Below are 115,343 nucleotides of genomic sequence, written 5' to 3' on the forward strand. Positions count from 1 at the left end.
GCCTGCCATGCCCCGGGACGACAGAACTGAGGAACCAATCCCATGCCACGCACAGTGCTGAGAGCCCGCCGATGGGTCGCGACCGTCGTACTGGGGGGTCTGCTGGTCGGCTGCGGCTCCGGAGCCTCGGGCGACGACGACTCCGCGGGCAAGGCGGAGAAAGGTGACAACTCGCGCACGAGCGTCGAAGTGCGGCCCATCGAGGCCGCGACCAGGATCACCGACACCAAGGGCGTCACCGTCTCCCTGGCCAAGCCCCCGGAGAGGATCGTCTGCCTGGTGGCGCTCTGCGACGACATCCTCGCGGAGCTGGGCATGACCCCGGCCGCCACCAACTCCGGTTTGCTGGCGCACCCGAAGTTCCTGGGCAAGGAGAAGGCGGCGAGGATACCGGTCGTGCCGGGCGGCTTCCTGAGCCCCGAGGTCGAGGCGATCCTCTCGTACGAGCCGGACCTGGTGATCGGTCTGGAGGACACCCACGGCAAGCTCGCGCCCGCGCTGAAGGGCGCCACCACCTTCTGGCCGGTCCAGCCGGGCTCCTGGCAGGACAGCGTCGGCTACCTGCGGAACCTGGCCGCGCTGACCGGGCGCACCGAGGAGGGGGAGAAGGCGGAGCGGACCTTCCGTACCCACCTGGCCGAGGTGGAGAAGGACAAGAGCGACAAGACCGCCCTGATCATCTTCGGCAGCGACGAGAACTTCGGCGTCGCGACCCCGGAGACCGATGTCGCGGCCGGGCTCTTCCCGAAGTTCTCCCACTATCCGTGGAAGAGCCGCGGGGTGGACGGTACGTACAGCCTGGAGGAAATCCTCGCCCGCGACGTCGATGTGCTGTTTGTCGAGACTCTCTCGTTCGGTGCCCCCGACGGCAAGCTGTCCGACAAGCTCGCCAAGAACCCGCTCTGGTCGCGGATTCCCGCTGTCAAGAACGGAAAGGTCATCGAGGTCGACTCCGAGGCGTGGGCCAAGGGGCGCGGAACCCGCTCCCTGGGCCTGGTCCTCGACGAGGCGACGGCCGCGCTCCGGTGAGACGCCGGCCGGTCGCGCTCGTCTGTCTGCTGACGGTGGCCCTGGCGAGCGCCGGGTGTGCCCTGTGTCTGGGAACGCCGTATGTGGCACCGACCCGGATCGCCCAAGCGCTGGGAGGAGACGGTCCGGAGGGCGTCATCGTCGGCCAACTGCGGTTGCCGCGGCTGGTGCTGGCGGTGGTCGCCGGGGCTTGTCTGGGCGCCGCTGGGCTCGTGCTCCAGGAGGCGTTGCGCAATCCGCTCGCCGTCCCGGAGATGCTCGGCGTCTCCTCGGGCGCCGCGCTCGGTGTGGCGGCTCCGCTGGTGCTCGCCGTGTCCGTGCCGCTCGCCGTGGAGCCGTTCCTGGCGCTCGGCGGGGCGGCGCTCGGCGGGGTGCTGACGCTGGTCGCCGCCGGCCTCGGACGCACTCCCTCGGCGGTGCTGCTGACCGGAGCAGCCGTCGCGGCGGCACTCCAGGCGGGGCTGTTGGTGCTCATGGTGCTGGCCGACCAACTCGACCTCCAGCTCATCTACCGCTATCTGCTGGGCAGTCTGTCCGCCAGGACCTGGGACGACGTCACGGGGCTCTGGCCGTGGCTCGTCGTGGCGCTACCGGCGCTCGTGCTGTGCGCGCCGGTGCTCGGGGTGCTGCGCCTGGGGGACGACGACGCCCGCGCGCTGGGCGTACGGGTCGGACGTGCCAGGGTGGCCGCGCTGGCCATCGCCGTCGTACTGATCGCCCCGGTCGTGGCGGTCTGCGGACCGGTGGCCTGGGTCGGCTTCCTCGCGCCCCATCTGGCCGGACGGCTACGGCCGGACGGTGACGCGGCGCACCGCCTCGTCTGGTCCGCGGCCTGCGGCGCCGTCGTGGTGCTCTGCGCCGACCAGCCGGCGCGACTGGCCCTGGCTCCCGTCGAGACGCCGGTGGGCGCGTGGACCGCGCTGCTCGGGGTGCCCGTCGGGGTGGCCCTGCTGAAGACGGGGCGGCGACATCCCCGGACCGGGGGCCGCGCGGAACCCGTCGCGCGGTACGGGACGGAGGCCGATCCGGTACCGGACGCCCCGCCCGCGCTCATACGGAAGGCGGAACGATGAGTGCGGCACGGGCCGTCGCGGAGCCGGTCCACCGCGCGGTACGGACCGGGCCCGCCAGGATCACCGCCCTCGCGCTGCTCGTCGTCGTGGTCGGCTGCGCCGATCTCGTCGCCGGGCGCGCCGTCTCACTCGCCGATGTCCGGGACGTCCTGCTCGGCGGCGGTGACCCCATGGCCCGGCACATCGTGCTCCAGCTCAGGCTGCCCCGGCTGCTGGTGGCGCTGGTCGCGGGCGCGAGTCTCGGACTGGCCGGGCTCGTGCTCCAGTCGGCCCTGCGCAATCCGCTGGCCGGGCCCGAGGTCACCGGTGTCACCCCGGGCGCGGTGCTCGGCGCCGTGACCGCCACCGGGCTCGGCCTCGCCGGCTGGGAGTCTCCCGCGGCGGTGGTCGTGGCGGCGTGTCTCGGCGGCTTCGCAGGGGCGGGAGTGCTCTGGCTGCTCGCCGGACGGGAGAGGGGCGATCCGGAGCAGACCGCGGTGTACGGCGTACTCGTGTCGGCGGTGCTCGCCGGGTTCACCGCCATGGTGCTGCTGGTGGCGCCCGGGGAGCTGGGCAGTGTCGTCCAGTGGCTGATCGGCTCCACGGAGGGGCGGGTCTGGCAGCACTGGCAGCTGCTGTGGCCCTGGGCCCTGGTGTGGGCGGCGGTGGCCTGGCCGCTCGCCGGACCGCTGACACTGCTGCGCTGCGGCGACGAACAGGCTGCGGCGGTCGGGCTCGACACCCGCCGGGCCCGGGCAGCGGCCCTGGTGTGCGCGGTGGCGCTGACGGCCGGCGCCGTCTCCGCGGTGGGCGCGCTCGGGTTCGTCGGGCTACTGGTGCCGCATCTGGCGCTGGCGCTCTTCGGCGCCGAGCTGCGCGTCGCGCTCCCGGGCGCGGGGCTGCTCGGGGCGGTCGTGGTGTGCGGGGCCGACGCCGGCGCGCAGCTGCTGTCCCGGTGGCTGGCCTGGGCGCTCGACACGGACCGCCTCACGGTCCCGGTGGGCGCGCTGACCACATGTGTGGGCGCGGGGCTGCTGCTCATCGTGGCCCGCCGACATACGGATGAGCGATGAACGGCCGACGCGATTCCCCGCGAGGGACGCGTGGCGCGGGTGGGAGAGAGGGCGATATGACCACGGTGGATTCGGGTGCCGTACGGGCGGAGGGCCTCCGCTTCGGGTATCCGGAGTGCGACGTCCTGCGCGGTGTCGACCTGCGCATCGGGGCCGGCGAGCTGGTGGCCCTGATCGGGCTGAACGGCTGCGGCAAGAGCACCTTCCTGAAGCTGGCCGCCGGGCTGCTCGCCCCGAGCGGGGGCCGCGTACTGCTGGCGGGGGACGAGGTGTCCGGGCTGACCAGAAGGGCCGCCGCCCGCCGTGTCGCACTGCTGCATCAATCCGCCCCGGCCGTACCGGGGCTGACCGTACGCCAGTTGGTGCGGCAAGGGCGGTACGCCGCCCGGGGGCCGCTCGGCATGCTCCGGGACGGGGACGACGAGGTGAGTGCCCGGGCGCTCGCGGACGTCGGTGTCACCGCGTGGGCGGACCGCCGGGTGGACGCGCTGTCCGGGGGTGAGCGCCAACGCGTTCGGCTGGCGATGGCGTTGGCCCAGGACACCCGGGTGCTCTTTCTCGACGAGCCGACCACGTATCTGGATCTGCGGCACCAGCTGGAGGTGCTCCAGACGGTGGTGCGGCTGCGCGAGGAGCATGGGCTGACGGTGGTGATGGTGCTTCATGACCTCAACCACGCCGCCCGCTTCGCGGAGCGGATCGTGGCGTTGCGCGACGGCCGGGTGGCCGCCGACGGAACGCCGCGGGAGGTGGTCACGCCCCGACTGCTGGCCGAAGTACTGGGTGTCCAGGGCCGGGTGGAGCCGGATACCGAGGGCGGCTGGCCGGTCTGTTACCCAGATCACCCTGTCGAGCCTCGAAAACTATTGCGGAATGAAAATCATATTCATTAATGTCTGTGGCACGGCGCGAACGACAGCCGTAACCGTCAACCGAATCAGATGGAGGCATCAACTCATGGAGCGCGACAAGGTGTTCAGCCCGATCGCCGACCAGGGCCAGCTCGCCCACCTCTCCGCCACCCACTCGAACGCCCTCGTCGAGAACCCCTTCGACGACGCCGTCGAGGCCGACACCGCGGCTGAGAAGTAGAACGACTCCTGCCGGCAACAGCAGGCAGGCAGGACGCGCGACGGGCCCGCCCGGCTGTGATACGGGCGGGCCCGTCCCGTTCGTGGCCCTGACAACGACCACTATCCGGAGGTTTCCGTGCACCCCAGTCGACTCGCTCCCGGCACCGGGATCGTCAACGTCCCCGGCGGCGGACTGGCGCTCCGCACCGCGGACGGGGAGTTCCTGCGCATCGACACCGGTCGCGCCGACGGCGAGGCACTGACGCACCGGCTGGTCACGGGATCGGGATCGGGAGCGCGATCGGGATCGGGATCGGGATCGGGAGGGAAGGCTGCGGAGGCGCACGCGAACGACGAACTCGCCCCGCTCGTCAGGGCGTTCGAGGAGGCCGGCTACGCCGTTCCGGCGACCGCGGGCCCCCGGCCGGGCCCCCTGCGCGGACGCGCGGTGCTCCTCCTGGGCGACACGGATCTCACCGCGCCGCTCGCACGCTTCGCCGCCGCCGAGGGCGCCGAACCCCGGGCGGTGGAACCGAAGCGGGTGACCGAACTCGTGGAGGGCCACGCGCCCGACGACCCGACCGCGGTGGTCTGGTGCCTCGACTCGCCCGTTCCCGAAGGACTGTGGGACAAGGCCGACCGGCTGCCCGAAGTCCGCGTCGGCTGGCTGCGCTGCCACCGCGAGGGCGCCCACATGTGGATCGAACCGGTCGCCTCGGCCCCCGGGGACGTCACCTCCGCCCACGTACGCCTGCGCAGGCTCGCCGCGACCCCCGCACACCGCGAACTCGCCGCCTACTGGGCCGGCCACCGCACCCCCGACACCGGCCCGCACCCCACCGAGGCGTCCGCCGCGCTCATCGCCTCACTGCTCACCGCCGACCTCGTCGCCTGGGCGGCCGGAGAGCAGCATCGCGCCTCCGCGCTGCCCGCTCGCCGCAGACTGCGGCGGGTGGACCTGAGGGATCTGACGGTCACCGACCATCCCGTCCTGCCCGTTCCCCGGGTCGCCCCGCTGCCCGCCCCCGCCGAGCCGGTGGGCACCCGGCCATGACCGCCCGGACTCATCACGTCACCGCGCCTGACGGCGTCCGGCTGGCCACCGATCTGTGCCTGCCGCGATCATCCGGGCCGCACCCCACCGTGGTGATCAGGACCCCCTACGGCCGTACCGCCCACCGCGCCGAGCTGCACGGCTGGGCGGCGCACGGCTTCGCCGCCGTCGCCCAGGACGTACGGGGCCGGCATGGCTCGGAAGGGGAGTGGCATCCGTACCGGAGCCATGAGGAGGCGGACGGCGCGGCGACCATGTCCTGGGTGCGCGGCCACACGTGGAGCGACGGCAGGGTGGTCGCGGCGGGAGCCTCGTACGCCGCCTACTGCGCGCTCGTCACCGCCGTGGCCAATGACGGCGACGGTACGCCGGACGCCGTGATCGCCGCCGTGCCCGCCCTCGGCCTCGCCGAGACGGCCCGCGAGGCCACCGGACCCGAGCGGCTCCGGGCCCGGGCCGGATGGTGGGCGGCGCACGGCGACCGGCCCGACTCCGACCCCGACGCGCTGGAGACGGCCCTGGCCGGCGACCCCCGGCTGCTGGAACACCTCCCGGTCGTCGCACTGGGGGACCGGCTGGCGCGTGAACTCCCCTCATGGGCCCGGGTATGGGACGACTGCCGGCGCGGCAGGCTGGTCCTGTACGGGGCGACCGCCCGGCTGCCCCTCCTCGCGGTCGGCGGCACCCGCGACCCGTTCGCCGAGGACACCCTGGCGCTGTGGCGGGGCTGGGGCGGCCCGTCCCGACTTCTGCTCGGACCGTGGGGCCACCGTCTCACCGCCGGGGCGGCACCGGCCGCACGCGGCCGGATCAACCTCGGCGCGCTGTACGTACGGTGGTCGAAGGCGGCCCTCGCGGGCCGGCTGGAGCCCACTCGGCACGGCGTCATCGCGCTCGGTGACAGCGGCCGGTGGTACCGCGCACCAGGACCGGACGACGGGCGGTCTCCCGGAACGGCGGACGCGGTCCGGCGGCGGGTGCCGACGGGCACCGGCCGGCCGGGGACGGACCGCACAACGCCTCCGCCCAGGACAGCGCAACGTCCGCACGGCGAGGGAACGGAGCCGAGCGGGATCAGGGACGCGGCATCCATCCGGCCCACCGTCTGGGCCTTCGGTACCCCCACGGGCCTGCGGCTGCTGCACGGCGCGGAGTTCACCGCCGACCCGGCCCGGCCCGTGCGCTCCGACGATCTCGTAGTCCCGGTGGACGGTGACGACGCCGACCGCTGTGTGCTGCTCTCACCGCCGCTGCCCCGCCCGCTCGATCTGGCCGGGCACGCCGAGGCCAGAGTCAGAGGCGTCACCGACGGGCCGTGCGCCGACTGGGCGGTCCGGGTCACCGCTCTGGACCCCTCCGGCCACGCGGAACCACTCGCCTTCGGCATCGTCCGGCGCACCGACCCGCCGGGCGAAACCGCGGACATCACCGTGCCGCTCGGCACCCTGGGCCGCCGGCTCGACGCCGGGACCAGACTCCGGGTCGAGATCGCCGGACACCACTTCCCCGCCCACGCGCGCAATCCGCACACCGGCGAGAACCCGGTGACGGCCACCCGCCTCGCACCGTCCCGCAGAACCGTACTGACCGGGGGCGGCGCCCTCGTCCTGCCCGTCACCGCCCGACGTCACCACGTCGAGCCCGTACCGGAGATATGCCGTTGAGCAGCGTCCCGCCGTTGAACACCGTTCTGCCGATCGAAGCTCTTGTCGATCCCGTCTGCGGGCTGATCCGTGACGTGGCACCCGTCGAGCACCCGGACGGCGCGCCGCCGCGCTACATCGCCATGACCGCCAGCGTCGCGGACGCCCGCCGGCTCGGCGCCTGGCCGGCCGACCGGGTCTCGCTCGGCACCACGTTCGGCGACCCCGGCGGGGCCCGGATCGCCGCCATCGCCGAGGCCGTGGAGCGCTACTGCGGAAACCGCCTTCCGCCGCCGGGCCACCCGAAGGCGCCCCGGCGGGCCACCGCCGCCCAACTGGCGGCCGAGGGGCTGCGGCTGTACGGGCCGGGAGAACTGCCCTCGTACGCCTCCTGGCAGTACGCACGCCAGGGATTCCCGTACGCCGAACTCCGGCCGGGAACCCCCGCGCTGTGGACGCCGGGCACCGAGGACGGGCGGGAGTGCTGGGCGCCCGTGGCGCTGACCCATCTCAACTGGCGTCAGGGCGCGCTGCGTTCCCTCCCGCGTACCCATCACCTCAATTACGCGGGGATAGCCACCGGGCAGGGGTACGACGACGCCGTCGAGCGCGGTCTCCTCGAAGTCGTGGAGCGTGACGCCCTGGAGCTGTGGTGGCATCTCGACGGCCCCACCCGTGGCATCGACCCGGCGACCGTGCCCGGCCTCACCGAGGACCTGGCGGGCGCGGACCTGGTGGTCCACCTCGTCGAGATGCCCTCCGAGTTCGCCCCCTGCGTGGCGGCCCTGGTCCATGATCCCCGGCGGTCCCTCCACGCGGCTGGATTCGCCTGCCGCTACGACCCGGCGGAAGCGGCCCGCAAGGCGGTCCTGGAGGCCGTGCACACCTGGGTGTTCACCCAGGGCGCGGTGGACGCCGACGGCTGGGTGTTCCGGGCCGTGGAGGCCGGCATGCTCGCCCGCGGCCTCTACCTCGACCACCGGGCCGACCGGCGCTATCTCGACGACTGCGGAACGCAGTTCGCCGACGTACGCGACCTCGGCGCCCATGTGCAGGTCTGGCTGGACGACCGGATGGCCCCCCTGGCGCGCCGCTTCACCGAACCCGCCCTCGGCACCATCCCTGTCACCGAGGTCTCCCACGGCAGCCGGCGGGCGCTGGACGCCGCCCTCGCCGCCGGGGGACACCGCGTGATCACCTTCGACCTGACCACCGAGGACGTCGCCGAGACCTCCCTGCGCGTGGCCCGCGTCCTGGTCTCCGGCCTGATCCCCAACGCCCCCGCCGCCTTCGGCTACTTCGGCTGCCCCCGCTTCGCCGAGGCCGCGCTCGGCCGGGGCTGGCGGGCCCAACCACCGGCCGTGCCCGCGGACTTCACGCTCGCTCCGCCACCCCACATGTGAAGGCCCCCGTCCATGACCCGCACGTCCGTATCCGCCGCCGAACAGGCACAGAGGCATGCTCTCGCGCACGCCAGGTCCGCCCATGTGCCCGCGCGGGCGGCCCACGCACCGTACCGATCCTTCCCCTGGGCCGGTGAATCGTTCCCCCTCGGGCGGCCGGGCGGGCCGGAAAGCCCCGGGCGGTACGGCGGCCGCGGAAAGGCCTCCCCGGGCGGCGAACGGGTCGACCTGGACCGCCTGCTGCGGCTGTCGCTCGCGGTGCCGGTCGGCACGACGGGCCGACGTCGCCCCGTCCCCTCGGCGGGCGCCCTGCACCCGGTCCGGGTCCATCTGCTGCTCGGCGCGGGCTGCTCGCCGCCGCCCGGACGGTATGTCTACGATCCGCACGCCCACCGGGTCCACCGCCGCGGCCCGGCCCCGGCCGACGCGCAGCCGGGAGCGATCGCCGTACTCACGGTCACCGCCGGGAACACCGTCACCCACTACGGCCACCGCGCCTGGCCCCTGCTCCTTCTGGACGCCGGACACGCCGCCGCCGCGCTGGTACTGGCAGCGGAAGGAACCGATCCGACGGTCTGTCTGGACGCGGACGGTGCCACCCTCTCCGCAGCGGCCGGACTTCCGCGCGCGGGCGACTGGAAGACCCTCTGGCCCGGCACCGAACCCGAACAGCCGCTCGCCGCCGTCCGGTTCACCCTCCGGGAGACCGGCCACTCGGACGACCCGCTGTCCGCCTGGACCTCGCTCCCGCTCGCGGGCGCCCCCGTACCCCGGCCCGGCACCGAGGTCGTGCCGCCCGTCGCGCTCGCCGAGACCCGGTATCTGCTGGAGATCCTCGGCGCCGGTGAACAGACCGGGGCCACCTGGCACACCGCCCGGCGACCCGCGCCCGTCACGGACAGTGTGCTGCGGGAGCGCCGGAGCGCCGACCCGGCGGATCTCACGCGGCCTCCTCCCGAGGACCCGCTGGCCCGGATCCTCACCACGGCCGTCGCCGCGTGGCCGGGCGGACCGCCGTGGAGCGCGGCCGTCGGCGGCCCCGCGCCCGCGCTGCTCACCCTCGCCGCCCCGTACCCCTCGCGACCCACGTCTGCCGTACGACCCGCGCCGGCGCTGCGTGTCCTGGCCACGGGAGAGGCACGGCCCACCCTCGCCCACTGGGCCGCCGGACAGCGCTGGATCGCCGAAGCGGGCGCCGTACTGCTGGCCCACGGCTGTCCCTCCGACGCCCCCGCCGCCCGGGTCGGTCCCGACCACCTCGCCGCCGGATACGCCGCCGGAATGGCTCACGCCCACGCCGCGGCGGCAGGACTCCCGTCACGGCCCATCGGCTCCTGGCAACAGGCCGACCTCGGCGCCGCGCTCGGCGAGACCCCCGAACGCGACTGGATCGTGCACGGTCTCGCCCTCGGCGGCCCACCCGCCCCGACCTCTCCGTCCCGCGAGGAAGAACGCCCATGATGCTCCACCCGGAACTCCTGCGGGCCGCGCGCGGCGCGGCCCGGCCACTGGCGGTCGCGACCGCCCTGCTCGCCGTGGTCACGCTCACCCACCTCGCACAGGCCGTACTGCTCGCGGTCGTGCTCTCCCGGATCGCCCGGGGCGAACTGAGCGGACTCCCTCCGCTGCTCGGCGCGGTGTTCGCCGTCGTCCTGGCGCGCGCCGCGCTGGGCAGGACACAACGACTGACGGCGGTGCGGGCGGGAGCCGCCGTCCGGGTCCGGCTCCGCGACGAGCTGCTGAGACACCTCGGACAACTGGGGCCCACCGCGTTCACCGGCGCCCGGGCAGGAGCGGTCCGGGCGACCGTCGTCGACGGTGTGGAGGGCGTGGACGCCTATGTATCGCGCTATCTCCCGCAGTTGCTCATCACCTGTACCGTGCCACTCGCGCTGCTCGCTGTCGTCGCCCGGGTGGAGCCTGGCGCCGTTCCTGCCCTGGGGCCCGCCCTGCTGCTCGCGTTGTTCGGGCCGCGCGGGTGGGACCGGCTCCTGGCGCGTCGCGGCAAGGAACACTGGGACACCTACGAGGCCCTGGCGGCCGACTATCTGGAGGCGTCGCAGGGAATGGCGACGCTGCGTGCCACCGGAGCCGTGGGCCGCACCCGGGAACGGCTGGAGCGGCGTTCGGCGGCGCTGCACCGTGCCACCGTGGCCAAGCTGCGTGTCTCGCTGGTCGACACCGGTCTCACCGATCTGGCGGTCCAGGGCGGAACAGCGGCGGCGGTCCTGGTCGCGTGCGCCTCCGCGACCACCGGGCGCACCACCGACGTCGGAACGTACCTTCTGCTGATGCTGGCGTCGGAGTGCTTCCGCCCGGTCCGTGATCTCTCCCGCGAATGGCACGCGGGCTATCTCGGGGTCTCCGCGGCCGACGGCATCGCCGCGCTGCGCACCGCCGAGGGCGGGGTGGCCGACCGCGGCACGGCTTCCCCGGAGTGGGACACGGCCCCGGAAATCATCTTCCAGGATGTGAGCTTCACCCACCCGGGTGCGGATCTTCCCGCCCTGAGCGCGGTGACCTTCACCGCCGCCGCCGGACGCACCACGGCCATCGTGGGGCCTTCCGGAGCCGGGAAATCGACCCTCCTGAGCCTGCTGCTGCGTCACCGCGACCCCGACAGCGGCCACATCACCGTCGGCGGGACGGACACCACCGCGTACGCGCTCGACTCACTGCGCCGGGGCGTCGCGGTGGTGTCGCAGGAGACCTACCTGTTCCACAGCACCGTCGCGGACAACCTGCGCCTGGCCCGGCCCTCCGCGACGGACGCCGAACTGCGCGAGGCGGCACGCACGGCGGGCATCCACGACGAGATCGCCCGCCTGCCCGACGGTTATGCCACTCTCGTCGGCGAACGCGGTGCCACGCTCTCCGGCGGGCAGCGCCAACGCCTCGCGCTCGCCCGGGCGTTGCTCGCCGACGCACCGGTCCTGGTCCTCGACGAGGCGACCAGCGCGGTGGACGAACGCGGCGAGGCCCGGATCGTGCGGGAACTGCTGGCGGCGAGCCATGGGCGCACCTGCCTCGTCGTCGCCCACCGGCTCGACGCCGTACGCCACGCCGACCACATCGTCGTCCTCGACGCCGGCCGCGTCGAAGCGGCCGGCGATCACCCGAGCCTGCTGGCGGACGGTGGCGTGTACGCCACGCTCGTCGCCGCGGGCGACAGCGCCGCCCCGGAGGAGCAGGCCGCATGAAGCCGACCCAGCAGCGAACGGGCGAACCCCGCGAAGTCCCGGCCGGGAACGCCGAAGAGCGGCCGGGTGCCCTGCGCTCCCTGCTGCCCGTTCTCGGCGCGCACCGCGCCATGGTGGTGCGTACCTGTCTGGCCGCCCTGATCGACCAGGCCGCGCTGGCGGCTCTGGTCACCCTCGGCGCGTACGCCGTGGGTACGGCGGTGATCGAGCACCGTCCGCCGTCCGCCGCCACGGTCACCGCGCTCATCGTGCTCGTCCTGGTCAGAGGAGTGTCCACCTGGCGGGAGATGGACCTCTCGCACGACCTCGCCTACCGGGTCCTCGCCGAACTGCGGGTACGGATCTTCGACGGGCTGGCCCGCAGCGCGCCCGCCCGCATCGCGGGGCGCCGCAGCGGCGACCTCGCCGCGACCGCACTCGGGGACGTGGAGGCGCTGGAGTTCTTCTACGCCCACGCCGTCGCCCAACTCCTCGCCTCCGGAGTGGTCTTCGGTTCGGCCGCGGTGGTGCTCGGCACTCTCGAACCCTGGCTGCTCGCCGCCGTACTGCCGGTCGCGCTGCTGCTCGTCTGGGCGCCCGTCCTGGACGGACGTGGCCGCGCCGCGCGAGGGGCCCGCACCCGGGCCGCGCTGGCCGAACTCTCCGCGGAGACGGTCGAGACCGTCGACGGCCTGCGTGAACTGCTGATGGCCGGGGCCCTGAACCGCAGACGGGCCCGGCTGCGTTCCCACGGTCGCCGGCTGGCCAGGGAACAGCGGGCCGAGCAGTCCTGGGAAGCCGGCGCGGGGGCCGTCCGCGATCTGCTGATCGTCGGCGCGCTGATCGGTGTGGTCGGCGCGACGGCGCACGCGGTCGCCGAAGGCCGGCTCGGCGGAGCCTGGGCCCCGGCCGCGATGGCCCTGGCCCTGGGGGCCCTGGCACCGGTCGCCGACTCCGCGGCATCGCTGGGCCAGGCGGGCAGCCTGCGTGCCGCGGCCGTCCGGGTCCGTGCGGTACTCCACGTACCGGCAGGCGCACCGGAACCGGCGACTGCCCGCCCCCTGCCGGCCGGACCGCTCGGGGTACGGCTGCGCGGCGTCCGGTTCGGTTACGGTGCCGAGGCCGTTCTCGACGGTCTTGACCTGACGGTCCGGCCGGGGGAGACCGTGGCTCTCGTCGGAGCGTCGGGCGCGGGCAAGACGACCTGCGCACACCTGCTGGCCCGCTACTGGGACCCCGAGGAGGGGTGTGTCGAGTTGGTGCCGGAAGCCGGTGCCGAACCCGCCGACCTGAGGGATCTGCCCGAACGGGACTTGCGAGCCGCGATCGCCGTCGTCGGACAGGAGGCCCCGCTCTTCCACGGCACGCTCGCCGAGAATCTGCTTCTCGCAGCCCCCGACGCCACCCCCGAGCGACTGCGTACCGTGATCCGTGTCTGCGGCGTCGATTCCATCGTCGACGCCCTCCCCGAGGGGCTCGGCACGGCGGTCGGCGAACGGGGGGCCACCCTTTCAGGCGGCCAGCGGGCCCGGGTGACCCTGGCCAGAGCGCTGTTGAGCGACCCTCGGGTGCTGGTACTCGACGAGACCACGGCACATCTCGACCACCGGGGCGACGCGGAACTCGCCGGGGCCCTCGCCCGGGTCTCCGCCGACCGCACGACGCTCGTGATCGCCCACCGCCCCGCCACCGTCCGCAGGGCGGACCGTATCGCGGTGCTTTCGGAAGGACGGATCGTGGAGGAGGGAACCTGGGACGAACTGACGCTGTCGGGCGGCGCGTTCGCGCGCTTGTTCTCCCGCGATCCGGCTCACGGATGGGTGGTCACCTCGAAGCCCGCGCCATAGACGTCGGCGGAGTCGGTGGCGTCACGGGCACGGAGGTCGGCTCCCGTCGGCGGGCCGGGATCTCCGGATCGTTCGGATAGGGGACAACTGCCCCCGTATAGTGGTTGGTTCGCATTGCCGGGAACCATCGAAATCCTCGGCGATACGGGGACGGGGCAGGTGCGACGACGGGGGAGTCGATGGCCGGCGAGGCTGGACGGGACGCCGCCGACGGAAGGGTGGCGGAGCTGTGGAAGGAGGCGACCGATGTCGTTCTCCAGGCGCGGCGACTGCTGGGCGACACGGGGGTTTCGAGCCCCGCCGACGAGGAGTTGAGGTCGGCGATCGACCGACTGGCCGCTTTCGAGGTCGAGTTGGCGGAGAACCGAGAGGATTTCTCCCTCGTCTTCGTGCACCTGGGCATCCTGCTCGGCGGGTGGTGTCTGAACAGACGCCAGAGCGCGTCGTTCGATTCCGAGCAGCGGGCGGAGGCGCTACGGCGCCTGCGGTGGGCGGACCGTAACGGGCCGCTCACCGATCTGCTCGTGGTGGAGGCCCGCATGATGCTGCTCTTCCTGCTCGCGCCCTGGGTCGTGCCCCGCTCCGACGGCACCCCCACGGCTCTTCTGGGCGCACTGCTCGCCGCGGCCGACGCACGGGTGGTGACGGAGACGTTGCGTCAGGACCTCACCGAGGCCAAGGAGGTGGTCGACCGTCTCGCCGAGGCCCAGCTCGACCAGGAGTTCCACCAGCGGACGGCGAACATCAAACGGGACATCGAGCAGATGCTCGTCCCTGGGGCTTCGACGACGGGAACGGCCGTACCCGACCGTGCTGAGAACCACGATGAACCCCATGAACCCCATGAACCCGATACGTCCCACGCATCCCATGCGTCCCATGGCGTCCAAGCCCCCGAGAACGCTCTGCTCGATGCCGTTCGCGGCCTGGTGGCCCTGGCCGGCTCGCGCAGCACGCCGCAGTTCACCCGCGTACTCGTCTGGCTGGTTGTCACGTTGGAGTCCAGGTCCGACGGCGACTCGCCCGACGAACTGGGACTGGACCCGGAAGCCGAACTCCTGCTGCGCCAGGCGGCTGCCGGCAAGGGAGGGGGCGCCGATGGTGTCCGCCGCGCCGCCGACCTGGCACTGAGCGCCCTCCGCGCGTTGCGGCCGGACGCACCCGAGCGGGGCCGGGTCGCCAGGCTCCACGCCTACCTTCTGGTCGCGTTGCACTCCCTGGCGCCGGGACCGGTCGACTTCACCACTGTGGAGCGGCCCACGCCGGAACGGGACGGCGACGGCCGCGACCGCTTCGAGGACTGGCCGATCGGCCTCACCGTGGACCCGGGTCTGATCCCCCATCTCAACGGCCAAGGGCGGGACCTCGTCGCCCATATCGGCATTCGCGAGCGGCGCCTGGCGGCCGGCTTCGATCGGCTGTTGGCCAACTGGACCGGTGATCTGGGCTATCTGGAGGACGCCGCCGCCCTGCTGAGGGAGGTGGTCGACGCGGCCCCCGCCGGCTCCTGGTGGGCCCTGGCCCTGCAAGCGGATCTGTGCGAGATCCTGGAAAGGGCCGCCGCGCTCGGAGGCAGCTTCCACGACGCCGATGTCTCCCTGGTCACCCTGCGGCGCCTGCGCGCGGCCCTGGAACGCGATGGCTCGGTGCCACCCGACGCGCCGTTCGTCTTCAGTCTCGCGCTCTCCGCCGCCGATCGCGAGCTGGACCACGCGGAGCGCACCGAAGACCACGAAGCGCTGCCAGGTCTGAGCGAAGAGCTCCGCGGCCGGTACGCCGCCCTGCCGCCGGAGAGCAGTTGGCGCGAGGAGTTGGCGGAACGGTTGAGCCGGCTCGACGAACTGAGCGCGCACGCACGGCAATCCACCGGGCTGGGGCTCGCGGCGGCCAGGACGGGGGAGTACACCCCTGAGCCGGCAGGCGCCGAGCCTTCGGACTCCGAGCCGGATGTGCCGCATCGCGCGATCGGCGAGTTGCGGCGGGACCTCGATGAACCGGAGATGTACCACGATCAGGAGTACGACCGGCGCGCCGCGCTCGGCCTGCGGCAACTCCTCGCCGTGATGCGCGGCGAGGAACCCCCGGCGCTGCTGGACGAGGCCATCACCGAGCTGACCCGGGCCCGCGCGCTGCTCGCCGAGGGGCGTGGCAGAGCGCACCGCGTGGATGTTCTGACCAAGCTCGCAGAGGCCCACATGAGGCGCGCCGCGCGGGGCGGCCCGCATGTGGGTGCGGACAGAAGAGCGTTCGTGGAGGTGACCCGCGAGGCGCTGGGCGAGCTGGCCGCCGACGTCCTGCTCCAGGCCGGTGCCGACCACGGGCTGTCGGCGAGCATCAGAGGTGCCGTACTGTCGCGTCGGCTGGCGTTCGTCGCCTTCCTCACCCAGCGGCCGGCCGACGCGGTGGCCGATCTGGAGAGGGGGCGAGCCCTGGTGCTTCAGGCCGCTGCCGCCTCCCGGGGCATCCCCGAGATCCTCGACGCCGTCGGCCACCCCGAACTTGCCCGGCAGTGGCGTGCTCAGGTTCCCAGCGATCTGCTCAGGCCCGAGGCCGACGACGTACCGCCGCCCTTGCCGGCCGAGGACACATCGCCGCCGCCGGCCGCGGGTTCGCCGATACCCAGCGGTCTGCGGCGCAAGGTGCTGACCGTGCTGGGCGCCCGCCTCGATGCTCAGGAAGGCCCGGGCATACGGCAGTTGGTGGGCGCGACGGATATGACCGGGTTGACCGCCGGCCTCGCTGCCACGGGCACCGACGCGTTGGTCTATCTGGTACCCGGCATGCCCCTCGCCGACGGTTCGTTCCCCGGCCGCGCGCTGATCCTGCGCCCGGGAGCCGGCCCGATCACACTTCCCCTGCCCGAGCTGATGGCCCCGGGCAGCGCGCCGCTGGAGCGGTACCTCGACGCCGCGGCGGAACGCTCCCGGGCGCTCGCCGACCCGGACGCGGACAGGTCGTGGCGTGCCACGTGCGAGGGACGCTGGCAGGACGCGCTGAACACGCTGTGCGAGTGGGCCTGGCGGGCGGTGATGGAACCGGTGCTCGCGGCCGTACGCCCGGGGCCGGCGGCCCCGTGGCCACTGGCCGGGCCACCGCGGATCGTGCTGGTGCCCTGCGGCCCGCTCGGCGTCGTACCGTGGCACGCGGCACGCGCCCCTGGTACCGGCGAGCACGGCCATCGGTACGCCTGCCAGGAGGCCGTCCTCAGCTACGCCCCGTCCGGCGCCCAGTTCCTGGCCGCGGCCGTCCGGCGCCGGATGCCTCCCGCCGCCGGACGGCAGGTCCTCGTCGCCGACCCGGAACTGACCCTGCCGTGGGCCGAGGTGGAGACAACCGCCCTGCGTACCGCCTGCTACCCCGAGGCGCTCCGGTACGGCGAGTTCCTCACCACCGGCGAGGCACGGGACGCCGCGGGCACGCCCGAGGAGTTGCTCGCCGTCCTGCCCGGCGGTGTGTCGCCGGCGTCGCTGGTTCACCTGTCCTGCCATGCCGTCGCCGCGCCACGCCCCACCGACTCCGCGCTCTGGCTGGCCTGCCCGCCCGGCGCTGGCCGGCGCGCCGGGTGGCTCACCGTGGCCGGAATCCTGGACGGCGCCGCCGGGCGCCGACCGGACACGGCGGGCCCGCTGGTCGTGCTCAGCGCCTGCGAGACCGACCTGAGCACCCGCCATCACGACGAGGCGCTGACCCTCGCCACCGCACTGGTCACCGGCGGCGCCGCCGATGTCGTGGGGTCGCGCTGGGCGGTGCGCGACGGGCCGACCTCCGTGATGATGGCGGTCTTCCACCATCACCTCACCGCCCGCGGGCTGGCCCCGCCCGATGCCCTGCGCGCCGCCCAGTTGTGGATGCTCGACCCGCACCGCGAGTTCCCGCCCACCCTCGACAGTCTGCTCCGCCGCCAGGCCACCCGCCCCGACCTCCACCACCCGCACCACTGGGCCGCCTTCACCCACCAGGGCAACCCGGCGGCTGCGACGGCGGGGTGAGGGGGCCGGTCGGAGTACGGTGCGGCGCCGGGCACCGGGTGCGACGGCGCCCGGTCCTCGGCGGGACGTTCCCCGAACCCCGGTCCGTCCGAGCTGTCCCGGATCCTCCGGGATCACCCCGTCGGCCTATCCGGTCACGGACGTCCGTACCTCCGGGCCCGCCCTGACAGTTATGCGAGGGACAGCCGACACCACGTCGTACGTCCCGTCTCCCAGGAGCCTCCCATGACCGCAGAACTCGCCGGATCCACCGCTCTTGTCACCGGCGCCACCGCCGGCATCGGCCGGGTCGTCGCCCTTCGCCTGGCAGCCTTGGGGGCCTCGGTCGTCGTCCACGGGAGGGACGAGCGGCGCGGTGCCGAGACCGTCGGCGAGATCGCCGCCGCAGGCGGGAACGCCCGGTTCGTCGCCGCGGATCTGAGCAAGCCTGAGGACGTGCTGCGTCTTGCCGCCGAAGCAGGCGAGGTGGACGTACTGATCAACAACGCCGGCGTCTACCGGTTCGCCGGCACACCGGACACCACAGCCGAGATGTTCGACACGCATATGGCTGTCAACGCGCGTGCGCCGATGCTCCTGGTAGGCGCGCTCGCACCGGCGATGGCCACACGGGGACGCGGCGTCATCGTGAGCCTCAGTACGCTGGCGGCCACCACGCCGCTCCGGCGCGCGGCGGCCTATGGAGCGTCCAAAGCCGCGCTCGAACTGCTCACGCGCGTGTGGGCCGACGAGTTCGGTGCCCAGGGTGTCCGTGTGAATGCCGTGGCACCCGGCGCTGTCCATACCCCCGGGACGAAGGAGATGGGGGACGAGGCGATTGAGGCGATTGGGCGGACCGCGGTACTGGGGCGGGTGGCAGAGCCCGAAGAGATCGCGGAGGCGGTTCTGTTCCTTGTCTCCTCCCGCGCCAGCTACATCACCGGCACGGTCCTTGAGGCTCTCGGCGGGAAGCTCGCGATCGGCTGACACTCGGGGAGAGGCGCTGCTGCTGGTCGACGCCGCGCGCCTGTGGGGGCGACGGCGTGCCTACGACCAGGGTGTCCATGATCCCCACCACGGTGTCCGTCCGATCGAGTGCGCCGGGAGCGAGTCCACGTGCCCGAAGTCCCCTCCGAGTAGTCTGAGTTCACCAGCGGCCGGGGTGGGCCGGGCGCGCGGGGGAGGGATGCCGGGTGCGGTTCGGGGCATGGGTTGTGGAGGGGGAACTGGGGCGCGGCGGCATGGGCGTCGTGTACGCGGCCGTTCACAGGGAGAGTGGGGAGCGCCGCGCTCTCAAGGTCATACACGCGCCCGCCGGGGCCGGCGACGAGGTGGCCCGCTTCTCCCGTGAGGTGCGTGTCTGTATGGCGCTGCGTCACCCGCACGTGGTGCGCGTGATGGGGGTGGAGCGTACCGAAGCGGAGAACGGCGCCTCGCCGGCAGAGGCTGAACCGTGCTGCCTCGTCCTGGAGTTGTGCGAGGGCGGCAGTCTCGCCGACCGGGTGCGCCGCGACGGACCGCTTCCGGCACGCCGGGCCCTGGACCTCTTCGACGGTGTGCTGGCCGGGCTCGGCCACGTTCACCAGGAGCACGGCTTCGTCCATCGCGACATCAAGCCCCACAACATCCTGTTGGCTTCCGGCCCCGACGGCCGGACCACGGCGAAGCTCGCCGACTTCGGTCTGGCCAAGGCATACGACAGCGCCGGACTCAGCGGGCTGACCCGCACCGGTGAGGTCATGGGCACCCCCGCCTTCATGCCGAGAGCCCAGCTCATCAACTACAAGTACGCGACCCCCGAGGTCGACGTGTGGTCCATGGCCGCCTCTCTCTACCACGTACTCACCGGCTTCCTGCCCCGTGATCTTCCGCCGGGCCGGGACCCCTGGCTGGCGGTCGCGACCAGCCCCGTCGTGCCCATCGGCAAGCGCGGGGTCAGCTTACGGCCGGGGCTGGGCGAGGTACTCGACCACGCGCTCAGCGATGAACCCGACGGGGGCTTCCGGACCGCCGAGGCGCTGCGTGCCGCGCTCAACGGGAGCTGAGATGGAAGCGGGCGGTTCATTCCTGGCGGAGTTCACGGTGGAAAGGCCGCTGGGCAGCGGCGGGTTCGCCGGTGTCGTACTGGTCCGTTCGCGTCGTACCGGCGAGCGGTACGCGGTCAAGCGCCTGCACAGCGCCGATCCGACGCACCAGGCGAGGCTCCTCGCCGAGGTGCAGCGCTGGATCGACCTGTCGGCCCACCCGCATATCGCACCCTGCCGGTTCTCCCGCAACCTCGGCGACGAGGTCGTCGTCTTCAGCGAGTACGTTCCCGGCGGCTCGCTGGCCGACCGGATCCGCTCCGGGGCGCTGTACGAGGGCGGTGAACGTGCCGCGCTGCGTCGCGTCCTGTCAGCCGCGGCCCAGTCCGCCTGGGGGCTCGCGGCCGCGCACGAGAGCGGGTTGCTGCACCTGGACGTCAAGCCCGCGAACCTGCTGGTCGACGACGTCGGTACGGTACGGCTCACCGACTTCGGGCTGGCCGTGGCGCCCGGCTGGGGTGACGAGAAGCGTCTGCAACTCGAAGCGGTGATCCAGTACATCAGCGCGGTGCCGGACACCGGCGACGAGGAGCGCGAGCTCATGCGCAGCATCCTGCGCCAGGAGCTGCACCCGCCCCGTCCCGGCTCCGAGGTCTCCCTCCAGGTCTCGGGCGCCGCCGCCGGCACACCCGCGTACGCGTCGCCCGAACAGGCCGAGGGGCGGCGGGTCGGTGTCCCGGCGGACGTGTGGAGCTGGGCGGTGACCGTCCTGGAACTGCTGGTGGGCGAGCGTACCTGGCCCGCGGGAACCGTCGCCGGCCTGGTGCTGCACGCCGCCCGGACACGGCCCCTGACCCCGAGGTCGCTACGGATACCGCCCGCGCTGGCCGACCTGCTGGAGCGCTGCTTCCGCAAGGAACCCGGCGAACGCCCCTACCCTCTCGGCGAGATCGCCGAGGCCGTCGTGCGGATCGGGGAGCAGGAGACCGGTGAGCCGGTCGCGGTGGCACCACCTCCCGCGGCCTCGACCGCGTCAGGCGGGAGGACGCAGCGGTACGAGCGGCGCGCCCCCGGCGGGGGATCATGGCGCGACCCACGCTCACTGCTGCACTACGCCTACCGCACCGCGGGCCTCGACGAGCGGGACGCGGTGGGTTTCTGGCCGCTCGACGTCGGCGGCCCGCGCGCCCAGTTCCTCGGTGACCTGCGCGCGCTGCGGGAGGCCCGGCGAGTGCTCGACGGCCTGCCCCGGCAGCGGCGGGACACCCCGGAAACCACGTACGCGCGCGGCCGTTGCGCGGCGGAGACCGGCCGGGTCCTCGAAGCGCTCGGCGACAGCGACGGCGCACTCGCGCACTACCGCACGGCCGCCGACCTCATCGGCCATCTGGCAGACGACCACCTCGATCTGCTGTCGGTCGTCCTCGGCTCTCTGTGCCGCCTCCAGCGCCGCGCCGGTGACCTGGCCGCCGCCCTCGAAACCGCCGAGCGCTCCGTTGCCCTGGCACGGAGCCTGCCGGGCGGGCCGGGCGACCGGAACATCCTGGGCCATGCGCTGCTGCTGGAAGCGAACGTCCTGGTCGACCGGGGCAAACAGGGCGCCGGGCGGCGTCAAGAAGTCCTGACGGCACGGGCTGTCGAACTGTACGAGACCTCCGTCGAGGAGTTCACGGGATCCGACGACCCGCTCGACGTCGTACCCGCCCTGATGAACCACGCGGCGGTCGAGGAAGCGCGCGGCGACAAGCGACGCGCCGACGAGCTGTGGCGGAGGGCCGACACACTGCTGAACCGGCGCCTCGACCGCGCGCCGGCCGACCGGCACGCTCGTGAGCTGCGTGCCGCCGTCGCCGTCCAGCGCGCGCGAGGAGGAGCGGCGGGGCACGCGGCCGAGGCCGTAGGGGTGCTTGCCGCCATGGTGCGCGACGAGGGCATCCACCTCCTGGCCGGACGCCTGGGCGAGGCGCTGATCCTGCGCGGCCGGGACGAGGAGGCGGCCGGCCGGGTGCATGTCGCGCGCGACAGTTACGCCGAAGCCGTGCGCCACCTCCAGCAGGCCGTGCTCCTGGCAGGTGACGCCGCCGACGCGGACCAGCTGGCCAGGGCCCACGACAACCTGGCCAATCTCATCGGGATCCTGGAGGATCCGGTGCGCGGCCTGGAACACGCGCGCACCTCGCTCGACCTGTGGCGCCGGCTCACCGAAATGGACGGACTGGCCGCCTGGGGCCACAGGTTCGTCCACGCGCTGTCCAAGCTCGCCCACATCGCACTGGACGCCGATGAGCCCGAGGAGGCCGAGCGGTATCTCACCGGGGCGCTGGAGACCCTCGCCGCGCCCGAGTACGCCGACAACGCGCCCGTGCCCGACCCGGAGGCGGCGGCCGTCCACCGCTCGCGGGCCGTGTGGCTGCGGCGCGCCGGCCGGCCGCGGGAAGCGCTGGAAGCATGCGGCCGGGCCCTCGACTCGCTGCGCGCGTCCGACGGCACAGCGGATGAAGTCGACCCGGCCCTACGACCGGGGACGGCCGGCCTGTACGTGCTGACCCTGGAGACCCTGTCCGGGGCATACGGCGACCTCGGCTCGTATGAACGGGCCCTGCACGCACAGGAGGCCGCGCACGCCGCGCTCACTCGGTCGCCGGGCACCCACGCTCCCTCGGCGACCCTCGCACAGAGCGCCCAGCGTCGGGCCAACTCCCGGATGCTGTACGGCATGCACGGCGAGGCGGCCGAGGCCGCGCGCGACGCCGTCGGCCAGTACTCCGCGCTGATCGCCCAGAGCCGGGGCGACCTCGCCGCGGAAGCCTCACGCGTGACCGGCACGCTCGCGACAGCGCTGCTCTGCCTCGGCGACATCGAAGGCGCCGAGCGCGCGCTGGAGCAGACGTTGTCCCAGCACGGCGGCCTGACCACCGACGATCCGGCGCTCGGCCGCGCCGCACGCTCCACGACCCGGTGGCTGCCCGACTCGCCCGAGCCCGTACACCGCAGAGGCGGCGACGTGCACGCCTTCGTGTTCGAGGCGCTGAGCGGCCAGCACCGGGAGCTGCGCTCGCTGCTCGCCATCACGCCCGCGAGTCTTCCCGCCCAACTCGCCGCACTCGACGGTGACATGCGCTCGGCGTTCGACATCGGGGCCCAGGGAGCGCGACGTGACGCCTCCCTGCTGCTTGAGCAGCTCGTGGGCAAACTCAGCTGGCTCACCGCCAGGCATCCCGGTGCGAGCGCCGAGCAACTGTGCGGGGAGGCCGCGCTCCGGCTCGGCACGTTCGCCATGATGTGCGGTCGTGACGCGGCGGCCGTACGCGGCTTCGCTCGGGGGATCGCGGCCTACCGCACCCTGGTGGTCGAGTACGGGCGGCGTGACCTCGTCGACCGGTATCTGCGGGCACTGTCGGCACCGGTCATGCTGTACGGCGTGCTCGGGGACACGGCTGCGGTGAGTGCCGCGCTGCGCGAACTCCATGAGCACGCACGGCGCCATGACCGCCGCAATGCCGCCCGCTGGGTCGAACAAGCCCGGGCCTCCATCGCGGACTTCGGGATGACAGGCCCCCGCTAGGACGTGTGGCGAACGTCTCGCCCGGCTCCCGGGGTGCCCGGCTCTGGGCTGCCGGGCACCGCGACAGCCGGACGGGTGCCGATCGGCACCGTCCGCCGACTCCAGGACGCCACGACAGACGCGCGGGAGCCGCCGCGCGTCCACGACGATCCGGTGAACACTCGGGCGCCGCAGGATGGCGCCCATGGCCGGATGGAGTCGCCGCACTCTCCGTCGCCGACGTCGTGGCCCCCGCCACCTCTTCGTTGTGTTCAGCCGCTCCCTCGCGGCGTGTGGGCGGGAAAACCCGTCTCGCGGAGGCCAGTGGGCCCCAACAGCGCGTCGTATCAGCCATCGACGCCCCCTACGACGGGGTGCGTCGCCTCGGAGTGAGTGACAACGACGTAACGAGCGCGCATGGGCGCGTAACCTCCTGGATTCCGTCCCGCCGCCGGACCGGGCGCGCCCGGGTCCGCACGGGACCACGACGCCCGTGGTGGTGTCGCGGGTTGTTGGGTTGTGGGCCCAATGGGGTGTGCCGGACAGGCGAGATGAACCGCGGCGAGCGGGAACGGACCCAAGCGGGCAGCAAACGGAGCGCCGGGGGCGGTGAAACGGGCACGATGCGCCCGTGGAGGCTCACTCCCTGGACACGGTGTGCGGAGTGTCGAACGGGCCGGCGTCAGGTGTCGCGGACGCGGGCGACGCGAAGCAATGCCAGGTAGCGGGGCTTCGATCATTCGCGGTGGCATATGCGTAGGCGTATTCGCCACGCGTGGCGGCGGGTCCTGCGCACCGGTAGGGACGTGATATTTCGCTTCCCATAACCACAAGCGAAGAGGCTGGTGCGGGCAACGCCCATTCCGATAGTCTGGACCAGGTACGGAACCGCAGGGCATCGTATTCATGGTGACTTTGCGCGAATTCACCCGCGTGTGCAATCGGGCTTCCCGCAGTGCCTTTCCTTTGGCCCTCCGTATCGAGCCCCATGCCCAGAAGTGCGCGGTACAGGTTCCGGTTACTTTCAGGCGCTCGCTTCGGGGCTTCCGTGTGGATATCGGGTCGGGCTGTTGACTGCGCCCACGGTGTTCCGGCCGTCCTGTGATACGTGGATCCATCTCGCGCGAACCTCGATCTCGACTTGCGTTTCGTCGCGGTAAACGGCGCGTTATGGAAATGCGTTTCCAGGTTCTTCGTCGGCTATTCAGACGCCCCCCACGGCATGACCTCACCGGTCACCCCACCGGTCACCTCGCCGTCATGGCCCACCGCTGGGGCCGCCGTGATGAGTGGCGTGACAGTCGTCCGGCCGGTTGCTGAGGCCGGCCCGCCCAAGCCCGTGGCTCACCCCCTGACCAGCAGCCGAGCGCTGTTCTTCCTGGGCGCGCGGATTCATTCAGGCCATTGCCGTCGTGGTTTTCGCCATCCAGCTCGCGGCGGGGCTCCCTTTCGGCCGACCAGGCATCGAGTTCCGGCCGGGTTTCGTCGCCGCCGTACGAGCACCGCTGTCCAGCCGGCCCGCTCTCGTGCCCTGGCCCGCGTTCACCGGTGCTCCCGGCGTCGGCGCCCGGTCTCCCAGGGTTCGTAAAGTTTTAATTAAGTCGAAGCCATTGGCTGACCGAACGGGACGCCATTTCAGGTGTTCCGTGTGACCTGTGACGCATCCGGTCGGTGGGCTGATTCCATCGCCGTATACAATCGGCTTTCGGCTCGGACATATACGAGTTTCGGCACATGGGCAAGAGCCGCCCCGGTCGTTTTCCGGAGGCGCCGATGGCCGGGTTAATTTCCGAAGTTCGCTCGGTAAATTCCGGGAGTCCATGAGCTCCGGCATGTGCCTGTGCGGCCCCGATGGGCATTCCCGTCAGGTGCGCGATCCGTCAACGCAGCCGACCATGCATTGGTTGACAATTCGCGAGGCGCTGGCTTGAATTGCGGCCGTTATGGCGGCGGCGTCGCCAAGAAAAGCGTTTCGATTCTGGTGGACGACTGACGAGAGCAGAGGCTGCCATGTGCGAATCAGAACGAGTGGACACCGGCGCTGTCGCCGTCATCGGGGCCGCGCCCGCGGCGCCGGTACGGGCGGAGCGCGATGCCGGCGTACTGGCCGGGTTGACCGGTGTGCCGCTGCCCGCGGACCGTACGGTCGAACTGGAGTCCGCCTGGCTGGCCTGCGACGACGCGGGTATCGGAGCGGACGACCCGACAGGCGTGGGTGTCTACCTGGCCGTTGACGGCGCGGGCGGGGACGACGCGAGCGAGACGGCGCGGGTGCTCGGCTTCGTCGGCCCGTGCCTGACCGGGCACGACCCCGTCGCCGCCGCCGTCGCCGCCCTGAGGTCCGGTGAGTGCGACCTCGCGCTGGTCGGGGCCCACGGGGCCTTCGCCGTGCTCACCCGCGAGGACAGCGCGCGGACCGCGACGTTCGCCTACCGGCTCGGAACCGACCAGGAGTGGCCCGACGGCGTCCCCGCTCTGGTCGAGGCCGCGCTGCTCTCGGGCCGTCCCGGGCCCGGCCGCCCCGCGCCGGACGGGCCCGCCGTCCCGGTCACACTGTCGGCGCACAGCGCGGACGCGCTACGGGCGCGGGCCGCCGACCTGCACACACTGCTCGACGCCGAGCCGACCCTCCCGCTCGTCGACGTCGCCTTATCCCTCGCCTTATCCCGCTTATCCGGCGCCACGACCCGGCCCGCGCCCGCCGAGCGCGCCGTGTTCGTCGCTGGGGACCGCGCGCGGCTCGCCGGTGAGCTGCTCGCCGTCAGTGAGGGCCGACCGGTGCCGGGGCTCCTGACCGGGCATCCCGCGCGGGCCGCGGCGGAGGGCGTCGCCTTCGTATTCCCCGGGCACGGGCCGCAGTGGCTGGGCATGGCCGACGAACTGCTGACCGCGTCGCCGGTCTTCGCCGAGCATCTGCACGCCTGCGCGGAAGCCCTCACACCGTTCGTGGACTGGCCCGTGCTGGAGGTGCTGCGCGGCACGGCTGACACACCGTCGCTGGACCGCCCGGACGTGGGGCAGCCCGCGCTCTGGGCGATGATGGTGTCCCTGTCCGCGCTGTGGCGGTCCTGGGGCGTGCGGCCCGGCGCCGTGATCGGCTCCAGCATGGGCGAGATACCGGCCGCGACCGTCGCGGGCGCACTGTCCATCGAGGACGGCGCGCGGGCCGTGGCCCTGTTCAGCCGGGCGCAGGTCCATCTGCTCGAACGCGGTGTGATGCTGTCCGTGCTGGCGTCAGCCGACGACGTCCGCGAGCGGCTGACCCGCTACGACGGACTCGACCTGGCCGCCGTGCACGCCCCCGGCTCGGTCCTGGTCTCCGGGACCGAGGACGAGGCCGGCGAACTGCTCGCCGAGCTCGCCGCCGACGGCGTCAGAGCCAGGAGTATCGCGATCCGCCTCGCGGCGCACGGACGCCAAGTCGACTCGGTACTCGACATGCTGCGCACCGACCTCGCCCCGATCACACCCCGCCCGACGGACGTGCCGATCTACACGGCCACCACGGGCACGAGGGTCGATCCGCTCGCGCTCACCGCTGACCACTGGTGCCGCAATATGCGCGGCACCGCCGACTTCGAGAGCGCCACGCGCGCCGCGCTCGCCGCGGGGCACCGTCTGCTGCTGGAGTCGAGCCCGCACCCCGTCCTCACCAGAGCCGTGCAGGAGACCGCCGAGGCCGCCGCCGTGGAGGCCGCCGTCGTCGGCACACTGCGCAGGGGACGGGGCGGCGTCGACCAGGTGGTCACCGCGCTGGCCGAAGTACACGCGCACGGAGCACTCCCCGACTGGGAGGCGGTGTTCGCGGGCCGGGACGCGCGCGCGGTGCCGCTGCCCGCCTACCCGCTGTACCCGGCGCCCGCGACCGCCCTCGCCCCCTCGCTGGCCGAGCGGCTCGCGGACGCCCCCGACCGGGTCGGCCTCCTGCTCGACCTGGTCCGCGCGCAGGTCGCCGCCGTTGTCGGCGGGGACGTCGAGTCCTCCGCTCATGACGACGCGCCGCTGCTGGAGCTGGGCGTCGACTCGGCGGGCGCGGTGGCGCTGCGCAATCTGGTGAACGCGGCCACCGGGCTCAACCTGCCCGTGTCGGCGGTGTTCGACAATCCGACGTGCCGGGGCCTGGCCGTACTCATCAACCGGGTTCTGCTCGGCGGGCCGGCCGAGATCGACGAGCCGATCGCTCCCGCCGCGGCGGCCGGGGACGACGAGCCGATCGCCGTCGTGGCGATGAGCTGCCGCCTGCCAGGCGGCGTGCGCAGCCCCGAAGAGCTGTGGGAGCTGCTGTCCGCCGGCGGCGACGGCGTCACCGCGTTCCCCACCGACCGGGGCTGGGACCTGGAAGGACGCTACGACGAGGACGCCGAGCGGGCCGGCGGCTACTACCAGCGCGAGGCCGGATTCCTGCACGACGCCACCCAGTTCGACCCTGAGTTCTTCGGTATCTCGCCGCGCGAGGCGCTGGCGATGGACCCCCAGCAACGGCTGCTGATGGAGATCGCCTGGGAGGCGATGGAGCGGGCGGGCATCGACCCGACGGAGCTCCGGGGCAGCGGGGCGGGCGTGTTCGTGGGCGCGATGACCATGGACTACGGGCCGAGGCTGCACGAGGCGCCCGCGGACCTGGAGGGCTACCTGCTCACCGGCAACACCGGCAGTGTCGCGTCCGGCAGGCTCTCCTACTCGTTCGGGCTCGGTGGGCCCGCCATCTCCGTCGACACGGCGTGCTCGTCGTCGCTGGTCGCCCTGCACCTGGCCGTGCAGTCGCTGCGCCGCGGCGAGTGCCCCCTCGCCCTGGCGGGCGGCGTCACGGTCATGCCGTCCCAGGGCCTGTTCGTGGAGTTCAGCAGACAGCGCGCGCTGGCCCCCGACGGCCGGTGCAAGGCGTTCTCCGCGAGCGCGGACGGGTTCGGTCTCGCCGAAGGCGCCACGATGGTGCTGCTCGAACGGCTGTCCGACGCACGGCGCAACGGGCACCCCGTGCTCGCGCTGATCAGGGGCACCGCGATCAACCAGGACGGCGCGTCCAACGGCCTCACCGCCCCCAGTGGCCCCGCGCAGCGCAAGGTGATCCGGCAGGCGCTCGCCGACGCGGGCGTGCCGGCCGCCGAGGTCGACGTGGTCGAGGCGCACGGCACCGGCACGCGGCTCGGTGACCCGATCGAGGCGGACGCGCTGCTCGCCACGTACGGCCGGGAGCACCCGGCCGACCGGCCGCTCCTGCTCGGCTCGGTGAAGTCGAACATCGGCCACACGCAGGCGGCGTCCGGCGTCGCGGGCCTGATCAAGATGGTGCTCGCGCTGCGCCACGGCGAGCTGCCCAGAAGCCTGCACATCACCGAGCCCACCCCGCACGTGGACTGGTCGTCGGGCGCCGTGTCCCTGGTCACCGAGACCACGCCATGGCCGGAGGTCGCGCGCCCCCGGCGGGCCGGTGTGTCCTCGTTCGGTATCAGTGGCACCAACGCCCACGCCGTACTGGAGCAGGCGCCCGACGAGAGTCCGGCCGACCCGCCGCCGACATCGAAGCCGGTCCCCCTGGTGTTCTCCGCGCGCACCGAGGACGCCCTGCGCGCCCACGCCGCTCAACTCGCCACCGTCCTGGCCGGGCAGGCGCCCGCCGACGTGGCGGACGCCCTGCTGTCCCGGTCGGTGTTCGACCACCGGGCCGTGATGGTGGCGGGCGGCGCCGACACACTGACGGAGGTGGCCCGAGGCGCCGCGTCCGCCCGCACGGCGGTCGGTGTCGCGCGGCCCTTGGGCAAGGTGGCGTTCGTCTTCCCCGGCCAGGGCTCGCAGTGGCTGGGCATGGGCGCCGCGCTGGCCGAGTCGTCGCCGGTGTTCCGCGACGCGCTCGACGCGTGCGCCGACGCGCTCGCCCCGCACGTGGACTGGTCGCTGTGGGACGTCCTGGCCGACGGCGCCGAGCTGGACCGGGACGACGTCGTACAGCCCGCGCTGTTCGCCGTCATGGTGTCCCTCGCCGCGCTGTGGCGCTCCTACGGCGTCGAGCCGGACGCGGTGGTGGGGCACAGCCAGGGCGAGATCGCCGCCGCCCATGTCGCGGGGGCGCTGTCACTGGCAGACGCCGCCAAGATCGTCGCGCTGCGCAGCAAGGCACTGCGGGCGCTGGCGGGACGCAGTGGCCTGGTGTCACTGGCGGAGCCACTCGACGACGTACGCGAGCGGGTCGCGCGGTGGCACGGACGGATCACCATCGCCGCCGTCAACGGCCCACGCTCGGTGGTCGTGGCGGGCGACATCGACACGCTGGACGAGCTGATCGAGTCCTGCGACGAGGGCGTCCGGGCCCGCCGGGTCCCCATCGACTACGCGTCCCACTCGCCGCATGTCGAGCCCATCCGGGAGGCGTTGGCGACCGTGTGGGCCGGGATCGAGCCGATGCCCGCACGGGTACCGATGTTGTCCACGGTCACGGGGGAGTGGCTGACCGGGACGGACGCGGACGCGGACTACTGGTACCGGAACCTGCGCAACACCGTGCTGTTCGAGGACGCGACCCGCGGCCTGCTCGACTGGGGCGCCGGAGTGTTCGTCGAGTGCAGCCCGCACCCCGTGCTCACCTACGGGGTGCGCGAGACACTCGACGCGACCGGCGGCGAGGCCGTCGTCATCGGCACGCTGCGCCGCGACGACGGCGACCTCGACCGCTTCCTGCTCTCCGCCGCCGAGGCGTATGTGGAGGGCCTGCCCTTCGACTGGCGCGCCGCGGTGCCCGCCGGGCGTGGCGTGGACCTGCCGACCTACCCGTTCCAGCGCAAGCGCTACTGGCTCGCCGAGACGGCCCGCCCGACGGCGGGCGGCGACCCCGTACTGGAGGAGTTCTGGACCGCGGTGGAGCGCGGTGAACTCGCCGCGACACTGGACGTGCCCGTCGACGCGCCGCTGACCGACGTCCTGCCCAGCCTGGCCGACTGGCGACGCCGCAGGCAGGAGCGGTCCGCCGTCGACTCCTGGCGCTACCGGGTCACCTGGCGCCCGCTCGGCGCCGCCGACACGCCGACACTGACCGGTACCTGGTTCGTGATCGGATCGCCGGACGAGGCGGAACACCCCTGGCGCGCGGCGGCCGTCGACGCGCTGCGCGCCCACGGCGCCGATGTCCTGGAGACCGACGGCTCGGTGGAGTCGCTGCGCGCCGCGGGCGTCGTGCCCAGTGGCGTGCTGTCCCTGCTGGCACTGGACGAACGGCCCGACCCCGCGTCGCCGGTCGTCCCGAGTGGACTGTCCGGCACGACGGCGCTCGTACGGGCGCTCGGCGACGCCGGCATCGGCGCGCCGCTGTGGCTGGCCACGACGGGCGCGGTGTCCGTCGGGCGGTCCGACCCGCTGACCAATCCGGCGCAGAGCCAGACATGGGGCCTCGGGCTGGCCGTCGGCCTGGAGCACCCGGACCGCTGGGGCGGCATCGTCGACCTCCCCGTGACCCCCGACGCCAGAACCGCGACGCGGCTCGCCGCCGTCCTGGCCGGGCAGACGGACGAGGACCAGCTGGCGATCCGGGCCTCCGGCGTGTCCGTGCGGCGCATGACCCCGGCCTCCGCACCGGCGGAGGCACTCGCCTGGCGCGCCGGCGGCACCGTACTGATCACCGGTGGCACCGGCGCCATCGGCGGCCACGTCGCCCGCTGGCTGGCGGGCAACGGCGCCGAGCACATCGTGCTGACCAGCCGCAGCGGCCCGGACGCGCCCGGCGCACGCGAGCTGGAGGCCGAACTGACCGCGCTCGGCGCCCGGATCACCGTCGCCGCCTGCGACGCCGCCGACCGTGCCGCACTGGCCGACCTGTTCGCCCTGCTCGACGCCGACGGCACACCGGTCCGCTCGGTCTTCCACGCGGCGGGCACCGTCCCCTCCCTCCCGCTGGCCGAGACCGGCACCTCGGACCTCGCGTACGCCCTCGCCGCGAAGGCCCGGGGCGCGGCCCACCTCGACGAGCTGTGCGCCGGGCGCGAGTTGGACGCGTTCGTACTGTTCTCCTCCGGGTCGGCGATATGGGGCAGCGGCGAGCTGGGAGCGTACGGCGCGGCCAACGCCTTCCTCGACGGCCTCGCGCAGCGCCGCCACGCCGCCGGCCTGCCCGTCACCTCGGTCTCCTGGGGCATGTGGGCGGGCGAGGGGATGGGCGCGGGCGGCCTGGACGACCAACTGCGCCGCAGAGGCATGCGCCCCATGCGCCCGGAACTCGCCATCGGCGCACTCGCAAGCGCTCTCGCGGCGGGTGAGACGACTCTGACGGTCGCCGACATCGACTGGGCCCGCTTCGCCCCCGGCTTCACGGCGGCCCGCTCGCGCCCGCTGATCAGCGAGATCCCCGAAGTCGTCGCGCTGACAGCGCGGGACGACGTGGAGCAGCCGGCCTCCGGCGGGGCGCTGGCCGGCCGGCTGGCCGGGCTCACCGAGGCCGACCAGCACCGGCTGCTGCTCGATCTGGTCCGCGGCCACGCGGGGGCGGTGCTCGGCCACGACGGCCCCGACGCCGTCACACCGAACCGGGCCTTCCGTGAGCTGGGCTTCGACTCCCTCACCACCATCGAGGTACGCAAGCGTCTCAACACCGCCACCGGCGTGCGGCTGCCCACGACCGTCATGTTCGACCACCCGACGCCGGAGGCACTGGCCCGTCATCTGCTCTCCGTGGTGCTCGGCGAGCGGGGAACCGCCGCGCCTGGCCGGACCGCGACCCATGACGCCGACGAGCCGATCGCGGTGGTGGCGATGAGCTGCCGCCTGCCCGGTGGCGTGCGCGGACCCGAGGACCTGTGGTCGCTCGTCCTCGACGGGCACGACGCCATCGGACCGTTCCCGGACGACCGGGGCTGGGACACCGATCGGCTGTACGCGGCCGACGCGGAGGCCCAGGGCCACAGCCGCACCCTGGAGGGTGCCTTCGTGGCTGACGCGGGCGGGTTCGACGCGGGCTTCTTCGGTATCTCGCCGCGCGAGGCGCTGGCCATGGACCCCCAGCAGCGGCAGGTGCTCGAACTGGCCTGGGAGGCCTTCGAGCGCGCGGGCATCGCCCCGTCCTCGGCGCGCGACAGCCTCACCGGCGTGTTCATCGGCGCCTCGCCGCAGGGCTACGCGGGCACTCTGGAGCAGGCGACGCCCGAGATGGACGGCTACCGGACGACCGGTGACGCGCTGAGCGTCGTGTCGGGCCGGGTCGCCTACTCGCTGGGTCTGCGCGGACCCGCCGTCACCGTGGACACCGCGTGCTCGTCCTCGCTGGTCGCGCTGAACCTCGCGGTGCGGGCGCTGCGGCAGGGCGAGTGCTCGATGGCGCTGGCGGGCGGCACGGCGATCATGGTGACGCCGACGCCCTTCGCCGAGTTCAGCCTCCAGGGCGGTCTGGCCCCCGACGGCCGATGCAAGCCCTTCGCCGACGCCGCCGACGGCGTCGGCTGGGGCGAGGGCACGGGCCTCGTCCTGCTGGAACGGCTCTCCGACGCACGGGCCAACGGCCACGAGGTGCTCGCCGTTGTGCGGGGTTCCGCGGTGAACCAGGACGGCGCGTCGAACGGACTGACGGCGCCGAACGGGCCCGCGCAGCAGCGGGTCATCCGCGCGGCCCTCGCGGACGCGGGCCTGTCCGCCTCGGATGTGGACGCGGTCGAGGGCCACGGCACGGGCACCCGGCTCGGCGACCCCATCGAGGCACAGGCGCTGCTGGCCACCTACGGTCAGGACCGCCCCGCCGACCAGCCGCTGCTGCTGGGGGCGCTGAAGTCGAACATCGGCCACACCCAGGCGGCGTCCGGCATCGCCGGCGTCATCAAGATGGTGCTGGCGATGCGGCACGGCGTGCTGCCACGCACCCTGCACCTCGACCGTCCGTCCCGGCACGTGGACTGGACGACCGGCGCCGTGGAACTGCTGGCCGACCACCGGCCGTGGCCGGAGACCGGCAGGCCGAGGCGGGCCGCCGTCTCCTCGTTCGGCGTCAGCGGCACCAACGGGCACGTCATCCTCGAACAGGCCGAACCCGTCGCCCCGCCCCCGGTGGCGGAGCCCGACGGCCGGATGCTGGCCTGGGCGCTGTCCGCCCGTGACACCGCCGCGCTGCGCGAGCAGGCCGCCCGCCTGTCGTCCACCGTGGACGAGCGGCCCGAGCTGTCGCCGCTGGACATCGCCGCGACGCTCGCCGTCGGACGGGCCGCGCTCGACCACCGTACGGTCGTGCTCGGTACCGGCACGGCCCAACTGCGCGCCGGTCTCGACGCGTTGGCCGAGGGCGCCGACGACCCGGCCGTGGTGCGGGGCGTTCCCGACGCGGGCAGGCTCGCCGTGCTGTTCTCCGGCCAGGGCTCCCAGCGAATCGGCATGGGCCGGGGCCTGTACGAGGAGCAAGCCGTGTTCGCCGACGCGCTCGACGAGGTGTTCGCCCATCTCGACCCGCTGCTGGCCGTGCCACTGCGCGAGGTGGTCTTCGGCGACGACCAGGCCGTACTGGACCGCACCGAGTACACCCAGCCCGCGCTGTTCGCCGTCGAGGTCGCGCTGTACCGGCTCTGGGAGTCCTGGGGCCTGCGGCCCGACGCGCTCGCCGGCCACTCGATCGGCGAACTGGCCGCCGCGCATGTGGCGGGCGTGTTCTCGCTCGCCGACGCCTGCCGGATCGTCGCCGCGCGCGGCGCGCTGATGCAGGAACTGCCCGCCGGTGGCGTCATGGTCGCGGTGCAGGCCACCGAGGCCGAGATCGCGCCGGAGTGCTCCGAGTACGTCGGTATCGCCGCCATCAACGGTCCGGACTCGCTGGTCCTGTCCGGCAGCGAACTCGAAGTGGTCGACCTCGCCGACCGCCTCAAGGCGCAAGGGCGCAAGGTGACCAGGCTGCGGGTCAGCCACGCGTTCCACTCGCCCCTGATGGAGCCGATGCTGGCGCGGTTCCGCCGCGTCGTGGCGGCCACGACCGCCAACCCGCCCACGCTGCCGATCGTGTCCACCCTGACCGGCGCGCAGGTCGACGCCGAGGAACTGGCCTCGCCCGACTACTGGGTGCGGCACGTACGCCAACCCGTGCGGTTCGCCGACAGTGTTACGGCGCTCGTCGCCCAGGGCGTGACGACCATGGTGGAGGTCGGGCCCGGCAGTGTGCTCACCGCGATGGGCCAGGACAGCGCCCCCGACGCCGTGTTCGTGCCGACGCTGCGCACCGACCGGCCGGAACCGGACGCGCTGACCCTCGCCGCCGCGCAGCTCCATGTCCGGGGCGCGCTGCGGGACCTGGCCGCCGCGCTGGACGGCCGGGGCACGCGCGTCGATCTGCCCACCTACGCCTTCCAGCACGACCGGTACTGGCTGACCGCGGCCGTCGCGCCCGCGGGCGACGGGGCGACAGCGGCCCTCGGTGTCGCCGCGGGCGACCACCCGCTGCTGCGCGCCGCGATCGCGCTGCCCGACTCCGACGGCGTCGTGTTCACCGGCAGGCTGTCCACCCGGACCCAGCCGTGGCTCGCCGACCACGGTGTCGGCGACCGGGTGCTCTTCCCCGGCACGGGTTTCCTCGACCTCGCCCTGCACGCCGCGGGCCACTGCGATCTCGACACGGTCGAGGAACTGACCCTCCACGCCCCGCTGGTCCTGCCCGAACGCGGCGGTGTCGTCCTGCGGGTCGCGGTCGGCGCGGAGACCGACAGCAGACGGAGCATCCGGGTGCACTCGCGTGACGAGGACGCCGACCGGGACGCGCCATGGACCGAGCACGCGACCGGCACGCTCACGGCGGGCGACGCACAGACCCCCGAGCCGGCGGCGTGGCCGCCGGAGGGCGCGACGCCGATGGACGTCGACCACATCTACGACCGCTTCACCGAACTCGGCTACGACTACGGGCCCGTGTTCCGCGCGGTACGGGCGGCCTGGCGCCTCGGCAGCGACGTGTACGTCGAGGTCGCCCTGCCGGACGGGACCGGTGGCGAGGGCTTCAGCGTGCACCCCGCCCTGCTCGACGCCGCGCTGCACGCTCCCGTGCTGCGCGCGCTGGACGAGACCGGCGGCGGCCCCCGGCTGCCGTTCAGCTTCACGGGGGTGCGGCTGCACGCCGTCGGCGCGTCGGCGCTGCGGGTGCGCTGGTCGCCCCTGGAGCAGGATGAGATGTCGCTGGTCATCGCGGACCCGACAGGCAGGCCCGTGGCGACCGTCGAGTCGCTGGTGATGCGACCGGTGGAGCTACGGCGGACCGCCTCCCGGACCGTCGACGCCCTGTTCGCGTTGGAGTGGGCGCCTGTTGACGGGACCGAGGACAGGCCGGTCGCACTCGCCGTGCTCGGCACGGACGACCTCGGTGTCGACGCGCCGACCGTCTCCGACTTCGGCGCACTCGACGGCGTGACCGATCTGCTCGCCCCCTGCCCCCGGCCGTCCGAGGTGCTGGAAGCGGACGGGAAGGCGGTGAGGGAGACGGTGTCCTGGGCACTGGCCCTGGCCCAGGACTGGCTGGCCGACGGGCGGACCGCCCACACCCGCCTGGTGTTCGTGACCCGCGGCGGGGTCGACACCGATGCGCCCGACCCGGCGCAGGCCGCCGTATGGGGGCTGGTGCGGTCGGCGCATACCGAGAACCCCGGCCGGTTCGCGCTCATCGACCTCGACGACACCGAGGAGTCCGCACGCGCCGTGCCCGCCGCGCTGGCCTCCGGCGAGCCCCAGTCGGCCGTGCGGGCCGGCCTGGTGACGGTGCCCCGGCTCGTCCGTGCCACCACCGACGGCCCGCTCACCCCGCCCGCCGACGGCCCATGGCGGCTGGGGAGGGAACCGGGCGGCTCGCCGGACGACCTCGCCCTGGTCCCGCACCCCGACGCCCTCGCGACCCTCGCGCCCGGCGAGGTGCGGATCGCCGTCCGGGCGGCGGGCCTGAACCACCCGGACGCGCCGATCGCCCCCGGCGCCCACCCCGGCGCGGCCGAGCAGACCGGTGGGGTCGCGGGCGTGGTGACCGAGGTCGGCGCGGAGGTGACCGACCTGGCGGTGGGCGACCGCGTGCTGGGCATCGTCACCAAGGGCTTCGGGCAGCTCGCGGTCACCGACCGCCGGCTGGTCGCCCCGGTGCCCGCCGGGTGGTCCTTCGCGCACGCCGCGTCGGTGCCGTCGGCGTTCCTCACGGCCTACTGCACCCTGCACGACCTGGCAGGTCTGCGCCGGGGCCAGTCCGTGCTGATCCACGGCGCGGCGGGCGGCGTCGGCATGGCGGCCGTACAGCTCGCCCGGCACTGGGGCGCGGAGGTGTTCGCGACCGAGAACCCCGCCGAGTGGGACACCGTACGGGCGGCGGGCGTGCCCGACTCGCACCTGGCGTCCCCGCACGACACCGACCTCGCGGCGAGGTTCGCCGCAGAGACCGGCGGTCGCGGCGTGCACGTGGTGCTGAACCCGCTTGCGCCGGAGACCGCGGACGCCTCCCTTGAACTCCTGCCCGACGGCGGCCGGTTGATCGAGCTGAGCGAGGCCGGCGCCCGCGCACACGACGAGCTGCCGCCCGGCGTCGAGTACGCCACGTTCGACCTGACACGGCCGGGCCCCGACCGTCTGCGCGAGGTGCTGGCCGAGGTGCTGGCGCTGTTCGAGGCGGGCACGCTGAGCCCCCTGCCGGTACGCGCCTGGGACATCCGCCGCGCCCCCGAGGCGCTGCGCCACCTCGGCCGGGCCCGTAACACCGGCCAGGTCGCGCTGACCGTGCCCGCGCCGGTCGACCCGGACCGCCCGGTCCTGGTGACCGGCGGCCTCGGCACGCTCGGCGCGCTGGTCGCCCGGCACCTGGTCGCCGACCTGGGCTTCCGCAACCTCGTGCTGGCCGGGCGCAAGGGGCTCGCGACCGAGGGCGCGGAGGACCTGCACGACGAACTGGTGGCGCTGGGCGCCGAAGTGTCCGTCGCGGCCTGCGACGTGGCCGACCGCGACTCGGTGGCGGCGCTGCTGGCCTCGCTGGACCGGCCGCTCGGCGCGGTCGTGCACGCGGCGGGCGTTGTCGACGACGGCGTGCTTGAGTCACTCACGCCCGAGCGGGTCGACCACGTATTCGGCCCGAAGGTCGACGGCCTGCTGCACCTGGACGAACTGACCAGGGACGCCGACCTGTCCGCGTTCGTCGTGTTCTCCTCGGCGGCCGGGATCCTCGGCACCGCGGGCCAGGCGAGCTACGCGGCAGCGAACACCGCGCTCGACGCGCTCGTGCGGCGCCGCCACACACTCGGTCTGCCCGGCGTCTCGCTGGCGTGGGGCATATGGGCGGCCGCGAGCGGCATGACAGCGGGGCTCGACGCGGGGGACCGGGCCAGGCTCGGCCGCTCCGGCGTCCTCGAACTGCCCACGGAGGACGCGCTCGCGCTCTTCGACGCCGCGGTGGACGATGACCGCGCCGCACTCGTACCGGTCCTGCTGGACACCGCCGCCCTGCGCGGGCAGGCGGCGGACGGCACGCTGCCCCCGATGCTGCGGGGCCTGGTCCGCGCCCCCGCCCGCCGTGTCACGGCGGCGACCACCCCCGTAGCCACCGCGACGTTCGCCGACACCATCGCCGGCCAGTCCGCCGCGGATCGCGAGCAGACGGTGCTCGACCTGGTCTGCGCACAGGTCGCGGCGGTGCTCGGCCACGCGGTCGACACCCAGGTCGACCCCGGCCGCGCGCTGCGGGACCTCGGGTTCGACTCGCTGACGTCGGTGGAGCTGCGCAACCGGATCACCGCGGCCACCGGGCTGCGGCTGCCCTCGACACTTGTGTTCGACCACCCGTCGGCCGCCGCGATCGCCCGGCACCTGCTCACGCTGCTCCCGCGCACCGAGCCCGAGCCGGAGACCGGAGTGCTCGACCAGCTCGACAAGCTGGAGAGCGCGCTCCTCGCCCTCACCAACGACGGCACCGCCACAAAGGTGGATCTGCGGCTGCGCGCCCTGCTCGCCAGGTGGGGCGACGCGCGGGCCGGTGACCCGGTCGAGGACGTCGAGTCCGACCTCGCGTCCGCCACCGACGACGAACTCTTCGGCTACCTCGACAACGAACTTGAGACCTCGTGACCAGGTCGGACCGCGTCGATCCCGTCCGCACCGCCGTAAGGAGCACACGCCAGATGGAGAACGAGGACAGGCTCCGCGACTACCTCAAGCGGGCCACCACCGATCTGCGCACCACACGCCGACGCCTGCACGAGGTCGAGGAGCGGGAGAACGAGCCCATCGCGATCATCGGGATGAGCTGCCGTTACCCCGGTGGTGTCGAGTCGCCGGAGGACCTGTGGCGGCTGCTGGCCGACGGCGGCGACGCCGTGGTGGAGTTCCCCGCCGACCGCGGCTGGGACGTCGACGCGCTCTACGACCCCGACCCGGAGCACGCGGGCACGTCGATCACCCGGCACGGCGGTTTCCTCCAGGGCGCCGCGGGCTTCGACCCGGCGTTCTTCGGGGTCAGCCCGCGCGAGGCGCTGGCGATGGATCCGCAGCAGCGGCTGCTGCTGGAGACATCGTGGGAGGCGTTCGAGCACGCGGGCATCGACCCGACGCGGGCCAAGGACACCAGGACCGGTGTGTTCGCCGGCGTGATGTACAACGACTACGCCGCGCGGCTGCCGCAGGCGCCCGAGGGGTTCGAGGGCTTCCTCGCCAACGGCAGCGCGGGCAGCATCGCGTCCGGCCGGATCGCCTACACGCTCGGCCTCGTCGGGCCCGCGGTGACGGTCGACACGGCGTGCTCGTCGTCCTTAGTGGCGCTGCACCTGGCCATGGTGGCGCTGCGCCGCGAGGAATGCTCACTGGCACTCGCGGGCGGCGCCACTTTCATGTCCACGCCGCGCACATTCGTCGAGTACAGCAGACAGCGCGCCCTGTCCCTGGACGGCCGCTGCAAGGCGTTCTCCGACAGCGCCGACGGCACGGGCTGGGGCGAAGGGGTCGGGATGCTGCTGGTGGAGCGGCTGTCCGACGCCCGCCGCAACGGCCACCCCGTACTGGCGGTGATCCGCGGCTCGGCGGTGAACCAGGACGGCGCGTCCAACGGCCTGACCGCGCCGAACGGACCGTCCCAGCAGACGGTGATCACCCAGGCGCTGGCGAGCGCGCGGCTCACTCCGTCGCAGGTGGACGCGGTCGAGGCACACGGCACCGGAACCACCCTCGGCGACCCGATCGAGGCAGGGGCCCTCATCGCGACATACGGCGCCGAGCGGAGCGCCGACCGGCCGTTGTGGCTGGGGTCGCTGAAGTCGAACATCGGCCACGCCCAGGCGGCGGCCGGTGTCGGCGGCATCATCAAGATGGTCATGGCGATGCGGCACGGTGTGCTGCCCAAGACCCTGCACGTCGAAGAACCGAGCAGCCATGTCGACTGGTCGGCGGGCACCGTGGCGCTGCTGACCGAAGAGCGGCCGTGGCCGGAGACCGGTGAACCGCGCCGCGCCGGTGTGTCCTCTTTCGGCGTCAGCGGCACGAACGCCCACATCATCCTGGAGGAGGCGCCCGCCCCCGATCCGGAGTCCGCGGTGGACGCCGCCCCGCCGGTCACCTCCGTCGCGCCGTGGCCACTGTCCGCCCGGACCTCCGACGCGCTGCGCGCGCAGGCTGAACGCCTCCTGTCCGCCGTGGCGGGTTCCGCCGACTTCGACCCGGTGGGTGTCGGCTTCTCGCTGGCCACGACCCGATCCCTGTTCGAGCACCGCGCCGTGCTGCTGGCCGAGGACCGGGCCACCACCATCGACCGGCTCGCCGCTCTCGCCGAGGGGCGGGGTGGTCCGGGTGTTGTGGTGGGTGAGGCGGCGCCGCACCGGCTGGGTTTCCTGTTCTCGGGTCAGGGCTCGCAGCGGCTCGGGATGGGGCGTGAGCTGGCGGAGCGGTTCCCGGTGTTCGCCGAGGCGTTGGACGCGGTGCTGGGCGAGTTCGATCCGTCGGTGCGTGAGGTGCTGTTCGGTGAGGACGCGGACGCGCTGAATGAGACGGGGGTGACGCAGCCGGCGTTGTTCGCCGTTGAGGTCGCGCTGTTCCGTCTGCTGGAGTCGTGGGGTGCCCGGCCGGATGTGCTGGCCGGGCATTCGATCGGTGAACTGGCCGCCGCGCACGTGTCCGGTGTCTGGTCGCTGGCCGATGCCGCCAAGGTGGTGTCGGCGCGCGCCGGGCTGATGCAGGCGCTGCCGTCCGGTGGTGCGATGGTGGCGGTCCAGGCGTCCGAGGCCGAGGTCGCGCCGGACCTCTCGGAGACCGTCGGTATCGCCGCGGTGAACGGCCCGAACTCGGTGGTCCTCTCGGGCGTTGCCGCCGATGTCGAGGCCGTCGCGGAGCGGTGGCGCGAGGCGGAGCGGAAGGTGACGCGGCTGCGGGTGAGCCACGCGTTCCACTCGCCGCTGATGGACCCGATGCTGGACGGATTGCGCCGGGTGCTGGAGGGCGTGTCGTTCGAGGCGCCGGTGATTCCGATCGTGTCGACGCTGACCGGTGCGCGGGCGACAGCCGAGGAGTTGGCCTCGCCGGAGTACTGGGTGCGGCATGTCCGCGAGTCGGTACGGTTCCACGACGCGGTCATGGCGCTTCGTGAGGAGGGCGTCGATGTCTTCCTGGAGATCGGTCCCGGTGGGGTGCTCTCCGGTCTCGGCCAACTCAACGCCCCGGAGGCCGTTTTCGTACCCGCCCTGCGCGGCGACCGGCCCGAACTCGTCGCGCTGACCACCGCCGTCGGCCAACTGCGCGTGCGCGGTGTCGCGGTGAACCTGGCGGCCTGCTTCGACGGCATCGGTGCGCGGCGGGTGGATCTGCCGACGTACGCGTTCCAGCGTGAGCGCTACTGGCTGGACGCGCCGGCTGTCGGCGAGGGCGTCGAGCGGATGTCGCCGGTGGAGGCACGATTCTGGGAGGCCGTGGAGGAGGGCGATCCCGCTGATCTCGCCCGCACGCTGGATGTATCGCCCGATGATCCGCTGAGTGCCGTGCTGCCCCGGCTGTCCGCGTGGCGCAGGAAGCAGCGGGACCGGTCGATCGCCGATGAGTGGCGGTACCGGGTGGACTGGCGGCCGATCACCGCCGGGAGTGGGCGGTTGGACGGTGTCTGGCTGGTGGTCGCGCCAGTCGGTGAGGACCGTGCCGAGTGGGTTCGTGACGCGCTGGTCCGTAACGGTGCGGACGCGCACGTTCTGCACGTGGACCCGGAGTCGGTCGACTGGGCGGAGCGGCCGGCCGGTCTGCCCGCTGTGAGTGGTGTGGTGTCGCTGCTGGGACTCGCCGGTGCGGGTGGTGGTTCGGCGGTGCCGGTGGGTGTCGGGGCGACGATCGGCCTGCTGCGGGCGTTGGTTGACGCGGATGTGTCGGCGCCGTTGTGGTGTCTGACGTCGGGTGCGGTGTCGGTGGGCGCGGGTGACATGGCCGCCGGGTTCGAGCAGTCGATGCTGTGGGGTCTGGGCCGGGTCGCCGCGCTGGAGCACCCCGGCCGTTGGGGCGGTCTGGTCGACGTTCCCGATGTGTGGGACGAAGGGACCGGCGATCTGCTGGCTTCGGTGCTCGCCGGGACGAGCGGCGAGGACCAGGTTGCGTTGCGTGGCGGCGGGATCCTGGGCCGGAGGCTGGTGCCCGCGCCGTTGGGTGAGGTTTCCGGGGAGGGCTGGTCGCCGCGCGGGACGGTCCTGGTCACCGGCGGCACCGGCGCCCTGGGCGGTCGCGTGGCGCGCTGGCTGGCGGCGCGCGGTGCCGAGCACATCGTGCTGGTGAGCCGTCGCGGCCGGGCCGCCGAAGGCTCCGAGGAGCTGGAGGCCGAGCTCGTCGAGCTGGGCGCCCGTGTCACGTTCGCCGTCTGTGACGTGGCGGACAGGGAAGCCGTCGCGGCGCTGCTGGAGAGCGTCCCGTCGCTCACCGCGGTCGTGCACGCGGCGGGCATCGAGCGTTCCACCGCCCTCGCCGACCTCGACGCGGCAGGTCTCGCCGAGTTCGCCGACGTGCTGGCGAGCAAGGCCGCCGGCGCGAGGAACTTGCACGAACTGCTGGCCGGCACACCGTTGGACGCGTTCGTGCTGTTCTCCTCGATCGCCGGTGTGTGGGGCAGTGGTGGTCAGGCGGCCTACGGCGCGGCGAACGCCTACCTGGACGGCCTGGCGGAGCACCGTAGGGCGGCGGGTCTGCCCGCCACGGCCGTCGCCTGGGGGCCGTGGGGCGATGGCGGCATGGTCGCGGACGCCGGCCAGGACGTGGCGGCCCAGCTGCGACGCAGGGGCCTGATCACCATGGCTCCGGCTGTCGCGATCGCGGGTCTGGCCTCGGCTCTGGAGCGTGGTGACGGGAATGTCGTCGTCGCCGATGTCGACTGGGAGCGGTTCGCGGGTACGTTCATGTCGCAGCGGCCCAGCCCGCTGCTGAGTGAACTGCCCGAGGTGCGCGCCGCGTTCGCGGCCGTTCCGGTGGAACAGGGCACATCTGCCCTCGCGCGGCGGCTCGCCGGTCTGGACGCGGCTGAGCAGGAGCGGCAGCTCACCGAGCTGGTCCGGTACGAGGCGGCGGCGGTGCTCGGTCATGTCTCCGGTGACGCGTTCTCCGCGACCCGCGCGTTCAGAGAGCTGGGTTTCGACTCGCTGACGGCGGTGGAACTGCGTGCCCGGCTCAGCGAGGCAACTGGTGTGGCGCTGCCCGCGACGGTGGTGTTCGACTATCCGACGGCCGCCGCGCTGGCGGCGTTTCTGCGTGGCGAGTTGTCCGGTGTGGACGTGGCCTCCGCCGCCTCCGCTTCTGTCGCCGTCTCCGGTGTGACGGATGAGCCGGTCGCGATCGTGGCGATGACGTGCCGGTTCCCGGGCGGTGTGTCGAGTCCCGAGGACTTGTGGGAGGTACTCCTGTCCGGCCACGACGCGGTGTCGGAATTCCCGGCCGACCGTGGCTGGGACGTGGAGGCGCTGTATGACCCGGACCCGGCTCACCCGGGCACCACGTACAGTCGCATGGGCGCCTTCCTCGACCAGGTGGCGGACTTCGACCCGGCGTTCTTCGGGATCTCGCCGCGTGAGGCGCTGGCGATGGACCCGCAGCAGCGGCTGCTGCTGGAGACCTCCTGGGAGGCGTTCGAGCGGGCCGGTATCGACCCCAACTCGTTGCGGGGCGAGCGGGCCGGCGTGTTCGTCGGCACCAACGGTCAGGACTACACGACGCTCATGATGGCCTCGCCGGAGAGTGTCGAGGGCTACCGAGGCACCGGCGGCGCGGCGAGTGTCATCTCGGGCCGGCTGTCGTACACGTTCGGTCTCGAAGGTCCCGCCGTGACGGTGGACACGGCGTGTTCGTCGTCATTGGTCGCCCTGCACCTGGCGGTGCAGGCCCTGCGGTCCGGCGAATGCGAGCTGGCGCTGGCGGGTGGCGTGACGGTGATGTCCACGCCCGCCGCGTTCATCGAGTTCAGCCGCCAGCGCGGGCTGGCCGTGGACGGCCGGTGCAAGGCGTTCGGGGCGGGCGCGGACGGTACGGGCTGGGGCGAGGGCATCGGGATGCTGCTCGTCGAGCGGCTGTCCGACGCCCAGCGCAACGGGCACCAGGTGCTCGCCGTCGTGCGTGGCTCCGCGGTGAACCAGGACGGCGCGTCGAACGGTCTGACCGCGCCGAACGGCCCCTCGCAGCAGCGGGTGATCCGGGCCGCGCAGGCGGCCGCCGGGCTCACGCCGTCCGAGGTGGACGTGGTCGAGGCGCACGGTACGGGTACGACGCTGGGTGACCCGATCGAGGCGCAGGCGCTGCTGGCGGCCTACGGTCAGGACCGGCCCGAGGGTCGGCCGCTGTGGCTCGGGTCGATCAAGTCCAACATCGGTCACACACAGGCCGCCGCGGGTGTGGCCGGTGTGATCAAGATGGTCCTCGCGATGCGCCACGGTGTGCTGCCGAAGACGCTCCACGCGGACGAGCCGTCGCCGCACGTGGACTGGTCCGCGGGCGCGGTGGAACTGCTGGCGGAGTCCCGGCCGTGGCCGGAGACCGGTCGGCCGTGGCGCGCCGGTGTGTCGTCGTTCGGGTTCAGCGGGACCAACGCGCACACCATCATCGAACAGGCCCCCGTGATGGAGTGGGAGGAAGCCCCGGAGCCGTTGCCTGCCGGCACCGTCGTCCCGTGGCTGCTGTCGGCCCAGAGCCCCGAGGCACTGCGGGAGCAGGCCGCTCGACTCATGTCCTTCGTGGCCGGGTCGTCGGATCTGGCCGTGGCGGACGTGGGCCGTACCCTGGCGTTCTCCCGGGCGGCGCTGGAGCACCGCGCGGTGGTCGTCGCCGCGGAGCCCGCCGAGTTCCGGTCGGCTCTGGCCGCTCTCGCCGAGGGGCGTGGTGGTCCGGGTGTTGTGATGGGTGAGGCGGCGCCGCACCGGCTGGGTTTCCTGTTCTCGGGTCAGGGGTCGCAGCGGCTCGGGATGGGGCGTGAACTGTTCGATCGGTTCCCGGTGTTCGCCGAGGCTCTTGACGCTGTGCTGAGTGAGTTCGACCCGGCGGTGCGTGAAGTCCTGTTCGGAGCGGACACCGACGCTCTGAGCGAGACGGGCGTGACGCAGCCGGCGCTGTTCGCGGTCGAGGTCGCGCTGTTCCGTCTGCTGGAGTCGTGGGGTGTCCGGCCCGACATACTGGCGGGCCACTCGATCGGTGAGCTGGCCGCGGCGCACGTAGCGGGTGTGTGGTCATTGGCCGACGCCGCCACGGTGGTGTCGGCGCGGGGTGCGCTGATGCAGGCGCTGCCCGAGGGCGGTGCGATGGTGGCGATCCAGGTGACCGAGAGCGAGGTCGCGCCGGACCTGCCGGACACCGTGGGCATCGCCGCGGTGAATGGACCCTCGTCGGTGGTGGTCTCGGGGGTGGCCGCTGATGTGGACGCGCTGGCGGAGCGGTGGCGTGCGGCGGGTCGTAAGGTGACGCGGCTGCGGGTGAGTCACGCGTTCCACTCGCCGTTGATGGATCCGATGCTGGACGACTTCCGCGCGGTGGTCGAGGGCATCGAGTGCGGTGAACCCGAGATCCCGATCGTGTCGACGCTGACGGGCCGGCGGGCTGCCGCGGAGGAGTTGGCCTCGCCGGAGTACTGGGTGCGGCATGTACGGGAGTCGGTGCGGTTCGCCGACGCCGTCGAGGCGCTGGTGGCCGAGGATGTGGCGACGTTTGTCGAGGTCGGCCCCGGCGGGACGCTCTCGGCGCTGGGGCAGGAGTGCGCGCCCGACGCGACGTTCGTACCGATGCTGCGCGGCGATCGGCCGGAGACCCTGGCCGCCACGACGGCCGTGGGGCAGCTGCATGCGCGCGGTGTCCGGGTGGACTGGGAGGTGTTCTTCGCCGGTCGTGGCGCGCGGCGGGTGGATCTGCCGACGTACGCGTTCCAGCGTGAGCGCTACTGGCTGGACGCTCCGTCCGTCGTCGAGGGCGTCGAGCGGATGTCGCCGGTGGAGGCGCGCTTCTGGGATGTTGTCGAAGAGGGTGACCTCGCTGATCTCGCCCGCACGTTGGATGTGTCGTCGGAGGATCCGCTGAGTGCCGTGCTGCCCCGGCTGTCCGCGTGGCGCAGGGAGCAGCGGGATCGGTCCATCGCCGATGACTGGCGGTACCGGGTCGATTGGCGGCCGATCACCGCCGGGAGTGGGCGGCTGGACGGTGTCTGGCTGGTGGTCGCGCCGACCGGTGAGGAGCGTGCCGGGTGGGTTGGTGACGCGTTGGTCCGTAATGGTGCGGATGTGCGTTTCCTGGATGTGGATCCGGAGGCGGTCGACTGGGCGGGACCGCTGGATGAGTTGCCTGTTCTGAGCGGTGTGGTCTCGCTGCTGGGACTCGCCGACGCGGGCGGGTCGGTTGTGCCCGTCGGTGTCGCGGGCACGATCGGTCTGCTGCGGGCGCTGGGTGACGCGGATGTGTCCGTGCCGTTGTGGTGCCTGACATCGGGTGCGGTGTCGGTGGGCACGGGGGACGCTGTCGCCGGGTTCGAGCAGTCGATGCTGTGGGGTCTGGGCCGGGTGGCCGCGCTGGAACTCCCCGGCGGCTGGGGCGGCTTGGTGGACCTGTCCGATGTGTGGGACGAAGGGACCGGCGATCTGCTGGCCTCGGTGCTCGCCGGGACGAGCGGCGAGGACCAGGTCGCGCTGCGCGGCGGCGAGGCTCTGGGGCGCAGGCTGGTGCCCGCGCCGCTGAGCGCGGACACCGTCGGCTCCGGCTGGTCGCCGCGCGGGACGGTCCTGGTCACGGGCGGCACCGGTGCGCTCGGTGCGCACGTGGCGCGCTGGCTGGCCGCGCACGGGGCCGAGCATGTCGTACTGTCGGGCCGTCGCGGCCGGTCCGCCGAGGGCGCCGAGGAGCTGGAGGCCGAGCTCGTCGAGCTGGGCGCGCGCGTCACCTTCGCCGTCTGTGACATGGCCGACCGGGAGTCCGTCGCCGCGCTGCTGGAGTCCGTCCCCTCGCTCACCGCGGTCGTGCACGCGGCGGGCATCGAGCGTTCGACCCCCCTTGCCGATCTCGATCCGGCGGACCTCGACGAGTTCGGCGAGGTGATGGCGGCCAAGGTCGTCGGTGCGAGGAACCTGCACGAACTGCTGGCCGACACACCGTTGGACGCGTTCGTGCTGTTCTCGTCCATCGCCGGGGTGTGGGGCAGTAGCGGACAGAGCGCGTACGCGGCCGCCAACGCCTACCTGGACGCCTTGGCCGACCACCGCAGGGCGGCGGGTCTGACCGCCACGGCTGTCGCCTGGGGGCCGTGGGGCGGTGGCGGCGGCATGGTGGCGACCGACGAGCAGGCCGCGCTGCTGCACCGCTGGGGTCTGTCGACGATGGCTCCGGCTGTGGCGATCGCGGGTCTGGCCACGGCTCTGGAGCGCGGTGACGGGAACGTTGTCGTCGCCGATGTCGACTGGGAGCGGTTCGCGGGCACCTTCATGTCGCAGCGGCCCAGTCTGCTTCTGCGTGAACTGCCGGAGGTGCGTGCCGCGTTCGAGGCCGCTCCGGCGGAGCGGAGTATGTCGGCTTTGGCGCAGCGGCTCGCGGGTCTGGATGTGGCCGAGCAGGAGCGGCAGCTCACCGAGCTGGTCCGGTACGAGGCCGCCGCGGTGCTTGGCCATATGTCCGGTGACGCGTTCTCCGCGACCCGCGCCTTCAAGGAGCTGGGCTTTGACTCACTGACGGCGATGGAATTGCGTGGCCGGCTGAGCGAGGCCACTGGTGTGGCGCTGCCCGCGACGGTGGTGTTCGACTATCCGACGGCCGCCGCGCTGGCGGCGTTCCTGCGCGTCGAGTTGTCCGGTACGGACGTGACCCCCGCCGCCTCCGCCCCTGGCGTCGTCACCGGCGCGACCGATGAGCCGGTCGCGATCGTGGCGATGGCGTGCCGGTATCCGGGCGGTGTGTCGAGCCCGGAGGATCTGTGGGAGGTACTCCTGTCGGGCGGGGACGCGGTGGCGGAGTTCCCGGCCGACCGTGGCTGGGACGTGGAGGCGCTGTACGACCCCGACCCCGACCACGCGGGCACCACGTACAGCCGCATGGGCGCCTTCCTCGACCGTGTGGCGGAGTTCGACGCGGGCTTCTTCGGGATCTCGCCGCGTGAGGCGCTGGCGATGGACCCGCAGCAGCGGCTGCTGCTGGAGACCTCCTGGGAGACCTTCGAGCGGGCGGGCATCGACCCGAACTCGGTACGCGGCGAGCGGGCGGGGGTGTTCGTCGGCTCGAACGTGCAGGACTACGGGATGGTGCTGGACGGGGCCGCCGAGGACGTCGGCGGCCATGTGGCGACGGGCAGCGCGGCGAGCGTCATGTCCGGCCGGCTGTCCTACACGTTCGGCCTCGAAGGTCCCGCCGTGACGGTGGACACGGCGTGCTCCTCGTCGTTGGTCGCCCTGCACCTGGCGGTGCAGGCGCTGCGGTCGGGTGAGTGCTCGCTGGCGCTGGCGGGTGGTGTGACGGTGATGTCCACGCCCGGTGCGTTCATCGAGTTCAGCCGCCAGCGCGGGCTGTCGGTGGACGGCCGGTGCAAGGCGTTCTCCGACAGCGCCGACGGCACGGGCTGGGGCGAGGGTGTCGGGATGCTGCTCGTGGAGCGGCTGTCCGACGCCCGGCGCAACGGCCACCAGGTGCTCGCCGTGGTGCGAGGCTCCGCGGTGAACCAGGACGGCGCGTCGAACGGCTTGACGGCGCCGAACGGTCCTTCCCAGCAGCGGGTCATCCGCCAGGCGCTGACGGCCGCCGGCCTCGCGCCGTCCGAGGTGGACGCGGTCGAGGCACATGGCACCGGCACCACGCTCGGTGACCCGATCGAGGCACAGGCGCTGCTGGCCACCTATGGCCAGGACCGCAGCGGTGAACCGCTGTTGCTTGGTTCGGTGAAGTCCAACATCGGTCACACGCAGGCAGCCGCCGGTGTGGCCGGCGTGATCAAGATGGTGTTGGCCATGCGGCACGGAGTGTTGCCGAAGACGCTGCACGTGGACGAGCCGTCGTCGCACGTCGACTGGTCGACGGCGGCGATGGAACTGCTCACCGACCAGCGGGAGTGGCCTGCCGTCGACCGGCCGCGGCGGGCCGGTGTGTCCTCGTTCGGGTTCAGCGGAACGAACGCGCACGCCATCATCGAGCAGGCACCCGAGATGACGGTGACGTCGGCCGAGGCCGAGCCGCGCGAACCGGGCGTCGTGCCGTGGGTGCTGTCGGCGCGGACCGCCGAGGCGCTGCGGGAACAGGCGTCCCGGCTCCGGGCGGAGTTCGAACACGAGGCGGCCGTGCCGGTCGCCGATGTCGCCCACTCGTTGCGATCCCGGTCGGTGTTCGACCACCGGGCCGTGGTGGTGGGGCGGGACCGGGAGGACTTCCGCTCCGGTCTCACCGCCCTGGCCGACGGCCGTGAGGCGCCGAACGTCGTGACCGGTGTGGCGGAGAACCGAGGTGCCGGAGTGGTGTTCGTCTTCCCCGGCCACGGTTCGCAGTGGGTCGGCATGGCACTGGAACTGCTGGAGTCCTCGCCGGTGTTCCGCGCGCGGATGGCGGAGTGCGCCGAGGCACTGGACGGGTTCGTCGACTGGTCGCTGCTGGACGCGATCCGGGATCCCGGCCTGATGGAGCGGGTGGATGTCGTCCAGCCCGCCCTGTTCGCCGTGATGGTGTCGCTGGCCGCCATCTGGCGGTCATGGGGCGTCGAACCGAGCGCCGTGCTGGGGCACTCGCAGGGCGAGATCGCGGCAGCGTGCGTAGCGGGGGCCCTGTCCCTGGAGGACGCGGCGCGCCTGGTCGTCGTGCGGAGCAAGGCGTTGACCGTACTGTCCGGCCAGGGCGGCATGGTGTCCGTCGCGCTCGGCGTCGACGCCGTAAGGGAGTTGCTGACGCGGTGGGACGGGCAGCTCGCGGTCGGCGTGGTGAACGGCCCCGCCTCGGTCGTCGTGTCCGGTGACATCGCCGCGCTGGACGAGCTGATGGAGGTCTGCGCCGAGAAGGGGGTGTGGGCGCGGCGGGTCCTGGCGGACTACGCCCCGCACTCCCACCACATCGAGCGGATCGAGACGGAACTCCTCGAAGGACTGGCGAGTGTGTCGCCCCGCTCCGGTGACGTGCCGTACTTCTCCCCGCTGACCGGCGGCCGGCTGGATACCCGTGGGATGGACGCCGCGTACTGGTACCGGAGCCTGCGGCGGACGGTGGAGTTCGCGGACTCCGTCTCCACGCTGGTGGCGGAGGGCTTCAAGGCCTTCGTCGAGGTGAGCCCGCATCCGGTGCTGGTGGCCGGGCTGGGCGAACTGGTCGGCGCCGACGGCGTGGTGGCCGGCTCGTTGCGGCGCGGGGACGGGAGCCTGGCCCGGCTCATGACCTCGGCGAGCACACTGCTCGTACGCGGCGGCCAGGTGGAATGGGAGCTCCCCGGTGCGCGGTGGGCGGACCTGCCGACGTATCCGTTCCAGCGCGAACGCTTCTGGCCCACCACGACGCACACCGCGACCGGCGATGTGACCTCCGCCGGTCTGGGGCGGGTGGACCACCCCCTGCTCGTCGCCGTCACCGAACTCGCCGACTCCGAGGGGCTCGTGTTCAGCGGCAGGCTGTCCCTGCGCACCCACCCGTGGCTCACCGACTACCGCGTACTGGGCGCCGCGGTGCTCCCCGGCGCCGCCTACACGGACCTCGCGCTCCGCGCCGGCGACCACGTCGGCTGCGCGTCACTGGACGATCTGGTGCTGGGCACGCCCCTGGTACTGCCCGAGCGGGACGGCGTCCATGTGCGGCTCAGCCTCGACGGTCCGGACGCGTCGGGCAGGCGGGCGTTCACCGTCGATTCCCGAGGGGACGAGGGCGGGGGCTGGACCCGCCACGCCACCGGCACCCTGGCGGCCGAGGCGGCGCCCGTCACCGACGACCTCGTCGCCTGGCCACCGAGCGAGGCCGAGCCGGTCGAGCTGGACGGCCACTACGCCACCCTCGCCGCCTCCGGCCTCGACCACGGCCCCGCCTTCCAGGGCCTGCGCGCGGCCTGGCGCAAGGGCGACGAGGTGTTCGCCGAGGTCGTGCTGCCGGACGGCCTCGCGGATGAGGGCTTCGGCCTGCACCCCGCTCTTCTGGACGCCGCGCTGCACGTCATCGGGCTCGGGGTGAGTTCGGACGGACTTCCGTTCTCGTGGGCCGGGGTGCGGCTGGTGGCGACCGGTGCGACGGCGCTACGGGTCCGGTTGACGCCGGTCGGTGTGGACGCCGTGGCGGTACTGGTCGCCGACGGCTACGGCGAGCCGGTCGCCGCTGTCGACGAGCTGAGCCTGCGGCCCATCTCGGCCGACCGGCTCAACCTCGCGCGGACCGCCCACCGCGACTCGCTGTTCGACGTGAAGTGGGTTCCGATGCCGGACGCCGCTCCCGAGACCGGCACGTGGGCGGTGCTCGGCGGCGACACCGCCCGGCCGGCCCACGCGCTCACCGCGGCCGGTGAACCCGTCGACGAACACGGCGACCTGGCCGCGCTGCTGGCCGCCGTCGACGGCGGCGCGCCCGCGCCCCGGTACGTGGTCGTGACGCCCGGCGAGGGCGCGACGACCCCCCGCGACGCGACGCGCCTCACCCTCGGCCTGCTCCAGAAGTGGCTCGCGGACGACAGGCTCGCCGAGTCGCGGCTCGTGCTCGTGACGAGCGGCGCGGTGGCGGCAGGGCCGGACGAGGACGTCCCGGACCTGGTGCGCGCTGCGACGTGGGGCCTGGTGCGATCGGCCCAGTCGGAGCACCCGGCGCGGTTCGTCCTGGTCGACGTGGACGAACACGAGAAGTCGTTGCGCGGGCTGCCCGCCGCGGTGGCGACCGGGGAGCCGCAGATCGCGGTCAGGAACGGCGCCGCCTCGGTGGCCAGGCTGGCACAGCTCGCCACCCCGGCCGACGCGCCCGGGCCGGTGGCGTTCGCCCCCGGCGGCACGGTGCTGATCACCGGTGGTTTCGGCACGCTCGGCGGCTTGACCGCACGGCACCTCGTCACCCGCCACGGAGTCCAGGACCTCGTACTGACCGGCAGGCGCGGCGCCGCCGCGCCGGGCGCGCGGGAGCTGTGCCGGGAACTTGAGGAACTGGGCGCGCGGGTCACGGCCGTGGCATGCGACGTGAGCGACCGCGACGCGGTCGCCGCGCTACTGGCCGAGCACCCCGTGACCGCCGTCGTACACACCGCCGGTGTGCTGGACGACGGCACGGTCGAGTCGCTGACCCCGCAGCACATCGACACGGTGTTCCGCCCCAAGGCCGACGCCGCGCTGCACCTGCACGAACTGACCCTGGGGACAGACCTCACGGCGTTCGTGCTGTTCTCCGCCATCGCCGGTGTGCTGGGCAGCCCCGGCCAGGGCAACTACGCGGCGGCGAACACGTACCTGGACGCGCTCGCGCGGCATCGCCGCGCCGCCGGACTGCCCGCAACATCGCTGGCGTGGGGCCTGTGGGCCGAGGCCAGCGGCATCACCGGCCACCTCGACGAGGCCGATGTGCAGCGGATGGCGAGGGGCGGCATGCTCCCGCTGTCCTCCGAGGACGGCATGGCGCTGTTCGACGCGGCGCTCACGACCGGCGCCGCGACCGCGGTGCCCGCCGCGATCGACCTGTCCGCACTGCGAGGCCACCCGGAGCAGGTGCGACCGCTGCTGCGCGGTCTGGTGCCCACGCCCGCCCGCCGGTCCGCGCGCTCCGGCAACGGCTCCGGCCCGGTACCGCTCACCCAGCGGCTCGCGGGCCTCACCGAGGCCGAGCAGGACCGGGCGCTGGTGCATCTCGTCCGCACCCACACCGCGGCCGTGCTGGGCTTCTCGGGTCCGGAGACCGTCGAGGCGGACCGGGCGTTCAAGGATCTCGGGTTCGACTCGCTCACCGCTGTGGAGCTGCGCAACAGGCTCGACGCCGAGGTCGACTCGCGACTGCCCGCCACCCTCGTGTTCGACCACCCGAATCCGGCGGCGCTCGCGGCCCATCTGCGGACCACGGTGCTCGCCGACCATGGCTCGCCCGCCGCCGCGGCGCTCAGCGAGCTGAACAGGCTGACGCTCACCATCTCCAAGCTCGACCCGGAAGACGCGCTGGTCGGGGACATCCGGCTGAGGCTTCGCTCGCTCCTGTCCACATGGGACGACAAGGAGTCCGAGGCCGCCGTGGACGACCTGAACAAGGCAACGCTGGACGACGTGTTCGACATCATCGACGAGGAACTCGGCAACTCCTGATCCGCGGGTCCCGACTCTTTACCAAGAGGGGTTAGCAAGCATATGTCGAATGACGACAAGGTCCTCGACTACCTGAAGCGCCTGACCGCGGATCTGCGGCAGACCAAGCAACGTCTCCGCGAGGTCGAGGAGAAAGCCGGCGAGCCGATCGCGATCGTCGGTATGAGCTGCCGTTTCCCCGGTGGTGTCGAGTCGCCGGAGGACCTGTGGCGGCTGCTGGCCGAAGGCGGGGACGCGGTGGGGGAGTTCCCGGCCGACCGTGGCTGGGACGTGGAGGCGCTGTACGACCCCGATCCCGAGCACTCGGGCACCACGTACAGCCGCATGGGTGCTTTCCTCGACCGTGTCGCCGAGTTCGACTCGGGTTTCTTCGGGATCTCGCCGCGCGAGGCGTTGGCGATGGACCCGCAGCAGCGCTTACTGCTGGAGACCTCCTGGGAGGTCTTCGAGCGGGCGGGCATCGACCCGAACTCTTTGCGGGGCAGCCGGTCCGGTGTGTTTGTCGGTACCAACGGCCAGGACTACGCGGCGCTGTTGAGGGCCGTACCGGAGAGCGTCGAGGGGTACGCGGGTACCGGTATCTCGGCGAGTGTCATCTCCGGCCGGCTGTCGTACACGTTCGGTCTCGAAGGTCCTGCGGTGACAGTGGACACGGCGTGTTCATCGTCCTTGGTGGCACTGCATCTCGCGGCGCAGGCACTGCGCAAGGGCGAGTGTGAGCTGGCGCTGGTCGGCGGTGTGACGGTGATGACGACGCCGGGCTCGTTCGTGGAGTTCAGCCGCCAGCGCGGGCTGTCGGTGGACGGCCGGTGCAAGGCGTTCTCGGACAGCGCGGACGGTACCGGCTGGGGCGAGGGCGTCGGCATGCTGCTCGTGGAGCGGTTATCGGATGCCCAGCGGAACGGGCACCGGGTGCTGGCGGTGGTGCGGGGTTCGGCGGTGAACCAGGACGGTGCGTCGAATGGTTTGACGGCGCCGAACGGTCCGTCGCAGCAGCGGGTGATCCGGCAGGCGTTGGCGAGTGCGGGGCTGGCGGCGTCGGATGTGGACGCGGTGGAGGCGCATGGAACCGGTACCACGTTGGGTGATCCGATCGAGGCGCAGGCGTTGCTGGCGACGTACGGTCAGGACCGGCCCGAGGGCCGGCCGTTGTGGCTGGGGTCGCTGAAGTCGAACATCGGTCACACGCAGGCCGCGGCGGGTGTGGCCGGTGTGATCAAGATGGTGATGGCGATGCGGCACGGTGTGCTGCCGCGGACGCTGCATGTCACCGAGCCGTCGTCGCATGTGGACTGGGCGGCCGGTGCCGTGGAACTGCTGACGGAGGCTCGGTCCTGGCCCGAGACGGGGCAGCCGTGGCGGGCCGGTGTGTCGTCGTTCGGTGTGAGCGGAACGAACGCGCACACCATCATCGAGCAGGCCCCCGTGGTCGAGCGGGAGGAAACTCCGGAGCCGGTGCGTGACGGCGGCCTCGGCCTGGTCCCCTGGGTGCTGTCGGCGCGCGGCGAAGATGCCCTGCGTGGCCAGGCTGAGCGTCTGATGTCGATTGTGGATGACCAGCCGCTGGTTGATGTCGGCTACTCGCTTGCGACGTCCCGGGCGGCGTTGGACCACCGTGCGGTGGTGGTCGCCGGGGACCGTTCCGAGTTCCTGGACGCTCTGGCGGCCGTCGCTGATGGTCGGGCGACCGCCGCCGTGGTCAGGGGCGTCGCCGATGAGCCCGGTCGGCTGGGTTTCCTGTTCTCGGGTCAGGGTTCGCAGCGGCTCGGCATGGGCCGTGAGCTGGCGGAGCGGTTCCCGGTGTTCGCCGAGGCTCTGGACGAGGTGCTGGGCGAATTCGATCCGGACGTCAGGGAGGTGCTGTTCGGTGAGGACGCCGAGGCGCTGAACCAGACGGGGGTGACACAGCCGGCGCTGTTCGCGGTCGAGGTCGCGCTGTTCCGGCTGCTGGAGTCGTGGGGTGTCCGGCCGGATGTGCTGGCGGGCCATTCGATCGGCGAGCTGGCGGCGGCGTATGTGTCGGGTGTGTGGTCGTTGGCCGATGCGGTGAGGGTCGTGTCGGCCCGGGGTGCGTTGATGCAGGCGCTGCCCGAGGGCGGCGCGATGGTGGCGGTGCAGGCGTCCGAGGCCGAGGTCAGGCCGGAGTTGCCTGTCGGTGTGGGGATTGCGGCGGTGAACGGTCCTTCGTCGGTGGTGGTTTCGGGTGTGGCCGCCGATGTGGAGGTGGTCGCGGAGCGGTGGCGTGAGGCGGGGCGGAAGGTGTCTCGTCTGCGGGTGAGTCATGCGTTCCACTCGCCGTTGATGGATCCGATGCTGGATGAGTTCCGTCGGGTGCTGGAGGGCGTGTCGTTCGAGGCGCCCGGGATTCCGATCGTGTCGACGCTGACGGGCCGGTTGGCGAGCGCCGAGGAGCTGACCTCGGCGGAGTACTGGGTGCGGCACGTACGGGAATCGGTGCGGTTCCACGACGCGGTCGTGGCACTTCGCGAGCAGGGCGCCGGTGTGTTCGTCGAGATCGGGCCGGGCGGGACGCTGGCCGCCCTCGGTCTCGGCAGCGCGCCCGACGCGGTGTTCCTGCCCGCGCTGCGGGCGGACAGACCCGAGGAGCTCGCGCTCGTCACCACGGTCGCCGCGCTGCACACGCAGGGTGTGACGGTCGACTGGACCGCTTACTTCGCGGGCAGCGGCGCCCGGCACATCGATCTGCCGACCTATGCGTTCCAGCGTGAGCGCTACTGGCTGGACATGCCCGTCGTTGAGGGCGTCGAGCGGATGTCGCCCGTGGAGGCGCGGTTCTGGGACGTCGTGGAGGACGGTGACCTCGCTGATTTTGCCCGTACGCTGGATGTGTCGTCGGACGATCCGCTGAGTGCCGTACTGCCCCGGCTGTCCGCGTGGCGCAGGGAGCAGCAGGGCCGGACCACTGTGGACGGTTGGCGGTACCGGATCGACTGGCGGCCGGTGGCTGCCGGGAGCCGGGAGCTGGACGGTGCTTGGCTGGTGGTCGCGCCGGTCGGTGAGGACCGTGTCGAGTGGGTTCGTGATGCGCTGGTCCGTAACGGCGCGGATGCGCGGGTTCTGGCTGTGGATCCGGAAGCCGTCGACTGGGCGGAGCGGCTGGCCGAGCTGCCTGCTCTGAGCGGTGTGGTGTCGCTGTTGGGGCTCGCGGGCGCGGGTGGTGGTTCGGCGGTGCCGGTGGGTGTCGCGGCGACGATCGGTCTGCTGCGGGCGTTGGGTCACGCGGATGTGTCGGCGCCGTTGTGGTGCCTGACGTCGGGTGCGGTGTCGGTGGGCGCGGGTGACCTGGCCGCCGGGTTCGAGCAGTCGATGCTGTGGGGTCTGGGCCGGGTGGCGGCGCTGGAGCAGCCCGTCGGCTGGGGTGGGCTGGTCGACTTCCCGGACGCGTGGGACGAGGCGACGGGTGACCTCCTCGCCTCGGTTCTCGCTGGGACGGCGGGCGAGGATCAGGTCGCGTTGCGTGGCGGCGAGGTCCTGGGCCGGAGGCTGGTGCCCGCGCCGTTGGGTGAGGTTTCCGGGGAAGGCTGGTCGCCGCGCGGCACGGTCCTGGTCACCGGCGGCACCGGCGCCCTCGGCGCGCACGTCGCCAGGTGGCTGGTGGCGAAGGGGGCCGAGCACCTGCTGCTGACCAGCAGGCGTGGACTGGAGGCCGAAGGCGCGGAGGAGCTGAGTGCGGAGCTGACCGCGCTCGGTGCCCGCGTCACGATCGCGGCCTGTGACGCCGCCGACCGGGACGCGCTGGCGGACGTGCTCGCCTCGGTGCCCGCCGAGTTCCCACTCACCGCGGTTGTGCACGCGGCGGGCATCGAGCGTTCGACCCCCCTTGCCGCCCTCGATCCGACTGACCTCACCGCGTTCGGAGATGTGCTGACGGCCAAGGTCGTCGGCGCGAGGAACCTGCACGAGCTGCTGGCCGACACGCCGTTGGACGCGTTCGTGCTGTTCTCGTCCATCGCCGGTGTGTGGGGCAGCGGTGGGCAGAGCGCGTACGGGGCTGCCAATGCCTACCTGGACGGCTTGGCGGAGCACCGTAGGGCGGCGGGTCTGCCCGCCACGGCCGTCGCCTGGGGGCCGTGGGGCGATGGCGGCATGGTCGCGGACGCCGGCCAGGACGTGGCGGCCCAGTTGCGACGCAGGGGCCTGATCACCATGGCTCCGGCTGTCGCGATCGCGGGTCTGGCCTCGGCTCTGGAGCGTGGTGACGGGAATGTCGTCGTCGCCGATGTCGACTGGGAGCGGTTCGCGGGTACGTTCATGTCGCAGCGGCCCAGCCCGCTGTTGAGTGAACTGCCCGAGGTGCGTGCCGCGTTCGCGGCCGTTCCGGTGGAGCAGGGCACATCTGCCCTCGCGCGGCGGCTCGCCGGTCTGGACGCGACTGAGCAGGAGCGGCAGCTCACCGAGCTGGTCCGGTACGAGGCGGCGGCGGTGCTCGGTCATGTATCCGGTGACGCGTTCTCCGCGACCCGCGCGTTCAGAGAGCTGGGTTTCGACTCGCTGACGGCCATGGAGTTGCGTGGTCGGCTGAGTGAGGCGACCGGTGTCGCTCTGCCGGCGACGGTGGTGTTCGACTATCCGACCGCTGCCGCGCTGGCGGCTTTCCTACGTGTTGAGTTGTCCGGTGCGGAGGCCGTTGCCGCCGCGGTTCCGGTCGCTGTATCGGGTGTGACGGATGAGCCGGTCGCGATCGTGGCGATGGCGTGCCGGTTCCCGGGTGGTGTGTCGAGTCCGGAGGATCTGTGGGACGTCCTTCTGTCGGGCGGGGACGCGGTGGCGGAGTTCCCGGCCGACCGTGGCTGGGACGTGGAGGCGCTGTACGACCCGGATCCGGCGGGAGTCGGCACGTCGTACAGCCGCAGCGGCGCCTTCCTCGACCGCGTGGCCGAGTTCGACGCGGACTTCTTCGGGATCTCGCCGCGCGAGGCGCTGGCGATGGACCCGCAGCAGCGGCTGCTGCTGGAAACCTCCTGGGAACTGCTGGAACGGGCCGGGGTCGACCCGGCGTCGCTGCGCGGTGAGCGCGTCGGTGTGTTCGTGGGGTCGAACATGCAGGACTACGGGATGGTGCTGGACGGGGCCGCCGAGGACGTGGGCGGTTACGCGGCGACCGGCACCGCGTCCAGCGTGGCATCCGGTCGGCTGTCCTACACGTTCGGCTTCGAAGGTCCCGCGGTGACGGTGGACACGGCGTGTTCGTCGTCACTGGTCGCTCTGCACCTGGCAGTGCAGGCGCTGCGGTCGGGTGAGTGCTCGCTGGCGCTGGCGGGTGGCGTGACGGTGATGTCCACGCCGGGTGCGTTCATCGAGTTCAGCCGCCAGCGCGGGCTGTCGGTGGACGGCCGGTGCAAGGCGTTCTCCGCCGATGCGGACGGCACCGGGTGGGGTGAGGGTGTCGGCATGCTGTTCGTCGAGCGGCTGTCGGACGCTCAGCGCAACGGGCATGAAGTGCTGGCGGTGGTGCGGGGTTCGGCGGTGAACCAGGATGGCGCGTCGAATGGCTTGACGGCGCCGAATGGTCCCTCTCAGCAGCGGGTGATCCGGCAGGCGTTGGCGAGTGCGGGCTTGTCGCCGTCGGATGTGGACGCGGTGGAGGCGCATGGGACCGGTACCACGTTGGGTGACCCGATTGAGGCGCAGGCGTTGCTGGCGACGTACGGTCAGGACCGGCCCGAGGGCCGGCCGCTGTGGCTGGGGTCGCTGAAGTCGAACATCGGTCACACCCAGGCCGCCGCGGGTGTGGCCGGTGTGATCAAGATGGTGATGGCGATGCGGCACGGCGTGCTGCCGCGCACCCTGCACGTGGACGAGCCCTCGCCGCACGTGGACTGGTCAGCGGGCACCGTCGAGCTGCTGACGGAGGCACGTCCGTGGCCGGAGACCGGTGAGTCGTGGCGGGCCGGTGTGTCGTCGTTCGGGTTCAGCGGGACGAACGCGCACACCATCATCGAGCAGGCCCCCGTGGTCGAGCGGGAGGAGACTCCGGAGCCGGTGCCTGACGGCCTCGGCCCGGTGCCGTGGGTGCTGTCGGCCGGTGGCGAGGGCGCCCTGCGTGGCCAGGCTGAGCGTCTGATGTCGATTGTGGAGGAGCACGCGCTTGTCGATGTCGGCTATTCGCTCGCGACATCGCGGTCGGCGTTGGACCACCGTGCGGTGGTGGTGGCCGGGGACCGTTCCGAGTTCCTGGACGCTTTGACGGCTGTGGCTGATGGTCAGTTGACCGGTGCGGTGGTCAGCGGAGTCGCCGATGAGCCCGGTCGGCTGGGTTTCCTGTTCTCGGGTCAGGGTTCGCAACGGCTCGGCATGGGCCGTGAGCTGTCCGCGCGGTTCCCGGTGTTCGCCGAGGCCATGGACGAGGTGCTGGGGCATCTGGCTCCGGAGGTCCGGGAGGTGCTCTTCGGTGCGGATGCCGATGCTCTGAACGAGACGGGGGTGACGCAGCCGGCGTTGTTCGCGGTCGAGGTGGCGTTGTTCCGGCTGTTGGAGTCGTGGGGTCTCCGGCCCGACCTGTTGGCGGGGCATTCGATCGGTGAGCTGGCGGCGGCCCATGTGTCCGGCGTGTGGTCGCTTGCTGATGCGGTCAAGGTGGTGTCGGCCCGTGCCGGGTTGATGCAGGCGCTGCCCGAGGGCGGTGCGATGGTGGCGATCCAGGCGACCGAGGCCGAGGTCGCGGCGGAGCTGCCGGAGACCGTGGGCATCGCGGCGGTGAACGGTCCGTCGTCGGTGGTGGTTTCGGGCGTTGCCGCCGATGTGGAGGTGGTCGCGGAGCGGTGGCGTGAGGTGGGCCGGAAGGTGACGCGGCTCCGTGTGAGTCATGCGTTCCATTCGCCGTTGATGGATCCGATGCTGGATGAGTTCCGTCGGGTGCTGGAAGGCGTGTCGTTCGAGGCGCCGGTGATTCCGATCGTGTCGACGCTGACCGGTGTGCGGGCGACGGCCGGGGAGTTGGCCTCGCCGGAGTACTGGGTGCGGCACGTTCGGGAGTCGGTGCGGTTCGGCGACGCCGTGGGCACGCTGGTCGCCGAGGGTGTGACGACGTTCGTCGAGGTCGGTCCCGGCGGGACGCTGTCGGCGCTGGGCCAGGAGTCCGTGCCGGAGGCGACCTTCGTACCGATACTGCGGGCGGATCGGCCGGAGGCCGTGGCCGCCACGACGGCTGCGGCACAACTGCACGTACGCGGTGTCCGGGTGGAGTGGAAGGCGTTCTTCACCGGTCGTGGCGCGCGACGGGTGGATCTGCCCACCTACGCGTTCCAGCGGGAGCGCTACTGGCCCGACACGCTGCCGCTGATCGGCGATGTCGCGGCGGTCGGGCTCGGTTCGGCGGAGCATCCGTTGTTGGGTGCGACAGTCGCCGTGGGGGGCACGGATGGTGTGCTGCTGACCGGTCGCCTGTCGGTTCAGTCCCATCCGTGGCTGGCTGATTACCTCGTCCAGGGTTCGGTTCTGCTGCCCGGTACGGCGTTTGTCGAGTTGGCGGTACGCGCGGGTGACCAGGTCGGATGTGACCTGGTGGAGGAACTGACGCTGGAGGCGCCCCTCGTTCTGACCGAGAACGGCTCGGCACGGGTGCAGATGTGGGTCGGTGCGGCGGACGAGTCGGGCCGGCGTGAGCTGACCTTCTACTCCAGCGCGGATGAGACCGACGATGGCCGTTCGTGGACCCGGCACGCCACCGGTGTGCTGCGCACGGGAGGCCGCTCCGGTGGGGCTTCCCTGGTCGAGTGGCCGCCCGCCGGCGCGGAGGCCGTGGACCTGGACGGGGCCTACGACCGGCTGGCGGAGCTGGGCTTCGGCTACGGACCGGTGTTCCAGGGGCTGCGGGCCGCGTGGCGGCACGATGGCGAGGTATTCGCCGAGGTTGCGCTGCCGGAGGGCGTGAGTGTGGACGGGTTCGGTCTGCACCCGGCGTTGCTGGATACGGCGCTGCATGTCATTGGCCTGGTGGGCGAAGCGGATGCTCCTGGCAGGCTGCCGTCCGTGTGGTCGGGTGTGCGGCTGCACGCTGCGGGCGCGACGGTGCTGCGGGTGCGGCTGGCGCTCGCGGGACCGGACGAGATGTCCTTGGCGGTCGCGGATGGCGCGGGTGCTCCGGTGGCCTCGATCGACTCGCTGCTGCTGCGCCCGGTGTCGGCGGACCAGATCGCCGGTGACAATCGGGGCGACGCGCTGTTCGGCGTCGACTGGGTGTCGGTTCCCCTGCCCGACGGTGACGTTCCGACGACCGAGTGGACCGATCTGGAGGCCCTGGCGCACTCCGCTGAGCTGCCCGACTTCGTCGTCCTGCCGTGCCCGGTCATCTCCGCGTCCGACCCGGCCGCCGGCGCGCACGAGGCCGCGCACTGGGCGCTCAACGCGGTCCGGACCTGGCTTGCCGATGAACGGTACGACGCGGCGCGCCTGGCCATCGTGACCAGCGGTGCGATCGCCACGGCGCCTGATGAGGAGGTGCGGAGTCTCGCGCACGCCGCGGTGTGGGGTCTGGTGCGGTCGGCCCAGTCGGAGAATCCGGACCGGATCGTGTTGGTGGACCTCGACGACGAGGCGGCCTCGCTCGGTGTGCTGCCCGCGGTTCTGGCCACTGGGGAGCCTCAGCTGGCTGTGCGCCTGGGTGCTGCGAGTGCGCCTCGGCTGGCCAGGGTTCGACGGTCCGTGGTGGACGACCCCGGCTTTGGTGCGGGTGCGGGTGCGGGTGCGGTGTTGGTCACGGGTGCGACGGGTACGTTGGGCGGTCTGATCGCCCGGCATCTGGTGGCGGAGCGGGGTGTGCGGAGTCTGCTGTTGGTCAGCAGGCGTGGCGCGGCGGCCGAGGGGGCCGAGGAACTGCGCGACGAACTCATCGCGCAGGGCGCCGAGGTGGTGTTCGCAGCCTGCGACGTGGCTGACCGGGAGGCCGTTGCGGCGCTGCTGGCCGAGCACCCCGTGACCGCTGTCGTACACACCGCCGGTGTGCTGGACGACGGGACGATCGGTTCGCTGACCCCCGAGCGGATCGACTCCGTGTTCCGGCCGAAGGTCGACGCGGCGTGGCATCTGCACGAGCTGACGCGCGATCTGGACCTGTCGGCGTTTGTGTTGTTCTCGTCGGTGGCGGGCACTCTCGGTGGTCCCGGCCAGGGCAACTACGCGGCGGCGAACACGTTCTTGGACGCCCTCGCGCAGCACCGCCGGGCCGCTGGGTTGCCCGCGACGTCGCTGGCGTGGGGTCTGTGGGCCGAGGCCAGCGGTATGACCGGCAGTCTGGACGAGGCCGATGTGAAGCGGATGAGCCGGGGCGGTCTGATCCCACTCCGCTCGGCCGAGGGCCTGGCTCTGTTCGACGCGGCGGGTTCGACGGGGCGTGCCGTGTTGGCGCCGGTGCCGCTGGACCTGCCCGCGTTGCGTCAGCAGGCGCGTTCCCAGCCGGTGCCGTACATGCTCCGTGGTCTGGTGCGCTCCACCGCGCGCGGGACCGCCGAGTCCGGGTCCGCCGTCGGGTCCGCGCTGGCGCGGTCGCTGGCGAGCCTGACCGAGGCCGAGCGGGATAAGGCGCTGCTGGACCTCGTGCTCGGCCATGTGGCCGCGGTCCTCGGCCACAGCTCGGCGCACGCCATCGCGCCCGACCGGGCATTCAGGGAGCTGGGCTTCGACTCGCTCAGCTCCGTCGAGCTGCGCAACCGGCTGGGCGCGGCCACCGAGCTGGCCCTGCCTGCCACGCTCGTCTTCGACTACCCGACTCCCGCTGTTCTGGCGGCGCATCTCGGAGCCGAGCTGCTGGGCGGGGTGCTCTCTGCCGCGGTTGACGATCCCGCCGTGGCCGTGGCCGTGACCGACGAGCCGATCGTGATCGTCGGGATGAGCTGCCGTTTCCCCGGTGGTGTTGAGTCGCCGGAGGACTTGTGGCGTCTTGTCGCGTCCGGTGTGGACGCGGTGTCCGGATTCCCCGCCGACCGTGGATGGGACCTGGACTCGCTGTATGACCCGGACCCCGAGCACTCGGGCACCAGCTACGCGCGAGAAGGTGGCTTCCTGGCCGACGCGGCGGAGTTCGACCCGGGATTCTTCGGGATCTCGCCGCGTGAGGCGCTGGCGATGGATCCGCAGCAGCGGCTGCTGCTGGAGACCTCCTGGGAGGCGTTCGAGCGGGCCGGTATTGATCCGTCTTCGCTGCGGGGCAGTCGGTCCGGTGTGTTTGTCGGCACCAATGGCCAGGACTACGCGGCGTTGTTGATGGCTACGCAGGAGAGTGTCGAGGGGTACGCCGGTACCGGTATCTCGGCGAGTGTCATCTCCGGCCGGCTGTCCTACACGTTCGGCCTCGAAGGTCCCGCGGTGACGGTGGACACGGCGTGCTCGTCGTCGCTGGTCGCCCTGCACCTGGCGGCGCAGGCGCTGCACAAGGGCGAGTGTGAGCTGGCGCTGGTCGGCGGTGTGACGGTGATGTCGACACCGGGCTCGTTCGTGGAGTTCAGCAGGCAGCGCGGCCTGGCTCCGGACGGTCGGTGCAAGGCGTTCTCCGACGGTGCTGATGGCACCGGGTGGGGCGAGGGCGTCGGCATGCTGCTCGTCGAGCGGTTGTCGGACGCGCGCCGCAACGGTCACCAGGTGCTGGCGGTGGTGCGGGGTTCGGCGGTGAACCAGGATGGCGCGTCGAATGGTTTGACGGCTCCGAACGGTCCTTCGCAGCAGCGGGTGATCCGGCAGGCGCTGGCGAGCGCGGGTTTGTCCCCGTCGGATGTGGACGCGGTCGAGGCGCATGGCACGGGTACGACGCTGGGTGACCCGATCGAGGCGCAGGCACTGCTGGCCACCTACGGGCAGGACCGGGCCGACGAGCCGCTGTGGCTGGGGTCGATCAAGTCCAACATCGGTCACACGCAGGCCGCCGCGGGTGTCGCCGGTGTGATCAAGATGGTGATGGCGATGCGGCACGGCGTACTGCCGCGCACTCTGCACGTCGACGAGCCGTCGTCGCACGTGGACTGGTCGGCGGGCGCCGTCGAACTGCTGACGGAGGCTCGGCCCTGGCCCGAGACGGGGCAGCCGTGGCGGGCCGGTGTGTCGTCGTTCGGTGTGAGCGGCACGAACGCCCACGCCATCATCGAGCAGGCTCCCGTGGTCGAGCGGGAGGAAGCTCCGGAGACGGTGGGTGACGGCCTCGGCCCGGTGCCCTGGGTGCTGTCGGCGCGCGACGAGGGCGCCCTGCGTGGCCAGGCTGACCGTCTGATGTCCATGGTGCTGGAGGCCGAGCACGCGGTTGTCGAGGTCGGCTACTCACTCGCGACATCGCGGTCGGCGTTGGACCACCGTGCGGTGGTGGTGGCCGGGGACCGTTCCGAGTTCCTGTCGGCTCTCGCCGCCCTCGTCGAGGGGCGGGACGGGCCGGGCGTCGTGGTGGGTGAGGCGGCATCGCACCGGGTGGGTTTCCTGTTCTCGGGTCAGGGTTCGCAGCGGCTCGGGATGGGGCGTGAACTGGCCGCGCGGTTCCCGGTGTTCGCCGAGGCCCTGGACGCTGTGCTGGGCGAGTTCGACCCGGCAGTACGCGAGGTCCTGTTCGGTGAGGATGCCGAGGCGCTGAACCAGACGGGGGTGACGCAGCCGGCTCTGTTCGCGGTCGAGGTGGCGTTGTTCCGGCTGTTGGAGTCGTGGGATGTCCGGCCCGACATGCTGGCGGGGCATTCGATCGGTGAGCTGGCGGCGGCCCATGTGTCCGGTGTGTGGTCGTTGGCTGATGCGGCCACGGTGGTGTCGGCCCGTGCCGGGTTGATGCAGGCGCTGCCGGTGGGTGGTGCGATGGTGGCGGTCCAGGCGTCCGAGGCCGTGGTCGCGCCGGAGCTTCCCGACACTGTGGGCATCGCGGCGGTGAACGGCCCGAACTCGGTGGTCGTTTCCGGTGTTGCCGCCGATGTGGACGTGTTGGCGGAGCTGTGGCGTGAGGCGGGTCGGAAGGTGACCAGGCTCCGCGTCAGCCACGCGTTCCACTCGCCGCTGATGGACCCGATGCTCGACGAGTTCCGCGCGGTGGTCGAAGGTGTCCGGTTCGGTAAGCCCGAGATCCCGATCGTGTCGACGCTGACCGGTGTGCGGGCGACGGCCGAGGAGTTGGGTTCGCCGGAGTACTGGGTGCGGCATGTACGGGAGTCGGTGCGGTTCGCCGACGCCGTCGAGACGCTCGTCACCGAGGAAGTGACGACGTTCGTCGAGATCGGACCGGGCGGGACGCTGTCCGCGCTGGGCCAGGAGTCCGCGCCCGACGCGGTCTTCGTACCGGCGCTGCGCGGCGATCGCCCGGAGGCCCTGGCTGTCACGACGGCCGCTGGACAGCTGCATGTGCGTGGTGTCCGGGTGGACTGGGAGCCCTTCTTCGCGGGCAGCGGCGCACAACGGGTGGATCTGCCCACCTACGCGTTCCAGCGCGAGCGCTACTGGGTTGATGTGGTACCGCTGGTCGGTGATGTCGCGGCGGCCGGGCTCGGTGCGGCCGAGCATCCGCTGCTGGGCGCGACCACGGCTCTTGGTGGCACGGACGGTGTGCTGCTCACCGGCCGTCTGTCGGCCCAGACCCACCCCTGGCTGGCCGACTATGTGGTCCAGGGTTCGATTCTGTTGCCCGGCACGGCGTTCCTTGAGCTGGCGATCCGCGCGGGTGACCAGGTCGGCTGTGATCTGGTCGAGGAGCTGACACTGGAGGCGCCGCTCGTCCTGCCCGAGAAGGGCACGGTGCGGGTGCAGGTGTGGGTCGGTGCCGAGGACGAGTCGGGCAGGCGTGAGCTGACGCTCCACTCCAGCGCGGGCGACGACGGCGAGTCGTGGACCCGGCACGCCGGCGGAGTGCTCCGCGCGGGTGGCAGGTCCGATGGGGCTTCCCTCACCGAGTGGCCGCCCGCCGGCGCCGAGACCGTGGACCTGGACGGCTTCTACGACCGGATGGCCGACGGCGGGTTCGCCTATGGGCCGGTGTTCCAGGGGCTGCGGGCCGCGTGGCGTAGCGGGGACGAGGTGTTCGCCGAGGTCGCGCTGCCCGAGGGAGTGGGCGCTGACGGATTCGGTCTCCACCCGGCGCTGCTGGACGCGGCGCTGCACGCCATCGGCGTGATGGACGACGCGGATGCTCCTGACACGCTGCCGTCCACGTGGTCGGGCGTACGGCTGCACGCCTCCGGAGCGGAGACGCTGCGGGTGCGGCTGTCGCGCGCGGAGTCGGACGGGGTGTCGTTGGCGGTCGCGGATGGAACCGGTGCTCCAGTCGCCGAGATCGATTCGCTGCTGCTGCGCCCGCTGCCGGAGACGCTGGCTCGGCAGGACTCGGAGTCGCTGTTCGGCGTCGACTGGGTGTCGGTTCCCCTGTCCGACAGCGAGGTCCCGACAGTTGAGTGGACCGAGCTGGATGCCTTGGCCGAACCGCTGTCCGGCTTCGTGGTCGCGTCGTGCCCGGTCGTCTCCGCGTCGGACCCGGTCGCCGGCGCGCACGAGGCCGCGCACTGGGCGCTCAACGCGGTCCGGACCTGGCTGACGGATGAGCGGTTCGACGCGGCGCGCCTGGTCATTGTGACCGGGGGTGCGCTCGCCACCTCGCCCGATGAGGACGTACGGGACGTCGGGCAGGCCGCGGTGTGGGGTCTGGTGCGGTCGGCCCAGTCGGAGAATCCGGACCGGATCGTGCTGGTGGACCTCGACGACGAGGCGGCCTCGCTCGACGCGCTGCCCGCTGCTCTGGCCACCGGGGAGCCGCAGCTCGCGGTGCGCTCCGGCGACATCCGAGTACCCCGCCTTGTCAGGGTTCTGCAGTCCGTGGTGGATGACCCCGGCTTTGGTGCGGGTGCGGGTGCGGTGTTGGTCACGGGTGCGACGGGTACGTTGGGCGGTCTGATCGCCCGGCATCTGGTGGCGGAGCGGGGTGTGCGGAGTCTGCTGTTGGTCAGCAGGCGTGGCGCGGCGGCCGAAGGGGCCGAGGAACTGCGCGACGAACTGGTCGCGCAGGGCGCCGAGGTGGTGTTCGCGGCGTGTGACGTGGCTGACCGGGAGGCCGTTGCGGCGTTGCTGGCCGAGCACCCCGTGACCGCTGTCGTACACACCGCCGGAGTGCTGGACGACGGCACGATCGGTTCGCTGACGCCGGAGCGGATCGACACCGTATTCCGCCCGAAGGTCGACGCGGCGTGGCATCTGCACGAGCTGACGCGCGATCTGGACCTGTCGGCGTTTGTGTTGTTCTCCTCGGTGGCGGGCACTCTCGGTGGTCCCGGCCAGGGCAACTATGCGGCGGCGAACACGTTCCTCGACGCGCTCGCGCAGCACCGCCGTACCCAGGGCCTGCCCGCGACGTCGCTGGCCTGGGGTCTGTGGGCGGACACGGGTGGCATGGCCGGCAGCCTTGACGAGGCCGATGTGAAGCGGATGAGCCGGGGCGGTCTGATCCCGCTCCGCTCGGCCGAGGGCCTGGCTCTGTTCGACGCGGCGGGCTCGACGGGGCGTGCCGTATTGGCGCCGGTGCCCCTGGACCTGCCCACGTTGCGCAAGCAGGCGCGTTCCCAGCCGGTGCCGTACATGCTCCGTGGTCTGGTGCGCTCCACCGCGCGCAGGACCGTCGAGTCCGCCGCTGTGGCCGGATCGGCGTTCGCGCGGTCGCTGGCGAGCCTGACCGAGGCCGAGCGGGATAAGGCGCTGCTGGACCTGGTACTGGAACACGTGGCTGTGGTGCTGGGGCACGGTTCGACGCGGGCTGTCGCGCCCGATCGCGCGTTCAAGGAGGTCGGATTCGACTCGCTGACCGCCGTCGAGCTGCGTAACCGGCTGGGCGCGGCGACCGAACTGCGTCTGCCCGCCACGCTGATCTACGACTACCCGACGCCCACGGCGCTCGCGGCGCACCTCGGCGCCGAACTCGTGGGCGCACCCGTCGTCGCGACGCCCACCCGTACGGCCGCGGCCGTCCTCGACGAGCCGATCGCGATCGTCGCGATGAGCTGCCGCTTCCCCGGCGGGGTGAACTCGCCCGAGGACCTGTGGCGGCTCGTGCTGGACGGTGTCGACGCCATCGGCGAGTTCCCCGGCAACCGCGGCTGGGACCTGGCGAACCTCTACGACCCCGACCCGGACCACGCGGGCACCTCGTACGCGCGTGAAGGCGGCTTCCTGTACAACGCCGACCTGTTCGATCCGGCGTTCTTCGGGATCTCGCCGCGTGAGGCCCTGGCGATGGACCCGCAGCAGCGGCTGCTGCTGGAGACCTCATGGGAGGCGTTCGAACGGGCCGGCATCGACCCGAACTCGGTGCGGGGGCGCGACATCGGCGTCTTCACCGGCTCGAACGTGCAGGACTACACCACGCTGCTGACGGCGAGTGAGGAGACCGTCGAAGGGCTGGTCGGTACGGGCAACGCGGCGAGTGTCGTGTCCGGTCGGGTCGCCTACGCGTTCGGTCTCGAAGGCCCCGCGGTGACGGTCGACACCGCGTGCTCGTCCTCGCTGGTGGCGCTGCACATGGCGGTGCAGGCGCTGCGCACGGGGGACTGCTCGATGGCGCTGGCGGGTGGCGTGACGGTGATGTCGACGCCGGGTTCGTTCATCGAGTTCAGCCGCCAGCGCGGTCTGTCCACGGACGGTCGGTGCAGGCCGTTCTCGTCGGACGCGGACGGCACCGGCTGGGGCGAGGGCGTCGGAATGGTCGTGCTGGAGCGGTTGTCCGACGCGCAGCGCGACGGGCACCAGGTGCTCGCCGTCGTGCGGGGGTCCGCGATCAACCAGGACGGCGCGTCCAACGGTCTCACCGCGCCGAACGGTCCTTCTCAGCAGCGGGTGATCCGGCAGGCGCTCGCCAGCGCGGGTCTCGCGTCGTCCGAGGTGGACGCGGTCGAGGCGCACGGCACGGGTACGACGCTGGGTGACCCGATCGAGGCGCAGGCGCTGCTCGCCACGTACGGCCAGGACCGTAGCGGTGAGCCACTGTGGCTCGGGTCGCTGAAGTCCAACATCGGCCACACCCAGGGCGCGGCCGGTGTCGCGGGCATCATCAAGATGGTCATGGCGATGCGGCACGGCGTGCTGCCGAAGACGCTGCACGTCGCCGAGCCCACCCCGAAGGTCGACTGGTCGACCGGTGATGTCGCGCTTCTCACCGAGGCCCGTTCCTGGCCGGACACCGACCGCCCGCGCCGGTTCGGTGTGTCGTCGTTCGGGTTCAGCGGCACGAACGCGCACGCCATCATCGAGCAGGCGCCGGTCACCGAGGTCGCCGTGCGAACGGCTGTGCCGAATACGTCCCCGGTGCCGCTGCTGGTCTCGGCCAAGGACAATGACGCGCTACGGGCGCAGGCCGACCGGCTGCGCGCCCATCTCGTGGCGCACCCCGAGCTGAACCCGATCGATGTCGCCACCACGCTCGCCGTGGCGCGATCGGCCTTCGACAACCGGGCTGTTGTGGTGGGCCATGACCGCGACGGCCTGCTCGCCGGCCTCGCCGCGCTCATCGAGGGACCGACGGCGCTGGCCCGCCGCGTCGAGTCGACCCGGGTGGCGATGGGTGTGACCAGGCCCGCGGGCAAGGTGGCGTTCGTGTTCCCCGGCCAGGGTGCGCAATGGCTGCACATGGGTGCGGCGTTGGCGCGGTCGTCGCCGGTATTCCGTGCCTCGCTCGACGCGTGCGCCGATGCGCTCGCCCCGTATGTGGACTGGTCGCTGTACGACGTGCTGGCCGATGCGGCCGAACTGGAGCGCGTCGATGTGGTGCAGCCCGCGTTGTGGGCGGTGATGGTGTCGTTGGCCGCGTTGTGGCGCTCCTACGGTGTGGAGCCCGATGCGGTGGTGGGGCACAGCCAGGGCGAGATCGCCGCGGCGTGTGTCGCGGGCGCGCTGTCGCTGGCCGACGCCGCCAAGGTGGTCGCGCTGCGCAGCAAGGCGATTTTGGAGCTGTCGGGCCAGGGCGGCATGGTGTCGCTGGCGGCGACGGTCGACGACGTACGCGAGCGGATCGCGCGGTGGGACGGACGGATCTCGGTCGCGGCGGTCAACGGCCCCGGCTCGGTCGTGGTGGCGGGCGACGCCGACGCGCTGGACGAGCTGATCGAGCTCTGCGCCGCCGACGATGTGCGGGCCCGGCGGGTTCCGGTGGACTACGCGTCGCACTCACCGCATGTCGAGCGCATCCGGGAGGCGCTGGCGACCGCGCTGGCCGGAGTGGAGCCGACTCGGGCGAGCGTACCGATGCTGTCCACGGTCACCGGGGAGTGGCTGACCGGCACGGAGGTGGGCGCGGACTACTGGTATCAGAACCTGCGGAACACCGTGCGCTTCGAGGAGGCGACGCGCGGCCTGCTCGACTGGGGCGTCGGTGTGTTCGTGGAGTGCAGTGCGCACCCGGTACTGACCTTCGGGGTGCGCGAGACGCTGGACGTGACCGGCGCGGAGGCCGTGGTCGTGGGCACGCTGCGCCGCGACGACGGTGATCTGGACCGGTTCCTGCTCTCCGCGGCCGAGGCATATGTGCGGGGCCTGCCGTTCGACTGGCGCGACGTGGTCCCCGACGGGCGGCACGTGGACCTGCCCACCTACGCCTTCCAGCACAAGCGGCTCTGGCCGAGCATGGCCGCGGCCCCCGCGGGCGATGTCACCGGAGCCGTCGACGCCCGGTTCTGGGCGGCCGTGGCGGAGGGCGATCTCGGTGAACTGGCCGAGGAGCTGGACGTGTCCCCCGACGACCCGATCGGCGCGGTGCTGCCCCGTCTGGCGTCGTGGCGCCAGGCGCAGTCCGAGCACTCCGAGATCGACGGCTGGCGCTACCGTGTCACCTGGCTGCCGGTGCCCGAGCCCACCGCCGCGCTCACGGGCACCTGGCTGGTGGTCAGCCGGGACGGCGCCGGTGAGGAATCCGTCGCCGGCGCGCTGACCCGGCACGGCGCGCGGGTGCTGTCGGTCCGGGCCGGAGAGGCGCTTGACCGGGACTCGCTGACGGCCCGGCTGACGGTCGACGAGCCCGTCGCGGGCGTGCTGTCGCTGTTCGCGCTGGACCCCGAACTGCCGTCGGGCGGCGTGTACGCGACCCTCGCCCTCGTCCAGGCCCTCGGCGACACCGGTCTCGCCGCCCCGCTGTGGTACGCGACACGCAACGGTGTCTCGGTCGGTCGCTCCGACACACCCGTCTGCCCCGAGCAGGCGATGGTGTGGGGACTCGCCCGGTGCGCCGGGCGGGAACAGCCCGAGCGCTGGGGCGGTCTCGTCGACCTGCCCGACACACTGGACGACCGTGCCGCCGCCCGCCTCGCGGGTGTCCTGTCCGGCACTCGGGAGGAGGATCAGGTCGCGCTCCGAGCAGGCGGCGTGTTCGCCCGCAGGCTGGTGCGGGCCCCCTCGGGGCAGATCGGCGACTGGGACCCCACCGGCACGGTGCTGGTCACCGGTGGCACCGGCGGGATCGGTGCGCATGTGGCCAGGTGGCTGGCCACGAAGGGCGCGGAGCATCTGCTCCTGATCAGCAGGCGCGGGCCGGACGCCGACGGCGCGGAGGAGTTGCGTGCGGAGCTGACCGAGCTGGGCGCGCGGGTGACGATCGCCGCCTGTGACGCCGCCGACCGGGACGCGCTGGCGGAGCTGCTGGCCTCGATCCCGGAGGAGTTCCCGCTCACCGCGGTCATGCACACGGCGGGTGTCCTGGACGACGGCGTGCTGACCGCGCTCACCCCGGAACGGTTCGCCACCGTGCTGCGTCCGAAGGTCGACGCCGCCGTCAACCTGGACGAACTGACCAGGGACCGCGAGCTGTCGGCGTTCGTGATGTTCTCCTCGATCTCGGGCACGTTCGGCGCGGTGGCCCAGGGCAGCTACGCGGCTTCCAACGCCTTCCTCGACGCGTTCGCCGAACGGCGCGCGGCGGCGGGCCTGGCCGCCGGCTCGGTGGCATGGGGGCCGTGGGGCGGCGGCGGCATGGTCGGCGAGAAGCTCGGCGAGATTCTGCGCGGTCGCGGTACGGCCCCGTTCGAGCCGGAGTTGGCGATCGCCGCACTGGACCGGGCCGTTCGCCAGAGCGATCCGGCGGTGCTGGTCGTGGCGGACATCGACTGGGACCTGTACGCGCCTTCGCTGCCGGCCTCGCTGCTGCGGGAACTGCCCGACGCGCGACGGGCGGCCCCGGCTCCCGTCGAGGCGGCGCCGCTCGACCTGGCGGCCAGGCTCGCCACGATGTCCGGGCCGGACCGCGAGCGCGTCATGCTGGAGCTGGTGCGCGAGCAGGTGGCCGCCGTCCTCAGCTACGAGAGCACCTCGCAGGTGGAACCCGGCCGGGCGTTCAAGGACCTCGGCTTCGACTCGCTCACCGCGGTCGAGTTCCGCAACGTGTTCAACTCCGCCACCGGGTTGAGCCTGCCCTCGACGCTCGTCTTCGACCACCCCAACCCGTCCGCGCTCGCCGCACACGTGCTTGACCAGATGCCGGGAATGGGGGCGCCGACCATCGACGCCGAACTGGACCGACTGGAGGCCACACTGTCCCTCCTGACGCCGGACGACCAGCAGAGCGCCGCCGTCGGCGACCGCCTCCGCACGCTGCTGACCAGGTGGGACGAAGCGCACACCCGCACGGAACCCGTCAACTCCGGACCGGACGCGCGTACCGCCTCGGCGGACGAACTGCTCGCGCTGCTCGACGAAGAACTCGGTAGGTCTTGAGCCAATGAACTCGCCTGAAGGGTCGGAACACATGTCGAACGAGGAGAAGTACCTCGACTACCTCCGGCGGGCCACAGTGGACCTGCAGGAGATGCGCGGCAAGCTGCGCGAGGCCGAGGAGCGCGAGGTCGAGCCGATCGCGATCGTCGGCATGAGCTGCCGGTTCCCCGGCGGTGTGCGATCGCCGGAGGACCTCTGGCACCTCCTGGCGGACGGCCGGGACGCCGTCTCGGGATTCCCCACCAACCGTGGCTGGGACCTGGAGGGGCTGTACGACGAGGACCCCGATCAGCAGGGGACCAGCTACACCCGCGAAGGCGGCTTCCTCTACGACGTCGACCAGTTCGACCCGGCGTTCTTCGGCATCTCGCCGCGCGAGGCCGCCGCGATGGACCCGCAGCAGCGGCTGCTGCTGGAGACATCGTGGGAGGTGTTCGAGCGGGCGGGCATCGACCCGCACTCGGCGCGGGGCAGCAAGACCGGTGTCTTCATCGGCACCAACGGTCAGGGCTACCTGGCGCGCCTGGCCAAGGGCGGCGTGCCGGACGGTTACGAGGGGTACTTCCTCACCGGAAACGCGGCCAGCGTCGTGTCCGGCCGCATTTCCTATGTGCTCGGCCTGGAAGGCCCCGCGCTGACCATCGACACGGCCTGCTCGTCGTCCCTGGTCGCCCTTCACCTCGCGATACACGCGCTGCGGCACAGCGAGTGCGGGCTCGCCGTCGCGGGCGGTGTCACCGTGATGGCGACACCGGACACGTTCATCGAGTTCAGCCGCCAGCGCGGGCTGGCGATGGACGGACGCTGCAAGCCCTTCGCCGACGCCGCGGACGGCACCGGGTGGGGCGAGGGCGCGGGCCTGCTGCTGCTGGAGCGGCTGTCCGACGCGCGGCGCAACGGGCATCCGGTGTTGGCGGTGGTGCGGGGTTCTGCGGTGAACCAGGACGGCGCGTCGAACGGTCTGACCGCGCCGAACGGTCCTTCGCAGCAGCGGGTGATCCGGGCCGCGCTGGCCCACTCGGGCCTCGTACCGTCCGATGTGGACGCGGTCGAGGCGCACGGCACGGGTACGACGCTGGGTGACCCGATCGAGGCGCAGGCGCTGCTGGCGACGTACGGCCAGGGCAGGCCCGCCGACCGGCCGCTGTGGCTGGGGGCGCTCAAGTCGAACATCGGTCACACCCAGGCGGTTTCCGGTGTGGCGGGTGTGATGAAGATGGTCCTGGCGATGCGGCACGGTGTGTTGCCGAAGACACTGCATGTGGACAAGCCGTCCTCGCACGTGGACTGGTCGGCGGGTGCGGTGGAGCTGCTGGCCGAGGCCCGGCCGTGGCCCGAGACCGGCCGGCCGTGGCGGGCCGGTGTGTCGTCGTTCGGTGTGAGCGGGACGAACGCGCACGTCATCGTCGAGCAGGCCCCCGTGGTCGAGCGGGAGGAAGCCCCGGAGCCGGTGCGTGACGGGCTGGTGCCGCACGACGGGCTGGTGCCGTGGGTGCTGTCGGCACGTGACGAGGCCGCCCTGCGTGGTCAGGCCGAGCGGCTCCTGTCCTGTGTGGGCGATCGGTCCCTTGTCGATGTGGGTTACTCGCTCGCGACGTCGCGGGCGGTGCTGGAACACCGTGCGGTGGTGGTGGCCGGTGACCGGTCCGAGTTCCTGGACGCTCTGGCGGCCGTGGCCGATGGTCGGGCGACCGGGGCCGTGGTCACTGGGGGCGCCGACGACCCCGGCCAGGTGGGTTTCCTGTTCTCGGGTCAGGGTTCGCAGCGCCTCGCGATGGGGCGTGAACTGTCCGCGCGGTTCCCGGTGTTCGCCGAGGCGCTGGACGAGGTGCTCGGCCACTTCGACCCGACGGTCCGCGAGGCGCTGTTCGGCGAGGACGCCGACGCGCTCAACGAGACGGGTGTGACGCAGCCGGCGTTGTTCGCGGTCGAGGTCGCGCTGTTCCGCCTGCTGGAGTCGTGGGGTGTGCGCCCCGACGTGTTGGCGGGGCATTCGATCGGTGAACTGGCCGCGGCCCATGTCTCGGGTGTGTGGTCCCTCGCTGACGCCGCCACGGTGGTGTCGGCGCGGGGTGCGCTGATGCAGGCGCTGCCCGAGGGCGGTGCGATGGTGGCGATCCAGGCGTCCGAGGCCGAGGTCGCGCCGGACCTGCCGGACACGGTGGGCATCGCGGCGGTCAACGGCCCGAACTCGGTGGTGATCTCAGGTGTGGCCGCCGATGTGGAGGCGGTCGCGGAGGGGTGGCGTGAGGCCGGTCGGAAGGCGACCAGGCTCCGCGTCAGCCACGCGTTCCACTCCCCGCTGATGGACCCGATGCTGGACGACTTCCGCCGAGTGCTGGAGGGCGTGTCCTACGGGGCGCCGGCGATTCCGATCGTGTCGACGCTCACGGGCCGGTCGGCGACCGCCGAGGAGCTTGCCTCGCCGGAGTACTGGGTGCGGCACGTACGGGAGTCGGTGCGGTTCGCCGACGCCGTCGAGACGCTCGTGGCCGAGGGCGTGGCGACGTTCGTCGAGGTCGGTCCCGGCGGCACGCTCTCGGCACTGGGCCAGGAGTCCGCCCCCGACGCGACGTTCGTACCGATGCTGCGCGGCGATCGGCCGGAGACCCTGGCCGCCATGACTGCTGCGGGGCAGCTCCATGTGCGTGGTGTCCGGGTGGACTGGGAGCCCTTCTTCGCGGGAAGCGGCGCCCGACGGGTGGACCTGCCGACGTACGCGTTCCAGCACGAGCGCTACTGGCTCGACGCGCTGCCCGCGGTCGGCGATGTGACAGCGGCCGGGCTCGGTTCGGCCGACCACCCGCTGCTGGGCGCCGCTGTCACGGTGGGTGGCACGGATGGTGTGCTGCTCACCGGTCGTCTGTCGGTGCAGACCCACCCGTGGCTGGCCGACTATGTGGTCCAGGGTTCGGTGCTGCTGCCCGGTACGGCGTTCGTCGAGCTGGCGGTGCGGGCGGGTGATCAGGCCGGGTGTGACCTGGTGGAGCAGCTGACACTGGAAGCGCCGCTGGTGGTGCCCGAGCGCGGCGGCGTCCGGATGCAGGTGTGGGTGGGCGCCCAGGACGAGTCGGGCAGACGCGAGCTGACCGTCTATTCCAGGGCGGGCGACACCGACGACGATCGGCCCTGGACCCGGCACGCCACCGGTGTACTGCGCGCGGTCGGGCGTTCCGCCGGGACCTCCCTCGTGGAGTGGCCCCCGGCGAGCGCCAAGGTCGTCGACCTGGACGGCTTCTACGACCACGCGGCCGATGCCGGCTTCGGCTACGGACCGGTCTTCCAGGGGTTACGGGCTGTGTGGCGGCGCGAGAACGAGGTGTTCGCCGAGGTCGTACTGCCGGACGGTGTGGGAGTGGAAGGCTTCGGCCTGCACCCGGCGCTGCTGGACGCGGCGCTGCACACCGTCGGCCTGGCCGGTGATGCCGACGGGGGCGGTCGGTTGCCGTACGCGTGGTCGGGCGTGCGACTGCATGCCTCGGGTGCGACGGTGCTGCGGGTGCGCTTGGCGCCCACCGGGGCGGACGAGGTGTCGTTGACGGTGGCGGACGGGGCGGGCGCTCCGGTCGCGACCGTGGACTCGCTGGTGCTGCGCCCGGTCTCACCGGACCAGCTCGCAGGCGGTGATCGCGACAACGCGTTGTTCGGTGTCGATTGGGTGCCCGTACCGCTGTCCGACGACGACGCCCCGACGGTCGAGTGGACCGACCTGGAGACCCTGACTCAGCCCGGGTCCGACTTCGTGGTCATATCGTGTCCGGTCACATCCGCGTCCGGTCCGGTGTCCTCGGCGCACGAGGCGGCGCACTGGGCGCTGAACGCGGTTCAGACATGGCTGACGGACGAGCGGTTCGACGCGGCGCGGCTTGTCGTGGTGACGGGGGGCGCCGTCGCCGCCCCGTCCGATGAGCGGGTGCGCGACATCGCGCAAGCGGCGGTGTGGGGTCTGGTGCGGTCGGCCCAGTTGGAGAATCCGGACCGGATCGTCCTGGTGGACCTCGATGATGACGTGGCCTCGCTCGATGTGCTGCCCGCCGCGTTGGCCACCGGGGAGTCGCAGTTGGCGGTGCGCTCGGGTGCCGTCGCCGCGCCGCGGCTGGCCAGGGTTCCGCGGTCCGTGGTGGACGACCCCGGTTTTGGTTCGGGCGCGGTGCTGGTCACGGGTGCGACGGGCACCCTGGGCGCTCTGGTCGCACGGCACTTGGTCGCGGCGCGGGGTGTGCGGAGCCTGCTGCTGGCGAGCAGACGAGGCGCGGCGGCCGAGGGAGCCGCAGAGCTGCGCGACGAACTGGTCGCTCTGGGGGCCGAGGTCGTCATGGTGGCCTGTGACGTGGCCGACCGGGAGGCCGTCGCGGGTCTGCTGGCCGAGCACGAGGTCTCCGCCGTCGTACACACCGCCGGTGTGCTGGACGACGGCACGATCGGTTCGCTCACGCCCGAGCGGATCGACACCGTGTTCCGGCCGAAGGTCGACGCTGCCTGGAACCTGCACGAGCTGACGAAGGACCTGGACCTGTCGGCGTTCGTACTGTTCTCGTCGGTGGCGGGCCTCCTCGGGGCCCCGGGGCAGGGCAATTACTCGGCGGCGAACACGTTCCTGGACGCGCTCGCCCAGCACCGTCAGGCCGCCGGGCTGCCCGCCACGTCGCTGGCATGGGGCCTGTGGGCCGAGGCCAGCGGTATGACCGGCCAGCTCGACGACGCCGACCTGAAGCGGATGAGCCGGGGCGGCCTGCTCCCCCTCCGTACGGCCGAGGGGCTCGCGCTGTTCGACGCGGCGGGCTCGACCGGGCGTGCCCTGCTGGCGCCGGCGCCTCTTGACCTGCCCGCGTTGCAGCGGCAGGCACGTACCCATCCCGTGGCGCACATCCTGCGCGGCCTGGTGCGCGGCACGGCGCGCAGGACAGCCGAAGCCGGCTCCGTCGCCGAGTCCGCGTTCGCGCGGTCGCTGGCGAGCATGACCGCCGCGGAGCGGGAGAAGGCGCTGCTTGAGCTCGTGCTCGGCCATGTGGCCATGGTGCTGGGCCACAGCTCGGCGCATGCCATCGCGCCCGACCGCGCGTTCAGGGAACTCGGCTTCGACTCGCTGACCGCCGTCGAGCTGCGCAACCTCCTCAACGCGGTCACCGAGCTGCGCCTGCCCACGACGCTGGTCTTCGACTATCCGACCCCCGCGGCGCTGGCGGCGTTCCTCGACGCGGAACTCGCGGGCGCACCCGTCCTGACGGCGACCGTTCACACAGCTGTCGCTGTCGACGAGCCGATCGCGATCGTCGGCATGAGCTGCCGATTCCCGGGCGGGGTGGACTCGCCTGAGGACCTGTGGCGGCTGCTCGTCGGCGGCGGGGACGCCGTGGTGGAGTTCCCGGCCGACCGTGGCTGGGACCTGGACGCGCTCTACGACCCGGACCCGGCGAGTCTCGGCACGTCGTACACCCGCATGGGTGCCTTCCTCGACCGCGCCGGGGAGTTCGACCCCGCGTTCTTCGGGATCTCGCCGCGTGAGGCGTTGGCGATGGACCCGCAGCAGCGGCTGCTGCTGGAGACCTCCTGGGAGACATTCGAGCGGGCGGGCATCGACCCGAACTCGCTGCGGGGCAGCCGGGCCGGCGTGTTCGTCGGCACCAACGGCCAGGACTATCCGACGCTGCTGATGGCCGCGCCGGACAGCCTGGAAGGCGTGGAGGGATACGTCGGCACGGGCAGCGCGGCGAGTGTCATCTCAGGCCGGCTGTCCTACACGTTCGGTCTTGAAGGTCCCGCGGTCACGGTGGACACGGCGTGCTCCTCATCGCTGGTCGCGCTGCACTGGGCGAGTCAGGCGCTGCGCTCCGGGGAGTGCTCGATGGCGCTGGCCGGTGGTGTGACGGTGATGTCGACGCCGGGTGTGTTCATCGACTTCAGCCGCCAGCGCGGGCTCTCGGAAGACGGGCGCTGCAAGGCGTTCTCCGACAGCGCGGACGGTACCGGCTGGGGCGAAGGGGTCGGCATGCTGCTGCTGGAGCGGCTGTCGGACGCGCAGCGGAACGGTCACCAGGTGTTGGCGGTGATGCGCGGTTCTGCGGTGAACCAGGACGGCGCGTCGAACGGTCTGACGGCTCCGAACGGTCCTTCCCAGCAGCGGGTCATCCGCCAGGCGCTCGCCAGTGCGGGTCTCGCTCCCTCCGAGGTCGACGCGGTCGAGGCGCACGGCACGGGTACGACGCTGGGTGACCCGATCGAGGCGCAGGCGCTGCTGGCCACCTACGGGCGGGATCGCTCCGGTGACCCGTTGTGGCTGGGGTCGGTGAAGTCGAACATCGGCCACACTCAGGCCGCCGCGGGGGTGGCGGGCGTGATCAAGATGGTGATGGCGCTACGGCATGGTGTGCTGCCGCGGACGCTGCATGTCACCGAGCCGTCGTCGCATGTGGACTGGTCGGCCGGCGCCGTTGAGCTGCTGGCGGAGAATCGGCCGTGGCCGGAGACCGGGCGGCCGTGGCGGGCCGGTGTATCGGCGTTCGGTGTGAGCGGGACGAACGCGCACGTCATCTTCGAGCAGGCTCCCATGGTGGAGCGGGAGGAAGCCCCGGAGCCGTCGTGCGACGGGCTGGTGCCGTGGGTGCTGTCGGCTCGGACCCCCGAGGCGTTACGGGAGCAGGCCGCGCGACTCGGGTCGTTCGTCGACGACGACACCGAGTCGACCGTGGCGGAGGTGGGTCGTGCGCTGGTGTCGTCGCGGGCGGTGCTGGAGCACCGTGCGGTGGTGGTGGCCGGTGACCGGTCCGGGTTCCTGGACGCTCTGGCGGCCGTGGCCGATGGTCGGGCGACCGGGGCCGTGGTTACTGGGGGCGCCGACGACTCCGGTCAGGTGGGTTTCCTGTTCTCGGGTCAGGGTTCGCAGCGGCTCGGGATGGGGCGTGAACTGGCCGCGCGGTTCCCGGTGTTCGCCGAGGCTCTGGACGAGGTGCTGGGTGAGTTCGACCCGGCGGTGCGTGAGGTGCTGTTCGGTGAGGACGCCGAGGCGCTGAACCAGACCGGGGTGACGCAGCCGGCGTTGTTCGCGGTCGAGGTGGCGCTGTTCCGGCTGTTGGAGTCGTGGAGTGTCACGCCGGATGTGGTGGCGGGTCATTCGATCGGTGAGCTGGCCGCGGCGCACGTGTCCGGTGTGTGGTCGTTGGCCGATGCGGTCAAGGTGGTGTCTGCTCGTGCCGGGTTGATGCAGGCGCTGCCCGAGGGTGGTGCGATGGTGGCGGTCCAGGCGAGCGAGGCCGAGGTCGCGCCCGACCTGCCGGACACGGTGGGCATCGCGGCGGTGAACGGCCCGAACTCGGTGGTGATCTCCGGTGTGGCCGCCGATGTGGAGGTGGTCGCGGAGGGGTGGCGTGAGGCCGGGCGGAAGGTGACCCGGCTGCGGGTGAGCCACGCGTTCCACTCGCCGCTGATGGATCCGATGCTGGATGAGTTCCGTCGAGTGCTGGAGGGCGTGTCGTTCGAGGCCCCCGGGATTCCGATCGTGTCCACACTGACCGGTGTGCGGGCGACGGCCGAGGAGTTGGCCTCGCCGGAGTACTGGGTGCGGCATGTACGGGAGTCGGTGCGGTTCGCCGACGCCGTCGGCACGCTCGTGGCCGAGGGCGTGGCGACGTTCGTCGAGGTCGGTCCCGGCGGGACGCTGTCGGCACTCGGTCAGGAGTCCGCCCCCGAGGCGGTCTTCGTACCGGCGCTGCGCGGCGATCGCCCGGAGGACTTGGCCGTTACGACGGCCGCCGGACAGTTGCATGTGCGTGGTGTCCGGGTGGACTGGGAGCCCTTCTTCGCGGGCAGCGGCACTCGACAGGTGGACCTGCCCACCTACGCCTTCCAGCGCGAGCGCTACTGGCCCGTCGTGCGGCCCGCGATGGGTGATGTCACGGCGGCGGGGCTCGGTGCGGCCGACCACCCGCTGCTGGGCGCGGCTGTCACGGTGGGTGGCACGGACGGGGTGCTGCTCACCGGCCGTCTGTCGGCCCAGACCCACCCCTGGCTGGCCGATCACGCCGTACTCGACTCGATCCTGCTGCCCGGCACGGCGTTCCTTGAGCTGGCGATCCGTGCGGGTGACCAGGTCGGCTGCGACCTGGTCGAGGAGCTGACGCTGGAGGCGCCGCTCGTCCTGCCCAGGAACGGCACGGTGCGCGTGCAGGTATGGGTCGGTGCCGAGGACGAGTCGGGCCGGCGCGAGCTGACCCTCCACTCCAGCGCGGGCGACACCGACGACGGCCGTTCGTGGACCCGGCACGCCATTGGTGTGCTGCGGGCAGGCGGGCGCTCTGCCGGGGCTTCCCTGACCGAGTGGCCGCCCGCCGGTGCCGAGGTCGTGGACCTGGACGGGTTCTACGAGCACATGGCCGACGGCGGGTTCGGCTACGGGCCGGTGTTCCAGGGTCTGCGCACGGCGTGGCGGCATGGCGGCGAGGTGTTCGCCGAGGTCGCGTTGCCCGAGGGCGTGGGCGCTGACGGATTCGGTCTCCACCCGGCGCTGCTGGACGCGGCGCTGCACGCCATTGGCCTGGCCGACGACGCCGATGGGGTCGGTCGGCTGCCGTTCTCGTGGTCGGGCGTGCGGCTGCACGCTTCCGGCGCGGAGATGCTGCGCGTACGGTTGACCCCTTCCGGGGCGGACCGGGTGTCGCTGACGGTCGCGGATGGGGCGGGCGCCCCGGTGGCCACGATCGACTCGCTGGTGATCCGACCGGTCTCGCAGGAGCAGTTGGCGGACGACGATCTCGCCGATGCCCTGTTCGGCGTGGACTGGGTGTCGGTGCCGCTGTCCGACGGCGATCTCCCGACGACCGAGTGGACCGACCTGGAGACGCTCACGCCATCGGCGGAACTGCCTGACTTCGTCGTCCTGGCCCGTCCGATCAGGTCCGCGTCCGATCCGGTGTCCTCGGCGCACGAGGCGGCGCACTGGGCGCTGAACGCGGTTCAGACGTGGCTGACGGACGAGCGGTTCGACGCGGCGCGCCTGGTCGTGGTGACCGGCGGTGCGGTCGCTGTCTCGGCCGATGAGGACGTGCGGGACGTCGCGCAGGCCGCGGTGTGGGGTCTGGTGCGGTCGGCCCAGTCGGAGAACCCGGACCGGATCGTGCTGGTCGACCTCGACGACGAAGTGGCCTCGCTCGACGCGCTGTCGTCCGCGTTGGCCACCGGCGAGCCGCAGTTGGCGGTCCGGTCCGGTGCCGCCAGTGTGCCTCGGCTGGCCAGGGCTCGGCGCTCCGTGGTGGACGACCCCGGCTTTGGTGCGGGCGCGGTGCTGGTGACGGGTGCCACGGGCACGCTGGGCGGCCTTGTCGCCCGCCATCTCGTGGCGGAACGGGGCGTACGGAGCCTGCTGTTGGTCAGCAGGCGCGGCGCCGCGGCCGAGGGAGCCGAGGAACTGCGCGACGAACTCATCGCGCGGGGCGCCGAAGTGGTGTTCGCGGCGTGCGACGTGGCCGACCGGGAGGCCGTTGCGGCGCTGCTGGCCGAGCATGAGGTCTCCGCCGTCGTACACACCGCCGGTGTGCTGGACGACGGCACGATCGGTTCGCTGACGCCCGAGCGGATCGACACCGTATTCCGCCCGAAGGTCGACGCGGCGTGGCATCTGCACGAGCTGACCCGCGATCTGGATCTGTCGGCGTTCGTACTGTTCTCCTCCGCCTCCGGTGTGTTCGGTGGTCCAGGCCAGGGCAATTACGCGGCGGCGAACACGTTCCTGGACGCGCTCGCGCAGCACCGCCATGCCCAGGGCCTGCCCGCCACGTCGCTGGCGTGGGGCCTGTGGGCCGAGGCCAGTGGCATGAGCGGCGGGCTCGATGAGGCCGATGTGAAGCGGATGAGCCGGGGCGGTCTGATCCCGCTCCGCACGGCCCAGGGGCACGCGCTGTTCGACGCGGCGGGTTCGACCGGGCGCGCCGTACTGGCGCCGGTACCCCTGGACCTGCCCGCCCTGCACCGGCAGGCGCGTTCCCACCCTGTGGCGCTCGTCCTGCGCGGTCTGGTGCGCGGCACGGTACGCAGGGCCGTCGAGCGCGCGGCCGTCGCGGGCTCGGCGCTGGCCGAGTCGCTGGCGGGGCTGACCGACGCCGAGCGGGAGAAGGTACTGCTGGACCTCGTACTGGGTCACGTGGCCATGGTGCTGGGCCACAGCTCGGCGCACGCCATCGCGCCCGACCGCGCGTTCAGGGAACTCGGCTTCGACTCGCTCAGCGCCGTCGAACTGCGCAACAACCTCAACGCGGTCACCGAGCTGCGCCTGCCCGCGACGTTGGTCTTCGACTACCCGACCCCCGAGGCAGTGGCCGCTTTCCTCGGCACTGAGCTCGCGGGCTCCCCGGTCGTCGCGGCGGCGACCGCTCGCGCGGTGGCCGCCGTGACCGACGAGCCGATCGCGATCGTCGGCATGAGCTGCCGCTACCCCGGCGGGGTGAACTCGCCCGAGGACCTGTGGCAGCTCGTACTGAACGGTGTCGACGCCATCGGGGAGTTCCCCGGCAACCGCGGCTGGGACGTGGAGAGGCTGTACCACCCGGACCCGGAACACATGGGCACCTCCTACACGCGTGAAGGCGGCTTCCTGTACGACGCCGATCAGTTCGACCCGGCGTTCTTCGGGATCTCGCCGCGTGAGGCCCTGGCGATGGATCCGCAGCAGCGGCTGCTGCTGGAGACCTCCTGGGAGGCGTTCGAGCGGGCGGGGATCGCCCCGGAGTCGGTGCGGGGCAGCGCGACCGGTGTGTTCGCCGGCCTGATGTACCACGACTACGCGGCACGGCTGCGGTCCGTTCCGGAGGATGTGGAGGGCTATCTGGGCACCGGCGCGTCCGGCAGTGTCGCGTCCGGCCGTGTCGCCTATGTGCTGGGGCTGGAGGGCCCCGCGGTCACGGTGGACACGGCGTGCTCGTCGTCGCTGGTCGCCCTGCACATGGCGGTGCAGGCGCTGCGGTCCGGGGAGTGCGATATGGCGCTGGCGGGCGGCGTCGCCGTCATGGCCACCGCGGGCACATTCGTGGACTTCAGCCGCCAGCGGGGTCTGGCCGCCGACGGTCGGTGCAAGTCGTTCTCCGACAGCGCGGACGGCACCGGCTGGGGCGAGGGCGTCGGCATGCTGCTCGTGGAGCGGTTGTCGGACGCGCGCCGCAACGGTCACCAGGTGCTGGCGGTGGTGCGGGGTTCGGCGATCAACCAGGACGGCGCGTCGAACGGTCTGACGGCTCCGAACGGCCCGTCGCAGCAGCGGGTGATCCGTCAGGCGCTCGCGAGTGCCGGGCTGACCCCGTCCGAGGTGGACGCGGTAGAGGCGCATGGCACCGGTACGACGCTGGGTGACCCGATCGAGGCGCAGGCGCTGCTGGCCACCTACGGCCAGGAGCGTGCCGGTGAGCCGCTGTGGCTCGGCTCGATCAAGTCGAACATCGGCCACACCCAGGCCGCGGCCGGCGTCGGCGGCATCATCAAGATGGTCATGGCGCTGCGGCACGGCGTACTGCCGCCGACCCTGCACGCCGACGAGCCGACGTCGCAGGTGGACTGGTCCGCCGGTGATGTCGAGCTGCTGACGGAGGCCCGGCCCTGGCCGGAGACCGGTCGTCTGCGTCGGGCCGGTGTGTCGTCGTTCGGTGTGAGCGGCACGAACGCGCACACCATCATCGAGCACGCGCCGAGCGAGGACCACCCGCCGGTCCCGGTCGACGGCGTCGCGCCATGGGTGTTGTCGGGCCGGAGCGCGGAGGCGTTGCGGGACCAGGCGTCGCGGCTGCGGGAGCGTGTCGCGGGCGAGCCGGGGATCGGCGTACTGGACGTCGCCTACTCGCTGGCGGCGACTCGGTCCGCTTTCGACCACCGGGCCGTCGTCATGGCGGACGATCGTGGGGGACTGCTGGACGGGCTCGCCGCGCTGGCCGAGGAGCGGCCGTTCCCCGGCCTGGTCACGGGGTCCGTCGCCGCGGGTGGCGTGGGCTTCCTGTTCTCGGGTCAGGGTTCGCAGCGGCTCGGGATGGGGCGTGAACTGGCCGCGCGGTTCCCGGTGTTCGCCGAGGCTCTGGACGAGGTGCTGGGTGAGTTCGATCCGGTGGTGCGTGAGGTGCTGTTCGGTGAGGATGCCGAGGCGCTGAACCAGACGGGGGCGACGCAGCCGGCGCTGTTCGCGGTCGAGGTCGCGTTGTTCCGGCTGTTGGAGTCGTGGGGTGTCCGGCCCGACATGTTGGCGGGTCATTCGATCGGTGAGCTGGCGGCGGCCCATGTGTCCGGTGTGTGGTCGTTGGCCGATGCGGTCAAGGTGGTGTCGGCCCGTGCCGGGTTGATGCAGGCGCTGCCCGAGGGTGGTGCGATGGTGGCGGTCCAGGCGTCCGAGGCCGAGGTCGCGCCCGACCTGCCGGACACGGTGGGCATCGCGGCGGTGAACGGACCGAACTCGGTGGTGGTTTCAGGTGTTGCCGCCGATGTGGAGGTGGTCGCGGAGCTGTGGCGTGAGGCCGGGCGGAAGGTGACCCGGCTGCGGGTGAGTCACGCGTTCCACTCGCCGTTGATGGATCCGATGCTGGACGAGTTCCGCCGGGTGCTGGAGGACGTGTACTACGAGGCGCCGGCCATTCCGATCGTGTCCACGCTGACCGGTGTGCGGGCGACGGCCGAGGAACTGGGTTCGCCGGAGTACTGGGTACGGCATGTACGGGAGTCGGTGCGGTTCGCCGACGCGGTCGAGACGCTGGTCGCCGAGGGCGCGGTCACGTTCATCGAGATCGGGCCGGGCGGAACACTGTCGGCACTGGGTCAGGAGTCCGCGCCGGACGCGACCTTCGTGCCGGCGCTACGGGGCGACCGGCCGGAGGAGTCGGCGCTGATCTCCGCGGTGGCGCGGATATGCACGCGGGGCGTGCGGGTGGACTGGGAGACGTTCTACGCCGGTCGCGGCGCCCGGCGGGTGGATCTGCCGACCTACGCCTTCCAGCACCGGCGCTACTGGCTGGACGCCGGGGTCTCGGCGGGCGACCTGGACGCGGCGGGGCTCGGTTCGGCCGACCACCCGCTGCTCAGCGCGGTCGTCGACACGGCGGACTCGGACGGGCGGCTCTTCACGGGCCGGTTGTCCCTGGAGTCCCACCCGTGGCTGGCGGACCACGCGATCCAGGGCTCGGTCCTGTTGCCCGGCACGGCGTTCGCCGAGCTGGCGATCCGGGCGGGTGACCAGCTCGGCTGCGACCTGGTCGAGGAACTGACGCTGGAGGTGCCCCTCGTAGTGCCCGAGCGCGGCGGCGTCCGGGTCCAGGTGCGGGTAGGTGTGCCGGACGAGTCCGGGCGGCGTTCGGTGACGGTGTACGCGCGGGACGACGACGGTGAGTTGTGGGTGCGGCACGCGAGCGGTGTGCTCGCGGACAGCCCGGACGACGTACAGCCGGTCGATGCCGGTGCCTGGCCGCCCGCCGGGGCGGAGGCCGTGGACCTGGACGGGCTCTACGACCGTATGGCAGACGGTGGTTTCGGTTACGGGCCGGTGTTCCAGGGGCTGCGGGCCGCCTGGCGCGACGGCGATGAGGTGTTCGCCGAGGTCGCGCTGCCGGAGGACGTGCGGGCTGACGGTTTCGGTCTGCACCCGGCGTTGCTGGACGCGGCGCTGCACGCCATCGGTCTGATGGGCGATGCCGACGGGCCCGGCAGGCTGCCGTTCTCCTGGTCGGGCATGCGGTTGCATGCCTCCGGCGCGACGGTGCTGAGGGTGCGGTTGACGCCCGCGGGATCGGACGGGGTGGCGTTGACGGTGGCGGACGGGGCGGGTGCTCCGGTGGCCACGATCGACTCACTGGTGCTACGACCCGTGTCGGCGACGCTGTCGCGGCAGGGCTGGGAGTCGCTGTTCCGGCTGGACTGGGTGACCGCTTCGGCGTCGGCCGGGGGTGCTGGTTCCGTGGCGGAGTTCGCGGACTGGGCCGCGGTGCGGTCGGCGCTGGACGCGGGGGAGTCGCTGCCGGAGAACGTCGTGGTGCGGTGCTCCGGGTCGGGCGATGTCGCCACCGTGCGCCGAGAGGTGCTGGCCGCTCTGGAACTGATACAGGGCTGGCTGGCCGACGACCGCTGTGTGGACTCGCGGCTGGTGCTGGTGACCCGAGGCGCCGTGGCGGTCGGTCATAAGGACGATGTGCGGGATCTGGCGGCGGCAGCGGTGTGGGGTCTGGTGCGTACGGCGCAGTCGGAGAACCCGGACCGCTTCGTACTGGTGGACACCGACGACGAGGACGGCTGGAGGCCGGCGCTGACGACCGGGGAACCCCAGGCCGCGGTGCGGGACGGACGGGCGTTCGTGGCCCGCCTGGCGCGCGTGCGGCCGGAGGCCGGTACCGACCAGGCGTTCGGGCCGGACAGTTCGGTACTGGTGACGGGCGCGTCGGGTGCGCTGGGCGGTCTGGTCGCCCGGCACCTCGTCGGCAGGCACGGAGTCGGGCGGCTGGTGCTGGTCAGCAGGCGCGGGACGGCGGCGGAGGGTGCCGAGGAACTGCGCGACGAACTGGTCGCGCAGGGTGCCGAGGTGGTGTTCGCGGCCTGTGACGTCGCGGACCGGGACGCGGTGGCGGCGCTGCTGGCCGAGCACCCCGTGACCGCAGTCGTACACACCGCCGGTGTGCTGGACGACGGCACGATCGGTTCGCTGACCCCGGACCAGGTCGACACCGTGTTCCGGCCGAAGGTCGACGCTGCCTGGAACCTGCACGAGCTGACGAAGGACCTGGACCTGTCGGCGTTCGTACTGTTCTCCTCGGTGGCGGGCACCCTCGGCGGTCCCGGCCAGGGCAACTACGCGGCGGCGAACACGTTCCTCGACGCACTCGCGCAGCACCGCCGTACGCAGGGCCTGCCCGCGACGTCGCTGGCCTGGGGCCTGTGGGCCGACGGCATGGGTGCCCGGGTGGCACAGTCCGCCTCCACCGGTCTCGCCGCGGAGGAGGGGGTCGCGCTGTTCGACGCCGCGGTCTCCGGCACCGATCCGGTCGTCGTACCGATGCGGCTCGACCTGAAGGCCGTACGGGAACTCCCGCTGGTTCCGCCGGTGTTCAGCGGTCTGGTCCGGACGACCAGCCGCAGGGCGGCGGGGAGCGGCGCCGACCCGGCCGCCGCGCTGCGCAACCGGCTGGCGCCGCTGGCCGAGGCCGAGCGCGACCGGGTACTGCTCGACCTCGTCCGCACCCAGGCCGCCGCGGTGCTCGGTCACTCCGGGCCGGAGGCGGTCGCGTCCGGCCAGGCGTTCACGGAGCTGGGTTTCGACTCGCTGACCGCTGTCGACCTGCGTAACCGCCTGGGCGCGGCCACCGGGCTGCGCCTGCCCGCGACGCTGGTCTTCGACTATCCGACCCCGGCGGCGCTCGCCGCGTTCGTCGGCGCCGAGTTCGCGGGCGCGCCCGTCGTCGCGGCGACCACCGGCACGGCCGTGGCGGTGACCGACGAGCCGATCGCGATCGTCGGCATGAGCTGCCGCTACCCCGGTGACGTCCGCTCGCCCGAGGACTTGTGGCGACTGGTCGCCGACGGAGCCGAGGGCATCACGCTGTTCCCGACCGAGCGCGGGTGGGACACGGACGCGCTCTACGACCCGTCGGGCGAACGGGTCGGCAGCTCCTACACCCGCGAGGGCGGCTTCCTGCACGACGCCGACCTGTTCGACCCGGCGTTCTTCGGCATCTCGCCCCGCGAGGCGCTGGCGATGGACCCCCAGCACCGGTTGCTGCTGGAGACCTCCTGGGTGGCGTTCGAGCGGGCCGGCATCGACCCCAGGTCATTGCGGGGGAGCGCGACCGGTGTGTTCGCGGGCGTGATGTACCACGACTACGCCTCCCAGCTGCACGGTGTGCCGAAGAGCGTCGAGGGCTATCTCGGTACGGGCAACGCGGGCAGCGTCGCGTCCGGCCGCGTGTCCTACACGTTCGGTCTCGAAGGTCCCGCGATGACCGTGGACACGGCGTGCTCGTCGTCGCTCGTCGCGCTGCATCTGGCGGCGCAGGCGCTGCGGTCGGGCGAGTGCTCGCTCGCCCTCGCGGGTGGCACCACCGTCATGTCGACGCCCTCGGCGTTCATCGACTTCAGCCGCCAGCAGGGCCTGTCGCCGGACGGCCGCTGCCGCTCGTTCTCCGACGACGCCAATGGGACCGGCTGGGGCGAGGGTGTCGGGATGCTCGTGCTGGAACGGCTGTCGGACGCGCGGCGCAACGGACATCCGGTGCTCGCGGTGATCCGTGGTTCGGCGGTGAACCAGGACGGCGCGTCGAACGGTCTGACGGCTCCGAACGGTCCTTCGCAGCAGCGGGTGATCCGCCAGGCTCTGGCGAGCGCTGGTCTGGCACCGTCCGAGGTGGACGCGGTGGAGGCGCATGGCACCGGTACGACCCTGGGCGACCCGATCGAGGCGCAGGCGCTGCTGGCCACCTATGGGCGGGACCGGGCCGGCGAGCCGCTGTGGCTGGGCTCGCTGAAGTCCAACATCGGTCACACCCAGGCCGCCGCCGGTGTGGGTGGCGTCATCAAGATGGTGATGGCGATGCGGCACGGTGTGCTGCCGAAGACGCTGCACGTCGGCGAGCGCTCCCGGAACGTCGACTGGGCGGCGGGTGCGGTGGAGCTGCTGACCGAGGCGCGGCCGTGGCCCGAGACGGACCGGCCCCGGCGTGCGGGTGTGTCGTCCTTCGGCTTCAGCGGTACCAACGCGCACGTCATCATCGAGTCCACATCGGACGACGACGTGCCGGGGGCTCCCGAGGTGGAGGCGCCGCTCGGTCCGTGGCTGGTGTCCGGCCGTACCGAGAGCGCCTTGCGCGACCAGGCGGTGCGGCTGCGTGACCACCTGACCGCGCGGCCCGACCTCGACCCGGCGGACCTCGCCCGCGCGCTCGCGACATCGCGGGCCGACTTCGAGCATCGGCTCGCCGTCATCGGCCGGGACGTGGCCGACCTGGTGGCCGGGCTCACCGACACCGTCGAGGGGCGGCTGGCCGGCGGGTGTGTACGAGGTGTCGCCGACGAGCACCGGGTGGGCTTCCTGTTCTCGGGTCAGGGGTCGCAGCGGCTCGGTATGGGCCGAGAACTGGCCGCCCGTTTCCGGGTGTTCGCCGAGGCTCTGGACGAGGTGCTGGGTGAGTTCGATCCGGTGGTGCGTGAGGTGCTGTTCGGTGAGGATGCCGAGGCGCTGAACCAGACGGGGGTGACGCAGCCGGCGTTGTTCGCGGTGGAGGTGGCGTTGTTCCGGCTGTTGGAGTCGTGGGGTGTGCGGCCGGATGTGTTGGCGGGTCATTCGATCGGTGAGCTGGCGGCGGCCCATGTCTCGGGTGTGTGGTCCCTCGCTGACGCCGCCACGGTGGTGTCGGCCCGTGCCGGGTTGATGCAGGCGCTGCCCGAGGGTGGTGCGATGGTGGCGGTCCAGGCGAGCGAGGCCGAGGTCGCGGCGGAGCTGCCGGACACGGTGGGGATCGCGGCGGTGAACGGCCCGAACTCGGTGGTCGTTTCCGGTGTTGCCGCTGATGTGGACGTGTTGGCGGAGCTGTGGCGTGAGGCGGGTCGGAAGGTGACCCGGCTCCGCGTCAGCCACGCGTTCCACTCGCCGTTGATGGAGCCGATGCTCGACGAGTTCCGCCGGGTGCTGGAAGGCGTGTCCTACGAGGCGCCGGCGATCCCGATCGTGTCCACACTGACCGGCACGCAGGTGATGGCCGAGGAGTTGGCCTCGCCGGAGTACTGGGTGCGGCACGTACGGGAGTCGGTGCGGTTCGCCGACGCCGTGGTCGCCACGGGAGCGGACGTCCTCGTCGAGATCGGACCCGGTGGCGTGCTGTCGGCGCTGGGACAGGAGTCCCTGCCGGACGCGGCTTTCGTACCGGTACTGCGCGGTGACCGGGCGGAGGACGGTGCCCTCATGACCGCGCTCGCCGAGGTGCATGTGCGGGGCGTACGCGTCGACTGGGCCGCCTACTTCGCTGGCGGTGGCGCACGGCGGGTGGACCTGCCGACGTACGCCTTCCAGTACCAGCGGTTCTGGCCCGACACGAGCGTGCGGCCCGCCACTGACGCGTCCGGGCTCGGGCTCGGTTCCGCAGACCACCCGCTGTTGGGCGCCGCGGTCACCCTGGCCGACGAGGACACCGTCCTGTTCACCGGCCGTCTGTCACTGCGGACGCATCCGTGGCTGGCCGATCACGCGATCCAGGGATCGGTGCTGCTGCCCGGTACGGCGTTCCTTGAACTGGCGGTGCGTGCGGGAGATCAGGTCGGCTGTGACCTGGTGGAGGAGTTGACGCTGGAGGCGCCGCTCGTGCTGGCCGAGACCGGCGCGGTGCGGGTGCAGGTGCGGGTCGGTGTGCCGGACGAGTCCGGGCGGCGGCCGGTGACGGTGCACGCGCGGGACGATGACGGTGAGTTGTGGGTGCGGCACGCGAGCGGTGTGCTCGTGGACGGCGCCGAGAAGCCGCCGGCCGACATCGGCGTCTGGCCGCCCGCCGGGGCGGAGGCGGTGGACCTGGATGGGCTCTACGACCGTATGGCAGATGGCGGTTTCGGTTACGGGCCGGTGTTCCAGGGGCTGCGGGCCGCCTGGCGCGACGGCGATGAGGTGTTCGCCGAGGTCGCGCTGCCGGAGGACGTGCGGGCTGACGGTTTCGGTCTGCACCCGGCGTTGCTGGACGCGGCGCTGCACGCCATCGGTCTGATGGGCGATGCCGACGGGCCCGGCAGGCTGCCGTTCTCCTGGTCGGGTGCGCGGTTGCACGCTTCGGGCGCGACGGTGCTGCGGGTGCGGTTGGCGCCCGCGGGGTCGGACGGGGTGGCGTTGGCGGTGGCTGACGGGGCGGGTGCCCCGGTGGCCACGATCGACTCACTGGTGCTACGACCCGTGTCGGCTGGTTCGCTGGGGTCGGCGCGCAGGCATGAGTCCCTCTTCCGGCTGGACTGGGTGACCGCTTCGGCGTCGGCCGGGGGTGCTGGTTCCGTGGCGGAGTTCGCGGACTGGGCCGCGGTGCGGTCGGCGCTGGACGCGGGGGAGTCGCTGCCGGAGAACGTCGTGGTGCGGTGTGCCGGATCGCGCGATACGGCCGCGGTGCGCCGGGAGGTGCTGGCCGTTCTGGAGCTGGTGCGGGGCTGGCTGGCCGATGACCGCTGCGCCGCGTCGCGGCTGGTGCTGGTGACGCGCGGTGCGGTGGCGGTCGGTTCCGGGGAGGATGTGCCGGATCTGGCGTCGGCCGCGGTGTGGGGTCTGGTGCGGACGGCGCAGTCGGAGAACCCGGACCGCTTCGTACTGGTGGACATCGACGACGAGGACGGCTGGAAGCCTGCCGTCGCCGGCGCGGAACCGGAGCTGGCTGTACGGGCCGGTGAGTCGTTCGTGCCGAGGCTTGTGCGTGCGCGTCCGGTGGAGTCGGAGGGGCCGGGCTTCGGTGTGGGTCCGGTGTTGGTGACGGGTGCGAGTGGGATGCTCGGTGGTTTGGTGGCGCGGCATTTGGTGGTGCGGCACGGTGTGCGGCGGCTGGTGCTGGCGAGCAGGCGTGGCCAAGTGGGTGAGTTGCACGATGAGTTGGTTGGCCTCGGTGCCGAGGTGACCGCCGTCGCCTGTGATGTGGCCGACCGGGAGGCCGTGGCCGCGCTACTGGCCGAGCACCCTGTGACGGCTGTCGTACACACCGCCGGTGTACTGGACGACGGCACGATCGGTTCGCTGACCCCGGACCAGATCGACACCGTGTTCCGGCCGAAGGTCGACGGTGCGTGGCATCTGCACGAGCTGACCCGCGATCTGGAGCTGTCGGCGTTCGTGCTGTTCTCCTCCGCCGCGGGCACGCTGGGCAATCCCGGCCAGGCCAACTACGCGGCGGCCAACGCGTTCCTCGACGCCCTCGCCCAGCACCGGCGCGCCGGCGGCCTGCCCGCGACATCGCTGGCCTGGGGCCTGTGGGCCGGGGAGGACGGCATGGGCGCCCGGATGGCCGGGACCGGGGCCCTGGGCCTCTCCGCCGAGGAGGGCCTGGAGCTGTTCGACGCGGTGGCTGACGGCGCGGACCCGGTCGTCGTGCCGATGCGGCTCGACCTGCGGGCCATACGGCAACTCCCGCTGGTGCCGCCGGTGTTCAGCGGCCTGGTGCGTACGACGGCCCGCAGGGCGGTGGACACCGGGGTCGATCCCGCCGCCGCGCTGCTTGACCGGCTGGCGGCGCTGCCGAAGACCGAGCGGACATCCGCCCTGGTGGATCTCGTGTGCACGCACGTCGCCGCCGTGCTGGCGTTCCCCGGTCCCGAGGCGGTCGACGAACGGCGCGCCTTCACCGAGCTGGGCTTCGACTCGCTGACCGCCGTCGACCTGCGCAACCGACTGGGCGCGGCCACCGGGCTGCGTCTGCCCGCCACCCTCATATTCGACTACCCGACCCCCCTCGACCTGGTCGGCCTCCTCGCGGACGAGCTCGTCATCGACGAGCCCGGCGGGGTGGCTCCGCTGCTCGCCGAGCTGAGCCGCATCGAGGCGAGCCTCGCCTCGATCGAGCTCGGCGACGACGAGGACGACCGGATAGGCGCCCGACTGTCGGCGTTGCTGGCCGTGTGGCGCGACAGTCGTGCCGACGCCGCCGAACAGGCGTCCGACGACCTCGATGACGCAACGGATGACCAGGTGTTCGAACTGCTCGGTAAAGAGTTCGGCATCTCCTGACCCGCCCGACCACCCCACTTGCTCGACGTTCCCTGGAGTAGAGACGGCATGGACAACGAGGACAAGCTCCGTTATTTCCTGAAGCGGGTCACCGCTGACCTGCGTGAGACACGTCGGCGGTTGCGCGAGGTCGAGGACGGTGAGCAGGAGCCGGTCGCGATCATCGGCATGAGCTGCCGCTACCCCGGCGACGTGCACTCCCCCGAGGACCTGTGGGAGCTGGTCGCGAACGGCCGCGACGGCGTGACGGCCTTCCCCACCGACCGGGGCTGGGGCGACGTCGAGTTGTCCGACCCCGAGGACCCCGACCGCGTGTTCCTCACCGAGGGCGGATTCCTGCACGACGCGGCCGAGTTCGACCCCGGCGTGTTCGGGATCTCGCCGCGCGAGGCCCTGGCGATGGACCCGCAGCAGCGGCTGCTGCTGGAGACGTCGTGGGAGGCGTTCGAGCGGGCCGGGATCGACGCGTCGTCGCTGCGCGGCAGCCGGACGGGCGTGTTCGCGGGTGTGATGTACCACGACTACGTGTCGCGGCTGCGGTCGGTGCCGGAGGGGCTGGACGGCTTCCTCGGCACCGGCAGCTTCGGCAGCGTCGCCTCCGGCCGGGTGTCGTACACGTTCGCGTTGGAGGGGCCGGCCGTCACGGTGGACACCGCCTGTTCGTCCTCCCTGGTCACGCTGCATCTGGCAGCGCAGGCGCTGCGGTCGGGCGAGTGCTCGCTCGCCCTCGCGGGCGGTGTCACCGTCATGGCGACCCCGAACACGTTCATCGGCTTCAGCAAGCAGCGCGGCCTCGCCGCGGACGGCCGGTGCAAGTCGTTCTCCGACAGCGCGGACGGCACCGGCTGGGGCGAGGGCGCCGGGATGCTGCTGCTGGAGCGGCTGTCCGACGCCCGGCGCAACGGCCATCAGGTGCTGGCGGTCGTGCGCGGTTCCGCGGTGAACCAGGACGGTGCGTCCAATGGTCTCACCGCGCCCAACGGCCCCTCCCAGCAGCGTGTGATCCGGCAGGCGCTGGACAGCGCGGGACTGACCCCGGCCCAGGTGGACGCGGTCGAGGCGCACGGCACCGGTACGACCCTGGGCGATCCGATCGAAGCGCAGGCGCTGCTGGCCACCTACGGCAAGGACCGTACCGGTGAGCCGCTGTGGCTCGGGTCGCTGAAGTCCAACATCGGCCACACCCAGGCCGCTTCGGGCGTCGCCGGCGTCATCAAGATGGTCATGGCGATGCGGCACGACGTGCTGCCGCGGACGCTGCATGTCGGCGAGCGTTCCCGGCATGTCGACTGGTCGGCGAGCGCCGTGGAACTGCTGACCGAGGCGCGGCCGTGGCCGGCGACGGGGCAGCCGCACAGGGCGGCGGTGTCGTCGTTCGGAATCAGCGGCACCAACGCCCATGTCGTCCTCGAACAGGCTCCGGCCGAGGACCCAGACGATGAGCTGCGCGAGCCCGTCGACCCCGTCCTGGCCGAGGCGGTGCCGTGGGTGCTGTCCGGCAACGACCCCGCCGCGCTGCGCGAGCGCGCCGCCGCCCTCCTGTCCCACGTGGACGGTCAGGACGTGCCGGCCGTGGACATCGGCTACTCGCTCGCCGTGAGCAGGACCGCGCTGGAGCACAGGGCCGCCGTCGTCGGCGCCGACCGCGCGGAGCTGCTGCGCGGGCTGGCGGCCCTGGCCGCAGGCGGCGAGGCGGCGAACCTGGTGCGCGGCATGGTGGGCACACGCGGCAAGCTCGCGTTCCTGTTCAGCGGACAGGGCAGCCAGCGGGTGGGCATGGGCCGCGAGCTGTACGGGGAGTTCCCCGTATTCGCGCACGCGCTGGACGAGATCTGCGCCGGCCTGGACCCGCACCTGGACCGGCCGCTGCGGGACGTGCTCTTCGCCGAGCAGGGCACCGAGGCCGCCGCCCTGCTCGATCTGACCACCTACACACAGCCCGCGCTGTTCGCGATCGAGGTGGCGCTGTTCCGTCTCGTCACGGCATGGGGCCTCGCCCCGCAGTTCCTCGCGGGCCACTCCATCGGGGAGCTGGCGGCGGCGCACGTGTCGGGTGTGTTCTCCCTCGCCGACGCGTGCGCGCTGGTCGCCGCCCGCGGCAGGCTGATGGGCGCGCTGCCCGAGGGCGGGGCGATGCTGTCGTTGCGCGCGGACGAGGACACCGTACGCGGCCTGGTCGCCGAGCACGGTGGCACGGTGGACATCGCGGCGGTCAACGGCCCCGAGTCCACGGTGATCGCGGGCGACGCCGACGCGGTGGCCGCGATCGACAACGCGTGGCGGGAACGCGGCGGGAAGACCCGGTATTTGCGGGTCAGCCACGCGTTCCACTCGCCGCACGTGGACGCCGTGCTTGACGACTTCCGCGCCGTCGCCCGAACCGTCTCGTACGGGACGCCGGCGATCCCGATCGTGTCCACCCTGACCGGCGCCGTGCTGGCCCCCGCGCAGGCGCGCGACCCCGAGCACTGGGTGCGCCACGTCCGCGAGGCGGTGCGGTTCCTCGACGGTGTGCGGTGCCTGCGCGATCAGGGCGTCACGAACTTCCTGGAGCTCGGCCCCGACGCGGTACTGACCGCGACGGGCCGCGACTGCGTCGACGAGGGCGCGCTGCTGGTGGCGGGCGCGCGCGCGAACCGGCCCGAGGGCGCCACGCTCACCTCGGCGGTCGCCGCACTGCATGTGCGGGGCGTCGCCCTCGACTGGCAGGCGGTGTTCGCGGGACGCGGGGCCCGGCGGATCGACCTGCCCACGTACCCGTTCCAGCGCACCAGCTTCTGGCTGGACGCGGGCGCGCATACGTGGGACGTGGCCTCGGTGGGTCTGCGGCCCGCCGACCATCCGCTGCTGGGCGCCGCCGTCACCCTGGCGGACGAGGAGGGCGCCCTGCTCACCGGCAGGCTGTCGCTGCCGACGCACCCATGGCTGGCCGACCACACTGTCGGGGGCGTGGTCCTCGTGCCGGGCGCCGCGTTCGTGGAGCTGGCGATCAGAGCGGGAGACCAGGTCGGGCTCGACCACGTCGAGGAGCTGACGCTCGCGGCGCCGCTGGTCCTGCCGGAGGACGGCGCGGTGCGGCTCCAGGTGTCCATCGGGGCGCCGGACGAGTCGGGGCGCCGCGCGCTGAGCGCCTATGCGCGGCCCGACGACGCGCCCGACGACCAGCCGTGGACGCGGCACGCCTTCGGCACGCTCGCGGTGGGTGAGGCGGCCCCGGCCACCGGTGGGGACGTCTGGCCGCCCGCGGGGGCCGAGCGCATCGACATCGAGGGCCGTTACGACGACCTCGCCGCGTCGGGACTCGGCTACGGGCCCGCGTTCCGTGGTCTGCGCGCCGCGTGGCGGCGGGGCGACGAGGTGTTCGTCGAGGTGGAACTGCCCGACAGTGACACCGCGGGCTCTTTCGGGATGCACCCCGCGCTGCTCGACTCCGCCCTGCACGCCATCGGGCTCGGCGGCTTCGTCGCCGACGCGGAGCGGCTGCACCTGCCGTACTCCTGGCGCGGGGTACGGCTGCACAGCAGCGGCGCGTCCGCGCTGCGGGGCCGGCTGTCCCCGGCGGGCGCCTCGGGCGTCACGATCGCCCTGACCGACGGCACCGGCGCCCCCGTCGCCTCGGTCGAGGCACTGTCCCTGCGGCCCCTGTCGGCGGACGGACTGGGCGGCGACCGGCTGGACTCGCTGTTCCGGGTCGACTGGTCGCCCGTACGGCCCGCCGCCTCGGCCCCCGCCCGCTGGGCGGTCCTGGGGGACGGGCTCGGTCGGACGGAGACCTCCGAGCCGGCCCGCACGTACCCGGACCTGGCCGCGCTGGTGGAGGACGAGGTGCCGGACCTCGTGTTCGCCCGCGTGCCCTCGGCCGACGGCCCGGCGGAGGCGACGCACCGGGCGCTGGCGCTGGTACGGAGCTGGCTCGCCGACGACCGGCTGGGCCCGGCGCGGCTGGTGTTCGTCACCACCGGCGCGGTGGCGGCGCGCCCCGACGAGGACGTCCCCGACCTGGCCAACGCGCCGGTGTGGGGTCTCGTGCGCGCGGCGCAGGCCGAGCACCCCGGCCGGTTCGTGCTCGTCGATGTCGACGGCTCGGCGGCCTCGGTCCACGCGCTGCCGAGCGCCGTCGCGACCGATGAGCCCCAACTCGCCGTACGGGCAGGCGAATTGTTCGTGCCGAGGCTTGTGCGTGCGCGTCCGGTGGAGTCGGAGGGGCCGGGCTTCGGTGTGGGTCCGGTGTTGGTGACCGGTGCGAGTGGGATGCTCGGTGGTTTGGTGGCGCGGCATTTGGTGGTGCGGCACGGGGTGCGGCGGCTGGTGCTGGCGAGCAGGCGTGGCCAAGTGGGTGAGCTGCACGATGAGTTGGTTGGCCTCGGTGCTGAGGTGACCGCCGTCGCCTGTGATGTGGCCGACCGGGAGGCGGTGGCCGCGCTGCTGGCCGAGCACCCCGTGACGGCCGTCGTGCACGCGGCGGGTGTGTTGGACGACGGTGTGATCGAGTCGCTCACCCCGGAGCGGATCGACACCGTGTTCCGGCCGAAGGCCGACGCCGCCCGGCATCTGCACGAGCTGACCCGCGATCTGGAGCTGTCGGCGTTCGTGCTGTTCTCCTCCGCCGCGGGCACGTTCGGCAACGCCGGCCAGGCCAACTACGCGGCGGCCAACGCGTTCCTCGACGCCCTCGCCCAGCACCGGCGCGCCGGCGGCCTGCCCGCGACATCGCTGGCCTGGGGCCTGTGGGCGGACGCGAGCGGCATGACCGACGAACTGGCCGCGACCGACCGGGGCCGCCTCTCGCGTGCCGGTGTCGCCGCGCTGTCCGCCGAGGAGGGGCTGCGCCTCTTCGACGCCGCCGTCGCGCTGCCGTCGGCCGTGGCCGTACCCATGCGGCTGGACCTGGCGCCGCTGCGGGCGCGCCCCGAGGCCGTCCCCGCGCTGCTGCGCGCGCTGGTGCGCACGGCGCGCCCCGAGGCCGCCAAGCCCGATGGGAGCCTGGCGGCGCGCGTATCGGCGCTCCCGGCGGACGAGCGCCTGCCGCTGCTGCTCGACCTCGTACGCACCTGCGTCGCCGCCGTACTCGGCCACGCGTCCGCCGCCGAGGTGGAACCGGAGCGGGCATTCGGGGAACTCGGGTTCGACTCGCTCACGGCGGTCGAGCTGCGCAACCGGCTCGACTCGGCCACCGGGCTGCGCCTGCCCGCGACGCTGGTCTTCGACTACCCGACGCCCCTGGTGCTCGCGGGCCATCTGCGCGCCACGCTGCTCGGCGACGACGCGCGGACGGCGACCACCCGCGCGGCCGTCGCCGAGGACGAGCCGATCGCGATCGTCGGCATGAGCTGTCGCTACCCCGGCGGAGTGCGCTCACCGGAGGACCTGTGGCGGCTGGTCGCCGATGGCCGTGACGCGGTGTCCGACTTCCCGGACGACCGGGGCTGGGACGTGGAGGCGCTCTACGACCCGGACCCCGAGCACACCGGCACCAGCAGCGTCCGTCGGGGCGGCTTCCTCTACGACGCCGCCGAGTTCGACCCGGCGTTCTTCGGCATGTCGCCGCGCGAGGCACTGGCGGTCGACCCGCAGCAGCGGCTGCTGCTCGAAACCTCGTGGGAGGCGCTGGAACGGGCCGGGATCGAGCCGAAGTCCTTGCGGGGCAGCGCGACCGGCGTGTTCGCGGGAGTGATGTACAACGACTACGCCGCCCGGCTCCGGCGCGCTCCGGAGGGCTTCGAGGGCCAGCTCGGGTTCGGCAGCTCGGGCAGCGTCGCCTCCGGCCGCGTGTCCTACGTACTCGGTCTCGAAGGCCCCGCGATGACCGTGGACACGGCGTGCTCGTCGTCGCTCGTCGCGCTGCATCTGGCGGCGCAGGCGCTGCGCTCCGGTGAGTGCTCGCTGGCGCTGGCGGGTGGTGTGACGGTGATGTCCAGCCCGGCGGCCTTCGTGGAGTTCAGCAGGCAGCGTGGGCTGGCCCCGGACGGCCGCTGCAAGGCGTTCTCCGCCGACGCGGACGGCACCGGCTGGGGCGAAGGGGTCGGCATGCTGGTGGTGGAGCGGTTGTCGGACGCGCGCCGCAACGGTCACCAGGTGCTGGCGGTGGTGCGGGGTTCGGCGATCAACCAGGACGGCGCGTCGAACGGGCTGACGGCGCCGAACGGCCCGTCGCAGCAGCGGGTCATCCGTCAGGCTCTGGCGAGCGCGGGCCTGGCACCGTCCGAGGTGGACGCGGTGGAGGCGCATGGCACCGGTACGACGCTGGGTGACCCGATCGAGGCGCAGGCGCTGCTGGCCACCTACGGCCAGGAGCGTGCCGGTGAGCCGCTGTGGCTCGGGTCGCTGAAGTCGAACGTCGGCCACACGCAGGCCGCTGCCGGCGTCGCGGGTGTGATCAAGATGGTGATGGCGATGCGGCACGGCGTGCTTCCGCGGACGCTGCACGTCTCCGAACGCTCCCCGCACGTGGACTGGTCCGCGGGCGCGGTCGACGTGCTGACGGAGGCCCGGCCCTGGACGGTGGTGGGCCGGCCGCGCCGGGCGGGCGTCTCGTCGTTCGGTGTGAGCGGGACGAACGCGCACACCATCATCGAGCAGGCCCCGGAAGCCGAGGAGCCCACTTTCGCCGACGCGTCCGCGCCGGTCGACGGCGTCGTGCCGTGGGTGCTGTCCGCGCGTCACGCGGAGGCGTTACGGGATCAGGCGATCCGGCTGCGGGAACACCTCACGGGTGAGCCGGGGGCCGGGGTGGTGGACGTCGCCCACTCGTTGGCGACGACGCGATCGGCATTCGACCACCGGGCCGTTGTCATCGGCGACGACCGCGAGACACTGCTGGACGGGCTCACCGCTCTGGCTGAGGGGCGCGCTTTCCCCGGCCTGGTCGAAGGGTCCGTCGCCGTGGGCGGTGTGGGTTTCCTGTTCTCGGGTCAGGGTTCGCAGCGGCTCGGGATGGGCCGTGAACTGGCCGCCAGGTTCGGGGTGTTCGCCGAGGTCCTGGACGCTGTGCTGGGTGAGTTCGACCCGGTGGTACGCGAGGTCCTGTTCGGCGAGGACGCCGACGCGCTCAACGAGACCGGCGTGACGCAGCCGGCGCTGTTCGCGGTCGAGGTCGCGCTGTTTCGCCTGTTGGAGTCGTGGGGTGTGCGGCCCGACGTGTTGGCGGGTCATTCGATCGGTGAGCTGGCGGCGGCGCATGTGTCCGGTGTGTGGTCGCTTGCTGATGCTGCCAAGGTGGTGTCGGCTCGTGCCGGGTTGATGCAGGCGCTGCCCGAGGGTGGTGCGATGGTGGCGGTCCGGGCGTCCGAGGCCGAGGTCGCGCCGGACCTGCCGGAGACGGTGGGGATCGCGGCGGTCAATGGCCCGAACTCGGTGGTTGTTTCCGGTGTTGCTGCCGATGTGGACGTGTTGGCGGAGCTGTGGCGTGAGGCGGGTCGGAAGGTGACCAGGCTCCGCGTCAGCCACGCGTTCCACTCGCCGCTGATGGAGCCGATGCTGGATGAGTTCCGCCGGGTGCTGGAAGGCGTGTCCTACGAGGCGCCCACGATCCCGATCGTGTCCACACTGACCGGTGCGCGGGCGACGGCCGAGGAGTTGGCCTCGCCGGAGTACTGGGTGCGGCACGTACGGGAGTCGGTGCGGTTCGCCGACGCCGTCGGCACGCTGGTGGCCGAGGGCGTGCCGACGTTCGTCGAGATCGGACCGGGCGGGACGCTGACCGCGCTGGGCCAGGAGTCCGCGCCCGACGCGGTCTTCGTGCCGGCGCTGCGCGGCGATCGCCCGGAGGAGACCGCGCTGATCTCCGCCGTGGCGCGGCTGGGCACACGGGGCATACGGGTGGACTGGACGAAGCTGCTCCCCGGCGGGCGCCCGGTCCAACTCCCCACGTACGCCTTCCAACGCAAGCGCTACTGGCTGGACGCGCCGCGTGATCCGCGTAGCGGCGAAGCGGCCGGTGATCTCGGCCTGGCAGGCGCGGACCACCCGCTGCTCGGCGCCGCCGTGGACCTCGCCGACGGGCAGGGCCTCGTATGCACCGGCAGACTGGGCACGGACACCCACCCATGGCTCGCCGACCACGCCGTCTCGCGGGCGACCCTCCTGCCCGGCACGGCCTTCGTGGAACTCGCGCTCGCCGCCGGCGGCAGGCTCGGTCTCGACGAGGTGGACGAACTGACGCTGGCAGCACCGCTGGTGCTGCCCGAGCGCGGCGGGGTACGACTGCGGGTGACGGTCGGCGGCGACGACGGCTCCGGCCGCCAGGCGCTGAGTATCGACTCCTGCCCGGACGACCCGGTCGCCGACACCGACTGGACCCGGCACGCCACCGGCTTCCTCACCACCGGAGCCCCCGTCCACCCTGCCGCGATCACGCAATGGCCGCCCGCCGGAGCCGAATCCATCGACATCGACGGTCTCTACGACGGGCTGGCGGAGGCCGGGTTCGGATACGGGCCCGCCTTCCAGGGCCTCAGAGCGGCGTGGCGCGGCGAGGGCGCCGTGTACGCCGAGATCGAGTTGGACGAGGCCCAGCACCGGGACGCCACGTCGTTCGGGGTCCACCCGGCGCTGCTCGATGCCGCGCTGCACGCCTGCACGCTCGGCGACCTCGTCGAGGACGCCGGTCGCCCCCGGCTGCCGTTCTCCTGGAGCGGGGTCCGATGGCACGCGACCGGTGCCACCACGGCGCGGGTACGGCTCACGCAGGCCGGGCCCGACGCCGTCTCCCTTGAGCTGACCGACGTACAGGGAAACCCCCTGGCGACGGTCGCATCCCTGGTCCTGCGGCCGATCGCCGCGGACCAATGGGGTGCGCGCCACCGCGATTCACTGTTCCGGTTGGAGTGGGTGGCCGCACAGACCCGTGCGGCCACCCCCGCTCCTTCCCGCGGTTGCGCTGTTATCGGCCCCGACGACCTGAAGGTCGGCGCGGGCCTCGCCGCGGCGGGCATGACCGTAGAGGAATACGGCGACCTCGCGGCCCTCGCCGAGGCCGGGGTGCCCGAGATGGTCGTCGTGCCGTGCGTCGAGGACGGCTCGGGGCCGGTCTCCGCCGCCCGCGCCGCCGCCCTCCGCGTGCTGCGGCTGGCCCAGGAGTGGCTGGCCGACGACCGGTTCCTCGACTCCCGCCTCGTCTTCGTCACCCGCTGGGCCGTCGCGACCGAGCCGGACGAGGACGTGCCCAATGTCGCCAACGCGACGGTGTGGGGCCTGATCCGGTCGGCACAGTCCGAGAACCCCGACCGGTTCGTGCTGGTCGACGTGGACGTGCACGACGCGTCCTGGGCGGCGCTGCCCGCCGTACTCGCCGGTGCCGAGCCGCAGGTGGCGGTGCGCGCCGGTGACCCGCTGGTGCCGCGCATCGCACCGTCCCGACCCTCCGCGGCGGAGTCCCCGATCGAGTTCGCGCCCGGCGGCACCGTCCTGGTGACCGGCGCCACCGGCACGCTGGGCGGCCTCGTCACCCGGCACCTCGTGACCGGCCACGGCGTCCGGCATCTGCTGCTGGCCAGCCGCAGCGGCGCCACCGCGCCCGGCGCCGCCGACCTCCGCGCGGAACTCGCCGGCCTCGGCGCGCACGTCACGCTCGCCGCCTGCGATGTCACCGACCCCGGTGCGCTGGCGGAACTCCTGGCCGGGGTGGACCCCGACCACCCGCTGACCGGTGTGGTGCACTCGGCGGGAGTACTGGACGACGGTGTGATCGGCTCGCTGACACCTGAACGCATCGACAAGGTGTTCCGGCCGAAGGTCGACGCGGCCTGGCACCTGCACGAGCTGACCCGCCGGCTGAATCTGTCGGCCTTCGTGCTGTTCTCCTCCGCCGCGGGCACGTTCGGCAACCCCGGCCAGGGCAACTACGCCGCGGCCAACACATTCCTCGACGCACTCGCCCACCACCGCAGGGCAGCCGGTCTGCCCGCGACGTCGCTGGCGTGGGGCCTGTGGGACACGACCGGCGCGATGACCGACGGACTGGCGGGGACCGACGTGGCGCGGATGTCCCGCTCCGGTGTCACCGGCCTGACCGAGGAGCAGGGCCTCGCGCTGTTCGACCTCGGGTGCGCGGCGGATGACACGGTCGTGGTGCCGATGCGGCTCGACGTCGGCGCCTTGCGCGGCGCGCCCGACGACGTGCCCGCCCTCCTGCGCGGCCTCGTGCGTCCGCGGGCCACCAGGGCGGCCGGCGCGGGTGGCACGGGCGAGGAGCGGCTGGCGCGACGGCTGGCCGGTCTGACGGAGGAGGAGCAGGACCGGGAAGTGCTCCGGGTCGTCCGGGACCAGGCGGCGGCCGTGCTCGGCTACTCGTCGGACGAACTCGACGTCTCCGGCTCCCTGACCCAGCTCGGCCTGGACTCCCTGACCGCGCTGGAACTGCGCAACCGGCTCGCGAGCGCGACCGGACTGCGCCTGCCCACCACCGTCGTGTTCGACCAGCCGACGGGCCCGGCGCTCGCCGGGTACCTGCGGCGCGAACTCGCCTCGGGGACCGTGGTCGCCCCCGCCGCACCCACCGCCTTGGCGGCCGAGGACACGTTCACCGGCCTGTTCCGGCAGTCCTGTGATCTCGGGCTGTACGAGGAGGGGTGGCACATGGTGACCGCGGCCGCCCGGGTGCGGCCGGTGTTCACGGCACCGGACGAGGTGCCCGCACTGCCGTCGGTCACGCTGGCGACCGGACCGGGCACCCCGCTGCTGTGCTTCCCGCCGACGATGGCACCCTCCGGCCCGCACTACTTCGCCTGGTTCGCCCCGGTGTTCGAGGGTGAGCGGGACGTGACCGTGCTGCCCCACCCCGGTTTCGCGGCGGGCGAGGCGCTGCCCGCGACCAGGGAGGCGGTCGTCCGTTTCCAGGCCGAGGCCGTCAGGAGACAGGCGGGCGACCGGCCGTTCGTGCTCCTCGGCTATTCATCGGGCGGGTGGCTGGCCAACGCCGTCGCCGCGCTGCTCGAAGAACAGGGCAGCGCACCGGCGGCGGTGGTGCTGCTCGACACCCACACCGCGACGACCTCGTTCGAGGACCGGCTGGAGGTGGCGCTGAGGGAACGCCTCTCCAGCAGCAAGGCGTTCGAGCTGATGAACGGCGCGCAGCTGACCGGGCAGGGCGGCTACGTGCCCGTGTTCAGCGACTGGGAGCCCGAACCGGTCGAGGCGCCGACGCTGTACGTGCACGCCACCTTCCCGCCGGGGGAGTCGGCGGCACTGGAGACCGAGGACGACTGGGAGCCCGAGTGGCCGCTCCCGCACGAGGACGCGTACGTCCCCGGCGACCACTTCACCATCATGGAGGACCACTCCGAGTCCACGGCGCTCGCCGTGCGCGCCTGGCTGGGCGACGGCCCGGACGACACCACCCTCTGAACACTCTGAGCACGACAACGACAGCAGAACGGACGAATCGACATGACAGTTGCCGATGGCAACGACCTCTGGCTCCGCCGGTTCCACCCCGCGTCGGCCGCTCCGGTCCGGCTGGTGTGCTTCCCGCACGCGGGCGGATCGGCGAGCTTCTACTTCCCCGTCTCGGCCGCGCTCGCGAGCGACAGTGATGTGGTGGCCCTCCAGTATCCCGGCCGCCAGGACAGGCGGACCGAGCCGAGCGTGGACGACATCGGTGTGCTGGCGGACCGGATCGCGCCCGTGGTGGCGCCGCTGTTCGACCGGCCCGTGGTGTTCTTCGGGCACAGCATGGGCGCGGTCGTCGCGTTCGAGGTCGCGCGCAGGCTTGAGGCTGGTGGCCGGACGCCCGCGATGCTGTTCGCCTCCGGCAGACGCGCACCGTCGACACGGCGCGTGGAGACCGTCCACCAGCGGGACGACGACGGGCTGGTGGCCGAGATGAAGGCTCTGAGCGGCACCGACGCCCAGGTGCTCGGTGACGAGGAACTGCTGCGGATGGTGCTGCCCGCCATCCGCAGCGACTACCGGGCCATCGAGACGTACGGTCCCGTGGAGGCGACCGTCGACTGCCCGATCACCGCCCTGGTGGGCGACGACGACCCGAAGGCGACGCCCTCGGAAGCCGACGCGTGGCGCGCCCACACGACGGCCGCGTTCCACATCCAGGTGTTCCGCGGGGGCCACTTCTACCTCAGCTCGCGCGCGGTGGAGGTGATCGGGGTGGTGCGCGAGGCACTGCGCAGCGCCGTAGCCGTCGGCTAGGACCTGGACACAGGGACGGGTGGGCTGGACGAAGGAGGTCGTCCAGCCCACCCGAGGAAGAGCTGCCGTTACGAGAAGGCGGGGCACGAGCCGGACCGGACGGCCCTCGTCCACGGGCGGGCGACGGCAGGTGGATACTTGCCCTGAACGCGGGCACGGATGAGGAGCACGGCCGATGAGCGGCGACAAGCGCAGAGGACCGCCAAGCATGGGTGGCGAGCGCGAGACGTTGCGGGCTTTCCTCGACTACCACCGGGCGACCCTCGCCATGAAGTGCGAAGGGCTGACCGACGAGGAACTGCGACAGCGTTCGATGCCGCCGTCGACGCTGTCGTTGCTCGGCCTGGTGCGGCACATGGCGGAGGTGGAGCGCGCGTGGTTCCGTCGGGTGTTCGAGGACCACGACGCGCCCATGGTCTGGTCCGACACGATCGACTTCCAGGCGGCGTACGACGCGAGCGCGTCGACCGGGGCCGAGGCGTTCGCGGCCTGGGAGGCCGAGGTGGAGAACTCGCGCCGCGTCGAGCGGGAGGCCGAATCCCTGGATCTGGTTGGGCATCAGCCGAGGTGGAGCGAGGAGGTATCGCTGCGCATGGTGATGGTGCACGTGCTTCTGGAGTACGGCCGCCACAACGGGCACGCGGACTTCCTGCGCGAGGGTGTCGACGGGACCGTGGGTGCCTGAGCCCGACCTGACGTAATCTCTGGGCCGCCGGCCGACTGGAGCGTGCCCGACCGGACGTCAGCGCCCGGGCGCGGCATCGCGCGGCCAGTGAACGGGGACTTCGGACTTACTCGTCCAGGGCACTGGGCGTCGTACAGCCCGTAGTCACCGCAATGGCGGGAGGACTTCTAAGGCGTGGTGACGGCCTGGTGGCGGCCGACGATCCGGACATCGCTTTCGATGGCTGCCGCCGTCGCACGCAGTGGCGGGAGCAGGCGGGCGAGGGCCTGAGCCGATGGCTCGGGGCTGGTGTGGCTGGAGACGTTGACGGCCGCGACGACCTGTCCGGTGAGGTCGCGGACCGGGACGGCGATCGAGCGCAGCCCCTCCTCCAGTTCGTCTTCCACGAAGGCGTGGCCCTGATGTTCCACGATGGAGAGGATCTCCAGGAGTTGCCGGTGCGACGTGACGGTCCTGTTGGTCAGCGCGACCGGTTTGGTCCGCCGAAGGAGAGCAGCCCGCTCCTCGCTGGGCAGCCCGGCCAGCAGAACGCGGCCCATGGAGGCGGCATAGGCCGGAAAGCGGGTGCCGACGGTGATGTTGACGCTCATGATCCGTACGGTCGGCACCCGGGCGATGTAACGGATATCGGTGTTCGCGAGGACGCTCATCGACGCCGACTCGTGAACCTGACCCACCAGCGTGGCCAGATGCGGCTCGGCGATCTGCGACAGGGTTCGCTGTGACAGCGCCGCGTAGCCGAGATCGAGGACTCGGGGCGTGGGGCGGAAGAGGCGTCCGTCGGCGGCATAGCCGAGGTGCTCCAGTGTCATCAGCGATCGGCGAGCCGTGGCGCGGGGCAGGCCGGTCGCCTGGGCGACGGCGGTGAGCGTGAGACCGTCGGGCGAGCCTCCGAGGGCGGTCAGCACCGCGAGGCCGCGCGCCAGCGACCGCACCGGAGTGGCTTCCGGTCGCCCGACGGATTCGGGTTCGGCGGGTGGTGTTGGCGTGGCGAGCACATCGCGCATGCGCGCGACGGTGTCCCGCAGCGCGGGCAGCACGGTGGCGGCGAGTGTGCCGGCGGTGTGGCGGCTGGTGTGGCTGACGACGCTGATCGCGGCGGCCGTGGTCCCGTCCGGGGCGTTCAGGGGCGCGGCGATGGCGATGAGCGCGGGTTCGATGAGCTGATCGTCCACGGCGAATCCGGCCGCGCGGGCCGTGGCGACGCGGTCGGGGAAGGACGCTGCCGCCGAGCCGCCGTCGGCCGGGATATGGCGGAACCCGACACCGTTCGGGTCGGCGGTACGGCGATGGCGCCAGGCGTCCCATTCCCGTTCGGTCCAGCCGGCGGCGAACAGCGCCCCCGGCGCGCCGCGCTCGGCGGGGAGGAGGTCCCCGATCCGGAACGTGAGGGACATCGCGCGCCGCCGCGTGGCCTGGTGGACGAAGCGCACGCCGTCGAGGTCGGGGACGGAGATGGAGACCGACTCGTCGATGGTGTCGGCCAGCCGGTCGGCCAACGGACCGAGCAGGTCGGGGAGGCGGCAGAACGTCAAGTAGGCGTTGCCGAACTCCATCGCCCGGGGGGCGAGTACGGCCTCGTGCCCGTCCAACCGGACGTGTCCGGTGGCCTCCAGAGTCGCGAGGATCCGGTCCACGGTGCTGCGGGCGAGTCCGGTCGCGCGTGCCAGGTCCCCGGCTCGCTGCTGGTCACCGGAGGACAATGAGCGCAGTACGGCGAGGCCCCGGATGAGCGGACCCACAGCCTCCGGGGGCGGGACGGCAGTCGAAGGGGAGGTCATGCGGTGCTCCAACGTGCGAGACATGCGTGAAGAGCCATGACGAACAGTGGGCGTTGACAGTACACGCCGTCCAGGTACACACTCTGGCCCGGATAATAGCGAACTAAAGTTCGCTGGACGAACCCGAGGTGCCGAGTGGACAAGGCCGGGCTCCACCACCGCGTGGATGGGCAGTCGGACGCGCCCCCGCTGATTCTCGGCCCGTCGCTGGGGACGTCTCTGCGCGTCTGGGACGCGCAGGTCACGGAGTTGGCCCGGCGTCACCGCGTGATCCGCTACGACCTGCCCGGCCACGGCGCGTCCAAAGCCGAACTGGTCGGGCCCGGCGCATCCGTCAGTGACCTCGCCGCGCTCGTGCTCGACCTCGCCGACCGGCTCGGCATCGCCACATTCGCCTACGCGGGGGTCTCGCTGGGCGGAGCCATCGGCACATGGCTCGCCATCCACCACCCCGAACGAGTCGCCTCGCTGGGCGTGGTCTGTTCGTCCGCGCGCTTCGGGGAACCGGCCGGCTGGCGGGACCGGGCCGCGCTCGTCCGTACCGATGGCATGAGGCCCCTGGCGGAGCAGGCGAGGGACCGCTGGTTCACGGCCGCCTTCCGGGACGACCCGGCCGCCATCGCCCTCGTCGGAGACCTGCTCGCGGCCGATCCCGCCGGATATGCCGCCTGCTGCGACGCGCTCGCGGACTTCGACCTGCGCGGGGACCTGCCCGGCGTCGGCTGCCCAACCCTCGTCGTCGCGGGCCGCGACGACCCCGCCACCCCGCCCGCCCACGCCAGGGAACTCGCCGACGGCATCCCCGGCGCCACGCTCATCGAGATCCCCCGCGCCGCCCACCTGGCGAACGTCGAGCGGCCCGGCCCCGTCCTGGCCGCCCTCCTCGGCAACCTCACCGGCCCGGACAAGGAAACCTGATACCCGAGCACACCGGCGTCGCGATCACCGGCGGCGGCCCCGCCGGCCTGCTGCCGGCTCGTGGACATCCAGCCCCAGTGCCTCGGCCAGATCCACCCGGCGCAATCGACGGCCGGATGGAGTCCTTGGCTTGGAGCTTGGGATATCGGGGCCCGCGATCCGGGGGGGGGCGTCAGTGCCGCCCGCTTGCCGTGATGGTCAGCGGGGCCAGAACCTGCGTACCTGCTCGACGGCGCGGCGAGGAGAGTGCGGCGGCGGGATCAGGCGTTCTTCTGGGCCGCGGCGCGGCGCTGCCGTTTGCCCAGCGGTGCCTGGGAGAGGTCTTCGGCCTGGGACCTGAGATTCTTGTAGCCGTAGCCCCGCTCGGTCAGCCACATCCTCGCCGCCTCTTCGGCGCGTTCGGACGCCTCCAGGATGTCCTCCTCTTCCTCCCCGGAATCGAGGAAACGGAAGGTGAAGGCGGCGCGCGCTGCGAGGTCGTAACTGAGATGTCCCTCGGGTGTGAACGCCGCGCGCAGGACGTCGTGCTCCGCGGCGCGTGCCAGGAGTTCGGTCCGCTGATCGGTGCTGAGCCCCTCGAAGACACCACGGACCGTGATACGGAAGGTATGAGTACTCATTCCACGACACTAACCAGCGAGATCGGCGGACTCCGCCGTGTTTCCGGCGGAAACAAGGCGGTGCCCACTGGCGCTGTCCCCGTTCCGATCTCTGCGGGAGCGAGCGGCACCCCGACCATGACTCCGATTCTTATACCGGTATAGTATGGCCGGTATAGTTATTGGTTCCCTGAGAAGAGCGCGGCATGATCGAGATCCTCAACGCCACCCTACTGACCCGAGCAAAGGACACAGGCGCCCTGGTCGCTGACATCCTGCAGACGCTGAAGAGCCGGAGCGCGATCGGCACGAACCTTCTGGACATCGACCGGTGGGCCCAGGCCATGATCGTCGAGGCGGGGGCGCAGTCCTGTTACGTCGACTACGAGCCGTCTTTCGGGCGCGGCCCGTTCGGTTACTACATCTGCACGGCCGTCAACGACGCCGTGCTCCACGGACGGCCATACGACTACACACTTGCCGACGGCGATCTGCTGACACTCGACCTCGCCGTCTCCAAAGGCGGAGTCGCCGCGGACGCCGCCATCAGCTTCATCGTGGGCGACGCGGAGCCCCCGGAGAGCGTCGCGATGATCCGCGCGACCGAACGCGCGCTGGCCGCGGGGATCGCCGCGGCCCGGCCCGGGGCTCGCATCGGTGACATCTCCCATGCCATCGGCACGGTCCTGAGCGAGGCGGGGTACCCGATCAACACCGAGTTCGGAGGTCATGGCATCGGATCAACGATGCACCAGGACCCGCACGTGTCGAACACCGGACGGCCTGGCCGTGGATACAAACTGCGCCCTGGGCTGCTGCTGGCACTGGAGCCATGGGTCATGGCGGACACCGCCGTACTCGTCACCGACGCCGACGGTTGGACGCTCCGAAGTGCGACAGGCTGCCGGACAGCGCACAGTGAGCACACCATCGCCATCACCACTGATGGAGCCGAGATCCTCACCTTGCCCAAGCACGCGCGGCGGTGAGGTCGGAGTCCCCGTGACCCGGGTACGGGATGGGTCTCCCACTCCGTACCCCGGGGCCGTGCTTCTCTTCCGTGAGGCTGATGACTTCGACTGAGCGGAATCAACCGGCGGGGGGAGAGGCGGGCTTGCGCAGCAGCCACTGTCCGAACGTCCGACGTGGAGGCCGCACCACGACGCGGCCAAAGCTCTTCTTGCCGACGAGTTCCACTCGCAGCGTGATCGGCGTACCAGGATCCGGAGCCTGACGGAACGTGAACGCGCTGTGTTCCAGTGTCAGGGCATCGGCATCGACCACGATGCCCGGCTTTGTGACCAGCGTCAGGGTCTTTCCGCGCATGTCCACGTCGATCCGAAGAGTGTCCTGCGTGATCACCGCCTGAGTGAAGTCGAGCGTCACGTCGCACCACTCCGCCGCGAGCTCCATCCTCCGCGGCACCACCCAGTGCCCCACACGATTGACCGCGCTGAACCTCTGGTCGATCCGGAGTACATCCTTCACCTCCGCTACGGCCGTGCCGGCCGAGGTCGATACAGGCGGCAGGTCGGCGGTGAGCGGGGCCAGTTCGCTGACGGTCCGCGCCGACAGGGCGGCCTCCAGTCGCTCGTCCAACTCGGCCGCGGTCAACCGACCGTCCCCGGCCGCGACACGCAGCACGTCCACCACCCGGTCGCGGTCCGCGTGTGAGGCCCGCAACTCGGGCGGCGAACCGGGGCCGGAGCGCTTCCCGGTGGGCGAGATCTCTCCCGACATGCTTCCGTCCTGGTCCTGTTGACGTCTTCGTGCGACGCGGCGAGCGGTGCGACTGAAAGACTAACGCTATATCGCGATATGAGTCCCGGCCAAGCCCGATAGCCGGATCGCGGACCGGTGCGCCTCCGCTTCCCGCATGACCCTTGACGTGTCGCCTATCGAGGTCGCCGAGCTGCGCCGTCACTCGATCCGAGACGGGCCTCGGACCCGTATCAACGGTTCTTCCGCGCGTATGCCACGGCATGCGCGGGCCTGTGGCAGACGTGGACAAGGGGAGTGCGCCAGACCAGCGACGAACCTCGGACTCACGTCACTAGGGATATTCCCTGGTCCGTTCGGAGAGTGAGCAGGAGGTCGACAACGGCCGTGCTCGGTCCGGCTGATCTCCTGGCCCCCTTATGACGCCTGACAGGTGTTCCTCCGTGGAACCCAACAGCACTGCCGACAGTGGTACGCAGAAGTTGCGATCCCAACCCCGGACATGGCAGGCGTGCCAACGATCAACCGGAGTGCGCATTGTCGAATTGTCGCGCTCAGTCATCGATATCGGGAAGGGATGTGACGGTACGTCATCGTCGGCCTTGTGAGCCGGAAATGCAGCTCCTAGAGTATGCGGAAGCGCTTCCGATCTCCCTGCCGTGGGCGGTGGGAGGGCTTCTTGTACGCGCGAACCTTCCGAAGTCGTTTTCCGCAGAAGGAGGTTGTCAGACGTGCAGATCAAGTGCACAACCTGGTTATTGCCGTGCGCCGCGCCACCGCCCCCCAACATCTCACGCGGTGTCCCGCGAGGCGCGGGCTGAGCCCCGAGACTCTGTAGCCCTCAGTGTGTTCCCACTCCCCACACCGGACCCGTCAAATGAACCTGTGACGAGCCGGTCCGTACCTGGACGACGGTCGATCGTGCCCGCCACGGACACACCACCGACCATCCGGTATCCCCCCACCCCCCCCACGAAAGAGGTTCACCATGACGTCGCGTTCCAGGCGCTCCCTGATGTACGCGGTGTTCGCCGCCGCCGGAGCTCTCACCCTGTACGCGGTTCCGGCCGTCGCGGCTCCGGAGGCGCCTACGGGCAGTACTACTCGGGCGGGCTCACAGAAGATCTCTGTACCCGCATACTTCTACCCCGGCCCGCTGTGGGACCGGCTCACCCAGGCCGGCACAGGGGTGGGGCTGGCGGTCGCCAACCCGTACAACGGCCCCGGCGGGGGTGACGACCAGTACACCGCCGCCATCAAGAAGGCTGACGCCGCCGGCATCTCCGTCATCGGCTATGTGGCGACCGGCTATTTCGGCACCACCGGCGTGACCACGCGGTCCGGCTCCACGGACCCGGACGAGTGGATGCGGCAGATCAAGGCCGATGTCGACGTCTGGTACCAGCTGTACGGCGGCGCGGGACTCGGCGGCATCTTCTTCGACGAGGGCATGGCACGGTGCGGTTCCGAAAACACCGACGTCGGCCGGTACATCGAGCTGAGGAACTACGTCGAGAGCCGCTATGGCGACAACGCGGTGGTCGTTGACAACCCGGGGACCGGTGTCGAGGAGTGTTACACCGAGGCCGCCGACACCCTGGTCACCTTCGAGGGCGACGAGAACTCCTACCGCGGTCACCAGCCGCAGGCCTGGGAGAGCAGCGCGTCCCCCGACAAGGTCTGGCACCTCGTCTATGACGTCCCGGACGAGGGCCGGATGCGTGAGGTCATGGAACTCTCACGGCAGCGCAATGCCGGGCATGTCTATATCACCCCGGACACCCTGGCCGACGAGAATCCCTGGGACACTCTGCCTCCGGACGCGTACTGGAACGCCGAGATCGACCTTGCGGGTGGCAGTGCGGCCCGGCGCTGATCTCCGCTCCCTCTCCGCCGCCGAGTCCCGGTCCTAACAGTTCATGAGCCATTCCACGTCATCCCCACATGATGGGAAGAACCCAATGAAACTCTCCATACGAACTGCCGCCTACACGCTGTTGCCCGCCCTCACCGCATCGGCCGCGCTGATGACCCTGGGCGGCCCCGCGCAAGCCGTCGAGATGTGTGGTCAGTACGACAGGGCCACGGTCGGCGCGTACACGGTCCAGAACAACGCCTGGAACCAACAGGGCGAGCAGTGCGTCAGCCCCACCGGTTCCGGCTTCGAGCTGACGAAGGCCGAGGGCGAGGTCCCCACCAACGGTGCCCCCAAGTCCTATCCGTCCATCTTCAACGGCTGCCACTACACGGCGTGCTCGCCGGGTACCAAGCTGCCCGCACGGATCAGCTCCATCAGCAGCGCCCCGACCAGTGTGTCCTACGGTTACACCGCTGACGGGATCTACAACGCGTCCTACGACATCTGGCTCGACCCCGAGCCCAAGACGGACGGTGTGTCCCAGGTCGAGATCATGATCTGGGCCAACAAGGTCGGTCCCATCCAGCCCATCGGCTCCGATACGGGCACCACCGTGACGATAGCGGGCACGGCCTGGCAGGTGTGGGAGGGCAGCAACGGTCAGAACAGGGTCATCTCCTTCGTGGCCCCGTCCGCCCGCGCCGACCTCAGCTTTGACGTCAAGGAGTTCGTCGCCCACGCCAACAGCCGCGGCTTCGGTGACTCCTCGTGGTACCTCACGAGCGTCCAGGCGGGCTTCGAACCATGGAAAGGTGGAGCCGGCCTCAAGGTCAACTCCTTCTCCTCCGAGGTGAACACGGGCTGATCCGTCCGTCGGCGCCGACCCGCTGACACAAGGAAATGGGCGGGCCGTGAGGATGCGTGAACCGGTGACGGCTACGCGTCCTCACGGCCCGTCGCCCGATTCCGCGGGCCGGGAACAGCCCGCCGGGTCACTTGACGGACCCGGCCATCACCCCCTGCACGAAGTGCCGCTGGAAGGCGAAGAAGACCACGAGCTGATCGACGCCCACCGGCCGCGCCTGTCGTAGGGCGTCGGCACGAGCGGGAAACCGGCCGGCCACCGCTCCCACTCCCAGGTGAGCACGTCGGCCCTGTGCGGCGCGGTTGCACCAGGGCCGACGGGGGCGTCGTCGGCCGTTGTCTACGGCAGTGCGGCGCCGCGTGCGGTGATCCAGAGCTCGTACCACTCCTCGTGGGTGAGATCGGGGTCCCGCCGCGCCGCGTCGCCGCACGCGCGGACGCGCTCGGGCCGGGCGCTGCCGACGACCGGTGCGATGCGGGCCGGATGCCTCTGCAGCCACCACAGCAGAATCGTTTCCGGTGTCGTGCCCTTCGACTCGGCGAGTGCGGCGACATGCCGCGCGGTCGCCTGCTCCACGGGGGTCTCCTGCAGGCCGGTGAAGCGGCCCCGCGCGAGGGCGCCCCAGGCCTGGAGACGGATTCCGTTGGCCCGGCAGTGCTCCAACGTCCCGTGAGGGAAGCCGACGGACGCCGCCTCCGCCGTGTTCACCAGTACACCGCCCTCCAGCCAGTCCCTGCGGTGCAGGCTCATCTCCAACTGGTTCGCCACCAGGGGAAAGTCCAGGTACGACTGAAGCAGCGAGATCTGCGCTGCACTCATATTGGACACGCCGAACGCGCGGACCAGCTTCTGCCGGTGCAGCGAGTTCAGCGCGCGGGCCACGTCCTCGGGATCGGCCAGCGGGTCCGGCCGGTGCAGCAGCAGTACATCGATGACGTCCGTGCGCAGGCGGCGAAGGCTCTCCTCGACCCGGGCGACGATCGTCTCACCCCGCAGGTCGTACATGCCCGGCCGGTCGTCGTCGGCCAGTCGGATTCCGCACTTGGTCTGCAGCACGATGCGCTCGCGCAGCCCGGGTGCCCGTGCGAGAACCTCACCGATCACCGCCTCCGACTTCCCGTGACGGTAGATGTCGGCGAGGTCGAACACCGTGATCCCGCTGTCGAGTGCCGCCTCGACCGCGGCCTCCGCCTCGGCGATGTCCGCCGCGCCGTACGGTGTGGTGTCCCAGCCTCCGCCGAGCCCCATGCACCCGTACAACAGCCGCTCGTTGCCCAGATCCTGGGCCATGTCCGCATTCGTCGTCACAGGCGGTCAGCCTTCCACAGGCGGGCACGTCGGCCAAACGATTTCGTGGCCCGCTCGGAATGGCATCCGCGCGGTGATCTGCGGATATGAGCTCGTGCGTGGGGCGCGGCGTATCGGAAACACTCGGCGAGACTGATCAGTTCGTGCCGCGCCGCGGCTACGGGACTGCCGGCCGTTCACGGGCGCGTCCTCGTCTTCTGGGGATGGCCCTCAAAGGCGGGAGTCTTCTGCTCGAAGTGGGGGACAGGAGCAGGAGGATCCCGCACCTGATGCCGCCCGGGCGCCGGGGGTCCCCAGAGGGCCGTTTTGCTGCACGATGTTCCGGAGCTGGCGGCGCCCGGAGAGGGACAGCTTCTGGTAGACGTGGCTGAGGTGGTACTCAACCGTCTTGCTGCTGATGAACAGCCAGGCGGCGATCTCCCTGTTGGTGAGTCCACGGCCGATGAGCAGGGAAATGTCATGCTCGCGGTCGGTCAGCTCCAAGAGAGGAAGTCCGGCCGCGTGGTGGCTGCCGGAGGGCCGGCCCGCGAAGTCGTCGCGGTAGCGCGTGAGGAATGGCCGGGCCGCCAGCGCCGCGAAGAGGTCGCGGGCCTGGGTGAAGCGTGCGGCTGCTCGGTGGT

32 protein-coding genes (1 of these 32 only partly in view) are annotated in these 115,343 nt (G+C 72.3%); 26 read left to right on the forward strand and 6 right to left on the reverse strand.

Annotated elements, in window-relative coordinates; genetic code table 11:
• Positions 1-42 precede the first annotated feature (42 nt).
• The 22 genes from AB0M67_RS07420 (at position 43) to AB0M67_RS07525 (ending at position 105,675) form a co-directional block, all read left to right on the forward strand.
• Entirely contained in the window at positions 43-1,029 is a 987-nt protein-coding gene (locus AB0M67_RS07420) for an ABC transporter substrate-binding protein (RefSeq protein ID WP_365743603.1), read from the forward strand.
• Positions 1,026-2,102 (forward strand): iron ABC transporter permease, encoded by a 1,077-nt coding sequence (locus AB0M67_RS07425; protein ID WP_365743605.1) that lies wholly within the window; start codon positions 1,026-1,028, stop codon positions 2,100-2,102. Before AB0M67_RS07420 ends, AB0M67_RS07425 begins: the two co-directional genes overlap by 4 nt.
• Positions 2,099-3,154, forward strand: a complete 1,056-nt coding sequence (locus AB0M67_RS07430) for an iron ABC transporter permease (protein WP_365743607.1) — start codon at positions 2,099-2,101, stop codon at positions 3,152-3,154. Before AB0M67_RS07425 ends, AB0M67_RS07430 begins: the two co-directional genes overlap by 4 nt.
• A gap of 56 nt (positions 3,155-3,210) precedes the next feature.
• Positions 3,211-4,047: an ABC transporter ATP-binding protein gene (locus tag AB0M67_RS07435; protein WP_365743609.1), complete on the forward strand. Its 837-nt coding sequence runs from the start codon at positions 3,211-3,213 to the stop codon at positions 4,045-4,047.
• A 64-nt stretch (positions 4,048-4,111) separates the two neighbouring features.
• Positions 4,112-4,246: a streptamidine family RiPP gene (gene amiA, locus AB0M67_RS07440; protein WP_249949641.1), complete on the forward strand. Its 135-nt coding sequence runs from the start codon at positions 4,112-4,114 to the stop codon at positions 4,244-4,246.
• Between the two features lie 117 nt (positions 4,247-4,363).
• The gene (locus tag AB0M67_RS07445) at positions 4,364-5,281 is read left to right on the forward strand and encodes a hypothetical protein (RefSeq protein ID WP_365743611.1); all 918 of its coding nucleotides are present in this window, start codon (positions 4,364-4,366) and stop codon (positions 5,279-5,281) included.
• Positions 5,278-6,945 carry a CocE/NonD family hydrolase gene (locus AB0M67_RS07450; protein WP_365743613.1) on the forward strand — a complete coding sequence of 556 codons (1,668 nt, stop codon included), beginning with the start codon at positions 5,278-5,280 and terminating at the stop codon, positions 6,943-6,945. The genes AB0M67_RS07445 and AB0M67_RS07450 overlap by 4 nt, the downstream gene beginning before the upstream one ends.
• 14 nt (positions 6,946-6,959) lie before the next feature.
• A complete protein-coding gene (locus tag AB0M67_RS07455) occupies positions 6,960-8,327 on the forward strand; it encodes a YcaO-like family protein (protein WP_365743615.1) in 1,368 nt (455 codons plus the stop codon).
• Between the two features lie 12 nt (positions 8,328-8,339).
• Positions 8,340-9,788, forward strand: a complete 1,449-nt coding sequence (locus AB0M67_RS07460; protein WP_365743617.1) for a nitroreductase — start codon at positions 8,340-8,342, stop codon at positions 9,786-9,788.
• Entirely contained in the window at positions 9,785-11,527 is a 1,743-nt protein-coding gene (locus AB0M67_RS07465) for an ABC transporter ATP-binding protein (RefSeq protein ID WP_365743619.1), read from the forward strand. Before AB0M67_RS07460 ends, AB0M67_RS07465 begins: the two co-directional genes overlap by 4 nt.
• Positions 11,524-13,353 (forward strand): ABC transporter ATP-binding protein, encoded by a 1,830-nt coding sequence (locus AB0M67_RS07470; protein ID WP_365743621.1) that lies wholly within the window; start codon positions 11,524-11,526, stop codon positions 13,351-13,353. The genes AB0M67_RS07465 and AB0M67_RS07470 overlap by 4 nt, the downstream gene beginning before the upstream one ends.
• Before the next feature lie 179 nt (positions 13,354-13,532).
• Positions 13,533-17,342: a CHAT domain-containing protein gene (locus AB0M67_RS07475; protein ID WP_365743623.1), complete on the forward strand. Its 3,810-nt coding sequence runs from the start codon at positions 13,533-13,535 to the stop codon at positions 17,340-17,342.
• Between the two features lie 225 nt (positions 17,343-17,567).
• Positions 17,568-18,308 (forward strand): SDR family oxidoreductase, encoded by a 741-nt coding sequence (locus AB0M67_RS07480; protein WP_365743625.1) that lies wholly within the window; start codon positions 17,568-17,570, stop codon positions 18,306-18,308.
• Positions 18,309-18,514: 206 nt separating this feature from the next.
• Complete coding sequence (locus tag AB0M67_RS07485; RefSeq protein ID WP_365743627.1) at positions 18,515-19,366, forward strand: serine/threonine-protein kinase; 852 nt, start codon at positions 18,515-18,517, stop codon at positions 19,364-19,366.
• A 1-nt stretch (position 19,367) separates the two neighbouring features.
• Positions 19,368-22,910 (forward strand): serine/threonine-protein kinase, encoded by a 3,543-nt coding sequence (locus AB0M67_RS07490; RefSeq protein ID WP_365743629.1) that lies wholly within the window; start codon positions 19,368-19,370, stop codon positions 22,908-22,910.
• 2,007 nt (positions 22,911-24,917) lie between these two features.
• Positions 24,918-37,916, forward strand: a complete 12,999-nt coding sequence (locus AB0M67_RS07495) for a type I polyketide synthase (protein ID WP_365743631.1) — start codon at positions 24,918-24,920, stop codon at positions 37,914-37,916.
• Positions 37,917-37,969: 53 nt separating this feature from the next.
• Positions 37,970-52,522, forward strand: a complete 14,553-nt coding sequence (locus tag AB0M67_RS07500) for a type I polyketide synthase (RefSeq protein WP_365743633.1) — start codon at positions 37,970-37,972, stop codon at positions 52,520-52,522.
• A gap of 42 nt (positions 52,523-52,564) precedes the next feature.
• Complete coding sequence (locus tag AB0M67_RS07505) at positions 52,565-72,172, forward strand: type I polyketide synthase (protein ID WP_365743635.1); 19,608 nt, start codon at positions 52,565-52,567, stop codon at positions 72,170-72,172.
• Positions 72,173-72,203: 31 nt separating this feature from the next.
• Positions 72,204-92,846, forward strand: coding sequence for a type I polyketide synthase (locus tag AB0M67_RS07510; protein WP_365743637.1), 20,643 nt, complete (start codon positions 72,204-72,206; stop codon positions 92,844-92,846).
• 48 nt (positions 92,847-92,894) lie between these two features.
• The gene (locus AB0M67_RS07515) at positions 92,895-104,189 is read left to right on the forward strand and encodes a type I polyketide synthase (RefSeq protein WP_365743639.1); all 11,295 of its coding nucleotides are present in this window, start codon (positions 92,895-92,897) and stop codon (positions 104,187-104,189) included.
• Between the two features lie 42 nt (positions 104,190-104,231).
• Positions 104,232-104,990, forward strand: a complete 759-nt coding sequence (locus AB0M67_RS07520; protein ID WP_365743641.1) for an alpha/beta fold hydrolase — start codon at positions 104,232-104,234, stop codon at positions 104,988-104,990.
• A gap of 175 nt (positions 104,991-105,165) precedes the next feature.
• Positions 105,166-105,675, forward strand: a complete 510-nt coding sequence (locus AB0M67_RS07525) for a DinB family protein (protein WP_365743643.1) — start codon at positions 105,166-105,168, stop codon at positions 105,673-105,675.
• 167 nt (positions 105,676-105,842) lie between these two features.
• Here the strand turns inward: AB0M67_RS07525 and AB0M67_RS07530 are convergent, their stop codons facing one another.
• On the reverse strand, positions 105,843-107,456 hold the full coding sequence (locus tag AB0M67_RS07530) for an IclR family transcriptional regulator C-terminal domain-containing protein (RefSeq protein WP_365743645.1): 1,614 nt from the start codon (positions 107,454-107,456) through the stop codon (positions 105,843-105,845).
• Positions 107,457-107,591: 135 nt separating this feature from the next.
• On the opposite strand from AB0M67_RS07530, the gene pcaD reads away from it, so the two are divergent.
• On the forward strand, positions 107,592-108,374 hold the full coding sequence (gene pcaD, locus AB0M67_RS07535) for a 3-oxoadipate enol-lactonase (protein ID WP_365743647.1): 783 nt from the start codon (positions 107,592-107,594) through the stop codon (positions 108,372-108,374).
• 260 nt (positions 108,375-108,634) lie between these two features.
• On the opposite strand, the gene AB0M67_RS07540 is transcribed toward pcaD, so the two are convergent.
• Complete coding sequence (locus tag AB0M67_RS07540; protein ID WP_365743649.1) at positions 108,635-108,994, reverse strand: DUF6204 family protein; 360 nt, start codon at positions 108,992-108,994, stop codon at positions 108,635-108,637.
• A gap of 185 nt (positions 108,995-109,179) precedes the next feature.
• Here AB0M67_RS07540 and map point away from each other — a divergent pair, with 185 nt between their 5' ends.
• Positions 109,180-109,962, forward strand: a complete 783-nt coding sequence (gene map, locus AB0M67_RS07545) for a type I methionyl aminopeptidase (protein WP_365743651.1) — start codon at positions 109,180-109,182, stop codon at positions 109,960-109,962.
• Between the two features lie 100 nt (positions 109,963-110,062).
• Here the strand turns inward: map and AB0M67_RS07550 are convergent, their stop codons facing one another.
• The gene (locus tag AB0M67_RS07550) at positions 110,063-110,713 is read right to left on the reverse strand and encodes a DUF1707 domain-containing protein (RefSeq protein ID WP_365743653.1); all 651 of its coding nucleotides are present in this window, start codon (positions 110,711-110,713) and stop codon (positions 110,063-110,065) included.
• 967 nt (positions 110,714-111,680) lie between these two features.
• Between AB0M67_RS07550 and AB0M67_RS07555 the strand changes: the two genes are divergently transcribed.
• Together AB0M67_RS07555 and AB0M67_RS07560 are read left to right on the forward strand one after the other, a co-directional pair.
• Positions 111,681-112,568: a spherulation-specific family 4 protein gene (locus AB0M67_RS07555; RefSeq protein ID WP_365743655.1), complete on the forward strand. Its 888-nt coding sequence runs from the start codon at positions 111,681-111,683 to the stop codon at positions 112,566-112,568.
• Positions 112,569-112,653: 85 nt separating this feature from the next.
• On the forward strand, positions 112,654-113,415 hold the full coding sequence (locus AB0M67_RS07560) for a hypothetical protein (protein ID WP_365743658.1): 762 nt from the start codon (positions 112,654-112,656) through the stop codon (positions 113,413-113,415).
• 127 nt (positions 113,416-113,542) lie between these two features.
• Here AB0M67_RS07560 and AB0M67_RS07565 read toward each other — a convergent pair whose 3' ends face one another.
• The 3 genes from AB0M67_RS07565 to AB0M67_RS07575 form a co-directional block, all read right to left on the reverse strand.
• Positions 113,543-113,674: a hypothetical protein gene (locus AB0M67_RS07565; RefSeq protein ID WP_365743660.1), complete on the reverse strand. Its 132-nt coding sequence runs from the start codon at positions 113,672-113,674 to the stop codon at positions 113,543-113,545.
• Positions 113,675-113,754: 80 nt separating this feature from the next.
• Complete coding sequence (locus AB0M67_RS07570; RefSeq protein ID WP_365743662.1) at positions 113,755-114,705, reverse strand: aldo/keto reductase; 951 nt, start codon at positions 114,703-114,705, stop codon at positions 113,755-113,757.
• Positions 114,706-114,933: 228 nt separating this feature from the next.
• A protein-coding gene (locus AB0M67_RS07575; protein ID WP_365743664.1) for a helix-turn-helix transcriptional regulator crosses the window boundary here: on the reverse strand, positions 114,934-115,343 show its 3' portion. It continues 46 nt past the right edge of the window; the window shows 410 of its 456 coding nt (coding positions 47-456); its start codon lies beyond the right edge, outside the window — the gene reads right to left on this strand; the stop codon is at positions 114,934-114,936.

It is taken from the genome of Streptomyces sp. NPDC051662, from assembly GCF_040681655.1.
Classification (GTDB): Bacteria; Actinomycetota; Actinomycetes; order Streptomycetales; family Streptomycetaceae; genus Streptomyces.

Bases quoted from the DNA above. Each gene is read 5' to 3' on its own strand.
- AB0M67_RS07500 (WP_365743633.1), top strand. From the start codon at position 37,970: ATGGAGAACGAGGACAGGCTCCGCGACTACCTCAAGCGGGCCACCACC.
- AB0M67_RS07555 (WP_365743655.1), top strand. From the start codon at position 111,681: ATGACGTCGCGTTCCAGGCGCTCCCTGATGTACGCGGTGTTCGCCGCC.
- AB0M67_RS07460 (WP_365743617.1), top strand. From the start codon at position 8,340: ATGACCCGCACGTCCGTATCCGCCGCCGAACAGGCACAGAGGCATGCT.
- AB0M67_RS07490 (WP_365743629.1), top strand. From the start codon at position 19,368: ATGGAAGCGGGCGGTTCATTCCTGGCGGAGTTCACGGTGGAAAGGCCG.
- AB0M67_RS07480 (WP_365743625.1), top strand. From the start codon at position 17,568: ATGACCGCAGAACTCGCCGGATCCACCGCTCTTGTCACCGGCGCCACC.
- AB0M67_RS07515 (WP_365743639.1), top strand. From the start codon at position 92,895: ATGGACAACGAGGACAAGCTCCGTTATTTCCTGAAGCGGGTCACCGCT.
- AB0M67_RS07560 (WP_365743658.1), top strand. From the start codon at position 112,654: ATGAAACTCTCCATACGAACTGCCGCCTACACGCTGTTGCCCGCCCTC.
- AB0M67_RS07450 (WP_365743613.1), top strand. From the start codon at position 5,278: ATGACCGCCCGGACTCATCACGTCACCGCGCCTGACGGCGTCCGGCTG.
- AB0M67_RS07505 (WP_365743635.1), top strand. From the start codon at position 52,565: ATGTCGAATGACGACAAGGTCCTCGACTACCTGAAGCGCCTGACCGCG.
- AB0M67_RS07420 (WP_365743603.1), top strand. From the start codon at position 43: ATGCCACGCACAGTGCTGAGAGCCCGCCGATGGGTCGCGACCGTCGTA.
- AB0M67_RS07570 (WP_365743662.1), bottom strand. From the start codon at position 114,705: ATGGCCCAGGATCTGGGCAACGAGCGGCTGTTGTACGGGTGCATGGGG.
- amiA (WP_249949641.1), top strand. From the start codon at position 4,112: ATGGAGCGCGACAAGGTGTTCAGCCCGATCGCCGACCAGGGCCAGCTC.
- AB0M67_RS07530 (WP_365743645.1), bottom strand. From the start codon at position 107,456: ATGACCTCCCCTTCGACTGCCGTCCCGCCCCCGGAGGCTGTGGGTCCG.
- AB0M67_RS07465 (WP_365743619.1), top strand. From the start codon at position 9,785: ATGATGCTCCACCCGGAACTCCTGCGGGCCGCGCGCGGCGCGGCCCGG.
- map (WP_365743651.1), top strand. From the start codon at position 109,180: ATGATCGAGATCCTCAACGCCACCCTACTGACCCGAGCAAAGGACACA.
- AB0M67_RS07510 (WP_365743637.1), top strand. From the start codon at position 72,204: ATGTCGAACGAGGAGAAGTACCTCGACTACCTCCGGCGGGCCACAGTG.
- AB0M67_RS07435 (WP_365743609.1), top strand. From the start codon at position 3,211: ATGACCACGGTGGATTCGGGTGCCGTACGGGCGGAGGGCCTCCGCTTC.
- AB0M67_RS07430 (WP_365743607.1), top strand. From the start codon at position 2,099: ATGAGTGCGGCACGGGCCGTCGCGGAGCCGGTCCACCGCGCGGTACGG.
- AB0M67_RS07550 (WP_365743653.1), bottom strand. From the start codon at position 110,713: ATGTCGGGAGAGATCTCGCCCACCGGGAAGCGCTCCGGCCCCGGTTCG.
- AB0M67_RS07475 (WP_365743623.1), top strand. From the start codon at position 13,533: ATGGCCGGCGAGGCTGGACGGGACGCCGCCGACGGAAGGGTGGCGGAG.
- AB0M67_RS07525 (WP_365743643.1), top strand. From the start codon at position 105,166: ATGAGCGGCGACAAGCGCAGAGGACCGCCAAGCATGGGTGGCGAGCGC.
- AB0M67_RS07520 (WP_365743641.1), top strand. From the start codon at position 104,232: ATGACAGTTGCCGATGGCAACGACCTCTGGCTCCGCCGGTTCCACCCC.
- AB0M67_RS07470 (WP_365743621.1), top strand. From the start codon at position 11,524: ATGAAGCCGACCCAGCAGCGAACGGGCGAACCCCGCGAAGTCCCGGCC.
- AB0M67_RS07540 (WP_365743649.1), bottom strand. From the start codon at position 108,994: ATGAGTACTCATACCTTCCGTATCACGGTCCGTGGTGTCTTCGAGGGG.